This is a genomic window from Halomonas hibernica (assembly GCF_013183775.1).
Taxonomy (GTDB): domain Bacteria; phylum Pseudomonadota; class Gammaproteobacteria; order Pseudomonadales; family Halomonadaceae; genus Vreelandella; species Vreelandella citrativorans.
This window is the reverse complement of record NZ_VIFN01000002.1, coordinates 1-115343: the sequence shown is the minus strand read 5'-3', so window position 1 is coordinate 115343 and position 115343 is coordinate 1. Positions and strand designations below refer to the sequence as shown.

The 115343-nt window shown below is 55.8% G+C and carries 110 protein-coding genes (1 of these 110 running past the window's edge); 56 read left to right on the top strand and 54 right to left on the bottom strand.

Translation table 11 applies throughout. The features are described from left to right. Together FKN99_RS04880 and FKN99_RS04875 are read right to left on the bottom strand one after the other, a co-directional pair. On the bottom strand, positions 1-827 hold the 5' portion of the coding sequence (locus tag FKN99_RS04880; RefSeq protein WP_172116870.1) for an FAD binding domain-containing protein. The gene continues 124 nt to the left of window position 1, outside the view; only the first 827 of its 951 coding nucleotides appear in the window; it begins with the start codon at positions 825-827; its stop codon lies off the left edge, out of view. After that, on the bottom strand, positions 824-1384 hold the full coding sequence (locus FKN99_RS04875) for a 2Fe-2S iron-sulfur cluster-binding protein (RefSeq protein WP_172116869.1): 561 nt from the start codon (positions 1382-1384) through the stop codon (positions 824-826). Before FKN99_RS04875 ends, FKN99_RS04880 begins: the two co-directional genes overlap by 4 nt. Before the next feature lie 190 nt (positions 1385-1574). Here FKN99_RS04875 and FKN99_RS04870 point away from each other — a divergent pair, with 190 nt between their 5' ends. Next, positions 1575-2555, top strand: a complete 981-nt coding sequence (locus tag FKN99_RS04870) for an XdhC family protein (protein ID WP_172116868.1) — start codon at positions 1575-1577, stop codon at positions 2553-2555. After that, the gene (locus FKN99_RS04865) at positions 2545-3141 is read left to right on the top strand and encodes a nucleotidyltransferase family protein (RefSeq protein ID WP_172116867.1); all 597 of its coding nucleotides are present in this window, start codon (positions 2545-2547) and stop codon (positions 3139-3141) included. Before FKN99_RS04870 ends, FKN99_RS04865 begins: the two co-directional genes overlap by 11 nt. 11 nt (positions 3142-3152) lie before the next feature. Here the strand turns inward: FKN99_RS04865 and FKN99_RS04860 are convergent, their stop codons facing one another. Beyond that, positions 3153-3530: a DUF423 domain-containing protein gene (locus tag FKN99_RS04860; RefSeq protein WP_172116866.1), complete on the bottom strand. Its 378-nt coding sequence runs from the start codon at positions 3528-3530 to the stop codon at positions 3153-3155. 161 nt (positions 3531-3691) lie between these two features. On the opposite strand from FKN99_RS04860, the gene thiS reads away from it, so the two are divergent. The 3 genes from thiS to trmB all read left to right on the top strand — a co-directional run bounded on the left by thiS (position 3692) and on the right by trmB (position 5501). Then, entirely contained in the window at positions 3692-3892 is a 201-nt protein-coding gene (gene thiS / locus FKN99_RS04855) for a sulfur carrier protein ThiS (RefSeq protein WP_172116865.1), read from the top strand. Between the two features lie 65 nt (positions 3893-3957). Next, a complete protein-coding gene (locus tag FKN99_RS04850) occupies positions 3958-4749 on the top strand; it encodes a thiazole synthase (protein WP_087110513.1) in 792 nt (263 codons plus the stop codon). Positions 4750-4757: 8 nt separating this feature from the next. Beyond that, the gene (gene trmB / locus FKN99_RS04845; RefSeq protein WP_172116864.1) at positions 4758-5501 is read left to right on the top strand and encodes a tRNA (guanosine(46)-N7)-methyltransferase TrmB; all 744 of its coding nucleotides are present in this window, start codon (positions 4758-4760) and stop codon (positions 5499-5501) included. 121 nt (positions 5502-5622) lie between these two features. Here trmB and FKN99_RS04840 read toward each other — a convergent pair whose 3' ends face one another. Next, on the bottom strand, positions 5623-6555 hold the full coding sequence (locus FKN99_RS04840) for a LysR family transcriptional regulator (RefSeq protein WP_172116863.1): 933 nt from the start codon (positions 6553-6555) through the stop codon (positions 5623-5625). Positions 6556-6779: 224 nt separating this feature from the next. Here FKN99_RS04840 and FKN99_RS04835 point away from each other — a divergent pair, with 224 nt between their 5' ends. Genes FKN99_RS04835 through argE form a run of 4 tightly spaced genes read left to right on the top strand, consistent with a single transcriptional unit; the run spans position 6780 to position 11025 of the window. After that, positions 6780-7745 (top strand): Bug family tripartite tricarboxylate transporter substrate binding protein, encoded by a 966-nt coding sequence (locus tag FKN99_RS04835; RefSeq protein ID WP_172116862.1) that lies wholly within the window; start codon positions 6780-6782, stop codon positions 7743-7745. A 56-nt stretch (positions 7746-7801) separates the two neighbouring features. Next, a complete protein-coding gene (locus FKN99_RS04830) occupies positions 7802-8305 on the top strand; it encodes a tripartite tricarboxylate transporter TctB family protein (RefSeq protein WP_172116861.1) in 504 nt (167 codons plus the stop codon). 24 nt (positions 8306-8329) lie between these two features. After that, positions 8330-9802 carry a tripartite tricarboxylate transporter permease gene (locus FKN99_RS04825; protein WP_172116860.1) on the top strand — a complete coding sequence of 491 codons (1473 nt, stop codon included), beginning with the start codon at positions 8330-8332 and terminating at the stop codon, positions 9800-9802. Positions 9803-9837: 35 nt separating this feature from the next. Next, positions 9838-11025, top strand: a complete 1188-nt coding sequence (gene argE / locus FKN99_RS04820; protein ID WP_172116859.1) for an acetylornithine deacetylase — start codon at positions 9838-9840, stop codon at positions 11023-11025. A 354-nt stretch (positions 11026-11379) separates the two neighbouring features. On the opposite strand, the gene FKN99_RS04815 is transcribed toward argE, so the two are convergent. Beyond that, positions 11380-12294: an AEC family transporter gene (locus FKN99_RS04815; protein ID WP_172116858.1), complete on the bottom strand. Its 915-nt coding sequence runs from the start codon at positions 12292-12294 to the stop codon at positions 11380-11382. A 105-nt stretch (positions 12295-12399) separates the two neighbouring features. Here FKN99_RS04815 and FKN99_RS04810 point away from each other — a divergent pair, with 105 nt between their 5' ends. Then, the gene (locus tag FKN99_RS04810) at positions 12400-12906 is read left to right on the top strand and encodes a hypothetical protein (protein ID WP_172116857.1); all 507 of its coding nucleotides are present in this window, start codon (positions 12400-12402) and stop codon (positions 12904-12906) included. Between the two features lie 10 nt (positions 12907-12916). Here the strand turns inward: FKN99_RS04810 and FKN99_RS04805 are convergent, their stop codons facing one another. The 7 genes from FKN99_RS04805 to FKN99_RS04775 form a co-directional block, all read right to left on the bottom strand. Next, entirely contained in the window at positions 12917-14002 is a 1086-nt protein-coding gene (locus tag FKN99_RS04805) for an alpha/beta hydrolase-fold protein (RefSeq protein ID WP_172116856.1), read from the bottom strand. A 3-nt stretch (positions 14003-14005) separates the two neighbouring features. Beyond that, entirely contained in the window at positions 14006-14686 is a 681-nt protein-coding gene (locus FKN99_RS04800; RefSeq protein WP_172116855.1) for an FKBP-type peptidyl-prolyl cis-trans isomerase, read from the bottom strand. A gap of 218 nt (positions 14687-14904) precedes the next feature. Further along, entirely contained in the window at positions 14905-15348 is a 444-nt protein-coding gene (locus tag FKN99_RS04795; protein ID WP_172116854.1) for a universal stress protein, read from the bottom strand. A 21-nt stretch (positions 15349-15369) separates the two neighbouring features. After that, positions 15370-16653, bottom strand: coding sequence for a TRAP transporter large permease (locus tag FKN99_RS04790; protein WP_172116853.1), 1284 nt, complete (start codon positions 16651-16653; stop codon positions 15370-15372). Between the two features lie 30 nt (positions 16654-16683). Further along, positions 16684-17262, bottom strand: a complete 579-nt coding sequence (locus tag FKN99_RS04785) for a TRAP transporter small permease (RefSeq protein ID WP_172116852.1) — start codon at positions 17260-17262, stop codon at positions 16684-16686. Positions 17263-17544: 282 nt separating this feature from the next. Beyond that, entirely contained in the window at positions 17545-18558 is a 1014-nt protein-coding gene (locus FKN99_RS04780) for a TRAP transporter substrate-binding protein (RefSeq protein WP_172116851.1), read from the bottom strand. Positions 18559-18726: 168 nt separating this feature from the next. Then, a complete protein-coding gene (locus FKN99_RS04775) occupies positions 18727-19299 on the bottom strand; it encodes a TIGR02444 family protein (protein WP_172116850.1) in 573 nt (190 codons plus the stop codon). A gap of 30 nt (positions 19300-19329) precedes the next feature. Between FKN99_RS04775 and FKN99_RS04770 the strand changes: the two genes are divergently transcribed. Continuing rightward, on the top strand, positions 19330-21288 hold the full coding sequence (locus FKN99_RS04770; RefSeq protein ID WP_172116849.1) for an ATP-binding cassette domain-containing protein: 1959 nt from the start codon (positions 19330-19332) through the stop codon (positions 21286-21288). A 34-nt stretch (positions 21289-21322) separates the two neighbouring features. On the opposite strand, the gene dtd is transcribed toward FKN99_RS04770, so the two are convergent. From dtd to FKN99_RS04730, 8 genes are all read right to left on the bottom strand, one after another. Beyond that, positions 21323-21760 carry a D-aminoacyl-tRNA deacylase gene (gene dtd, locus FKN99_RS04765; RefSeq protein WP_172116848.1) on the bottom strand — a complete coding sequence of 146 codons (438 nt, stop codon included), beginning with the start codon at positions 21758-21760 and terminating at the stop codon, positions 21323-21325. A gap of 45 nt (positions 21761-21805) precedes the next feature. After that, entirely contained in the window at positions 21806-22651 is an 846-nt protein-coding gene (locus FKN99_RS04760) for a universal stress protein (RefSeq protein WP_172116847.1), read from the bottom strand. A 111-nt stretch (positions 22652-22762) separates the two neighbouring features. Further along, positions 22763-23584 (bottom strand): bifunctional hydroxymethylpyrimidine kinase/phosphomethylpyrimidine kinase, encoded by an 822-nt coding sequence (gene thiD / locus FKN99_RS04755; protein WP_172116846.1) that lies wholly within the window; start codon positions 23582-23584, stop codon positions 22763-22765. Between the two features lie 8 nt (positions 23585-23592). After that, on the bottom strand, positions 23593-25008 hold the full coding sequence (locus FKN99_RS04750; protein WP_087110474.1) for a TRAP transporter large permease: 1416 nt from the start codon (positions 25006-25008) through the stop codon (positions 23593-23595). After that, positions 25008-25556 carry a TRAP transporter small permease subunit gene (locus FKN99_RS04745; protein ID WP_087110472.1) on the bottom strand — a complete coding sequence of 183 codons (549 nt, stop codon included), beginning with the start codon at positions 25554-25556 and terminating at the stop codon, positions 25008-25010. The genes FKN99_RS04750 and FKN99_RS04745 overlap by 1 nt, the downstream gene beginning before the upstream one ends. Positions 25557-25691: 135 nt before the next feature. Next, complete coding sequence (locus FKN99_RS04740; RefSeq protein WP_087110470.1) at positions 25692-26516, bottom strand: endonuclease/exonuclease/phosphatase family protein; 825 nt, start codon at positions 26514-26516, stop codon at positions 25692-25694. A gap of 27 nt (positions 26517-26543) precedes the next feature. Beyond that, positions 26544-27176 carry a thiol:disulfide interchange protein DsbA/DsbL gene (locus FKN99_RS04735; protein ID WP_172116845.1) on the bottom strand — a complete coding sequence of 211 codons (633 nt, stop codon included), beginning with the start codon at positions 27174-27176 and terminating at the stop codon, positions 26544-26546. Positions 27177-27273: 97 nt separating this feature from the next. Continuing rightward, positions 27274-27903, bottom strand: a complete 630-nt coding sequence (locus tag FKN99_RS04730) for a c-type cytochrome (RefSeq protein ID WP_406565418.1) — start codon at positions 27901-27903, stop codon at positions 27274-27276. Between the two features lie 326 nt (positions 27904-28229). Here FKN99_RS04730 and yihA point away from each other — a divergent pair, with 326 nt between their 5' ends. Continuing rightward, positions 28230-28883, top strand: coding sequence for a ribosome biogenesis GTP-binding protein YihA/YsxC (gene yihA / locus FKN99_RS04725; RefSeq protein ID WP_172116843.1), 654 nt, complete (start codon positions 28230-28232; stop codon positions 28881-28883). Here the strand turns inward: yihA and FKN99_RS04720 are convergent. The 7 genes from FKN99_RS04720 to argH are packed head-to-tail and all read right to left on the bottom strand — an operon-like array spanning position 28872 to position 34908. Then, positions 28872-29612, bottom strand: a complete 741-nt coding sequence (locus FKN99_RS04720) for an HAD family hydrolase (RefSeq protein ID WP_172116842.1) — start codon at positions 29610-29612, stop codon at positions 28872-28874. The genes yihA and FKN99_RS04720 overlap by 12 nt on opposite strands. Beyond that, complete coding sequence (locus FKN99_RS04715) at positions 29609-30520, bottom strand: tyrosine recombinase XerC (protein ID WP_172116841.1); 912 nt, start codon at positions 30518-30520, stop codon at positions 29609-29611. Before FKN99_RS04715 ends, FKN99_RS04720 begins: the two co-directional genes overlap by 4 nt. Further along, positions 30513-31223, bottom strand: a complete 711-nt coding sequence (locus FKN99_RS04710) for a DUF484 family protein (protein ID WP_087110456.1) — start codon at positions 31221-31223, stop codon at positions 30513-30515. Before FKN99_RS04710 ends, FKN99_RS04715 begins: the two co-directional genes overlap by 8 nt. A 34-nt stretch (positions 31224-31257) precedes the next feature. Further along, entirely contained in the window at positions 31258-32091 is an 834-nt protein-coding gene (gene dapF, locus FKN99_RS04705; RefSeq protein WP_172116840.1) for a diaminopimelate epimerase, read from the bottom strand. Further along, entirely contained in the window at positions 32091-33362 is a 1272-nt protein-coding gene (gene lysA, locus FKN99_RS04700) for a diaminopimelate decarboxylase (protein ID WP_172116839.1), read from the bottom strand. The genes dapF and lysA overlap by 1 nt, the downstream gene beginning before the upstream one ends. Before the next feature lie 23 nt (positions 33363-33385). Continuing rightward, positions 33386-33508, bottom strand: coding sequence for an LPS translocon maturation chaperone LptM (gene lptM, locus FKN99_RS04695; RefSeq protein WP_087110450.1), 123 nt, complete (start codon positions 33506-33508; stop codon positions 33386-33388). Further along, positions 33505-34908: an argininosuccinate lyase gene (argH, locus tag FKN99_RS04690; protein ID WP_172116838.1), complete on the bottom strand. Its 1404-nt coding sequence runs from the start codon at positions 34906-34908 to the stop codon at positions 33505-33507. The genes lptM and argH overlap by 4 nt, the downstream gene beginning before the upstream one ends. Before the next feature lie 294 nt (positions 34909-35202). Here argH and hemC point away from each other — a divergent pair, with 294 nt between their 5' ends. Genes hemC through FKN99_RS04670 form a run of 4 tightly spaced genes read left to right on the top strand, consistent with a single transcriptional unit; the run spans position 35203 to position 39696 of the window. Beyond that, positions 35203-36147 (top strand): hydroxymethylbilane synthase, encoded by a 945-nt coding sequence (gene hemC / locus FKN99_RS04685; protein ID WP_172116837.1) that lies wholly within the window; start codon positions 35203-35205, stop codon positions 36145-36147. Beyond that, positions 36144-36965 carry a uroporphyrinogen-III synthase gene (locus FKN99_RS04680; RefSeq protein ID WP_172116836.1) on the top strand — a complete coding sequence of 274 codons (822 nt, stop codon included), beginning with the start codon at positions 36144-36146 and terminating at the stop codon, positions 36963-36965. Before hemC ends, FKN99_RS04680 begins: the two co-directional genes overlap by 4 nt. A 17-nt stretch (positions 36966-36982) precedes the next feature. Next, entirely contained in the window at positions 36983-38437 is a 1455-nt protein-coding gene (locus tag FKN99_RS04675; protein WP_172116835.1) for a uroporphyrinogen-III C-methyltransferase, read from the top strand. Beyond that, on the top strand, positions 38434-39696 hold the full coding sequence (locus tag FKN99_RS04670) for a heme biosynthesis HemY N-terminal domain-containing protein (protein ID WP_172116834.1): 1263 nt from the start codon (positions 38434-38436) through the stop codon (positions 39694-39696). The genes FKN99_RS04675 and FKN99_RS04670 overlap by 4 nt, the downstream gene beginning before the upstream one ends. Positions 39697-39790: 94 nt before the next feature. Here the strand turns inward: FKN99_RS04670 and FKN99_RS04665 are convergent, their stop codons facing one another. The 4 genes from FKN99_RS04665 to mscL all read right to left on the bottom strand — a co-directional run bounded on the left by FKN99_RS04665 (position 39791) and on the right by mscL (position 44338). Continuing rightward, on the bottom strand, positions 39791-41107 hold the full coding sequence (locus FKN99_RS04665) for a c-type cytochrome (RefSeq protein WP_216657974.1): 1317 nt from the start codon (positions 41105-41107) through the stop codon (positions 39791-39793). Positions 41108-41118: 11 nt separating this feature from the next. Continuing rightward, positions 41119-42891 (bottom strand): GMC family oxidoreductase, encoded by a 1773-nt coding sequence (locus tag FKN99_RS04660; protein WP_172116833.1) that lies wholly within the window; start codon positions 42889-42891, stop codon positions 41119-41121. 2 nt (positions 42892-42893) lie between these two features. After that, entirely contained in the window at positions 42894-43598 is a 705-nt protein-coding gene (locus FKN99_RS04655) for a gluconate 2-dehydrogenase subunit 3 family protein (RefSeq protein ID WP_172116832.1), read from the bottom strand. A 236-nt stretch (positions 43599-43834) separates the two neighbouring features. After that, positions 43835-44338 carry a large-conductance mechanosensitive channel protein MscL gene (gene mscL, locus FKN99_RS04650; RefSeq protein ID WP_172116831.1) on the bottom strand — a complete coding sequence of 168 codons (504 nt, stop codon included), beginning with the start codon at positions 44336-44338 and terminating at the stop codon, positions 43835-43837. Between the two features lie 344 nt (positions 44339-44682). On the opposite strand from mscL, the gene gbdR reads away from it, so the two are divergent. The 7 genes from gbdR to etfB all read left to right on the top strand — a co-directional run bounded on the left by gbdR (position 44683) and on the right by etfB (position 53902). After that, positions 44683-45819, top strand: coding sequence for a choline metabolism transcriptional regulator GbdR (gene gbdR / locus FKN99_RS04645; RefSeq protein ID WP_172116830.1), 1137 nt, complete (start codon positions 44683-44685; stop codon positions 45817-45819). 197 nt (positions 45820-46016) lie between these two features. Beyond that, positions 46017-46994, top strand: coding sequence for a dipeptidase (locus FKN99_RS04640; protein WP_172116829.1), 978 nt, complete (start codon positions 46017-46019; stop codon positions 46992-46994). A 96-nt stretch (positions 46995-47090) separates the two neighbouring features. Further along, entirely contained in the window at positions 47091-47624 is a 534-nt protein-coding gene (locus tag FKN99_RS04635) for a DUF5943 domain-containing protein (protein ID WP_172116828.1), read from the top strand. A gap of 11 nt (positions 47625-47635) precedes the next feature. After that, positions 47636-49708 carry a dimethylglycine demethylation protein DgcA gene (gene dgcA / locus FKN99_RS04630; protein ID WP_172116827.1) on the top strand — a complete coding sequence of 691 codons (2073 nt, stop codon included), beginning with the start codon at positions 47636-47638 and terminating at the stop codon, positions 49706-49708. An 84-nt stretch (positions 49709-49792) separates the two neighbouring features. Beyond that, positions 49793-51814: a (Fe-S)-binding protein gene (locus FKN99_RS04625; RefSeq protein WP_172116826.1), complete on the top strand. Its 2022-nt coding sequence runs from the start codon at positions 49793-49795 to the stop codon at positions 51812-51814. Then, positions 51811-53088 (top strand): electron transfer flavoprotein subunit alpha, encoded by a 1278-nt coding sequence (etfA, locus tag FKN99_RS04620; RefSeq protein ID WP_172116825.1) that lies wholly within the window; start codon positions 51811-51813, stop codon positions 53086-53088. Before FKN99_RS04625 ends, etfA begins: the two co-directional genes overlap by 4 nt. Further along, a complete protein-coding gene (gene etfB, locus FKN99_RS04615) occupies positions 53078-53902 on the top strand; it encodes an electron transfer flavoprotein subunit beta (protein WP_172116824.1) in 825 nt (274 codons plus the stop codon). Before etfA ends, etfB begins: the two co-directional genes overlap by 11 nt. Positions 53903-53990: 88 nt before the next feature. Here etfB and FKN99_RS04610 read toward each other — a convergent pair whose 3' ends face one another. The 3 genes from FKN99_RS04610 to FKN99_RS04600 all read right to left on the bottom strand — a co-directional run bounded on the left by FKN99_RS04610 (position 53991) and on the right by FKN99_RS04600 (position 58481). Next, entirely contained in the window at positions 53991-54878 is an 888-nt protein-coding gene (locus FKN99_RS04610; protein WP_172116823.1) for a DMT family transporter, read from the bottom strand. A 96-nt stretch (positions 54879-54974) separates the two neighbouring features. Then, entirely contained in the window at positions 54975-56726 is a 1752-nt protein-coding gene (locus FKN99_RS04605) for a sodium:solute symporter family protein (protein WP_172116822.1), read from the bottom strand. Between the two features lie 177 nt (positions 56727-56903). Beyond that, positions 56904-58481, bottom strand: coding sequence for a BCCT family transporter (locus tag FKN99_RS04600; protein ID WP_172116821.1), 1578 nt, complete (start codon positions 58479-58481; stop codon positions 56904-56906). A gap of 200 nt (positions 58482-58681) precedes the next feature. On the opposite strand from FKN99_RS04600, the gene FKN99_RS04595 reads away from it, so the two are divergent. Then, positions 58682-58915, top strand: a complete 234-nt coding sequence (locus tag FKN99_RS04595) for a hypothetical protein (RefSeq protein ID WP_172116820.1) — start codon at positions 58682-58684, stop codon at positions 58913-58915. A gap of 98 nt (positions 58916-59013) precedes the next feature. Here the strand turns inward: FKN99_RS04595 and FKN99_RS04590 are convergent, their stop codons facing one another. Beyond that, entirely contained in the window at positions 59014-60300 is a 1287-nt protein-coding gene (locus FKN99_RS04590) for an aromatic ring-hydroxylating oxygenase subunit alpha (protein ID WP_172116819.1), read from the bottom strand. Between the two features lie 368 nt (positions 60301-60668). Here FKN99_RS04590 and FKN99_RS04585 point away from each other — a divergent pair, with 368 nt between their 5' ends. Beyond that, a complete protein-coding gene (locus tag FKN99_RS04585) occupies positions 60669-61775 on the top strand; it encodes a hybrid-cluster NAD(P)-dependent oxidoreductase (RefSeq protein ID WP_172116818.1) in 1107 nt (368 codons plus the stop codon). Between the two features lie 177 nt (positions 61776-61952). Here the strand turns inward: FKN99_RS04585 and fdhA are convergent, their stop codons facing one another. Beyond that, positions 61953-63140 (bottom strand): formaldehyde dehydrogenase, glutathione-independent, encoded by a 1188-nt coding sequence (gene fdhA / locus FKN99_RS04580; protein WP_172116817.1) that lies wholly within the window; start codon positions 63138-63140, stop codon positions 61953-61955. A gap of 437 nt (positions 63141-63577) precedes the next feature. Between fdhA and glyA the strand changes: the two genes are divergently transcribed. The 7 genes from glyA to FKN99_RS04545 all read left to right on the top strand — a co-directional run bounded on the left by glyA (position 63578) and on the right by FKN99_RS04545 (position 72765). Beyond that, the gene (gene glyA / locus FKN99_RS04575) at positions 63578-64906 is read left to right on the top strand and encodes a serine hydroxymethyltransferase (protein ID WP_172116816.1); all 1329 of its coding nucleotides are present in this window, start codon (positions 63578-63580) and stop codon (positions 64904-64906) included. 46 nt (positions 64907-64952) lie between these two features. After that, complete coding sequence (locus FKN99_RS04570; RefSeq protein WP_172116815.1) at positions 64953-66203, top strand: sarcosine oxidase subunit beta family protein; 1251 nt, start codon at positions 64953-64955, stop codon at positions 66201-66203. Positions 66204-66215: 12 nt separating this feature from the next. After that, positions 66216-66605 (top strand): sarcosine oxidase subunit delta, encoded by a 390-nt coding sequence (locus FKN99_RS04565; protein ID WP_172116814.1) that lies wholly within the window; start codon positions 66216-66218, stop codon positions 66603-66605. Next, positions 66602-69655, top strand: a complete 3054-nt coding sequence (locus FKN99_RS04560) for a sarcosine oxidase subunit alpha family protein (protein WP_172116813.1) — start codon at positions 66602-66604, stop codon at positions 69653-69655. Before FKN99_RS04565 ends, FKN99_RS04560 begins: the two co-directional genes overlap by 4 nt. Then, positions 69648-70295, top strand: coding sequence for a sarcosine oxidase subunit gamma (locus FKN99_RS04555; protein WP_172116812.1), 648 nt, complete (start codon positions 69648-69650; stop codon positions 70293-70295). The genes FKN99_RS04560 and FKN99_RS04555 overlap by 8 nt, the downstream gene beginning before the upstream one ends. A 66-nt stretch (positions 70296-70361) precedes the next feature. Further along, complete coding sequence (gene purU, locus FKN99_RS04550; protein ID WP_172116811.1) at positions 70362-71228, top strand: formyltetrahydrofolate deformylase; 867 nt, start codon at positions 70362-70364, stop codon at positions 71226-71228. Between the two features lie 154 nt (positions 71229-71382). Then, positions 71383-72765, top strand: coding sequence for an L-serine ammonia-lyase (locus FKN99_RS04545; protein WP_172116810.1), 1383 nt, complete (start codon positions 71383-71385; stop codon positions 72763-72765). A gap of 219 nt (positions 72766-72984) precedes the next feature. On the opposite strand, the gene aroQ is transcribed toward FKN99_RS04545, so the two are convergent. Further along, positions 72985-73431 (bottom strand): type II 3-dehydroquinate dehydratase, encoded by a 447-nt coding sequence (gene aroQ / locus FKN99_RS04540; protein WP_172116809.1) that lies wholly within the window; start codon positions 73429-73431, stop codon positions 72985-72987. A 110-nt stretch (positions 73432-73541) separates the two neighbouring features. On the opposite strand from aroQ, the gene FKN99_RS04535 reads away from it, so the two are divergent. Both FKN99_RS04535 and FKN99_RS04530 read left to right on the top strand, forming a co-directional pair. Beyond that, the gene (locus FKN99_RS04535) at positions 73542-74396 is read left to right on the top strand and encodes a DUF72 domain-containing protein (RefSeq protein WP_172116808.1); all 855 of its coding nucleotides are present in this window, start codon (positions 73542-73544) and stop codon (positions 74394-74396) included. Positions 74397-74548: 152 nt separating this feature from the next. Continuing rightward, positions 74549-75892, top strand: coding sequence for a sodium-dependent transporter (locus FKN99_RS04530; protein WP_172116807.1), 1344 nt, complete (start codon positions 74549-74551; stop codon positions 75890-75892). A gap of 71 nt (positions 75893-75963) precedes the next feature. Here the strand turns inward: FKN99_RS04530 and FKN99_RS04525 are convergent, their stop codons facing one another. Continuing rightward, positions 75964-76182, bottom strand: a complete 219-nt coding sequence (locus FKN99_RS04525) for a PA3496 family putative envelope integrity protein (RefSeq protein ID WP_087110325.1) — start codon at positions 76180-76182, stop codon at positions 75964-75966. 272 nt (positions 76183-76454) lie between these two features. Here FKN99_RS04525 and hexR point away from each other — a divergent pair, with 272 nt between their 5' ends. The 3 genes from hexR to FKN99_RS04510 all read left to right on the top strand — a co-directional run bounded on the left by hexR (position 76455) and on the right by FKN99_RS04510 (position 80811). After that, positions 76455-77309, top strand: coding sequence for a transcriptional regulator HexR (gene hexR / locus FKN99_RS04520; RefSeq protein WP_172116806.1), 855 nt, complete (start codon positions 76455-76457; stop codon positions 77307-77309). 86 nt (positions 77310-77395) lie between these two features. Beyond that, complete coding sequence (gene uvrD, locus FKN99_RS04515) at positions 77396-79594, top strand: DNA helicase II (protein ID WP_172116805.1); 2199 nt, start codon at positions 77396-77398, stop codon at positions 79592-79594. Positions 79595-79722: 128 nt separating this feature from the next. Further along, positions 79723-80811, top strand: a complete 1089-nt coding sequence (locus tag FKN99_RS04510) for a TRAP transporter substrate-binding protein (RefSeq protein ID WP_172116804.1) — start codon at positions 79723-79725, stop codon at positions 80809-80811. Between the two features lie 84 nt (positions 80812-80895). On the opposite strand, the gene FKN99_RS04505 is transcribed toward FKN99_RS04510, so the two are convergent. Beyond that, positions 80896-81309 carry an acyl-CoA thioesterase gene (locus FKN99_RS04505; protein ID WP_087110319.1) on the bottom strand — a complete coding sequence of 138 codons (414 nt, stop codon included), beginning with the start codon at positions 81307-81309 and terminating at the stop codon, positions 80896-80898. Between the two features lie 83 nt (positions 81310-81392). On the opposite strand from FKN99_RS04505, the gene FKN99_RS04500 reads away from it, so the two are divergent. From FKN99_RS04500 to cysZ, 6 genes are all read left to right on the top strand, one after another. Further along, complete coding sequence (locus tag FKN99_RS04500) at positions 81393-82343, top strand: PstS family phosphate ABC transporter substrate-binding protein (RefSeq protein WP_253926967.1); 951 nt, start codon at positions 81393-81395, stop codon at positions 82341-82343. A gap of 98 nt (positions 82344-82441) precedes the next feature. Beyond that, positions 82442-83557, top strand: coding sequence for an ABC transporter permease subunit (locus tag FKN99_RS04495; protein WP_172116803.1), 1116 nt, complete (start codon positions 82442-82444; stop codon positions 83555-83557). Beyond that, complete coding sequence (gene pstA / locus FKN99_RS04490; RefSeq protein WP_172116802.1) at positions 83557-84966, top strand: phosphate ABC transporter permease PstA; 1410 nt, start codon at positions 83557-83559, stop codon at positions 84964-84966. Before FKN99_RS04495 ends, pstA begins: the two co-directional genes overlap by 1 nt. After that, the gene (pstB, locus tag FKN99_RS04485) at positions 84960-85775 is read left to right on the top strand and encodes a phosphate ABC transporter ATP-binding protein PstB (protein ID WP_172116801.1); all 816 of its coding nucleotides are present in this window, start codon (positions 84960-84962) and stop codon (positions 85773-85775) included. The genes pstA and pstB overlap by 7 nt, the downstream gene beginning before the upstream one ends. Before the next feature lie 44 nt (positions 85776-85819). Further along, a complete protein-coding gene (gene phoU / locus FKN99_RS04480) occupies positions 85820-86545 on the top strand; it encodes a phosphate signaling complex protein PhoU (RefSeq protein ID WP_172116800.1) in 726 nt (241 codons plus the stop codon). A 76-nt stretch (positions 86546-86621) separates the two neighbouring features. After that, positions 86622-87362 carry a sulfate transporter CysZ gene (cysZ, locus tag FKN99_RS04475; RefSeq protein ID WP_172116799.1) on the top strand — a complete coding sequence of 247 codons (741 nt, stop codon included), beginning with the start codon at positions 86622-86624 and terminating at the stop codon, positions 87360-87362. Positions 87363-87445: 83 nt separating this feature from the next. On the opposite strand, the gene FKN99_RS04470 is transcribed toward cysZ, so the two are convergent. The 6 genes from FKN99_RS04470 to FKN99_RS04445 form a co-directional block, all read right to left on the bottom strand. Beyond that, positions 87446-87778, bottom strand: a complete 333-nt coding sequence (locus tag FKN99_RS04470) for a hypothetical protein (RefSeq protein WP_172116776.1) — start codon at positions 87776-87778, stop codon at positions 87446-87448. A 677-nt stretch (positions 87779-88455) separates the two neighbouring features. Next, a complete protein-coding gene (locus tag FKN99_RS04465) occupies positions 88456-88842 on the bottom strand; it encodes a hypothetical protein (RefSeq protein ID WP_172116798.1) in 387 nt (128 codons plus the stop codon). Positions 88843-89150: 308 nt separating this feature from the next. After that, positions 89151-90446 carry a phosphate regulon sensor histidine kinase PhoR gene (gene phoR / locus FKN99_RS04460; protein WP_172116797.1) on the bottom strand — a complete coding sequence of 432 codons (1296 nt, stop codon included), beginning with the start codon at positions 90444-90446 and terminating at the stop codon, positions 89151-89153. Between the two features lie 2 nt (positions 90447-90448). After that, on the bottom strand, positions 90449-91138 hold the full coding sequence (phoB, locus tag FKN99_RS04455) for a phosphate regulon transcriptional regulator PhoB (protein ID WP_087110299.1): 690 nt from the start codon (positions 91136-91138) through the stop codon (positions 90449-90451). A gap of 129 nt (positions 91139-91267) precedes the next feature. Further along, complete coding sequence (gene ubiA / locus FKN99_RS04450; protein WP_172116796.1) at positions 91268-92164, bottom strand: 4-hydroxybenzoate octaprenyltransferase; 897 nt, start codon at positions 92162-92164, stop codon at positions 91268-91270. Positions 92165-92199: 35 nt separating this feature from the next. Next, complete coding sequence (locus FKN99_RS04445; RefSeq protein ID WP_172116795.1) at positions 92200-92763, bottom strand: chorismate--pyruvate lyase family protein; 564 nt, start codon at positions 92761-92763, stop codon at positions 92200-92202. 85 nt (positions 92764-92848) lie between these two features. On the opposite strand from FKN99_RS04445, the gene FKN99_RS04440 reads away from it, so the two are divergent. From FKN99_RS04440 to yccS, 5 genes are all read left to right on the top strand, one after another. Further along, entirely contained in the window at positions 92849-94042 is a 1194-nt protein-coding gene (locus FKN99_RS04440; protein WP_172116794.1) for an NAD(P)/FAD-dependent oxidoreductase, read from the top strand. A 105-nt stretch (positions 94043-94147) separates the two neighbouring features. Beyond that, entirely contained in the window at positions 94148-94420 is a 273-nt protein-coding gene (locus FKN99_RS04435; protein ID WP_018918476.1) for an HU family DNA-binding protein, read from the top strand. Next, complete coding sequence (locus FKN99_RS04430) at positions 94420-94776, top strand: hypothetical protein (protein ID WP_172116793.1); 357 nt, start codon at positions 94420-94422, stop codon at positions 94774-94776. The genes FKN99_RS04435 and FKN99_RS04430 overlap by 1 nt, the downstream gene beginning before the upstream one ends. A gap of 170 nt (positions 94777-94946) precedes the next feature. Then, positions 94947-95951, top strand: coding sequence for an MDR family NADP-dependent oxidoreductase (locus tag FKN99_RS04425; protein ID WP_172116792.1), 1005 nt, complete (start codon positions 94947-94949; stop codon positions 95949-95951). A 109-nt stretch (positions 95952-96060) separates the two neighbouring features. After that, the gene (gene yccS / locus FKN99_RS04420) at positions 96061-98277 is read left to right on the top strand and encodes a YccS family putative transporter (RefSeq protein WP_172116791.1); all 2217 of its coding nucleotides are present in this window, start codon (positions 96061-96063) and stop codon (positions 98275-98277) included. Positions 98278-98295: 18 nt separating this feature from the next. Here yccS and recG read toward each other — a convergent pair whose 3' ends face one another. Both recG and FKN99_RS04410 read right to left on the bottom strand, forming a co-directional pair. Continuing rightward, the gene (gene recG, locus FKN99_RS04415) at positions 98296-100374 is read right to left on the bottom strand and encodes an ATP-dependent DNA helicase RecG (RefSeq protein WP_172116790.1); all 2079 of its coding nucleotides are present in this window, start codon (positions 100372-100374) and stop codon (positions 98296-98298) included. Continuing rightward, entirely contained in the window at positions 100371-101300 is a 930-nt protein-coding gene (locus FKN99_RS04410) for a hydrogen peroxide-inducible genes activator (RefSeq protein ID WP_172116789.1), read from the bottom strand. Before FKN99_RS04410 ends, recG begins: the two co-directional genes overlap by 4 nt. Before the next feature lie 152 nt (positions 101301-101452). Here FKN99_RS04410 and FKN99_RS04405 point away from each other — a divergent pair, with 152 nt between their 5' ends. After that, positions 101453-102334: an SDR family oxidoreductase gene (locus tag FKN99_RS04405; protein ID WP_172116788.1), complete on the top strand. Its 882-nt coding sequence runs from the start codon at positions 101453-101455 to the stop codon at positions 102332-102334. A gap of 137 nt (positions 102335-102471) precedes the next feature. Here FKN99_RS04405 and FKN99_RS04400 read toward each other — a convergent pair whose 3' ends face one another. The 4 genes from FKN99_RS04400 to gmk all read right to left on the bottom strand — a co-directional run bounded on the left by FKN99_RS04400 (position 102472) and on the right by gmk (position 106199). Next, on the bottom strand, positions 102472-102861 hold the full coding sequence (locus FKN99_RS04400) for a RidA family protein (protein WP_087110278.1): 390 nt from the start codon (positions 102859-102861) through the stop codon (positions 102472-102474). Between the two features lie 193 nt (positions 102862-103054). Beyond that, entirely contained in the window at positions 103055-105190 is a 2136-nt protein-coding gene (locus FKN99_RS04395; RefSeq protein ID WP_172116787.1) for a RelA/SpoT family protein, read from the bottom strand. Between the two features lie 26 nt (positions 105191-105216). After that, positions 105217-105477 carry a DNA-directed RNA polymerase subunit omega gene (gene rpoZ, locus FKN99_RS04390; RefSeq protein ID WP_087110274.1) on the bottom strand — a complete coding sequence of 87 codons (261 nt, stop codon included), beginning with the start codon at positions 105475-105477 and terminating at the stop codon, positions 105217-105219. An 89-nt stretch (positions 105478-105566) separates the two neighbouring features. After that, positions 105567-106199, bottom strand: coding sequence for a guanylate kinase (gene gmk, locus FKN99_RS04385; RefSeq protein WP_172116786.1), 633 nt, complete (start codon positions 106197-106199; stop codon positions 105567-105569). A gap of 169 nt (positions 106200-106368) precedes the next feature. On the opposite strand from gmk, the gene FKN99_RS04380 reads away from it, so the two are divergent. Further along, positions 106369-107064: an extensin-like domain-containing protein gene (locus tag FKN99_RS04380; RefSeq protein ID WP_172116785.1), complete on the top strand. Its 696-nt coding sequence runs from the start codon at positions 106369-106371 to the stop codon at positions 107062-107064. Between the two features lie 88 nt (positions 107065-107152). Here FKN99_RS04380 and FKN99_RS04375 read toward each other — a convergent pair whose 3' ends face one another. Further along, positions 107153-107410 (bottom strand): hypothetical protein, encoded by a 258-nt coding sequence (locus tag FKN99_RS04375; RefSeq protein WP_172116784.1) that lies wholly within the window; start codon positions 107408-107410, stop codon positions 107153-107155. 61 nt (positions 107411-107471) lie between these two features. Next, on the bottom strand, positions 107472-108668 hold the full coding sequence (locus tag FKN99_RS04370; protein WP_172116783.1) for an MFS transporter: 1197 nt from the start codon (positions 108666-108668) through the stop codon (positions 107472-107474). 208 nt (positions 108669-108876) lie between these two features. On the opposite strand from FKN99_RS04370, the gene FKN99_RS04365 reads away from it, so the two are divergent. After that, positions 108877-109488 (top strand): DNA-3-methyladenine glycosylase family protein, encoded by a 612-nt coding sequence (locus tag FKN99_RS04365; RefSeq protein ID WP_172116782.1) that lies wholly within the window; start codon positions 108877-108879, stop codon positions 109486-109488. A gap of 11 nt (positions 109489-109499) precedes the next feature. Here the strand turns inward: FKN99_RS04365 and FKN99_RS04360 are convergent, their stop codons facing one another. Beyond that, positions 109500-110372, bottom strand: a complete 873-nt coding sequence (locus tag FKN99_RS04360) for a pirin family protein (RefSeq protein ID WP_172116781.1) — start codon at positions 110370-110372, stop codon at positions 109500-109502. A 137-nt stretch (positions 110373-110509) separates the two neighbouring features. On the opposite strand from FKN99_RS04360, the gene FKN99_RS04355 reads away from it, so the two are divergent. The 5 genes from FKN99_RS04355 to FKN99_RS04335 all read left to right on the top strand — a co-directional run bounded on the left by FKN99_RS04355 (position 110510) and on the right by FKN99_RS04335 (position 115303). Next, positions 110510-110776 carry a DUF1016 N-terminal domain-containing protein gene (locus FKN99_RS04355; protein ID WP_253926966.1) on the top strand — a complete coding sequence of 89 codons (267 nt, stop codon included), beginning with the start codon at positions 110510-110512 and terminating at the stop codon, positions 110774-110776. A 160-nt stretch (positions 110777-110936) separates the two neighbouring features. Beyond that, on the top strand, positions 110937-112058 hold the full coding sequence (locus FKN99_RS04350) for a hypothetical protein (RefSeq protein WP_172116780.1): 1122 nt from the start codon (positions 110937-110939) through the stop codon (positions 112056-112058). A 70-nt stretch (positions 112059-112128) separates the two neighbouring features. Further along, complete coding sequence (gene dcm / locus FKN99_RS04345; protein WP_172116779.1) at positions 112129-113589, top strand: DNA (cytosine-5-)-methyltransferase; 1461 nt, start codon at positions 112129-112131, stop codon at positions 113587-113589. Between the two features lie 48 nt (positions 113590-113637). Beyond that, positions 113638-114861, top strand: coding sequence for a type II restriction endonuclease (locus FKN99_RS04340; protein ID WP_172116778.1), 1224 nt, complete (start codon positions 113638-113640; stop codon positions 114859-114861). Further along, on the top strand, positions 114845-115303 hold the full coding sequence (locus FKN99_RS04335) for a very short patch repair endonuclease (protein WP_172116777.1): 459 nt from the start codon (positions 114845-114847) through the stop codon (positions 115301-115303). Before FKN99_RS04340 ends, FKN99_RS04335 begins: the two co-directional genes overlap by 17 nt. The last annotated feature ends 40 nt before the right edge of the window (positions 115304-115343 follow it).

The following is a 115343-nucleotide window of genomic DNA, read 5'->3' as shown; positions in this document are numbered from 1 at the left end:
ACTGCATCGGCCTCATCGCGCTGCCAGGGCCTAGGGGCTACCCCGCCCAGCGTGATACGTCCGGTGCCGTCAGGCTTCTGCATAAGCGCAACGGACACCAGTGCAAACGCATAGGAGGCGCGGTCGCGTACCTTGTAATACGCTTGGCGGCTTTCCACCGGCGGGGGGAGTAGCACGGCGGTAATCATCTCGCCCGGTTCCAGCGCATTTTCCACATGAGGAGTGTCACCGGGCAGGCGATAAAACTCATCCAACGTCAGGCGCCGGGTTTCGCCATTAGGGGTTACCGTTTCGACATCAGCGTCCAGCGCACGCAGCGCAACGGCCATATCGGAAGGGTGCGTGGCAATGCACGCGTCTGAGGTGCCGATGACACCCAGCTGGCGCGTAACGGCGCCATCGCCAAGGGCGGCGCAGCCTGCCCCGGGCTTACGTTTATTGCAGGGCATGCCGGTATCGTAAAAATACGGGCAGCGGGTACGCTGTAGAAGATTGCCGCCGGTCGTCGCTTTGTTGCGCAACTGGCCTGAGGCACCCGAGACCAGCGCCCGGGTTAGCACGCTGTAGTCGCGGCGTATTCTTGCATCAGCCGCCAGCGCGTTATTGCGCACTATCGCCCCGATGCGCAAACCGCCGTCGCGGGTGGGCGTAATGTCGTTTAAGTCGGTGTGGGTGACATCAATCAAATGCGCCGGGGTTTCAATCTCATGCTTCATCAGGTCAAGCAGGTTAGTGCCGCCAGCAATAAACCTGGCGCCCGGCACGTGTGCAGCACGAGCGGCGGCTTGGGCGGGGTCACTTACGCGTTCATAAGAGAAGGATTTCATGCGCCCTCCTCCGCTGCCTGATGAATAGCGTCTAAAATATTGGCGTAAGCACCGCAGCGACAAAGATTGCCCGACATCCGCTCGCGAATTTCGCTATCCGTTATCTCGATGGGAGCGGTGAGGTCTTGCGTCACGTGACTGGGAATGCCTGCACGAATTTCTTCCAGCACGGCGCTTGCCGAACAAATCTGCCCCGGGGTGCAATAGCCGCACTGGAAAGCGTCATGCTCAACAAACGCCTGCTGCATGGGATCAAGCTGTTCGGCGTCGGCTTTTCCTTCAATAGTGACTATCTCATCGCCTTCGTGCATTACCGCAAGCGACAGGCAAGCGTTGATGCGCTCGCCGTTAACGGACACCGTACAGGCACCACACTGCCCCAGATCACAGCCTTTTTTGCTGCCGGTGAGCTTCAAATCCTCACGCAGGGCATCCAGCAGCGTAGTGCGGTTATCCAGCGTCAGCGTATGGTGTTTGCCATTAACGGTAAGGGATACGATGGTGCTATCGGTAGCTACGGCCTTGGATCGTCTTTCGACATTATTAGAAGAGTTCATGAACATGCCCTCCTTGTGCATTGCCATGGCGTATTGAATGCCACAAAGACTTCAGCATAGTCATAATCGTGGTAGGAGGCCCAATCCTCTGCCCTGATTGCGTCGTTGCGCTAGGCTAATATGCACAGTGATTGGATTGCACTCGCACGGCTGGCATGGATGCCGTTTGCCCACTATTGGAAGCGTTTGAATGCAACACTTGGATTTGCAGGTTATTGAGCAAGCACACGCATGGTGCGAGGAAGGCGAAACGGTGTGGCTATGTACCGTGCTGGCCACGTTTGGCTCATCGCCCCGCGCGCCCGGCTCGTGGATGGCGGTCAGGCAAGATGGCCAACATATCGGCTCGCTATCCGGGGGCTGTGTGGAGGAGAACTTTATCCAGCGCCTGAGTGAGCGCGCGTTTGATCGCCCCATTACGCTGGTGCGCTATGGCGACCCCGAAGCGGATCAAGGAACGAACATCTCCCTGCCCTGCGGCGGCATGCTCGAAGTGCTTATTGAGCGCCTGCCCGCCACACCAGACACGTTTGGACACCTGACCACGCTGCTCGCAGCACTTCAGGGCCAAGAACGCGTGCTGCGCAACGTGCATTTATCCAGCGGGGAGCGCTACTTTTCTGCCGAGACGGGATTAGGTCCCCGTGTGGTAAAGGACGTTGAGCAAGACATCGTTCAGATGCGCCTTGCTCCTGCCCGGCGGCTGATCATCGCGGGGATCTCAGCGATTTCAACGCCCTGCGCCAGCTTTGCCGTCACACTGGGGTTTGAAGTGATCGTCTGCGATCCGGACGAGACGGCTTGCCGAAATTTTGGCGTACCCGGCGTGGATGTGAAGGCGCTGCTGCCTTCGCAGTACATTGCCTCTGGCAACTGCCATGGCGCTACGGCCATTGTGGCGCTTACTCACGACCCACGCATTGATGATCTCGCCATGATGGAAGCCGTGCATACGCCCGCCTTCTATATTGGCGTGATGGGCTCACGGCGCTCTTCAGCCGCACGGGCCGAGCGGCTTACTCGCTCCGGCAGGCTGACAGAGGCCCAGGTTGAGCGCATCCACATGCCGATTGGCCTGGCACTGGGCAGCAAGACCCCCGCCGAAATTGCCTTGGCCGTCATGGCGGACATTGTGCGCGTTCAGCATGGAAAACCGCTTGATGAGCTCTAACCACGTTGTGGCCCTGATGATGGCCGCAGGCTACTCGCGCCGCTTTGGGCCTAGCGATAAACGCTGCGCACCTCTGCCAAATGGCCAAACGCTGCTGGCAACCTCGCTTGCCAACGCCCAAAGAGCGTTTACCCACCTGCGTGTGGCCGTGCGTGAAGAGGATGACCCAACGTTATTAGGACTTCCCCAAGACATGCCGCTGGTGCGCGTTCGCCAAGCGCACCTTGGCCTGGGGGCAAGCCTGACTGAAGCGGTGGGCGCCCTGGGTCGTGACCCCGGCCTGGATAACATGGGCGCCGTGGCAATTCTGCTCGGCGATATGCCCTATGTTGATCCAAAAACGCTGCTGACCCTGCAGCGCTTGGCCTGCCGAGACACCATCGTGCGACCCTGCTTTGAAGGCCAGCAGGGGCACCCGGTGATTTTCGGACGGACAATGTGGCCCGCGCTTGAGAGGCTAAGCGGCAGTGACGGTGCCAAGGGTGTGATCCAGCAGCACGCCTCACGCCTGCGGGAATGCCCGGTCGCGGATGCGGGCATCTTGCGTGATATCGATGCGCCAGCGGATCTACCAGGGGCTGTTTAGTTAGAGGCTTGTTAAGGGCTTCTTATCACCGCTACCGCCAGCATCAGCCACCCGGCAATCAGTAAAACGCCACCAATAGGCGTCCCGATGCCTGCATTCAAACCGGCCATCGCCATGGCATAAAGCGAGCCGGAGAAACCCACCATGCCCAAGCCCCACAGCGCAACTGGCCACTGCCAGCCCTTGAAGCCAAACACACGCTGACCGACCAGTACCGCCATTATCGCCAGTGTGTGCCAAGCCTGGTAGCGCACTCCGGTTTCAGCAGCGTGCACCAACTCCGCCGATACTCGCGCGGCCAGGCCATGAGCAGCATACGCGCCCACCATGACCGTGATAGCTCCAGAGAGCGCTACCAGGCACCAAATGATTCGTTCGCTACGTTGCATTACTGCTCCTTTCAAGGTGTTAGCGCGCCTGTATAAGCGCGCGTACGACTCGGCATACCTTGCGCCGCAGGAAACCGCTACAATAGAGGCACTTTTTGGTATTTCGCTAGGGTTAGCCCTAACTCTTATAGACCCTATGCCTCGATAGACGAGACGCCCTTATGCAAATTCAACTCAATGGCGAGCCTTACACGCTGGAAGCGGGCCTGACGGCTGCGGATCTAATCGATCAATTGGCGCTTACGGGTCGGCGGGTCGCGGTAGAGATCAACGAAGAGATTGTGCCACGCAGCCAGCTAGCCATCACTCCCTTGGCCGAGGATGACCAGGTCGAAGTGGTGCACGCCATTGGCGGTGGCTAGCCCGCAGCTCTCATGATCCTTCCACTGGCTACGCCCTATTTCTTGCGCTTTAACCAGGATTCGCTATGACACTTCAAAACGATGCGCCGTTTACTATCGCCGGACGTAATTTTAGTTCTCGCCTGCTGGTCGGCACCGGCAAATATAAAGACTTCGACGAGACCGGTGCGGCGATTGCCGAAAGTGGCGCCGAGATTGTGACCTTTGCCGTACGCCGTACCAACCTGGGCCAGGAAGCCGGACCCAACCTGCTCGACGTGATTTCACCGTCGCGCTATACCCTGCTGCCTAACACGGCAGGCTGCTACACCGCCAAAGACGCCGTACGCACTTGTCGCTTGGCCCGCGAACTGCTGGATGGCCACAAGTTGGTCAAACTGGAAGTACTGGGCGATGAGACCACGCTTTACCCCAATGTGGTCGAAACCCTGAAAGCCGCCGAGACGCTGTTGGCCGATGGCTTTGACGTCATGGTGTACACCAGCGACGACCCCATTGTGGCACGCGAACTTGAAGCCATGGGTTGCTGCGCCATCATGCCGCTGGGCTCGCTGATTGGTTCAGGCCACGGCATTCAGAACCCGCACAACGTACGCCTGATTGTGGAACAAAGCAGCGTACCGGTGCTGGTGGATGCCGGTATCGGTACGGCGTCCGACGCGGCCATGGCCATGGAGCTGGGTTGCGATGGCGTGCTGTTGAATACCGCCATTGCCCACGCTCGTGAACCGCTACGCATGGCGCGCGCCATGAAGAGCGCCGTAGAAGCCGGACGCGATGCTTTCCTGGCCGGGCGCATGCCGCGCCGCCAAACGGCAGACCCTTCATCACCTTTTGCTGGCCGCATTAACGGTTAAGAGATCTTATGACTGATATTAAAAGTACCGACGAGTCCTCAACCGGGCCAGAAAGCGCTGAAGCGCCGCTGCATCGTCGCGGTATTAAAAGCTATGTAATCCGTGCTGGGCGCATGACTCAAGCCCAGAACCGGGGCCTTGAAGACGTATGGCCACGCTTTGGCCTAACGATTGACGACGGCCTGCAGGACCTGACCGCACTATTTGGCCGGGAAGCCCCCCGCGTGGTTGAAATCGGTTTTGGCATGGGTAACTCGCTGATCGAGCAGGCCGAAACCCACCCGGACACCGACTTTATCGGTATCGAAGTACATTCGCCGGGCGTCGGCAAGCTGCTGGATGAAGTGGACAAGCGCGGCCTGACCAACCTGCGCATCTACAAGGAAGACGCGCTGGCCGTACTGGAGAAGTGCCTGCCGGAAGGCTCAATCGACACCGTGCAGCTGTTTTTCCCCGACCCTTGGCCGAAGAAAAAGCACCACAAGCGGCGCATTGTGCAGCCCGCGTTTGTCGAACTGATTCGTACACGCTTAAAACCCGGCGGCACCTTCCACATGGCGACCGACTGGGAAGCGTATGCCGAATGGATGGCCGAGGTAATGGAAGCCGCTCCCGGCTACGCCAACACAGCCGATGCCGACACGGCGCCCTATGTACCCCGCCCCGCCTTCCGCCCACTGACCAAGTTTGAAGCCCGTGGCGAGAAGTTGGGCCACGGCGTGTGGGATCTGATTTATCGGCGCGAGGCGTAAGTTACTGCTTTCGGCCACCTTCGCCTGCCAGGCGTAACATTGGGCAAGTGATGCTTCCCATAAAACGTCGGCAGGTGCCCCGCCAGTGGCTTCTCTTTGCCCTATATTTCCCTTTACTGCTTTATGTTTCCCTTTTTACATTAAGGGACGTTAATATTTCCATTTTATGCAAGCTATCGATTTCGGCGTATATTTCTTCGCAGAAGGATTCGGCTACGTTGCTTAACGGCTTGTGTTTAGATTTAAGCAAGGCAATTTCCCACTCGATGGTCGGGTCCATCGCCTTTGACACGACGGCAGTTCCCGGCAGCAGTAGTTCTGCAACAGGATCAATGACGGCAATGCCAAGCCCTCGGTCAACCAGTGCACAAACCCCTCGCATATGGCGCATTTCAGCCGCCATATGTCTTTTAATATTCACTGTTTGCATCATGTAATCCACACGGGCACGCAGAGGGCTATCCGCCATCAGCTCGACAAATGCCTGATTCTGCAAACTAGACAGCGATATAACGTCCTGCTTCGCGAGTGGATGGGTGCGGTGCATGATGCAGCGCGCAGAACAGCGCGCCAGACTTGTGACCTTTGCGCCGTAGGTATCCGCTTCAAGCGTAATTCCCAATGCTACGTCACAGGTATTGTTGTCGATCATTTTAAGCAACTCTTGTAAACCTGCATCAATCAATCGCACGCCTACATTGGGGTGTTTTTGTTTAAAGCGCTTAATAACGTCGAGTAAAAAGGTATCGCAAAAAATGGGTTGAGCAGCGACGACGATACTGCCCAGCTGATTGTTGGAAATTGCATCCGCATCTTTCTGGGTATCTCGAATACTCGCCATAAGCCTTAAGACAGAGGCGTGGTATAAAAATGCTTCGGATGTGGGTGAAAGCTGATTACGCGTACGTTTGAATAATGCAAAACCCAACGCTTCCTCAAGCCCAGTAAGTAATCGACTCACCATTGACTGGCTAATGCCCAACATCTCTGCAGCCGCCTTGGTGGTGCCGTGCTTCATAAATGCATCAAATGCTTCAATCTCTTTTATTTTCATTATCTTGAACTCACTCTAAAAACCTTCGCTAAATCATTAGCAGATTAAAACGAACTTTATAAACCATAAGCTTGCAATTTTGGCCCACCACTAGAACATTAATGCATACTAAATAGAATCATTGAAACAAATTTCATACTTGTCTATGTTGAATAAGCTGGGTTTAAAACTGCTGCTGGCAACGCCGTTTAATAAAACTTCTAACAACTGCTGCGGAGATAAGTATGAAACTCACCCTAAGCTTAACGGCGGCAACGCTTCTCGCTGCGTCCACCGCCTATGCGCAAAGCTATCCTTCCGAGCCCGTCACGCTCGTCGTTCCTTATGGCCCGGGCGGCGCTTCTGACCTTGCGGGCCGGGCCTTGGCGGAGTCTGCGCGCGAATATCTAGGCCAGCCTGTTACTGTCGTCAACCAGGCCGGCGCCGGTGGAATGACCGGCGCTCGCGATGTGACGCAGGCCGAGGCCGATGGTTACACCCTCTTGCTGGCCCGCGTCGGCATGGCGCTGTCACCGGCAGTCAATGAAAACAGTAGCGTTGACTGGGATGAGTACACGTTTATCAGCCCGCTTGAAGCCACCCCCATGATTCTGGCCGTGGCCGATGACTCCCCCTACGAAAACGTTGAGGATCTGCTGGAAGGCATCGAAAACGACCCTGGAGCAATGAGCTACGCCGCTTCTGGCGCCACCGCCATTGATGGTTTTACGGTGCAATCACTGCTTGCTGATGCGGGAATGGACCCATTGACGGCGGCAACGTTGATCCCTTACCGGGGCGGCGGCGAGCTGGCAACGGCCCTGCTAGGTGGGCACGTTGATTTTCTCGCCATCGCGGCAGCGTCACTGATGCCGCATATCGAGAGTGGCGATATGCGCCCGTTAATGGTGTTCTCACCCGAGCGTATGGAAGCGTTGCCGGAAGTGCCCACCGCTGAAGAGCTGGGCTATGAGCTGGCAGGTCAGGTCATTGGCTGGAGCGCTTTGTACGGCCCGCCTGATCTGCCCGAAGAAGTGATGAATACCTGGAGCCAGGTCATGGAGCAGGTTGCCGAAGATGAAACGTGGCTCAGCCGTGCCGAAGGCCGTGGCTCGATCTCTACCATCGGCAGTGTCGATATGGAGACGTATGCAGAAGAGCAATACGAGCTCTATCGCTCCCTGGCTGAACAGTTTGGCTACCTGGAGTGAGTCCGCGCTAAACACCGCGTAACAACTGCATACATCATTTCATCGCTGGAGGGGTCATGGGTATAACACGCGGCTTGGTTATTACAGCGCTGTTCGGGATCGTGCTTTTTTTACTCATCCCCGCCTATGTCCCCCGCCCACGCTTTATTCCGGGGTTTGCACCACCGCCTGATATGTGGCCACGAACGGTTTCCATGCTGGGCATGGCGCTGGGAATGCTGCTTGTCGGGCTATCGTTTTCCCGTAAAACCGAAGCACTCGCTGCCCCTGAAGATGCCAGCGCCCTTCGCGGCGGTACACCCCTTGCCACGCTACTCACTCGCTTCGGTTGGACAGTACTGGCCTTTGCGCTCTTTATCGGCGCAGTGACGCTATTAGGGTTCTTGTTATCGAGCATCCTGCTGTTAATGGTGATGCTGGTACTGACGGGTTATTGGCGCCACAAAATAATGGCAACCATCGTAGCCATCATACTTCCAATGCTTCTCTACCTGTTTTTCTCCAGCGCTCTCAATACGCGTTTCCCGGTTGGTAGCCTTTTCAGGGTTCTCGGAATTTAACTGTCGCGTACAGGACTGACCACTATGCTCAACGATCTGCTGGTTGCCTTTCAGGCGGTGGCCACCTTTGAGAATTTCCTGATCATGGCCGCCGGTATTTGGGGTGGAGTGATTATTGGCGCGATTCCCGGCATGACCGGCACCATGGCTGTTACGTTGGCGCTGCCCTTCACCTTTTACATGCAGCCTATTCCGAGTATTTTGCTGCTTGTCGCGCTTTATAAAGGCTCGACCTATGGCGGCTCGGTATCGGCGATATTGATCAAAACCCCAGGTACTGCTTCAGCCGCCTGCACCACCCTTGATGGCTACCCTCTGGCCCAACAGGGAAAGGCGGGCAAAGCCCTTAACATGGCGCTCTACTCCTCATGTACCGGGGATTTTATTTCCAATCTCTCACTGATTTTTATCGCCGCGCCACTGGCACTTCTCGCACTGCGTATCGGTCCTCCCGAATATTTCATGCTGATGATTTTTGCGCTCACTACCGTAGCGGGCGTATCCGGGCGCTCGCTACTGCTTGGGCTGGTTTCTGCATGCTTGGGGCTTTTGTTGGCCACCGTGGGTGAAGATATGTACGGCTCGTTCCGCTTTGACCTGACGGTGGATATGCAGAGCGGCCTGGCCGTGGCCCCCGTGCTGATTGGCCTGTTTGCGATTCCTGAGCTTCTTAAGATTATTGTGTTTCGTCACAACCAAAGCCATAAGCCCATGCAGCTGGGCGATAACCGGGTAACACGCGATGAGCTGCGCCGTTCCTTAAAGGCAATGCTCAAAGGCAGCATGATTGGGGTCGTGATGGGGGCGATTCCCGGCATTGGCCCTTCGGCGGCGGCTTTCTCCTCCTACGGCGAAGCACAGCGTAGTTCAAAGAACCGCGAAAACTTTGGTAAAGGCGAGCTGGAAGGCATCGCGGCATCAGAGTCTGCCAATAATGGCTGCTGTGGCTCCACCATGATTCCATTGCTAGCCCTGGGCGTACCAGGCGATGTGATTACGGGCGTGATGCTGGGTGCCTTTATGATTCACGGCATGACCCCAGGCCCCATGCTGTTTGAGAACAACCTTCATGAGGTCTACATGCTGTTTATTGGCATGCTGTTCTCATCCGTTTTGCTGTTTGGGGCAGGCAAGACAACGATGCGCTTTTTCTCACATATCTCACGTATTCCGCCTGGCTTGATGGCGCCGATTGTCCTCTCCCTGTGCGTGTTCGGTATTTTTTCGATCTCCAACAGCATGTATGACGTCATCGTGCTGCTGGCGATGGGCGTATTTGGCTTTTTCATGTTCCTGTTCGCTATTCCTGCCGCACCCTTTTTAATCGCGTTCATTCTTGGCCCAATGCTGGAAGAAAACCTGCGTCGCGCCCTTGCCCTATCTCGTGGTGATCCCAGCATTCTGGTGTCATCGCCGATAACCTGGTTGTTCGCGTCTTTGGCGATATTTGTGGTGGTAGTAACGATTCGTCAGCAACTTAAAAAAGCCCAGGTTTGAGCCAACGACTCCCCTATTGCCGAGGATTTAACACCATGCAAGCTAGTACCACGCCGAACGCTCACCCGCAGTTGGCAGCTTCAATATCACACCTTGCCGACCTGATCGCTTACGACACAACGAGTGCGTACTCCAACCTCAAGCTTATTGACTACATGGAGAAATTCTTCATCAATCTAGGCGCGGATGTGACGGTGTTACCGGATAAGAGCGGTGAGAAAGCCAACCTGGTCGCTCGCTTGGGCCCGGCCGACCTACCTGGCATCGTTCTCTCTGGCCATACGGACGTGGTTCCTGCCAACCCGGCGAGTTGGCAAAGTGATCCTTTCAAAATGGAGCAGCGTGGCAGTCGCCTGTTTGGTCGCGGCACCTGCGACATGAAAGGTTTTGCAGCGTGCGTCATGGCGGCAGCACCGGCGTTTGCCAACGCTGAACTACAGCGCCCCTTCTATTTCTGTTTCTCTCACGATGAAGAAGTGGGCTGCCTGGGGGCGCCCGCCATCGCACGCTATCTATCAGAACTGAAAGTACCACCGGCGCTGGCGATTATTGGCGAGCCCAGCGAAATGAAGCTGATCAACGGCCAGAAAGGCAAGATCGCCATGCGAGTGACGGTGCGCGGAGAAGGCGGTCACTCATCGTTTTCTCCCCAGCACGTCAACGCCGTCGAGTATGCCTCGCGTATCATCACCATGATCGCTGAACGAGCACGACGATATGAGCAAGACGGCCCCTTCGATCACGATTTTACCGTTTCTCATGCCACCACCCTTACCACCATTATTGAAGGCGGTGTAGCAACCAACGTTACCCCTGATACTTGCAGCTTTATCTTTGAGCTGCGTAGCATTGATCAAGATGCGGCCGCCACGGATATTCAAACGCTGATCAACGATATCGAGTCGGCCCTGCTGCCCGAAATGCAGCGCCAATCATCAGATTCCGCCATTGAGTGGCAAGAGTTGTTTGCCTACCCTGCCATGGGCGATGCCACTGACAGCGAGATGTTTAAACAACTTGAGCCCATTCTTCCCGAGCATGGAGGAAAAGTGTCTTATGGCTCTGAAGGTGGCGTTTTCGAAGTTGATGGCGGTATACCTTCCGTAATACTTGGGCCTGGCTCCATCCGGCAAGCCCATAAGCCCGACGAATTTATAGAAATAGAGCAACTCAACCAATGTCTCGCTTTCTTCGATAAATTAAACGCTTGGATGAGATACTGAGGACTGAACAAGCAGTAGTGGTTATACATCCAAAACAGCCCAGAATTCGTTGAATTGATGGGCAAAGACTGCTGTAACAGGATTGATTTGACTTGGCCCCAACTGGCGGCATTACTTTAATTCACCATCCTGCACTTATTACAAAAAATAATTTACGTAATGTGCAAAAAAGAAAGCCACTCCAAAGGAGTGGCAAAAGACCGTGACTAGCAATGAGAGGGAGAAACCATGACAACGAACTGGCGGCTCGCTGCCGTGGTCTGTAGCGACTCATTAAACGCTACAAGCACAATATAATCATTATCATTTATCCCGTCAATACAAATGCGAATACTTTTTATTTATTTTTACATCTTACCCTGCAAGCTGTAACCAGAGCGGAAGCGTGAGCATGGCGAGTAGCGTTTGACCGGTGATAATGGCCGCCATTAGCTCAGCGTCGCCGCCTAACTGGCGGGCCAGAATATAGGCCGAGGTTGCCGTGGGAAGTGCTGCAAACAGCAGCGCCACGTCCCGGCTAATGGTATCCAGGCCTAGCGCCCACGCCAGCACCAATACCAGCGCTGGCATTAGCAACAATTTGACGCTGTTGGTCGCTAGCAGGCCACGGTCAATGCGTAATAGCGCGGCCGGGCGTAGTGCCACTCCAACGGCAACCAGCCCTAGTGGTAGCGCGGCACGCCCTAGCAGGCCGACGGTATCCTGGCTCCACCCTGGCAGGCCAATGCCGCTCAGGTTTAATCCTATGCCTGCCAGGCAGGCGAGGATCAGCGGGTTTTTCACCAGCGCCATGACGCTTTTACCCATGCTCGCACTGCCTAATGTGCCAGCAGCCACAAAACTTGCCACACACATGATGTTCACCACGGGCACCATCAGCGCTACGGCAACCGCTGCCGTGGTTGCACCTAACTCGCCATGCAATGCCGCGGCCCCCGCTACGCCTACATAGGTGTTAAAGCGCACCGCGCCTTGAAACACCGAGGTAAACGCTGCAGGCGTTAGCTGTAGCCAATGGCGAAACCACCAGATCAGCAGCCCAAAAAACGCAATGGCGCCTAATAGCACCAGGGCCAAGCGCCCTACCGGTACCTGGCTGACATCGGCGGTGGCCAGCGTTCCCACCAGCATGGCCGGGAAAAGCACAAAGTAAATTAGCCGCTCCATTTGCGGCCAAAAATCTGCACCGGGCCAGCGCCAGTAGCCCATGCCCGCTCCTAATAGAATGAGTAGGAACAGGGGCCCTAACGCAGTGGTAATACTCTCCATGGGTTTTCCTTAGTGACTGCGACATCACAGCACAACGACATCGACACGTTTACTGTTACCATGAAACGACACCCCGCCTCACGGCCTGCGTAGCGGTATTCTGCCATGAAGATACTACCTAAAACTGCTGGTTTTTCAGGTTTACAGGGACTCAAGGTGCTGATTTTAGTCACCGGTTTAGCACTAGCGATGTCTACATGGTACGTATTTTTTCATCAATATCACGATAACAGCCACGTTACCTGGTTCCCTTCCGCCGCCAGTTGCGATGTCCATGCTCACCCTTGTTCAGTCGCACTGGGCAGTGGGCGCCAGTTGACCTTTCATATTGATGTCAACGGCCCTATAGAAGCGCACGCTGCTTTACCGTTGGAAGTCGATATTCAAGGCATTCCAGCCCATCAGGTCAACGTGGATTTGGTTGACCGCTATCAAGATTCGAGGATTGAGCGCTTTGTGCTGGATGCCATCACGCCAAGCCGTTTTCGTGGTCAAGGCCAAGTGGATAAAGAGGTGCAAACTGCTACGCCTTGGCGGGCACGCGTGATTCTTGAAACACCGGAGGGAGATGTGGGGAGCTGGTTTGACTTTGAAGTGGTAAAGAAGAGCTAGCCAGGCAGAACTAGTCAGACATAACCGGCGCGGCTTCCAAACGGTCAAGCATACGCATGAGCGCGCTCGCCTGGACGCCTTCACGGGTATCGTGCAGCGGATTTTTCTGCCAGAGGCTTTCTGCATACCCCCACCAATCCCAGCACCCTTGCGGGTTCGACAAGCTGCTGTCAGCTTGTGGGTAAAGCACTATCTGCTGGTGGCTGGCGGCCCAATGATTCAAACCGCTATGGCTAACAAAGGTATCACCAATAGCGCTAGCGCTCATTTGGCAGCCGTGCAGCGCAATAGTGACCGGGCATGCTCCCTCTTCACATGCCGCGGGAATAAATACATACCCCGTGTCCGCTAGCCCTTTAACCGCAAACTCCGACTGATCGAAAGCGACCAGCTCTCCCGTTGCGGAAGTAGTTGTGGAAGTAGCTGCGGAAATAGAAGCGTCACGTTCGGGGTATAACCAGGCAAGCATTTCTTGCGCAACATCTTCATCACAGGCCAGCACATGGCTACCACCGCCCTGGCGGCAGTTGCCTAATTCCTGCGGGCCAACGGCTTCCTCTTCGCGTAGCTGGACTGGCCAGCCATGCCCCGCGGCCTGATTACGCACCCGTTGCAGCTGCTCAGGCGATGCCAGCCAGCCCAACCACTGCTTGGCCAATAGCTCAGCCAGCTCGGGCTGTACGACATCATCGGCACCGCCATACCAGATAAAGGCACGGAGCTGAGCCAGGTCTTCACGAGCACCGACCCGGTCATGCCTTTTATAACCCGCCCAACGTGCGTCTAGCCTGTCCAAGGCTGGCTGGCCTGCACGGGTTTGCATGCATTGATTAAGCGCAAGATTTAAGGAGCCCTGCGAACAGCCCCAAGGCCCTGCCGCCAGCACGCCTACACCGCTAAAGCGCTCAGGCCAGGCAACCGCTAGCTGGGTTGCCATATAACCGCCTGATGAAACGCCGACGACGCTTGCCTGCTCTGACATGGCATTCAGCGCGGGCAAACGCTCAGGCGTTTCAGCCATTGCACTGGCTGCCAGCGGGCCGCTTAGCAACAACAACGCACTTAGCGTGTGAGCAACCCGCAGGGCCATAGGCATGGATTATTCAACGCCTAACAGTTCAACCCGGAAAGTGAGCATTTCATTGGGGCCAATCGGGCCTTGGCCGTTTTCGCCGTAGGCCAGGTCAGCAGGGATATACAGCATCCAGCTATCGCCAACGCTCATCATCTGCAGGCCTTCCTGCCAGCCTTCAATAACTTGATTGACCTGGAAGCTAACCGACTCGCCGCGCTCAAACGAGCTGTCGAATATCGTGCCATCTAGCAGCATGCCTTCGTAATTCACCTCAACAGTGTCCTCAGGCCCGGGCGTTGCACCATCGCCCGACTCAAGCACTTCGTACTGCAGGCCAGAATTCGTCACCTCTACGCCCTCACGCTCGGCGTTTTCTGCCAGGAACTCTTCGCCTTCCTCGAGGTTTGCCTGGCCGATCTCAGCGGCTTCCTGTTCACGCGCCTCCAAAGAGCGCTCCTGGAAGGCCATAATGGCCTCAACCATTTGCTCTTCGTCGAGCGCCAACTCATTGTCCTCGAACACATCACGCATGCCGTCGTTAAACGCATCCAGGTCAAGGTCGCCGATATCCGCTTTCATGCTTTCACCCAGCGTAACCCCAAGGCTGTAGGCAAGGCGCTGATCGTCAGTTTCAGGGGCCGCAGCAACAAACGGTGCCACTAAAAGCAGACCTGTCAGAGCCGTTGAGGAGAGCAGTGTTTTCATAAAAAAGTAACCTTATTCGACGGCGCAATACGCCAGATATTAAGTGCTTCAAAGCCTAACACCCGCTTCAGGGTGTATCTACCTGAAACGGGCGCTGTTGTTACGACCGTAGTTAAAACCATAGTTAAGATGTAGCTACGCTTGGTACGACCTCGCTTTTACCAAGAGGTTTAACCTTGTGAAGCACGCTTACGCCAGCCGCAGTGTCTACAACGAAGCTACACCACCAAGGTGGGACAATGCGCCGCACCGGCCACCCGCTGAGATACACTGCCCAGCAGCATGCTCTTTTCGCCGTTAGTGCCTTGAGCACCAATCACGATCAAATCGCACTCTCGCTTCCAGGCGAAGCGTGCAATGGTACGTGAAGGCCGACCTCCTTTAACAAAAGCACGCACGCTCGTGCTGTCCGCGCCTTGCTCAATGGCATGGTTTTTCGCGTGTATAGCGATCTCGGTGGCGTACTCTTTTAACGCATCGTCGGGAATATCCAACTGATTGGGGCGTACCATGGAAAGTGACGCCTCAAGCAGGCTGTGGTGCTTGAATACGCACAAGAAATAGAGCTCAGCGCCCGTTAGCAGATGTAACCCTACTGCTTTATCGAGCGCCTTAATGGCGCCTTTCGAGCCATCCACTGGGACTAAAATGCGGTTAAACATGCAGTTCTCCTTAATGGAAGGCTAGCGGAACGCCAGGTCGCGTAGAAACAGCGCAATCTGCGGGAACACGATGAGAAGCGCGGCCGCCAGAATGAGCATAAAGATAAACGGCGGCGTGCCTTTAATAACTTCCCAGTAAGGCCGCTTAAAGATCGCAATCGCGGTAAAGATGTCGCAGCCAAACGGTGGTGTGGCCGAGCCAATCGCCACCTGCAGGGTAATCAAGATGCCGACCAGTACCGGGTCGAGTCCTGTTGCGGCAATGGCAGGGGCAAAGATAGGCGTAAGCACGAGGATAACCACGATAGGGTCAACGAACATGCAGGCGATAAAGAAGGAGATACAAATCGCGATCAAGACGCCGGTCGGCCCGGCATCATTCACGCCTACGGCTTCCAGGATCGTTTGGGGAATTTGAGCGAAGGAAATAATCCAGGAGAAGCTATTACCGACGGCTACCAGGATAAACACCACAGCGGTAATCAAGCCGGTAGATTTGGCAATCGTGTAGATATCGGCCATCTTGAGGGACCGAAACACCACAAATTCCAGCAGCACCGCATACAGCACACACGCTGCGGCAGCCTCCGTAGGGCTAAAAATACCGCCATAAATACCGCCGACAATAATAACCGGGAAACCCAGCGGCCAGAGCGCTTTTTGAACCGCAACGCCACGCTCTCTCCAGTTGGCTTTCGCCTCGGTCGGTACATCCTTAACGATGGCGTAGGTAATACAGTAGGCTGAAAACATCAACAGAATCAGAAGGCCGGGGCCAATACCGGCGATAAACAGCTCACCAATCGATGTGCCCGACACGACCCCGTAGATGATCATGCCAATACTCGGCGGAATCAAAAAAGCGATATCGCTGGCATTAATAATCAGCGCCAGCGTAAAGGAGTCGGAGTAGCCGGCTTTAAGCATTTTGGGCCGCAACGGCGAACCCACCGCAACCACGGTTGCCTGGGTTGAACCTGAAACAGCGCCAAACAACGTACAAGAGGCCGCCGTACTGACCGCAAGCCCGCCCTTAATATGGCCGATAAACGACATTACCATCGCGATCAAACGGTTAGCCGATTGGCCGCGGGTCATAATATCGGCCGCTAAAATGAACATGGGTACCGCGATCAGCGAGGCTGGTCGTATGCCTGCCATCATTTGCTGAATCAGCGTATCCATCTGGCCGAAGCCGTTAAACATCATGTAAAAACCGATGATCGCCGCTGCAATGAGCGGCACCATCATGGGAAAGCCCAGCAGTAGCAGGGCAATCATGGTGACTATCATTATTGTCGTCATAGCTCTTTCCTCAGGATACGATGCCCTGCATCAAACTTCAGTTTCGGTATCTTTATAACCATCGACCACACCCGTTGAGAGATACACATCCCGACTCGTGAGGTTTTTAATGGCGGTTAGCAGGTACTGAATACCAGTGATGAAAAAGCCCATCGGCACCCATAGGTAAATTATCCAGACCGGCAAACTTAACGAAGGCAGCACGCGTCCTTTGCCATACAAGTCGAGGATATAAACGATCGAGTAGTAAAACAGGAAGAACATAATGAAAGAGGTGACGAGCGAAATGCAGATCATCAACGCTTTACGCCCACCCACCGGTAAAGCGTCGTAAATTGCCGACATGCGTATATGACGCCCATGGCGCGCCGCATAGCCAATACCAGCAAACGTAATCATGATGATCAAAATGCGGTTTAATTCACCGGAGAACATGATGCTATTGCCAAATACAAAGCGGGCAATCACATTGGTGACCGTATTCAGCGCCATTAGCAAAACCCCTAGCGCCAATATCACTGACTCGATTTTGCTAATTGCAGTGTCGATCACTCCCAACACGCCGGGTAAACCAGAATGATAGCTCTTTTCGGATTCTTCATCGGTCATGGCCGGACTCCTTTTTAACGGCATGTTTAGCGGCATGACGATGGCTAGCAACGGCCAATAACATGCTAGTCATCAAGGTTATTCCACGTTCAAAGTTGAAGGGTGAGAGAGCAGTACCGACATACGTTTAGCGTAGGGGGTACTCAAGCTTTTCGCCTTTTGTATGGGGCTACTATCCACCAACGTTGCTCCCCTTAAAGGTATCGATAAACAATAGAAAAGGGGCAGCCGTGGCTGCCCCTGATATGAGTCACCCTTTCTGCCTTAAACGGCAACTCAACATTACGGGTTTGTGGCTTCCAGGTCGGCTTTGAACTGCTCCAGCAGCTCGGCGCCACCCTCACCCGTCATTTCGAGGAAGGTTTCTTCCACTTGTGGCGCCCGTTCACGGAACGCCTGGATCTGCTCTTCGTTCAGACGCGTAACGGTCACATCGCTAGAAGCCGCCTGGATTTTCTCCAGTGCTTCGTCGGCCAGGCCCTGGATGTGCTCCATGGTTTGGTCATAAGCAGCTTCAGAGGCATCTTGAACCAGCTGCTGGTCTTCTTCAGAAAGATCTGAATAGAAGTCCTGGTTCGCCATCATGGCGGTGGTGAACCAGCCATGGCCGGTAAACGTCAGGTGCGGAGAGACTTCATAGAGACCGCCCGACTCGATCCAGAAGATCGGGTTTTCCTGGCCGTCCAAAATCCCGGTTTGCAGACCACCGTACACTTCACCCCACGGCAGTGGCGTGGGTGTTGCACCAAACGCGCTGTAGGTTTCTGACAACAGCGGGTTGGTCATGGTACGGATTTTCTTGTTCTGCAGATCCTCGGGCGAGCTGACCGGCTCATCGGTGGTAATCACCATTTCGCCTTCTGGGTACATCTTAAGAAGTTCAAGACCCTGCTCAGCGTAAAGCTCGGGGAACATCTCGTTAATCGCTTCGCTTTCGTCGAAGAACGTTAGCACCGTATCTTGATCGGTAGGCAGAAGGTAAGGAATAAAGAAAATCTGAGCTTCTGGAATCAGCGCGCCGGTAAAGCCCGGTGACTGGTTAACAAACTGGAGAATGCCGTTTTGAGTCTGCTCCATGATGTCGTCAGACTCGCCCAGTTCGCCAAAGCGATAAACCTGAACGGTGTGGTCGGAATTATCTTCGATATACTCTTTGAATGCGTAGGCGAACACATCCTGTACATCACCTTCGTACTCTTCGTGAGCGTAGCGCCAGTTGTCTGCCTGGGCAGCCGCGGTCATGCCCAGCAACAGTGCGCCAACGCTAGCCGTCGTTACTAACTTGCTTGCCTTCATGCGATGTTCCCCTTGCAGTGGTTAGCGCGCCGTACGAGTGCGCAAAAATTCTGCCTTTGTTTTTTTACATTCGCTTTTTAACATTCGCTGACACGCAAAAACGTTATCCATTGCTGTGGGTCAGCGGACGCATAACGAAAGATTATTCAAAAGCAGCTTATTCTCAGGCTAGCGCGGTGACTCGAAGTGGTCAAGCCGGGCTGCCAGGGTTTGCCAAGCGTTAACTACGCTTTCGCGCGCGCTTGGCTCACCCTGGCAACCCTTGTCAAGTTCGGCAAAAAACAGCTTATCTTGCAGCCATTTTTCGCTATCGTTCGAAAACAACGCGCAGTTTGTTAATCGCTGGTCGCTGCCAGAATTTTCGATCGCCCACCTTTGCCAACGTTGAAGGTTTTCACGTTCGGCCTGCAGCTCAGCCTGCTGAATCGTTTTACGCAGAGCGGAAACAGAGGCGCTGTGTAGTGCCTGGGGCTTTAACGTGCGGCGTAAATGACGCAGCACTTCTGTGGTCTCACGCTGCCATAGCTGACGCTGCTCACGCTGTGACGCCAGCGCTTCTGGGCGTGCTTCAAGCCCATTCACAAACAGCCAGCCGTGAAATAATAGTTCGCACACATCGACGCCTAATGTGTCCTGTAGCGTCAGACAGGCGTCTTCAACGCCGGGGGCTTTATAAAACGAGAGAGCAAAATCCCATAATGGCATCTGCTCCAGGCGGCGCAATCGGTTAGAATCGAGCATTGGTTTACCCACTTTTCATTGGGAGAGAGCATGATCGCACTGCGCCAAGTCGCCCTGCAACGCGGCACGCAAACGCTACTCGAGAACGCCGACTTGACCCTGCACGACGGTATCAAGGCGGGTATTATCGGGGCAAACGGCGCTGGTAAATCGAGCCTTTTCAAGCTCCTGCTGGGTGAATTAGGCCCCGACCAGGGCGATGTTGAAATGAGCGGTGGGCAACGCATCGCTCATATGGCCCAGGAAGTTGAAGCGCTTGATCGGCCAATTATCGAATATGTGCTGGATGGCGATAAGGCCCTGCGCCAAGCTGAAGCCGAACTGCTCGCCGCCCAGGAGGCGGGCGAAGCGCACCGCGAAGCCGAGCTTCACGGGCTAATCGAAACCCTGGATGGCTACCGTGCAGAGTCTCGCGCCGCCCAGTTACTGGTTGGGCTTGGCTTTTTCCAGCCAGATCTTTCCCGTCCGCTTTCCGACTTTTCAGGCGGCTGGCGAATGCGCGTTAACCTGGCGCGTACGCTGTTTATGCCCTCTGACTTATTGCTGCTGGATGAGCCCACCAACCACCTGGACCTTGACGCGCTGCTGTGGCTGGAGCAGTGGCTAAGCCGCTACCCGGGCACCCTGCTGCTGATTTCCCACGACCGCGATTTTCTGGATGCAGTATGTGACCACATAGTGCACATGCATCACCAGACGCTTGAGCTTTATCGGGGCAACTACTCCCTCTTTGAGCGAACGCGAGCCGAGAAGCTAGCCCTGCAACAAGCCGAAGCCGCCAAGCAGCAGGCCCGCCGGGAAGAGATTGAGCGCTTTATTGCCCGCTTCAAAGCTCAGGCAACCAAAGCGAAGCAGGCGCAAAGCCGGGTAAAAATGCTGGAGCGTATGGAAGATATTGCCATCGCCCACGTCGATTCGCCCTTTCACTTCACGCTACCGGCCGCCGATAAAACCTCGCACCCGCTGCTGGTACTTGATCAGGCCCAGCTGGGCTATCGGGGTAAAGAGCGCGACACCGTTCAGCTCGACAAGGTCAATATTACCCTGCTGCCGGGCAGCCGTATTGGCCTGCTGGGGCCTAACGGTGCGGGTAAATCAACGCTGATCAAGTCCTTGACCGGCGAGCTTGAGCTACTAAACGGCAAGCGCGTTCCCGGTGAGCATCTAGCAATTGGCTACTTTGCTCAGCACCAGTTGGAAGGGTTGGATGTTACCTCTACCCCGTTTGTGCATGTCCAGCGCCTTTCACCTAAAGCCAGCGACCAGGAGATTCGCAACTTTCTGGGCGGCTTTGGTTTTAAAGGCGATGACGCCTTTGGCAAAGTGGCTACTTTCTCAGGCGGTGAAAAAGCCCGTTTGGCACTGGCGCTGGTCGCCTGGCAAAAGCCCAACTTGCTGCTGCTGGATGAGCCCACCAACCACCTGGATCTGGAAATGCGCGAAGCGCTTACCGAGGCACTGGCCGGTTTTGAAGGCACGGTAATTCTGGTATCCCACGACCGCCACCTGCTGCGTGCTACGGTCGATGAGTTCTGGTGCGTGGCGGACAATCGGGTTGAGCCGTTTGATGGCGACCTTGAGGATTATCGCTCGTGGTTAAAAGCGCGCCTTGAAGAGAGTCGCCGCGATTCGCGTAGCGAAAAAGCCGAGCGCCAGAACCAGCAGCCCAGTGGCGATAGCCGCGAGGCGCGCAAAGCCTCGCGCAAGGCGGCCGCCGAACTGCGCGAAAAACTGCGCCCGCTGAAAAAGGAGCGCGACCAGGCTGAAAAAGCCATGGAAAAAGCCCAGGCCGAACTGGAAGACGTAGAGTCTGTACTGGCCGACCCCGAGCTTTATACCGACAGCAGCCGCAAGGCCGAGCTTACCGATGCGCTGGCCCAGCAAGCCACCATCAAGGCCCGCCTGGACAGTTCCGAGCAGCAGTGGCTAGCAGCGGAAGAGTCGCTGGAAGCCATGGAAGCCGAACTGTTGGCCAGCGAAAACGCTTAGTACCAGGATGTTTGTACTCTGCGAAACCAAATAGTTAGCTTTCCAGCAGGAACGTCACCGGGCCATCGTTAACCAGCGCCACCTGCATATCGGCACCAAACTGGCCGGTGGCCACCTTCGGCCAGGCCGACTGGGCCTGGCTGACCAACGCATTAAACAGCCGTTCACCTTCGGCCGGGGGCGCGGCGCTGGAAAAGCCCGGGCGCAGGCCCTTATGGGTTTCAGCGGCCAGGGTAAACTGCGATACCAGCAGCAAGCCACCGTCTACCTGCTGGAGATTGAGGTTCATTTTGCCCTCGGCGTCGCTAAAGACACGGTAGTGCAAAAGTCGGTGAAGTATTTTCTCAACGGCGGCGTCAGTGTCGCCCTTCTCAACGCCCACCAGTGCCAATAACCCTTGCTCAATAGCACCCACCGTTTGCCCCTCGACACTGACGCTTGCCTGGCTCACACGCTGTATCAGTACTTTCACTTGCGCTTCTCCTGACGATATCAGCGCCTAGTGTACCTATTCACGTCACCAGGCGCGGCATAACATCAGGTCGCAGTGGGGCTCGCTGAGCAGCGCTTGCGTTAGCTGGCTGGCGTGAAAAGGCTGGCTACGGCTACTCATCACCGCCAGGTCAGGCGAGTGGTACCTGATATAGCCCTGGGTCACCTCGCACGGCGTGCCGGGTTCAAGCACCAGCTCAATATCGGGGGCATCGTCGAGCTCGCGCACCAGCTCATCAATCTGGTGTTTTAATGCCTCCCGCAGGCGCGCCACTTCCTGCTCACGCCACTGAGCGAAAGTGACCTCAGAACCCAGAGCCTCTTCACCGGGCACTGTCCAGGCATGCAGCAGTGTTAGCTTTGCATCGGGAAAGTGGCTTAGCGTCTGTTTTAGCATGTGGCGAGCGCTCAAACAGGCATCAACGGGTATCACAATATGCTGCCAGGGCTGGGTGGGCGTGTACTGGGTAATCACCACAGGACACGGCGCATTGCGTACGACGCGCATTAGCGTGGTGCCCGCCAACAGCGCTTTCTGGCCACGCTTGCGGTGCATCCCCAGTACAATCAGCCTGGCCTGCTCTTCATGGGCCTTGCGTGCAATTTCAACATGGGGTTCGCCGGTAACGGTTTGCACCACGGTCTTGGGGGCTTCCAGCGCGTAGTCTTCACGAATATCGGTCAACGTGGCGCCAATATCTTCATTGATCGCTTGCTCTACTGTTTGCAGTAGCCGATGCGGCAGATGGGGGTCCAGCACATGCAGAACATCCAGATGGGCGTTGTGCGTATAAGCAAGGCGCAAGGCGCGCGCAAAGCCAGCGCGATTTTCAGCAGAGAGGTCAGTGGCAAACACAAACGTGCGGGTCATGGCATAACGCTCCTCAGACAAGCATCCAGGCAGTCGTTTCACAGACACCCTTCAGCATGGTGGGCGAAGCCATATCCCGCAAGCTAACGATTCATTTTAGCGTGTAGCGCATTACCACCAGGCATGAAAATGGTGCACCGGCCCGCGCCCCTTGCCAACGCTTAGTTGAACGCTGGCTTCAAGAGCAGCATGCAACCACCGTTTAGCATCGCTAATAGCCGCAGCGGGGGCATGGGCAGGCGCATTCATGGGCAGCTTTGCCAAGCAGGCCGCAATAGCGGATGACAAGGCGCAGCCAGTGCCGTGTAAATTCTCTGTTTGGATACGTGACGCAGGTAGCCACTCGTGACCATCCGGCGTTGCCAGCAAGTCAGGGCATGTCTCGCCACGCAGGTGCCCCCCCTTTAACACGACATAAGGCGCGCCCAGTTGGGCCAAGCCAGGCAACATGGCTTCCATGGCGTCCAGGCTCGTAGGTGAGGCGGTATCCAGCAGCACAGCGGCTTCCGGCAGGTTAGGTGTGATCACATCGGCCAGCGGTACCAGAATGTCGCGTACCGCCCGAATCCCCACATCGTCTACCAAAATATCGCCACTTTTGGCGACCATCACCGGATCAAGCACTATCCAGCGTGGGCGGCGCTTGCGCAGTACATCAGCAATCACGTCAGCGACATCCTGGCTTGCGACCATGCCAATCTTGACGGCATCCAGCTCCACATCGTCCAACAGGGTTTCCAACTGCTCACGGATCGCCTGGGGGGATATCGGATAGACCGAGGAAACGCCGCAAGTATTTTGCGCAATCACCGCCGTAATCACATTGGTGCCATAGACGCCCAGCGCCGAGAACGTCTTTAAATCACCCTGCAGCCCTGCGCCACCGGAGGGATCAGAGCCTGCAATCGTCAGTACATTTACATTTCGTGTCATGGGGTTTCCTAAATAACCGACGGTAGCCACGTGGCAAGCTCGGGGAACAGCGCCAGCGCCAATAGCATTCCCAGTTGCAGGAGAATAAACGGAATGACGCCTCGGTAGATGGCGGAGGTCGGCACACTTTGTGGCGTTACGCCCCGCAGGTAAAAGAGCGCAAACCCAAACGGCGGCGTTAAAAACGAGGTTTGCAGGTTAACGGCGATCATAATACCTAGCCAAATGGGGTCAACGCCCATGGCCAGCAGAACCGGGCCGACAATCGGCACCACAACAAAGGTAATTTCGATAAAGTCGAGGATAAACCCAAGCAGGAAGATCACCAGCATGACCACGATCGTGGCGCCTACAACGCCCCCCGGCATCGCTTCAAACAGGTGGGTCACCAGCTCTTCACCGCCGAAGGCACGGAAAACCAGCGAAAACAGTGCCGCCCCAATCAGGATTAAAAACACCATGCTGGTGACTTTAGCGGTGGAGTACACCACCTCGCGCAGCATGGGAACACTCAGCTGGCGATTAAAGGCGGCCAGCAGCAAGGCACCAAACGCGCCCACGGCGGATGCCTCGGTGGGCGTCGCAATGCCACCCAAAATAGACCCCAGCACGGCAACGATCAGCAGTACCGGGGGTAAAAGCCCTTTTATGAGTAACGGCCAGATACTGCCGGTATGCCCAAGCTCTTGCATCAACGCCTGACGATCAGCGGCAGGAGCGGCGCCCGGCTTAAGCCACGCCACCATTAGTAAGTAGATGATATATGCAACCACCAGTATCAGTCCGGGCACCAGTGCGCCAACAAACAGATCCCCTACGGAAAGCGTTTTCGGGCTCCAGGCGCCCATGGCAAGCTGGGCCTGTTGGTAGGCGTTGTTGAGCACGTCGCCCAGTAACACCAGCGCAATGGACGGTGGAATAATCTGACCAAGCGTTCCGGTCGCACAAATAGTACCGGTCGCAAGCGCAGGCGAGTAGCCACGCTTTAGCATCGTAGGTAGCGAGAGCAGGCCCATGGTGACCACCGTGGCCCCCACAATACCGGTAGACGCGGCCAGCAACATACCGACCAACACCACGGCAATGCCCAACCCCCCACGTAGAGCGCCAAACGCCATGGTCATCGCGTCTAACAGTGTTTCAGCGACCTTGGACTTCTCAAGCAGAACGCCCATCAGCACAAATAAAGGCACCGCCAGCAGGGTGCTATTGGTCATGATGCCGTAAATTCGGTTGGGCATGGAGTTCATCCAGCGCGCTTCAAACGGCACCGCAACGCCCATCGACTGAAGCAACCACCCCAACCCGGCAAATGCCAGCGCAGTGCCCGCCAGCGACAGCGCCACCGGATACCCCAGCATTAAAACAACGCAAACCGTGGCGAATAGTATCAGCGGCATACCTTCCAATAGAGTCGCCAGCACTAGATGATCTCCTCATGCTCAGAAATAGGCGCAGGCAGTTTGCCGCGAATGATCAATATTTTGCGGATTAACTGGGCTACCGCCTGGAGAAGCATCAGCGCCACCATCGCCAGGATCATTGACTTGAGTAGAAAGACGGCAGGAATACCGCCATTGGCGGAGCGTTCCATGATCGACCAGCTGCTGTAAACGTAGTGAAAGCTCGTGATCGCAATAAATAGCATCACCGGGATCAGTAAAAACAGCGTACCGAGAAGATCGATCCAGGCACGGCCGCGGTCGGACATGCGCCGATAAAAGATATCCACCCGCACATGGCCCTCGTGACGCAGCGTCCAGCCAGCGCACAGCATAAATACGGCGGCATGCATATACATTACCGACTCTTCCATCACAATACTGTTCATACCGAAGGCGTAACGCATGACAACGATGGCGAACTGAACCAGCATCATGATCACAACCAGCCAGGCAATGGCCCGGCCAACTCTCTCCGTCACGCAGTCGAGCCAGCGGAGCAACCGCGGCTCATGAGCATTGGCGTGCATGTTAAATGTCCTACACAAAGAAACGGCCTGGAATCATCGCTGATTCCAGGCCGAACGTCATCCCTAAACAGGCAATTATCTACCGGTTAAAGCGGCTTAAAACGCACATATTCACCCGTTTGGCGGCCTTAAGCGTTAGTTGGCGTTTTCAATCGCCAATAGACAGGCGTTAGGTAACGGTAGATCAACGGCAATAGGCAGGTGATCAGAGAACAGATGATCCATTACCCGCACCTCAGCGGCCTCCAGCGTTTGCGAGAGCAGAATATGGTCCAGCGCACGTCGTGGCTGCCACGAGGGATAGCTCAATAGCGGTTTAACCGGATGAAGCGGCAGCGAGGCGCTAAACCGCTGATGGGCGTGCAACTGATCCGGCGTGCAGTTGAGATCGCCCATCACCACCACGTGATGTAGCGGCTCAATAATTTCACTCAAGTAGTCAAGCTGACGCCCACGCCCACGCTGGCTAAGCGCCAAGTGAGCAATAAAAATATGTAACGCATCCGGTCCGTTGCCAAAACGTACGTGAATGGCCCCGCGACCAGGTAACGTACCGGGCAAACGGTGCTCTTCAATTTTCGTAGGTGTCAGACGCGAAAGCAGGCCGTTACTGTGCTGGGCGATACGCCCCAGATTACGGTTTAACTGTTTAAAGTGATGCGGAAACCCGGCCTGGGCGGCCAGGTACTCCACCTGATTGATACGACTGGAGCGAAAACTGCCGCCATCGGCCTCCTGAAGCCCCACCACATCAAACTGACTCAACACATCGCCCATAATATCCAGACGTTTAACGCGCTGAGGGTTCGGCAAGAAGTGCTGCCAACTGCGGGTAAAGTAGTGATGATAAGCAGACGTTTGGATGCCCACCTGCAAATTAAACGTCAGCAAGCGAAGGTGCCCCGTTTCTAGCAGGGACGATAACTTGCCCGGCTGATTCACTGTTGTCAGATTGACCATCTGCTTATCACCCCATGCCCTTACACCTTACTGCGCGCGCTCAGTACGCACGCGCTCGATGAGTGCTTCTGCCACTTGCGGCATATTCTCAAGGCTGCCTGCGGTGCTGGGGGTAATAACGTAACGGCCATCAACCACCAGCGCGGGCACACCCATCAAGCGCATTTCACGAATACGACCGTGGGCGTTGTTAACTTCGCTGCGTACGCCAAACGAAGTTAAGGATTTTTTGGCATCGTCTTCACTGACACCATAATCGGCAAAAAAGTCGGCAATATCGTCAGCATCCGTTAACGCGCGGTCATCCTGGTGAATCGCCGTAAAGAAATCAGCATGCAAATCGTCTTCAATGCCTAGCGACTCGGCAGCATAAAAAGCCGTCGCGTGAACATTGGAGTTTCCGCCCATGACAGCGGGCATATGCACAATACTTACGTCATCATCCAGTGTTTCGTACCATTCAGTGATGGGTGCTTGAAGGCGGTTGCAGTGAGGGCAGCCGAACCAGAACACTTCGGTCACTTCGATGTGATCCTCATCGACCTGAGTCGCGACCGGTGAATCAAGCAGCGTATAGTCTTTACCTTCTACCAATTCCTGAGCACTGACAGATGCTGAAAGGCCTAAACCGGTCAGGGCAACCAATAACGTTTTGAACATGCGACAATTCTCCAAGGGATAAGCGAAGATAGGACTATCTCTAACGCTATCAGGTTCCCTCACCGATAGGAAAGAGCATTCATTTTCAGGATACAACTTAGTGTAAACCAAAGAGGTAGTTAGCCACGGCCTGCATATCCTCCTCGCTTAGCCGAGTCGCAATATCGTGCATGCTACCGCTTGGGTCGTTCGTTCGTTCACCGCTAGCAAACGCGTGTAACGCTGTCATCGTATAGGCGGGGTACTGACCAGCAATCGCCGGGTAAACGGCGCTGCCAATACCGCCACCCGTGGGCGTATGGCATGCGCTGCAGGCAGGCACACCACGCGAGCGCACCCCTGCGCGATAAATCTCTTCTCCGCGTGCCAATAGCGCCTCGTCTTCCGCATTGGCATGGCCCAGATTAGCCTCCTGGGCGGCATAATAGGCGGCAACGTTCCAGGCATCCTGGTCAGAAAAGTCGTCAACCATGCCTGTCATTTGCACAACCACCCGCTCGCCATCACGAATATCTCTAATCTGTTTGGCCAGGTAAGAGGCTTGCTGCCCCGCTAAATGCGGAAACGCACTGGCCGGACTGATGCCCGTTTGCCCATGACAAGCCGCACACGTTTGCGCGCGCTGTTGACCGGCGGTGATATCCGTTGCTTGCGGGTCAGCAGGCTGCGCAGAAACAATAACGGGGGCACTTAAAGCAGCCGCCAGGCTTGCCAGCGTTGCTTTCACACAGATTTTCGTAAAGACGTTCATAACGACGCTCATGATGACTCTAAGGACGGTTCTAATAACGACTCACTATGCGATTCAAGGGCTACGCTATTCAAAACGGTGGGCGCTATCTGGCATGTCAAATAGGGTGCTCAACCTACCGATTAGTCGCTGTTGGCTTAAGCCCAGTGGTACACTAACGCCCCAGGTCACAGGTATCACCGCTTTTTAGCACAATGCTTGACCTGACTGACGGGGCAATTCGTCGCAGTGCGGCGTGCCATGTCATTATACGCGTGGTTAACGCAGACTGTTTTATAGGTTCGATTTTCAGGATTCATTCCATGTCCACCCCTCAAGATAGCCCCGTCGCTCGGTTGAACTACCCTACCGCCAAATTTGTTATCAGCGCCCCGACACTGGCTACCTGCCCTGACGATACGGGTGCTGAAGTGGCGTTTGCAGGACGCTCTAACGCGGGCAAATCGAGCGCCATCAACGCGCTCACGCAACAGAACGGCCTCGCCCGCACTTCGCGCACGCCAGGGCGTACGCAGTTGATCAACTTTTTCAGCGTCATGAACGACGAGGCGCGGCGTCTGGTCGACCTTCCAGGCTACGGTTATGCGAAAGTGCCAGAAGCCGTCAAAATCGAGTGGCAACAGCATTTGTCTGACTACCTGCGGGGTCGTTTTAGCCTACGCGGGCTGGTGCTGTTGATGGACGTTCGCCATCCGCTGACCGAGTTTGACCAGATGATGCTGAGCTATGCCGACCAGCGCAATATGCCGGTACATATTCTGCTAACCAAGGCCGACAAGCTGAAAAAAGGCCCGGCAAGTGCCTCGCTGCAAAAAGTCCGTTCTCGCTTAAAAGAGTGGGAAGACCTGGTGTCAGTTCAGCTTTTCTCATCACTCAAGCGCCAGGGCGTCGATACACTTTCGCAAAAGCTTGACCAGTGGCTGCATACGCCACCGGAAGACACCTCAGGCCACTGAACCGTCCAGCTTATCCAATATACCCGGCAGCTCTTTAATATGTGCGATGCGGTGTACCCTGGGCGGCAGCGCCTGGCTCTGGTCGCTTGAGACCCACACCGCATACATGCCCAGCTGCTGAGCCGGTAAGATATCCTCTTCCCACGAGTCGCCGACGTGCATCGCGCACTCGGGCGTGACATTAAGCCTTGAAAGCGCCGTTAGAAAGGGCGTGTGTTCCGGCTTGGGCGCCAGAAGCTCGCCTGCAGCAATCGCCACCGGAAAATACGCCGCCAACGGCTGACGCTTTAAATGAATATTGCCGTTGGTAATGGCCGCCAGCTGGTAGCGCTCGCCTAACGCGGAAAGCAGGCCCGCCGCTTCCGGATGCGGAGAAACCTGGATACGCAGGCGATGAAACTCGTTCATGGCCGCTGCCGCCCACAAAATGGCCGCACTCCGGGGCAGGCCCTCGGCTTCCAGCTGCGCCTCCAGAGCGCGCAGACGTAGCCAGGTAAAGTCGCCGCGCCGCTCGGGCACATCTTTAGCGAACTGCTGGCGGCGCTGTAAATAGTCCTCCACGCCCGCCTCATAATCCAGCGACAGCGGCGCCTCTTGACGCGTAGCGCGCCAGATACTCAGCGCCTCAAGTAACCAGCCGTAATGCCCCTCCTCCGTGCGTAGCATCACGCCCTGGTTATCCCAAAGCGTATCGTCTAAATCAAACGTGATAGCTGCTAGTGCGGTCATGGTGTGTTTCCAGAAGGGCGGCGCTTGGCGCGTGGGTGGGCGGCGTCATAGCTGGTCGCCAAATGCTGCCAGTCGAGCCGAGTATATACCTGGGTGGTGGAGAGGTTTGCGTGGCCTAACAGCTCCTGAACCGCACGCAGATCCTGGCTTGATTCAAGCAAATGGCTGGCAAACGAGTGGCGCAACCGGTGAGGATGCAAGTGCTCGGGCAAGCCCCGGCTAACAGAGAGTTGGGCAAGACGTTTTTGAATGGCTCGATGCCCCAGCCGCGCCCCACGCTGACCCACAAAAAGCGCCGTTTCACCCTCTGGTGCCATGGTTGCCCGGCAGGCAATCCACTCCGCCAGGGTGTGCTGGGCGCGCTGCCCGACAGGCACCTGGCGTGGCTTACTGCCTTTGCCTATCACACGTACGCGGCTGGTCTGCAGATCGTGAAGGTCCAGCGCGGCAAGTTCTGCCAGGCGCAAACCACTGGAGTAAAAAAGCTCCAGCATGGCCTGGTCGCGTACGGCCAAGGGTGAGCCATCATGCGGGCTATCCAGAAAATGGGCCAATGCATCCACATCGACCGGGCGCGGCAAGTGGCTGGGTTGTTTAGGCGTGCGCAGTAGCGCGACCGGGTTATCGGCAAGAATTCCCTGCTTGACCAAGTCATCGGCAAAGCGCGAAAGCGCCGCTCGGCGTCGTGCAAGGCTGCGTGCGCCAAGCCCACGGCTGCGCTCTGTGCCTAGAAAAGTGCGCAGCAGCGCCGTATCCAGCAGCGCTGGGTCCTGTATTTCGCGCTGCTCGGCAAACCGGCACAGGGCGTTTAAATCCTGCTGATAGGCGGCGACGGTTGCCGGGCTTGCATGTTGGCCTAGCGCGCCGATATAGCGTGCCACCGCTGCGGCAAGAAGCGACTCAGCCATACGTTTCCAAGCGAATTAAAAGCCGTGCCACGATATCCCCAAGATACTCGGTAAACAGCGTATCCATGCTGGCGCGATAGCAGTCAGGGTTGGGGCTTGCCAGTAGCAGATACCCCAGCGACTCGCCCGCCGAGAGGCGCGAGATAGCGCAGGAGCCCGCTTTACGTGGCGCTTTAGTATGCGGCAATAGGCACTTCCAGTCGCTAACGCTTAACTTGGCACAGCGGCTGGTTTTACCGTCCAGCAATGCGGCCAAACGTGTACTGGCGTGCTGGTCCAGCACATGGCGCGGAGGCTGGGGCATGGTGGGTTCGCTATCGCTTAACGACGCCGGGCACCAAAGCGCCATCGCGGGCGTATCAAAGCGCTCGTTTAGCTGAGTCGCCAGGGCTTGCGCCAAGGCGTCACGGCTATCCGCTTCGACCAGCGCCATCAGGGTTTCCCGTAGGCGCCGATACTGAGCTTCGTTGTGCCGAGCGGTTTCCAGTAAATGCTCCAGGCGATCTTCGGCCTTTTCCGCCCGCTGACGCAAGTCCAGCACCAGCCTCTCAAGAAGCGATACCGCACCATCAATATGCGGGTGCGGTACTTTAAGCTGCTGCAACAACCCTTCACGGCCTACAAAAAAATCGGGATGCCGGGCAAGCCAAAATGCTACCTGGTCTGGATCGAGCGTCTTGCGCGGTTCAGGGGCTTGAGACATCGCCGTTCTCCTTGTAGTCAGTTACGCGTCACTATCAATTAAGTGCTACGCGACCATCAAAAACGCGTGTAGCCGGGCCGACCATAATCAGGGACGCTTCCGGGTCGGGCCACTCTATCGTCAGCTCGCCGCCGGGCAGGTGAACGTTCACCGGGCTTTTCAGGATGCCTTGGCGGATTCCGCTAGCAACGGCGGCGCACGCACCGGTACCACAAGCAAGCGTTTCGCCACTGCCCCGCTCAAATACCCGCAGACGAATCTGGTTAGCCGAAAGAACCTGCATAAAGCCCACGTTAACACGCTTGGGGAAGCGAGGGTGCGCTTCCATCAACGGCCCAAAACGCTCAACCTGGGCGCGCTCAACGCTTTCCACCTGCAATACCGCGTGGGGATTACCCATGGATACCACACCGATGTGAAGCGTTTCACCGTCGACCTCAAGTTCGTGTAATGGTTGGTCGCCTGGGGCTTCAAAGGGCAGTGCTGCCGGGCTAAAGCGCGGCCGCCCCATATCGACACGCACAAGGCCATCGTGCTGTACGTGCAAAACCAGCGGGCCACCGGCTGTTTCTACGTGAATCTCATGCTTGTGGGTCAAGCGCTGGTCGCGCACAAAGCGCGCAAAGCAGCGAGCGCCGTTGCCACAGTTCTCCACTTCACTTCCGTCGGCATTAAAAATACGGTAGCGGAAGTCCATCTCGGGGTTGCGGGGCGGCTCAACCACCAGCAGTTGATCAAAACCAATCCCAAAGCGACGATCGGCCAGCTGCTGGATATGTTCTTCACGCAGCCGGGCACGCTGGGTTACCAGATCAACGACCATAAAGTCGTTGCCCAGGCCGTGCATTTTGGTGAAATGCAGAAGCATTAGCGCGCTCCTTCCGGCAGCAGCGCTTCGCCCGCCCAAAGGCTTTCGACCGTTTCCCGACGCCGCACCACGTGACACGTATCGCCATCGACCATTAGCTCGGCCGGACGCGGGCGGCTGTTGTAGTTGGACGCCATGACAAAGCCGTAAGCACCTGCTGAACGTACCGCCAGAAGATCGCCTTCAGCAATCGCAAGCTCACGCTCTTTACCCAGGAAATCGCCGGTTTCGCACACCGGGCCGACCACGTCATACACCGCACTTGGGCGAATTTCACGGGTGTCCACCGGCACGATAGCCTGCCACGCCTGATACAGCGCCGGGCGAATCAGGTCATTCATGGCCGCATCAACAATGGCGAAGTTCTTGGTTTCGCCGGGCTTCAGGAATTCAACCCGCGTCAACATGACACCTGCATTGGCGGCAATAGAGCGGCCTGGTTCAAACAGCAGCGTCAGATTTTCGCCGCCTTTCCAGCGCGACAGGCGAGCTAACAGCTGGCTTGCGTAATCAAACGGCTGCGGGGGCGTTTCATCCCGGTAAGGCACGCCCAAACCGCCGCCCAGATCCAAATGATCAATCTCGATACCCCGTTCGCGCAGGCGCTCCATCAGCATCAATAGCCGATCCAGTGCGTCCAGGAACGGAGCGGTTTCAGTCAACTGCGAACCAATATGACAATCCAACCCCTTCACCTGAAGATTCGGCAGGCTGGCGGCCAGCTCGTAAACCTCAAGCGCGTCATCGACCGCGATGCCAAATTTGTTGTCTTTAAGCCCAGTGGAGATATACGGATGAGTGCCCGCGTCCACGTCCGGGTTAACGCGCAGCGAAACCGGGGCAACGTTACCCAGTTCCCCCGCTACAGCGTTTAAGCGCTCCAGCTCAGGGCGGGATTCGACGTTAAAGCACTTGATGCCCACCTCAAGCGCGCGGGCCATTTCATGGGGCTGCTTGGCAACGCCGGAGAACACCACTTTTGCGGGGTCGCCACCGGCGGTTAATACACGCTCAAGTTCACCGACCGAGACAATATCAAACCCAGCGCCTAGCCTTGCAAGCAGGCCCAGCACCGCCAGGTTAGAGTTGGCTTTAACGGCGTAGCAGATCAAATGCGGATGGCCGCCAAGCGCTTCGGTGTAAGCGCGAAAGTGGCGCTCAAACGTTGCCTTGGAATAAACGTAACAGGGCGTGCCGTGCTCTGCGGCAATCTGCGAAAGCGGCACATCTTCGGCGTAAAGCACGCCGTCGCGGTAGTTAAAATGATCCATAATGTCGTCTCTCCTGCAGCCGCTTACCCAGCCTGTTCGGCCACACCGTTATCGGGTGAGTTATCGTCGGGCAGGTAAAGCGGTCCCTTCTGACCGCAACCCGCGACGAATAAAGCGATGATCGCGATAAGCGCTAATGTTTTCATGCCTGACCCTGCAGTAACGAGAGCGCCTCGCGGGCACGCTGTGCTGCGGCACGCACCTGATTGGGCGCCGTACCGCCAATGTGATTACGCGCGGCCACCGAGCCTTCCAGCGTCAGTACGTCAAAAACATCCTGCTCGATGATAGAGGAGAACTGTTGAAGCTCTTCCAGACTCATTTCCGAGAGATCTTTTTGGGTTTTCAGGCCGTAAGCAACCGACTGACCGACGATTTCATGGGCATCGCGGAAGGCAACACCTTTACGGACCAGGTAGTCGGCAAGGTCGGTGGCGGTAGAGAACCCACGCCGCGCCGCTTCATACATGCTGTCTTTTTTCGGCTCAATGGCAGGCACCATATCCGCGAACGCTTTCAAGCAGTCGCGCACCGTATCCACCGCGTCAAACAGCGGCTCCTTATCTTCCTGATTATCCTTGTTGTAGGCCAGCGGCTGCGACTTCATCAGCGTCAGCAGGCCCATCAAATGACCATATACGCGGCCTGTTTTACCGCGTACCAGCTCCGGCACGTCAGGGTTTTTCTTCTGCGGCATAATGGAAGAGCCGGTGCAGAAGCGGTCAGGCAGGTCGATAAAGTCAAACTGGGCGCTGGTCCACAGCACCAACTCTTCGCTCATGCGCGACAGGTGCATCATCAAGATGCTGGCAAAGCTGGTGAATTCAATCGCGAAGTCGCGATCCGATACGGCATCCAGCGAGTTTTCCGCCGGGCGATCAAAGCCCAGCAGCTCTGCGGTGACGTGGCGGTCAATCGGGTACGTAGTACCCGCCAGCGCAGCGGCGCCCAGCGGCAGTACGTTAACGCGTTTACGGCAATCCAGCAGGCGCTCATGGTCACGGGCGAGCATTTCCTGCCAAGCCAGCAGATGATGACCAAAGGTGACCGGCTGGGCGGTTTGCAGGTGGGTAAAGCCGGGCATGATGGTATCGGCTTCGCGGTCGGCAAGCTCGATCATACCTTCGCGCAGGCGCTTTAATTCCACCTCAATGACGTCAATCTCGTCGCGCATAAACAGGCGGATGTCGGTCGCTACCTGATCATTACGCGAACGACCGGTGTGAAGCTTCTTGCCAGTGATACCGATCTTGTCGGTCAGGCGTGCTTCGATATTCATGTGGACGTCTTCAAGCGGCACCGACCAGTTAAATTCGCCGCGCTCGATTTCACCTTGAATTTCGGTCAAACCGTTAATAATCGCGTCGCGTTCTTCGCCGGTCAGCACGCCTACGCGGCTAAGCATGGTGGCGTGGGCAATAGAGCCCTGAATATCCTGGCGCGCAAGGCGCTGGTCAAAGGTGACAGACGCGGTAAAACGCGCCACAAAGGCATCGGTAGGCTCGCTGAAGCGACCGCCCCAGGACTGATTCGTAGCTTGGCTCATCGGAGGTATATCCTGCTGACAAAACAAAAGAGTCGATGGCGGAAAGTGTAACAGAGTCATTGCGCTTATGGCTTGAGTTCGGGCCGCCCACATTTGCAGAATAATGGCGTTTGGCCCGCCGAGCACTTATCTTTAAGGCAATTCTTTAAGACAGCTCTTGGAGACAGCTTTTGAAGACAGTGGCTTAAAACAGCTTCTTAAAAACAGCCAGTTATTTTTACTGTGCGCCCGGGTGCTTTATGATGAGACACATCATAGCTTGACGCGCCGCGTCAGCGGCAAAGGGAGAATAACGTGTCATCCATCACCAAACTGCGTATTGCTACGCGGAAAAGTCAGTTGGCCATGTGGCAAGCCGAGCACGTCCGTGACCGCTTGATGGCTGCCCATGAGGGCCTTGAGGTTGAGCTGGTCGCGCTCTCTACTAAAGGCGACAAAATTCTCGACACCCCTCTGTCTAAAATTGGCGGCAAGGGGCTATTTGTTAAAGAGCTGGAAGACGCCATGCTGGATGGCCGCGCGGATATCGCCGTCCACTCGATGAAGGATGTCCCCATGCTTTTCCCCGAAGGCTTAGGGCTTTCGGTTATTTTAGAGGGCTCAGACCCTACCGATGCGTTTGTATCCAACCATTATAAAAGCATCGATGAATTGCCTGAAGGGGCCAAAATAGGCACCGCCAGCCTGCGTCGCGGACTCCAACTTCGTGAAGCTCGCCCTGACCTGCAAATTCTCAGCCTGCGCGGCAACGTGCAAACCCGACTGGCCAAACTGGATGATGGTGAATTCGATGCCATTATCCTGGCGACCTCTGGCTTAAAACGCTTGGGCCTTGAAGAGCGTATTGCCCAGGCACTGCCGCCGGAAGTGTGCCTGCCCGCCTGCGGCCAAGGCGCGCTGGGCATTGAGTGCCGCCTGCATGACCCGGAACTGATCGGCCTGCTGGCCCCGCTGGATGACCCGGACACCGCCACCCGCGTACGTGCAGAACGTGCCATGAACACGCGCTTGGAAGGCGGCTGCCAAGTACCGATTGCCGGTTTCGCGGTGCTCGACAAGGCCAATGAGACGATGTGGCTGCGCGGGCTGGTGGGCAACCCTGAGGGCACCGAAGTATTGCGTGCTGAAGGCCGCGGCTCAATGTACGAGCCTGAAGCACTGGGCATCCGTATTGCCGAAGAGCTGCTTGACCAGGGTGCAGGCGATATTTTGGCCGAGGTCTACGGCAATCACGTATGACACAGCCAGTGCTGATCTGCCGACCAGGCAAGCGCGGTGAAGTGCTTGCCAATACGCTGCGCGCAACGGGCGCTTGGGTAGAGCCAATGGCGGTGATGAGCCTTCAAGCGCTACCAGAAGACCCGCTGATGCGCCGTGTCTGGCTGGATATTGACCAGTACGACAAAATAATAGTGGTTAGCCCCTTCGCAGCCCTGTGTTTAGGTAACGCGTTGGACCGCTACTGGCCACAGCTGCCCACTGGCATTGCTTATTATGGCGTGGGGAGCGCTACGGCAGAGGCACTGTTTGACCAGTTGGGCGTACGGGTACGCATCCCATCAGCAGCGGCTGACAGACCCGGTGCTGACCAACAAAAGGCTGGAAATGAGCGCGGCGATAACACCAGCGAGGCACTTTTAGCGCTCGCCTCACTGAAGAATGTCGCACATCAGCGGATATTACTGGTGGCGGGAGAAGGTGGCCGAACGCTACTGGCCGAGACGCTGACAGAACGCGGTGCTCAGATGACCCGGGTCGCTGTGTATCGGCGCATTTTTCAGCCGCCTTCGGCCTCACTCCAGGCCCGCCTTGCTACGGGAGATTTTCGAGCACTCATCGTCACCAGCAGCGAACTGCTCGAACATCTGGCAAAATGGTGTGATCAAACAGCGTTGAACCAACCGCTAATCGTTTCCAGTCAGCGTTTAGCTACACTGGCCGGTACACTGGGTTTTTGTGACCTCAAGGTGGCGTCGGGAGCAACGCCAGCTGCCCTTGCAGCTGCGTTGGGCAGGTCCTGTAATCCTATGGGTGCCGATGTCGATCAAGGAACTTAATTAAGGGCTAGCGACAGATGAGCAAACAACCAAACGACCAGGAAGACGTACAAAAAGCGTCCGCCGACGCGCCTCAAAAAAGCGCCACGCCGGGCGAAACTGCCGCGTCTACCTCAACTCCCTCGCCATCAAGCGCGGTTGAAAGCAGCCCACCCGCAAGCTCGGCTGCCGAACCATCAAGCAACGCGCCTAAAAATGCTAGCTCTCGTCGGCGTGGCAAAAACAGCGGCAAACCTGACGCGGCCTCTGCCACCGCCCCCCCTCCCAGTACGACGCCTAACAGCGAAAAATCGACAGCCAGCGTTACAGAACCTGCCACGGCTAAGAAAGATCCCGATGGCAATACGGCAACGCCCAATCGCCCCTCCGGTAACGGTGGAAAAGGCACAACGCCGCCTCCCCCAAGTGGAGGTGAGCAGCATAAAGGCCGCAAAGGCGGCCTGTTAGCCTTGGTGTTGGTACTGGTGCTGGGCGTGGCGCTTATTGTAGTGGCCTGGCAGGGCTGGCAACGCCTTGATAGCCAGCAACAGCGCATCAATGCGTTAAGCCAACAGACCGACAGCAGCGCGACGCAGCAATCCGTGAGCGAGCTTGAATCACGCATTGAAAGCAGCGAACGCGAACGTACCCAGGCCCTTGATGGCACGCTGGAAGAGTTACGCAGCGAGCTTGATAGCTACCGCAGCGACGTCAACAGCACGCTGGATAACGTGCTGAACCAGCTTTCCCAGACGCAAGATACCGACGACCGCGACTGGCTACATGCAGAAGCGGCCTACCTGCTGCGCCTGGCAAATCAGCGCCTCCAGCTTGAAGGCGATGTTGACGGTGCTGCTGCGCTGCTGCGTACCGCCGACGCCCGCCTGGCGGATGCTGACAACCCGGCGCTAACCGCCGTGCGTCGTGACATCGCTAACGAGCTTGCCGAACTGGATGGCGTGCCGCGTGTGGATCGTACGGGACTCTATCTAGCGCTTAATGCGCTACAAGAACGCGTTTCCAGCCTGCGTCTTTCGCAGGAAGTGGAAGAGCGCGCCGTCACCTCCGGCATTGAGCAGCCGCCTACCGGCAACTTCCAGCGTCAGCTGGCACGTTTTGGTGAAGAGCTTAAAGACCTGATCGTGATTCGTCATCACGACGAACCGATGGAAATGCTGGTCACTCCCGAGCAAGAGTCGTACCTGCGCCAAAGCCTGCGCTTGATTCTTGAGCAGGCCCAGCTTGCCCTGTTGAAAGAGGAGCAGCCGCTGTATGAAGCCAGCATCGATAAAGCGCTGGAATTACTTAACGGCTACTACGACCTGGACAGCGACGCCACGCAAAGCGTGATCTCGCGCCTTCAGGAGCTTAAACAGGCCGACATTGAGCCGGAACTGCCGGATATCAGTGCCTCCCAGCAGGCCATGACCCAGTTTATTGAAAACCGCTTCCGGTCGCGCCAGCAAAACGGCGAAGAGGGAGGTGACGCATGAGAAAACTTATTTTCCTGCTGGTCGCGGGTTTAGCCGTCGGCGCCCTGTTTGGGCACCTGATGATGTCGGTACCTGGCTACTGGTTAATTCGGGTGGGTGATACGTCCGTCCAGACATCGTTCTGGTTTGGTCTGATTCTGCTGCTGGCCGCCTTTATTGTGGTGCATTTTGCGCTGCGTCTGCTGACCGGCATTATTCGTCCTGTGGGCCGTTTCCGTACCTGGAATAGCCGTGCGCGTAATCGCCGTGCCATGAAGCGTACCGTGCGTGGTCTGGTCGCCTTGACGGAAGGCCGCTGGAAGAAAGCCGAAAAAACCCTGGTCCACGCCGCTAATGACTCCAGCACGCCGCTGGTTAACTATCTGTCGGCCGCCCTTGCAGCGCACTACCAGGGCAATCACACGAAGTCTCAAGAGCACTTGAACCAGGCACAACTCACCACCGAAGGCGCCGACACGGCCATTGGTTTGATGCAGGCGCAGCTGATGATTGATCGACAGCAGCCTGAAGAGGCGCTAGCCATTTTGAATCGCCTGGACAGAAAGCTAAGCGACCACCCGCAGGTGCTAAAACTGCTCAAGCAGGTGCACCTAAGCGTCAACGATTGGGAAGGCCTACGCTGGCTGCTGCCACGCCTGGCTGCCCAAAAGCTGATTGCCCAGCAGGAGCGCGAACAGCTTGAGTTCAAGGCGTACCGTGAGCTGATTGTTTTTGAAGCTAAAAACCCCGGCAATATTGAGCGTGTTCGCGGCCTCTGGGCAGACATGCCCGAGTACCTGCGTAGCAATACCGAACTGGTCGTGCTGTATACCGATGCGCTGGTTCAGTCGAACGAAGAGAGCATCGCCGAGCGCCTGCTGAACCACTCGCTGGATCATCACTGGGATGCCCGGCTGGTGAAGCGCTACGGCCTGCTTAACGTACACGCAGCACGTCAGTTGGCAAAAGCTGAAAAGTGGCTGCAAGAGCGCCCCAACGATCCCGAGCTACTGCTGACCTGCGGCCGCCTCTCGCTGCGTACCGGCAAGTGGGAAAAAGCCCTGGAGTACTTTGAAGCCAGCCAGCGCCAACGCCCCAACGGCGAAGTGTGCGCCGAACTTGCGCGTCTTTACGCAAGCCTTGGTGAACACAATAAAAGCCAGCTTTACTACCGTCACAGCGTAGAAATGCTGGCCCAGTCACTGCCTTCGCTTCCTCAACCCAGCGATGCCAGCGACAGCCAAAAACCGGATACAAAAGCGGCTAAAAAACGCGCTTAACGTGACTCACGTAAAACGGGAGCCCTTTTGGGCACCCGTTTTTGTTTCTACCTACCGTATAGCTCTAGCTGGTCTAACTAACCCATCAATGTCGCTAGTCGATATAGTCAGGCGCGCTGGTAGGACGATCTTCCGGCAGCGTATCTCGCACATCGGCCACCTTGTCAGCATTTAACTCACCGCCTTCATTACCCCAGGCCGAGCGCACGAAGTTAGCGACTTCAGCCACTTCATCATCAGAAAGCCGCCAGGCAAAATCGGGCATGGCCAACGCTTCCGGCCGCTTCTCGGTCGAAGGCATACGGGCACCGGACAGAATCACGCGAATGATCCCGGTGGGATCCTCGGCATTGACCAGCGAACTGCCCACCAAGGACGGAAAGACCTGCGAGGCGCCTTTACCATTGGCAAAGTGGCAGGCATTGCAGTTATCCAGATAGAGCCGGGCGCCGGTATTACCGTCTACATCGGCGTGGGTCAGCATCGCCTGGGTCTGCTCGGCGGCCTGTTCATCGCGCGGCGCCTCGTCACCTTCCCCTGCGGGCAGCGATTTGAGATAGCCTGCGATGGCATACAGGTCGGCCTCTTCCAGATGCGATGTACTGTGCGCAACTACCGAAGTCATCTCCCCGACTACAGCGCTATGATCATTGCGTCCGGTTTCCAGATAGACAACGATATCCTCTTCGTTCCAGCGCTGAAGCGGATGGCGCTGATTGCCGCTACCCCGTAAATTCGGCGCGTACCAGCCTTCCAGCGTTTCTCCACTCAGGAAGTCACTGCCCTCATCGTTCATGGCCTTTTCCTGGAAAAACAGCCCGCGCGGCGTATGGCAACTGCCGCAGTGGCCTAACCCCTGTACCAGATAAGCCCCCCGATTCAGCTCATCACTTCGATCACTAGAGGGCGTGAAAGGTTCAGAGGACACGAAAAGCCAGTTCCAAAGCCCGATACCCCAGCGCTGATTAAACGGAAAGCTCAGATCTGTGCGCTCCGGCTGATTCGATACCGGCGCCACGCCTTCCATAAAGTAGGCATAGAGGGCGTCAATATCGTCATCGGTAATTAACGAGTAGGACGGATACGGCATGGCTGGATACAGCTTTTTGCCATCATTACGTACACCATCGCGCAGCGCCGCGGCAAACTCATCGCGCGTATAGTTGCCGATCCCGGTCTCCGGGTCGGAGGTAATATTGGTCGAGAAAATCTCCCCAAAGGGGCTTTCAACCGCCAGGCCGCCTGCAAAAGGTTCGCCACCCGGCGCGGTATGGCAGGCAACGCAATCGCCCGCTCGGGAAAGGTACTCCCCGCGCTCTATTTCGGTCTGGTCAAACGCCACGCCTTGTGCCGCCACGCTTAACAGACCCACGCCCGCCAGCCCTTGGCGCCATTGTCGATGAATCATCATGATCGCTCTCCTTAGGCTTGGACCAGAGGTCCGGGGTTGAGTAGATACTGCTCGCGAATTGCTGTGGCCGACCAATAAGCCAAAGCGCCGACCAGCCCCGTGGGGTTATACTGAATATTCTGCGGAAAGGCACTGGCACCCATCACAAATACGTTGTGGACATCCCAACTCTGCAAATAGCGATTCAGTGCGCTGCTGGAAGGGTCGGTGCCCATGATCGCGCCACCGACGTTATGAGTTGTCTGGTAAGGGCGGACGTCATAGCGTGAATCGAAATCCTTGAACGAGAGCTTGTAGTCATCCGGGCCCAGCGCCTTGGAGAGCGTGTCGATTTTCTGCTTCATGAACTGGGTCATGCGCACATCGTTTGCTTTCCAATCAAACGTCATACGCATAAGCGGGCGCCCATGGTCGTCGGTATAGTTGGGGTCAAGGTCCAGATAGCAGTCGCGGTAGGCCATGTTGCTGCCATGGGAACCAATCGTCATGGTGTGACCATAGGTTTCCTGCACGGCCTGCTTCCAGCCAGCGCCCCAGCTCGGCGCATCTGAGCGCAGCGGCATGTTGCGAATCGGCTGCCCATTGGTCATCGCGGCATTGATATACGAGCCGCCAATGAAGCCCTCCTGGGCAAAATCGATCTGTTCAACGCCGTAGTCGTTAACGATCTCACCATTGCCGCCTGCGCCAATAAAAGGGTTGAACTCTTGATCCTTGAAGTAGAGCGTTGAGCCACCGTTCATCTGATAGGCGTAGTTCTTGCCGACCACGCCCTCACCGCTTACCGGGTCATAAGGGGTACCGATACCCGATACCAGCATCAAATGTACGTTGTGGAGCGAGTAAGCGCCCAACACCACCAAGTCAGCCGGTTGGAAGACTTCAGAGCCCTCGCCATCGATGTAGGTCACACCGGTGGCTTTCTTGCCATCGCTATCAAGCTCCACTCGGAGCACTTCACTATTGGTCTGGTAAGCGAAATTTTCACGCCGCTTGAGTACGCCCAGAATACAGGTCTGGGGCGAGGACTTGGAGTAGTTCAGACAGCCATAGCGTTCGCAAAAACCGCAGAAGTTACACGGCCCAAGCTGCATGCCGTAAGGGTTGATATACGCTTCTGAAGCGTTAGCAGCGGGCAAGGGAAAAGGGTGTAGCCCCTGATCACGCGCCATATCAGCAAACAGCGTGTCGTTAAAGGTACGCGCGAGCGGCGGCATGGGGTACTCGTTTGAGCGCCATCCCTCAAACGGGTTGCCGCCTTCCTGAATATCACCATTCAGATTACCCGCTTTACCGGAAATACCCGCCACTTTCTCAAAATAGTCGAAAAAGGGCTCCAGCTCGTCGTAGCTAACGCCAAAATCCTGAATGGTCATTTCGTCAGGAATGATATCGGCGCCGAAATTCTCCTCGACATAGCTTTTAAGACGCAGTTCCTGAGGCTGTGGCCGCCAGGTATGTCCGTTCCAGTGCACGCCGGCCCCACCCACCCCATCACCGGGTAGAAATGAACCCAGGCTGCGATAAGGCACCGCCATATCACCCAGGCCATGACGAACCGTCAGCGTGCTTTTAGCCGGACGCTGCATCAATTTATAGCGTACGCCATAAGTCAGCTCATCGGCGATTTTCGGGTAGGCAAAGTCCGGCACGGTATCGCGGTCTTCACCGCGCTCAAGCGCCAGCACGTTCAGCCCTTCGTCTGTCAGCTCCATGCCCATGATCGAACTGGTCCAACCCAGACCAACCAGTACAACATCAACCGGTGGATTTGTTTTCGCCATGCTTATCCCCTTTCGCCGGTAAGGCTGACCGGCCCTAATGGATATTTGACATTGTGTTGGTCGACCCACTCCAGGTACGCCCCCCGGGCACCAGGGAAGCCGATGAACTTCCAAGCGGCCATGTGCTTGTTGCCGCCATGGATGGGGTCGGCAAAATAGCCTTCCTTGGTGTTTTGCAGCAAAAAGGCAAAAAACTGGCGGGCACTGACATGCTCAAAAGTAATGTTTTCCCGCTCAAGCTGCTGCAACACCTCTTCCTGCGTGGCGTTATCCAACGCGGCGAACGCCTGCCCGTATTGGCGTACACAGTAGTCATGCGTGGCGGCAATCCCCGCCCGGTAAACCTCCCGAGGGAGCAGTGGCGACTGATAGCCCATCAATGGTGATACATTGTCAGGAAAAGGGCCTTTCATATACCAGTCAGTGGCATACCCAAAGCTGCCTTCCATCTGCCTGTCGATAAAGATGGGCACATTGGTTTCCAGGGCACCGGGGCCAGGCCCATCGCTGGGAATCAACCGGTCGCAGGCCGCGAGCATAAAAACCCATTCGTCTGCATCAAAAAAGACCGGCTGATAGTCACTTAACTGTTCTGGCGGTTCGCTGGCGGAAGCGGTGAGTGAAACGCCGCTCCCCAAGGTGATGGCAGGAATGCTGGTTAACGCTCCCTGCATAAATCGTCGGCGCGATTCATTTTTAAGACTCACGGACCTGCTCCTCTTTGCTTTGTTAAATCACGGTATTTTTATTGTTAGATATCGGGCTAATTCAGTCAGTCTAGTACATGACATCTTGTTTAGCAGGTTAACGATAAGCTCGCCCTTTGCTCTACAAATCCAGAGGGTATAAAGAGTTAAGTAGTGATTTTGAAATAGCTGCAAATAAAAACGCCCGGTGCTTAAACCACACGCCGGGCGCAAAAAAAGCAATGAATTAAAAAAATTTAAGGCGATGCGTCCTTGAGAGATTGCTGTTCAGCCTCCGTAGGCACCGGCAGCTCTGACGTACAGTGTCCGCAGCGGGTCGCTTTGATAGGCACCGTCATAAAGCAGTAGGGGCAGGGTTTTTCGACCGGACTTTTGGGCGCCTCTACCTCTTCACGCTTTAAGCGGTTGATGGTTCTCACCAGCATGAAGACCACAAAGGCAACAATCGTAAAACTGACGACCGCATTGATAAACAGGCCAAGGTTGAGGGTCACCGCACCATCTGCCTGAGCCGCCGCAAGTGTGGGGTACGATGCTGACGTTGCTCCCTCTCGGAGCACGACAAACAGGTTAGAGAAATCGATACCGCCGACCAACAGACCGATCACCGGATTCATGACATCTTTTACCAGGCTTTGCACAATCAGTGTAAACGCGCCGCCGATAATGATGCCCACCGCCATGTCTACCACATTGCCTTTAACGGCAAACTCGCGGAACTCCTTGAAAAACCTGGCCATTGATGCCTCCTTACGCATTCAGATTATGAGCTTATAGCGTTTTTGTGTGCAAAGCCTTTGGGTTCAATGACTTATTAAAACGACGCTGAATGTTGAAAAAACGTTTCGCTAATCACTGACACCCGCTTAGTATCGGTATTTACCGCCTTTAAAACGACCTCAAGCATTCTATTTGCGACACCCGTTGAGTTGCCTTTCAGATTGCTTTGTCAGTATAAGCGTCATTCGTGCCAATATGCAGGCAAGCAGCACGTATCTAGCGCAGGGGCTCACAACAAGACACCAGCGACATAGAACGATAATAAAAAGAACATCAATGATGTTAGGTGATAGAGGTAAAGACCATGACCACCGATCAATCCCAAAAAACCATGCCAGTAGGTCACTCGCACATACCGCAAACGCTCGGTTTTCTGCTGCTGGACAACTTCACCCTCATTTCGCTGGCGTCAGCGATTGAACCACTGCGTATGGCAAACCAGTTGGCGGGGCGAGAGCTTTACCGCTGGTATACCTTGACTCAGGACGGTGCACCGGTGCGCGCCAGCGACGGCCTTAATGTGACGCCGGACGCCTCTATCCATGCGCCGCTCTCACTTGATTGGGTAGTTGTGTGTGGCGGGGTCGCTCCTCAGCACAGCGTTAGCCGCGAGCATATTCAATGGCTACAGGCTCAGTCGCGCCAGCTGCGACGCTTGGGTGCTATCTGTACCGGTAGCTGGGCGTTGGGTCAGGCGGGTTTACTGGATCATTATGAAATCAGCATTCATTGGGAGTGCCTGGCCTCTCTTCAGGAAGCATTTCCGAAAATCGTCCTGACGACGCGGCTGTTTTCCATTGACCGTGACCGTTTCACTGCCTCGGGCGGCACGGCGCCGCTGGATATGATGCTCAACCTGATCGCTCACGATCACGGCAAGGAGCTTCCCGCCGGTATTTCCGAAATGTTCGTCTATGAGCGTATGCGCAACGAGCAGGATCAGCAGCGCGTGCCGTTAAAACACGTGCTGGGTACGACGCAGCCCAAGTTGCTGGAAATCGTCGCGTTGATGGAATCCAACCTTGAAGAGCCACTTGAGCTTGATGAGCTGGCAAGCTATGTCGATGTTTCCCGCCGCCAGCTGGAGCGACTGTTCCAGCGTTACTTACACTGTTCGCCTTCCAGGTATTACCTAAAGCTGCGCCTGGTCAGGGCGCGCCAACTGCTCAAACAAACGCCTCTCTCGATCATTGAGATTGCCTCGGTATGCGGCTTTGTTTCTACCCCGCATTTTTCCAAGTGCTATCGGGAATGTTTTGGTATTCCGCCACGCGATGAGCGCCTGGGCATCCATACACGCCAAAAAGCGCCGGAAAAAATTCCTCCTCTGCTGAAGCGCTGGGGAGCAGAACCTGTCAGCAACGAGCCGGCATCAAGCGCGCTGCTGGCTCTGGCCTATGCCCAGGGCGAACCCACCTTTGCCAGCGTTCCGCTTGGCTAAACGGGTGTACCACCGCTGAACTAGAGCTGCCGCAAGGCGGCTCTTTTTTTTGTACCGTGTTTTCTGCTTATTCACCAGGCTTCCTGTGCCTGCATTTCTCATGATGACGCTTTTGGAATTTCCATCGTCGTTTCCAAGAGCAGATAGGCACCACCTCAGCGCTATGCTCCCTACATAAACAATTCAGGAGCCACGTTATGAACCCTGCCGAATTACACCAGGACGCCATCGTCATTGACGGCCTAATCATTGCCAAATGGAATCGCGAACTGCTGGAAGACATGCGCCGTGGCGGCCTGACGGCAGCCAACTGCACTGTCTCGGTTTGGGAGGGGTTCAAGGCAACGGTGGACAATATTGTCGCCTCCAACAAACTGATGGAAGAGTGCAGCGACCTGGTTCGCCCGGTGCGTACCACCGCCGACATCATGCGCGCCAAGGAAGAGGGCAAGACCGGAATCATCTTTGGTTTCCAGAATGCGCACGCCTTTGAAGATCAGATCGGCTATGTCGAGATCTTCAAACAGCTCGGCGTAGGCATTGTGCAGATGTGCTACAACACCCAAAACCTGGTCGGTACTGGCTGCTACGAGCGTGACGGCGGGCTGTCCGGCTTTGGCCGCGAGATCGTTGCCGAAATGAACCGTGTGGGTATGCTGTGCGATCTTTCCCACGTAGGCGCCAAGACCTCTGAAGAAGTCATTCTTGAGTCCAAAAAGCCGGTGTGCTACTCCCACTGTCTGCCCTCCGGACTCAAGGAACACCCGCGCAACAAGTCGGATGCAGAGCTCAAGTTCATCGCCGACCACGGCGGCTTTGTCGGCGTCACCATGTTCACCCCGTTCCTCAAGAAGGGCGTTGATTCGACCATCGACGACTACTGCGAAGCGATTGAGTACATCATGAACATCGTGGGTGAAGACGCCATCGGTATCGGCACCGATTTCACCCAAGGCCATGACCAGAACTTCTTTGAGTGGCTGACCCACGACAAGGGCTATGCCCGCCGCCTGACCAGCTTCGGCAAGATCATTAATCCCGAAGGTATCCGTACTATCGGCGAATTCCCCAACTTGACAGAGGCGCTTCTCAAGCGCGGCCTGAGCGAATCTCAGGTCAGAAAAATCATGGGCGAGAACTGGGTTAGAACCTTGAAGGATGTGTGGGGCGAATAAGTACATGCACAGCCTGTACTGCCGTTCGACGAGACCCTGGAAGCCACTGAATAACTCAATGTCTTTTGAATAAATATAAGTGTAAGGAATACAACCGTGACCAAAACCGCCCCCGAACTCCCGATTGACGTCGACAGCGAAACCGGTATCTGGACAACCGACGCGCTGCCGATGCTGTATGTCCCGCGCCACTTCTTCGTCAACAACCACGTCGCCATTGAAGAGGCCCTGGGTGCTGAAAAATACGCCGACATCCTCTACCAAGCGGGCTATAAAAGCGCTTGGCACTGGTGTGAAAAAGAGGCCGAACTCCACGGTATGGAAGGCGTGGACGTGTTCGAACACTACATGAAGCGTCTTTCGCAGCGCGGTTGGGGCATCTTCGTGACCGAAGAGATTGACCTGAATGCAGGCACGGCCCGCGTACGCCTTGAACACAGCGCCTTCGTGTATCAGATGGGCAAAGTGGACCGCAAAATCGAGTACATGTTCACTGGCTGGTTTGCCGGTGCCATGGACCAGATTCTGAGTGCGCGTGGAAGCTCGCTGCGCACGATTGCCGAACAGACCCAAAGCGGCGCCGAAAAGGGCTGTGAGTACGGCCTGTTTGTTGTCACGCCCAAGAACTGAGGATCGCTGCCATGGCATTTGAGGCACTGTTCAAGCCGATCCAGATCGGCAACCAAACCATTCGTAACCGTGTGGTCAGTACGGCCCACGCCGAGGTGCACGCCACCGACGGCGGCATGACCACGGACCGCTACGTCAAATACTACGAAGAGAAGGCCAAGGGCGGCTGCGGCCTGTGCATCTGCGGCGGCTCGTCGATTGTTTCCATCGACAGCCCCCAGGGCTGGTGGAGTTCGGTCAATCTCTCGACCGACCGCATCATCCCGTACTTTCAGAACCTGGCCGATGCCGTGCACAAGCATGGCGGCAAGATCATGATCCAGATCACCCACATGGGCCGTCGCTCACGCTGGGATGGCTTCGACTGGTCGACGCTGGTATCGCCGTCGGGCATTCGCGAGCCAGTGCATCGCTCGACCTGCAAGACGATCGAAGTAGAAGAGATCTGGCGCATTATCGGTGACTTCGCCCAGGCCGCGCGCCGGGCGAAGGAAGGCGGTCTCGACGGCGTTGAGCTCTCTGCCGTACACCAGCACCTGATTGATCAGTTCTGGAGCCCGCGCGTCAACAAGCGCACCGATGAGTGGGGCGGCAGCTTCGAAAATCGCATGCGTTTTGGCATGGAAGTGATCAAGGCGGTGCGCGCCGAGGTGGGCAATGACTTCGTGGTGGGCCTGCGCATTACCGGGGACGAGTTCCATCCCGATGGCCTCGACCACGAGGAAATGAAGCGCATCGCGGCCTATCATGACGCCACCGGCATGATCGACTACTTCGGCGTGATAGGCTCTGGCTGTGATACCCACAACACCCTGGCCAACGTCATTCCGAACATGTCGTTTCCGCCGGAGCCCTTCCTGCACCTGGCCTCGGGCATCAAGGAAGTGGTCAATGTGCCGGTCATCCATGCCCAGAACATCAAGGACCCCAATCAGGCCCAGCGTATTCTTGAAGGTGGCTACGTGGACCTGGTGGGCATGACCCGTGCTCATATTGCCGACCCGCACATCATCGCCAAAATCAAGATGGGCCAGATCGACCAGATTAAACAGTGCGTAGGTGCCAACTACTGCATCGACCGGCAGTACCAAGGACTCGACGTGCTGTGTATTCAGAACGCCGCGACCGCACGTGAATACATGGGGCTGCCGCATATTGTCGAGAAAAGCGAAGGCCCCAAACGCAAGATAGTCATCGTGGGCGGTGGCCCGGGGGGCATGGAAGCGGCACACGTATGCGCCAAGCGCGGTCATGATGTCACCCTGCTTGAAGCCCAGGATCAGCTCGGTGGTCAGATCACTCTGGCCTCGAAAGCCCCCCAGCGCGATCAGATTGCTGGCATCACTCGCTGGTACCAGCTGGAGCTGGCACGCCTTGAGATCGACCTGCGCCTGAATACCCGTGCCGACGAAGCGACCATTGCTGATCTGCGCCCGGACATAGTAATTCTGGCCACCGGCGGGCAGCCGTTCCTCTCCCAGGTACCGGAGTGGGGTTACGACAGCGACCTGGGCAAGAGCCTGGTGGTCAGCACCTGGGACATTCTTAGCGGCAGCGTAGCGCCGGGCAAGAATGTACTGGTCTACGACACTATCTGCGAGTTCTCCGGCGTTTCAGCGGCCGACTACCTGGCAGACAAGGGATCAAAGGTCGAGATCGTTACCGACGATATCAAGCCGGGTGCCGCGGTGGGGGGCACCACCTTCCCGACCTACTACCGCAGCCTGTACGAGAAAGAGGTGATCATGACCTCGGATCTCGCCCTGCATAAGGTGTATCGCGAAGGCGACTCACTGGTGGCGGTGCTTGAAAACGAGTACTCCGGCGCGTTAGAAGAGCGGGTGGTGGATCAGGTGGTGGTGGAAAACGGCGTGCGCCCGGATGAAGCCCTCTACTACAGCCTCAAGGAGCAGTCGCGTAACAAGGGCCAGACCGATATCGAAGCGCTCTACGCGATCAAGCCTCAGCCCTGCCTGTCTGAAAGCGGCGATGGCTTCGTGCTGTTCCGTCTGGGTGACTGCACCGCGCCACGCAACACGCATGCCGCCATTTATGACGCGCTGCGGTTATGCAAGGACTTCTGACCCACTAACGCTGTAAGCTGAATGTCATGGGCCATCAGGCTCATGACATTTCGTACTTACGGTGTCTCTGAGAGGAGAGACGCCATGCTTGATACCCTCCTACCGATACTGCTGTTTTCTGCGCTGTTACTGGCCGCCATTGGTGCTGTGCGCCGTGTGCGTCTGTGGCGCCAGGGGCGGCCCTCTCCTGCACCGATTATTCGCGGCCTGATGCAGGTGCCCAGGCGCTACCTGGTGGACCTACACCACGTTGTCGAGCGGGATAAACTCATCTCCCATACCCACGTGGCCACCGCGGGCGGCTTTGTGCTGGCCGCATTACTGGCGATTGTGGTACATGGCTTTGGGCTTGATAGCACTATCTTGGCCTGGGTATTGCTGGCCGCCACGGTGAGCATGTTTCTGGGTAGTTTAGTGGTTGCCAAGCGGCGCAGCCCGCCCCCCTCACGGCTTTCCAAAGGCCCTTGGATGCGCCTGCCCAAGAGCCTAATGGCGTTCTCCATCGGCATGTTCGTGGTGACGCTGCCCACTGCCGGTATTCTGCCAGAAGGCTTTTTCCAAAGCGGAGCAGGCTGGCTGGCTGCACTGGTGCTGGCCGGTGTCATCACTTGGGGCCTTGGCGAGATGTTCTTCGGCATGACCTGGGGCGGGCCGATGAAACACGCTTTTGCCGGCGCCCTGCACCTGGCCTTTCATCGCCGCCCCGAGCGTTTTTCCAAGCGCGCTGGCGGAGAGCACCGCTCAACCGGGCTCAAACCGTTGGCGCTGGATGACGAAAGTGCCAAGCTCGGCGTTGAGGTACCGGCTGACTTCACCTGGAACCAGCTGTTAGGCTTTGATGCCTGCGTTCAGTGTGGGCGCTGTGAAGCCGTCTGCCCGGCCTTTGCCGCCGGCCAGCCGCTCAACCCCAAGAAGCTGATTCAGGACATGGTAGTCGGCATGGCAGGCGGCACCGACGCCCACTATGCAGGCTCGCCCTACCCCGGCAAGCCGGTCGGCGAGCATGGCGGCAGCCCCCACGACCCGATTGTTGCCCGCACGGGTAGCGCATTGGTGGATGCCGAAACGTTGTGGTCCTGCACGACCTGCCGCGCCTGCGTTGAAGAGTGCCCCATGATGATTGAGCACGTTGATGCCATCGTCGATATGCGCCGCTTTCTGACCCTGGAGCACGGTAATACGCCCAATAAGGGCGCCGAAGTGCTAGACAACCTGATTGCGACCGACAACCCCGGCGGCTTCGAGCCTGACTCACGCCTGCACTGGGCGGCAGACCTCAATCTGCCGCTGATGGCCGACAAGCGCGAAGCCGAGGTGCTGCTGTGGCTGGGCGACGGCGTGTTTGACATGCGCAACCAGCGCACGCTGCGCGCGTTTATCAGTGTGCTGCGTGCTGCCGAGATCGATTTCGCCGTACTGGGTAATGAAGAGCGTGATAGCGGCGATGTCGCCCGCCGTCTGGGCGATGAGGCTACTTTCCAGAGTTTGGCGCGGCGCAACATTAAGATGTTGAGCCAGTACCGCTTCGCACGCATCGTTACCTGTGACCCGCACAGTTTCCACGTGCTGAAAAACGAGTACGCCGATCTAAGCACCGCCGACATGCCTTCCCGGTATGAGGTTTTCCATCACAGCACCTATATCAACCAGCTCGTCACCGATGGCAAGCTCACGTTCAAAGCCTGGAAAGGCGGCAACGTGACTTATCACGACCCCTGCTACCTGGGCCGTTATAACGGTGAATACGAAGCCCCACGCGCGGTGCTCAAGGCGCTAGGGATTGAGGTTAAGGAGATGGCTCGCTCTGGCTATCGCTCGCGCTGCTGCGGTGGCGGTGGCGGCGCACCGATCACCGATATTCCTGGCAAGCAGCGGATTCCCGATATGCGTATGGAAGATGTTCGCGAAACCGGTGCTGACCTGGTCGCGGTAGGCTGCCCACAGTGCACTGCGATGCTTGAAGGCGTGGTAGAACCCCGCGCTGACATCAAGGATATCGCCGAACTGGTCGCCGACGCGTTGATCATCACAACGCCTGACGAAAAGGCGACCCAAAGTAAGCCCGCGCCAGCATCACCGCGCGCCACCCTGGAGGTAATGCCATGAGCGAGCTTGTTCGTCGTGACCCTCGTAAAGAGTGGGTCGCCCGCAACCGCCTGCACCCGCAACATCTGGAGATGCTTGCCGAACTGGGTGGCGGCGCAGTAGCCAGCGAATGGATGGGGCCTAACGGCGTGATGCGCCGCAACCCCCATGCGGTCGGCTTCATCGGTCCCAACGGCATTCGGCGCATTGATCGTAGCGGCGTCCAGCAGGCGGCACAGGCGCCAGGGCGCAGCGTTGAGGCCAAGGATACGAGGACACCGGTCACTATCGATACTCCCGCCTTTATGGTGGCGGTCGTACCGGATATGGCTGGTGGGCGCCTTTCCTCCCACGACCGTGATCTGTTAGGGCTTGCCCGCCAGCTAGCCGATGCCGACCCGACCCAGCCTGGTGCCGTACTGGCCGTGGTGTTTGGCGAGCATAAAGAAACCACCTTTGACGAGGCGGGTATTGACCGGCTACTGCACTTGGAAGGCGAGCGTTTCTCGGGCTACCTGCCGGAGCTTAGCGTCGCCACCCTACAGAGCGTAGATCGTGAAATGACGCCCCGCTACTGGCTGCTACCCGACTCAAGCGTTGGCGGTGAGCTCGGCAGGCGCCTCGCCACAAGGCTTGGCGAGCGCCCGGCCGCTCAGTTATGGCAGGTCGAGGCAGACACTGAAAGCTCAACCGGCTGGCGCTGTACCGCACGTGGTGCGGCAGGTAGAAACGACATTACCCGCGCCCTGCCCCGTATCGTACTGGCCTTGGCCGAGTGCGCCGACCCGGTCAGCGAAACCCGCCACGCGGCTGAGCCGATCACACTTTCTAACGGGCTTCCCGAAATACTCGGCCGCATTGAGGACATGGGCGAAGTCGCGGTGGACCCGGCCAGCGTATCGCTCGCGGAAGCAGAATTTATCCTTTCCGCTGGCAATGGCGTGAAAAGCTGGGATAGCTATCATCACGCTGCCGAGGTGCTCGGCGCCACTAAAGGCGCCTCACGGGTGGTGGTGGATGACGGCTTTATGCCGCGCGACCGCCAAGTGGGCGCCACCGGCACCTGGGTCTCTGCCCGCGTTTATGTAGCGGTAGGAATTTCCGGCGCTATCCAGCATCTTCAGGGCATTCAGAGCTGCGAGAAGGTGGTGGCGATCAACCTCGATGAAGGCTGCGATATGGTCAAACGTGCCGACCTGGCAGTGATCGGCGATGCCAGCCAGATACTCGCTGCCCTTGTTACACGGGTTGAGCAGTACCGCGCTGAACAGCAGGAGAATCGCGATGCCGCATGATGTCAGTAACAAAAGTGCCAAGCAATCAACCGCCAACGCGCTGAACGTCGCTGTACTGGTTTCGGTAGGCCAACACCCACTGACCGCGCGCGCACGCCGCGCCGACCAGGATGCCCGAGCGGTAGAAATGGCCCTGACGCTGGAAAACGCCTCGGTCAGCCTGCTACATGCCGGCCAGCAAAATAGCGATCATGAAGAGGCCATCCGCGGCTATCTCGGCATGGGTATCAACTCTGTCAGCTTGATCGAGCAGCAACCCCACGCCGATGTAATCCCCGCGCTGGCCAACGCGTTACGCGCCAGCGCCCCGCAGTTGGTGCTGACCGGTACTCGCGCCGAAACCGGCGAGGCCTCGGGTGTAACGCCCTACCTACTGGCCGAGGCGCTTGGCTGGCCGATCATTACCGGTCTAGCGGCGGTAGAAAAGGTCGAGCAGGGAGTGATCACGGTGCTGCAAGCATTGCCGCGCGGCAAGCGGCGGCGCCTGCGCATTCGTCTACCGGCGCTTGCCACGGTGGATAGCAGCGCGCCCGCCGCCCGCCAAAGTGCCTTTGGCCCCGCCAGGCGCGGCGAGTTAGCCCATCAAAAAGCGGCCAGCGAGCTTGATGAAGCACTAAGCACTTGGCAGTTCCAGCCAGCGCGCAAGCGTCCCAAGCGGCTTAAGATCGTTAAGTCATCATCGGCGCGTGACCGTTTCAAAGCCGCCGCTGCCAAGTCCGGCGGTGGTGGTGGGCAGACGCTTAACGACGTCACCCCAGAACAGGGTGCCGAAGCGATCTTCAAACTGCTCAAGGAGGAAGGAGTACTGCGTTAGACGCACTGCTTCATGATAACGATACTGTCAGCCCGCCTTCTCGGCGGGCTTTTTAGTCCAGGTTCACAAGCGGCAAACGTCAAACGTACTACTTCCCCATAAAGCCCGGGTATAGCCGCAGGCGCTGCCTTTCCAAATGCAGGCCAATCCCCGCATGTACCATCAGCACGCTGATCACCACTGCCCCGCCCGCAAGCGTTGAGGCCGTGGGCTGCTCGCCCAACAACCACCATACCCAAAGCGTACCCAGCGCGGTTTCAACCAGATAGAACAACGCCACTTCCGTCGACGGCAGATAGCGGGTAGCGCTGTTGATCAGCACGGTGGCCAGCGGCATCTGAATAAGCCCCATCACCGCGAGGACGCCATAGCGTGGGGCATCCAGCGCAAACGGCGAAGCCAAAGGCAGCGCGATTGCCGCAGAAAGCAAGCCCCCGCCAGCAATCACCACGATGCGATCAATGCTCGGAAAGCGGCGCAGCACCGTCAAATTACCGCCAATCGCCGCTGCCGCCGCCAGCGCATAAAGATTGCCTACCAGCATGCCGTGAGCGCCCTCGCCCATAAAGACCAAACTCATGCCCAGCATGCAGACGGCGATCGCAACCAGCGTGCGCAAAGCAACACGCTCTTTGAGAAACACCCGTGAAAACAGGGCAGCGAACAACGGCGCAGTGCTAAGGATCACCACCACGTTGGCTACGTTGGCGTTCATCACCGCGAGTACGAAAAGCGCCGAAATCAGCCCCAACAGTATTGCCGAAACCAGCGATGAAAAAGGGTTCACGCGTAGCGTGGCCAGCCGGTTGCCTCGACAACACGCAAGCCCCAGCACACAGAACATCAAAAAGCCGCGCCAGAAGACGATGGTCCAACCCTCGGTATCGGCAAGGCGGATCAGCAGGCCGTCGAAACTGAGAAACACCACCCCCAGTACCACCATCAACAGACCGCGCTGATAACCACTTAACTGCATGATATTGACTCCCGGTTGGCAGAAAAAGATAACCGCTCACCCATGGGTGAGCGGTTAAGCGTAACAGTTGAGCGCAGGCTCACGGCCCAGGCCGTGTTAACGGCCAGGTGACACGGCCACCGGCGCAGTTGAAGCCCTCTGCTGGCGAGGGCGAACTACCCAGAACCCTACGGCTCCCGCCATCAGCAACATGCTCCCGCAGCCGACCGCCAGCATATAGCCGCCCTGCACGGCACTGCCAGGCACACTAAACTGCTCGGCGAACCCGGCCAGCGTGACCGCGTACTGTTGCCAGAGAAATACCCCGATGGCACCACCAGAAAGCATGGTGCACAGCGCAATCACACGGGTGCCTGTCACCCAGCCACTGACGGCCTGAGCATCAAATGTATGCAGAAACGTCTGGTACTCTTTCTCGGCCTGGCTGACATGGGTAAACCTGGAAGCCAGCGTAATCACCACCAGCGCCATCAAGGTGCTTAGCAGTACCGGGTGCAAATATACCGGCAGGCTAAGCCACTCGGCCTGAATCATCATCGACAGCGCGACGTTGCCCACAAAGCCCACCGCTAAGCCCCAGCCCGCGCCTGCGGCGGTAATCCGCTTGCTCCAGATGCTCATCAAGGCAACCGGCCCCCAGGAAGAGGCAAATAGCGTGGCGGCAAACCACACCACTGACATAACCGCAGGCGGTTGAAACAGCGCCAGCAGCAGTGCTATCAAGCCCGCAGCGAGCACCGCAATACGGCTTTTTCGCATGGCCGACGTCTCATCTTGCGAGGCTGAGAGGATATCGTTGGAGAGGCTAAAGCCGATGATCGACAGAAACGTCGAGCAAGACGATAGCCCCGCCGCAAAGACGCCCGTTAGAATGACCACGCCAAGCCAGGTTGGCAGCACGTTGAGCGCCACCCAAATCATGGAGCGCTCCGGGTCCAGCCCAGCATCGTAAAGATTGATGGCCGCCCCGGTCATCATCATCAATGCGTAGAAGATGGCCAGTGCCACTGCCGTCAACATGGCCGAACGCATCACCACGTGCTCATTGCGTGCCATCAAGTAACGGCTGGATTGCCAAGGGCTCGCCGCCAGCACCGCCGCCCACACAAGGCCGAGTGTTAGCCCCCAGGTAAGCGCCTCGCCAGGCGAGGAGAAGTTGGCCTCAGGCCCTTCCAGCACGCCGTGCCATAGCGCAATGCCGGGCTTGTCGGTTTGGGTAAGCAGGCCTTCCACCACACCGTTCCACCCGCCCAAATCTTGAATCACATAGATCGAACCGCCCAAGGCTGCCAGCGAGAAGATCACAAACATGATGGTGTCGGTGAGCATGACGCCGGGCGATCCCGAATAGAGAATAAAACCCGTATACGTTGCCCACACCAATACCAACCCGACCCAGTACGGCATGCCGGTCAGCTCAGAGAACATGATGCCCGCGCCCTGCATAACGCCTAACAGATACGCGCCCAGGCCGATAATTGTGGTCAGCCCGGCAATCACCTTAACACGGCGTGAGGCAAAGCGCTTGCCAAAAAATTCCGGCACGGTACGTGCCCCGCTGCGCCGAAGGTAACGCCCAAACACCAGCGCACCCAGCAGGCATCCCGAGGTGCTGACGGCCGCGAAGATCAGCATCACAAACGGATAGCCCTGATAGGCAAAACCCGTTTCACCGAGAAACGCGCTGGTGCTGAGATAGCTTGCTACCAGCGTACCCAGGATAAAAAACGTGGGAGCATTGCGGCCAGCAACCAGATAATCATCCAGACCTTTGACGCGCCGTCCGGCGAGATGCCCGATAACAAAGTAGCCCACCAGACTGAGCAGTATTGCGATGGTGTAAATCATGAGAATAGCCGTCAGGTTATTAATATTGTTTAGCCATGGTGCAATGCTTTGGCTGTCTACTCTTTGCTATTAGCGGCAACGCATGCAGGAATCACGACACGATATCCGCTAACCAAAAGGGGCGCCATTGAAATGGCGCCCCTTTTGGCAACAACAAAGTACAGCAAAAAAATCTGACTATCGCGCTATTTTGGGCACCGCATTGAGCTCGCGCCACTCCTTGTGAAGCCCTTTATAAAGGCTGAAACACATCAGCAGAAGCACCAGCGTAAAGGGTAACCCTGTCGCCACCGCGCCTGCTTGCAGCGCGCTAAGCGCCGCGCTACCGCCACCGTAAAGCAGCACACCAGCGATGACGCCTTCAAGCGCGGCCCAGAACACCCGCTGCCCCTTGGGCGCATCGGTTTTCCCGCCCGCGGTGATATTGTCGATGACGAGGGAGCCAGAATCCGCCGAGGTAATGAAAAAGACCAGCACCAGCACAATCGCCAGCGTCGAGGTGATGCCAGTGAACGGCAGTAGCTCCAGCATGTGGAACATGGCAAGCGAAACGTCGCTGATGCCGTTGGCTAATTCGCCCATGCTATTTTCGGCCTGAAACAGTGCCGCGCCGCCAAAGGTGCTCATCCATACCAGCGTGACCAGCGTCGGCACCAACAGCACCGCAATCAGGAACTCGCGTACCGTCCGCCCCCGGGATACGCGGGCAATAAACATCCCCACAAACGGCGACCAGGAGATCCACCACGCCCAGTAGAAGATGGTCCAGCCGTGATACCAGACGTCATCATCGCGGCCAATCCAGTTCGAAAGCGGCAGGATGTGGCTGACATAGTCCACTGCCGTGGTGCCAATTCCCGTTATAATCATCAGCGTCGGTCCGGCGATTACCACAAACAGCAGCAGCACTGCCGCGACCACCATATTGATGTTCGAGAACAGCTTGACGCCGCCGTCGATTCCCCTCCATACCGAAAACAGTGCAATCACCGTAACCACCAGGATGATTGCCATCTGCGTTCCAAGGGTATTGGGTATATCGAAAAGATAGGCAAGCCCGCCAGCCGCTTGGGTAGCGCCAAAGCCAAGCGACGTTGCCAAGCCAAAGATGGTTGCTAATACGGCAAGAATATCAATGGCATGGCCTGCCCAGCCGCGCGTTCGCTCACCCAAAATCGGGTAAAAAGCAGAGCGCAGGGTTAGCGGCAAGCCTTTATTGTAGGTAAAAAAAGCCAAGGATAGCGCGACAACGCCATAGATCGCCCATGGATGAAGCCCCCAATGAAACATGGTGGCGCCCATGGCGGCGCTAGCGCCCTCCGGTGTACCTGGGGGAATATTCAAGGGTGTACCGTACCAATCGGTGTAGTAGGCCACTGGTTCAGCAACACTCCAGAACATCAGCCCGATACCCATACCCGCCGCAAACAGCATGGCGAACCAGGAGGTGCGCGAGTATTCCGGCTTGGCATCACTTCCGCCCAAGCGTATCCGCCCAACCGGAAGACAGATAAGCGCCAGACAGAACACTACAAAAATATTACCCGCAATCATGAACAGCCAGTCGAAATGCTCAATCGACCAGTTCTTGGCAAGGCCAAGCTGGGTATTCGCAGCATCGGGATAGATCAGCGCATAAAGAATAAACAGCAGAATGGCGAGTGCGGAGAGCGGAAAGACGGGGTTATGGAAATCCAGCCCCATCACCTGCTTGTTATCCTGACCGGGGGTCAAAACAGGATCATCATGGTCCATAGGTTATCCTCATTGTTATTTTTTTCTGTACGCTAACCGCCGAGGTGGCGGATAGGGCGTTTAAATTTTTAGGCGATACTCACTTGCCCAGTTATTCAAAACCGACCCCGGCATAGCTATTGCCGCGTTGCCAGCGCTATTGCCAGCCGATTTATAGGTACACTGACAGACCAACAACCAACACAAGAGAGGATGCCGTCATGATGATTGTCGAACTGATTGATGGTGATGATTTTCGGGCACAGCTGACCGCGCTGGGTATCGATATTCCAGAGAACGCCGACCCCGATACATGTGCTCAAATCGCCGCTGAGGCCCATCGCAAGCAGGAGGTTACCGAGCTGCCAACGTTGGTGCACAAGCTTATGGATCAACAGGACATTCTGCTGCCCTCGGTGCGCCACGCTATTGAGCGTTTTCTGCCCTTTGAGTAAGGGCATGAGCTGATTGATTAATGCGTTGATGAACGGATTGGCAATTGCTAAACGCAGGCTGGCCCGCCAAAGCGGGCCAGCCCATCATCAGCGTGCTGTTAGCCCTGCGCCAACTGCAGCGATACGCTATCGCTTCCCAGATTGCTGAGCATGCGCTCGGAGTACCAATCAATAAAGTCGATGACGCCAAACTCGTAGGTTGGTGAATAGGGGCCGGGCTGGTAGGCCTTGGAGTTGATACCGCGCTGATTCTCTTCCGCCAGCTGGCGATCCTGATCGTTGGTGGCATCCCACACGCGACGCATGTTTTCCGGGTCGTAATCCACGCCCTCTACCGCGTCCTTGTGCACCAGCCACTTGGTCGTGACCATGGTTTTCTGCGGGCCAAGCGGCAATACACGGAACACGACGGCATGGTCGCCCATGAAGTGGTTCCAGGAGTTGGGCAGGTGCAGAATGCGTAGCGAACCCATGTCCGGGCTGGTCAACCGGCCCATCAACTTGTTGCAGGCCGGCTTGCCATCCATGGTCATGGACACCACGCCATCAAGTAGCGGTGTGCGAGTCACGCGGTTGCGCTTGCCAAAGCGTTTGAGCTGCCAGGGTACCTGCTCGCCGTTCCAATCGGCCTGCTTGCGGGTCACCAGGTCTTTATATTTGTCCGTCGCGCGCGGGTCTTCGGTATCGTCAAACTCGATTAGCGAGTTCAAAAGCTCTGGGTGCGCACCATTACAGTGATAACACTCACGGTTATTCTCGATGACCAGCTTCCAGTTGGCCTGCTCAATAATACTCGACTCTACAGCGACCTTGACGTTATCCATCTGGTACGGCTCAAGGTAGTGCTCAAGCGTCACCAGGAAATCGTCGATGGCGGGCGGGTTATCGCTCAAATTAATAAATACAAAGCCCCCCGCCGTGCGCACACTAACCGGCTTCAGCCCGAACTGGTTAAGGTCGAAGTCCGTACCCATGTCGCTTCCGGCAAACAGCAAGCGGCCGTCAAGCTCGTAAGTCCACTGATGGTAGGGGCATACCAGTTTAGCGACTTTTCCTTTGTCCTTGGTGCACAGCCGTGAGCCACGATGGCGACATACGTTATGAAAAGCATGAATCTGGCCTTCACCGCCACGCACAATCACAACGGGATTATTACCGATTTCCAAGGTCATAAAGTTGCCCTTGGCTGGGATCTCGCAGGTCATCCCTGCGAATAACCACTCTTTTTCAAAGACTTCCTGCATGTCGAGCGCAAACAAGCGGGCGTCGTTATAGAACGGCTGGGGTAGCGAAAACGCGTGCGCGCGGGACTGCAGCATATCAACCGTCGCTTCACGCATGGCAGCCAGAGGGCCGTTGAGTGTGTCATCCATTGTCTTGTTCATACCAGATATCCTTTTAAATACCGCCTCCCTTACCCAGGGTGGCGACAGAGTCATTAACCAAACGTAATTGTGTTGTTGTTAAGTTGCTGAACCTGGCGATTGTGTGAAGCGCGCAGCGCTTGCTACTTGTTGATGGATTGTGGTCCACGCCATTTGCTTTCAATTGTCTGCCCACGACACTATGTGGCGTGGCGACGACGTGGGCGGAGATTTTTGATAGGCAGAAGGTGCCGCAAGGTAAGTGCGTGTCGCTAACAGGCAAGCTGGTCATAAAGCGCGTACCCAGAATGCAGGTTAATGGTGCTGGACCGTGCAGACAGGACGGGCCGGTGAAGGCAACGCGATAGCACGGCCATATTGAGACGACGATGACAACGAACTTCTTTAATCCCGTCACGACCCAAACCTGGACCAACGGCCGCCACCATGTGCGGTGCGTCAAGATCATTCAGGAAACCTGGGACGTTCGCACGTTCTGCTTTATGGCTGAACAGCCGGTAATGTTCTTCTTCAAGCCGGGCCAATTTGTGACACTAGAGCTCGAAATCGATAATCAGCCCGTTATGCGCTCCTATACGATTTCAAGCTCTCCCTCCGTGCCTTACAGCTTTTCAATCACGGTCAAACAGGTGCCGGGAGGCCAGGTCTCCAACTGGCTGCATGCCAATTTAAAGGTCGGCGACGAGCTGGTGGTCCATGGCCCGGTGGGCAACTTCAACTCCATCGACTTTCCTGCCGAAAAGGTGCTGTTTCTCTCAGGTGGTGTAGGCATCACACCGCTAATGTCGATGACGCGCTGGTTCTTCGATACCAACGCCAACGTCGATGTGGAGTTCATCCACAGCGCTCGCGCCCCGCGCGATGTCATTTTCCATCGCGAGCTGGTGCACATGTTCTCGCGTATACCCGAATTCAAGCTCCATATCGTGTGTGAGAAGAAAGACGATATCGGCGAGGCGTGGGCTGGCTACCGCGGCTTTCTAACCCAGCCCATGCTTGAGCTGATGGCACCGGATTTCCTTGAGCGGGAGATCTTCTGTTGCGGCCCCGTACCGTATATGAATGCCATCAAAGCGATTTTGCGCGCCAACAACTACAACATGGACCACTACCATGAAGAGCTGTTTGGCGCGACGCCGGTTGACGTTCAGGAAGACGTCCTGGAGCTTGCCGAGCAGGCCGAAGTGGAAGCCGAGTTAGCAGAGCCTGAAGAACTGATCAACATCGAATTTGCCCAGTCGAACAAAAGTGTACGTATACAAGCAGGCGAAACGGTTCACGCCGCAGCCGCCAAGCTGGGGCTGCATATTCCCAAGGCTTGCGGTATGGGCATCTGCGGCACCTGCCGAGTGGAGCTGAAATCTGGCGAGGTGGAAATGGAGCATAACGGCGGTATCACCGACGAAGATATTGAAGAGGGTTACATCCTGTCCTGCTGCAGCAAACCGAAAGGTGACCTGGTGGTCGATTTCTAATGCGGTAGCCCCTCATTCACCACTAGCCCAACCCCAAAACGGATACTGAGCCCCTCGGTATCCGTTTTTTGTGCCATACACTCGCCCTAACTCGCCCTAAGCGGACACAAAAAAACGCCCATGGCACGTAGCCATGAGCGTTATTAGCGTTGGTTACCCGCTTCTTTTAGCGCTTAATCAGGCAGCGCCAAGCAATCCATGCGGATCAAGCACGAACTTGCTGGCCACGCCTGCATCGAACTGCTCGTAACCTGTTGGCGCATCTTCCAACGAGATAACCTGAGCGTTGACGATCTCGGCAATGTTCAAACGCCCGTGCAGAATGGCCTGCATCAGCTGGCGGTTGTACTGCACTACCGGCGTCTGGCCGGTATGGAACGAGAGCCCCTTGGCCCAGCCCTGGCCAAAGCGCAGGCTCAGGCTACCAGTTTGTGCAGCTTTCTCGGTCGCACCCGGATCTTCCGTTACGTATAGACCAGGAATGCCGATAGAACCGCCTTCGCGAGTGACTTCCATCATCTGGTTAAGCACCACTGCCGGCTGTTCTTTACCGCCATGCCCGATCGCTTCAAAGCCCACCGCATCAATGGCGCTGTCCACACTAGGCTCGCCGACCACTGCGGCAATCATCTCGCCCAAACGGTCATGCTTGCTTAGATCAATCGGTACAAAGCCCATCTTGCGGGCGTGCTCCAGGCGATCCTTGTTGAAATCGCCAATCATCACTACCGCTGCGCCTAACAGGCGTGCCGAGGCGGCAGCGGCCAGCCCTACAGGGCCTGCGCCCGCTACGTACACGGTGGAACCCGCACCAACGCCCGCTTTCAAGGCACCGTGGAAACCGGTCGGAAGAATATCGCTCAACATGGTTAGATCGCGAATCTGGCTCATGGCCTGATCACGGTCCGGGAACTTGAGCAGGTTGAAGTCAGCGTAGGGCACCATTACGTAGTGCGCCTGACCGCCCACCCAGCCACCCATATCAACATAGCCGTAGGCACCGCCCGCTCGGTCATCGTTAACATGCAGGCAAAGACCGGTGTGGCCCTCTTTACAGGTGCGGCAGCGGCCGCAAGCGACGTTGAAGGGAACGGATACGATATCGCCAATGTTTAGAAACTCGACGCCCTTGCCTTTTTCGATCACCTCACCGGTGATCTCGTGCCCCAGCACCATACCGGTAGGCGCCGTGGTGCGTCCGCGCACCATGTGCTGGTCGGAGCCGCAAATATTCGTGGACACTACTTTCAGAATGACACCGTGATCAATGGGCTTGCCATGGGGCGTTTCCATTTTCGGGTAGGCGATATCCTGAACTTCGACTTTACCGTCACCGATATAAACAACACCACGATTGTTGGACATGCGAAATCCTCTCTTCCGGGTGCTGGCGCAGTCTCAAGAGGTTTTCTCAGAGAGCGGTCTCAAGGACGCTATCAAGGGCCACTCCAACAACTGCGCTGGCATCATTATTTTAAATCGAGCTGGCGTATGTGAAGCGCTTTCGAGAAACGCTTCCTGATCAGCAGGCCAATTAAAGATTAGCCTGTTGCCGCAGCATGACGCACCCGGCCTACCCGCAATTACTTATAAACGACGTCGAGCAATAAATGAGCGACGCCTTATAAAGGCCCATAAAAAATTCACGTCGATGTCGCAAATACGCCGAGCGGTGACGTCGGTAAGCATCTTGGGGGGCAAGCCCAGCGATACTATCGCGGCACGATAGCGTTAATGGTGATGCCATTCCTGACGCTAACAAACTCCCAGACCGAATATAAGCGACTAGCCTGGAGACCCAGATGACTCACAATAACTTTTCTCCCGAAGCCCGCTTGGCCAACTACGACACGGCCCTTGCCTCGGCAATCGCTGAAGAGACAGCGCGTCAAGAAGCCCACATCGAACTGATCGCCTCTGAGAACTACACCAGCAAGCTGGTGATGGAAGCGCAAGGCACCCAGTTGACTAACAAGTACGCCGAAGGCTATCCCGGTAAGCGCTATTACGGCGGCTGTGAATTCGTCGACAAGGTGGAAGCACTAGCTATCGAGCGGGCTTGCAGCCTGTTTGGTGCCAACTATGCCAACGTGCAGCCCCATTCCGGCGCTCAGGCCAATGCGGCGGTATTCATGGCGCTGGTAAGTCCTGGCGACACTATTCTGGGTATGAGCCTGGCCCACGGCGGCCACCTGACCCACGGTGCAGCCCCCAACTTCTCGGGCAAGCACTACAACGCTATCCAGTACGGCCTGGTCGAAGGCACCGGCGAAATCGACTACGACGAAGTAGAGCGGCTGGCGCGAGAGCATAAGCCGAAAATGATCATTGCGGGTTTCTCGGCCTATTCACGCGTGGTCGACTGGCGCCGTTTCCGTAACATCGCCGATGAAGTCGGCGCCTATCTGATGGTCGATATGGCCCACGTAGCGGGTCTGGTAGCTGCTGGTCTCTACCCGAGTCCGCTGCCCTATGCCCATGTCGTGACGACCACGACCCACAAGACACTGCGCGGCCCGCGCGGCGGCCTGATTCTCTCTGCCGATGGCGACGAGACGCTTTACAAGAAGCTCAATGGCGCGGTATTCCCCGGCCAGCAGGGCGGCCCGCTGATGCATGTGATCGCGGCCAAAGCGGTGGCGTTCAAAGAGGCCATGAACCAGGACTTCGTTAACTACCAGCGTCAGGTTATCGCCAACGCCCGTGCAATGGCGCGCGTCTTCGTTGAGCGTGGTTTTGATGTGGTTTCCGGTGGTACCGACGATCACCTGTTCCTGGTCTCGCTGATCAAACAGGGCATTACCGGTAAAGATGCCGACGCAGCTCTTGGGCGCGCGCATATCACGGTCAACAAGAACACCGTGCCCAACGACCCGCAAAGCCCCTTCGTTACCTCGGGCCTGCGCATTGGCACTCCGGCGGTAACCACCCGCGGAATGGTTGAGGCAGACTGTGAGCACCTGGCAGGCTGGATTTGCGACATTCTTGACGTACTGGCCGACCAGCAGGACACCACTGACGTAGAAAACCAGGTACGCGAAAACGTCGCCGACCTGTGTGCCCACTACCCGGTATATGGCCAAGCCCGAACCACCAGTGAGCACGTAGCCGATAGCGCCTCAATCGCCTGACGATAGCCGCCAGCCGGCTCCGCGGAGCCGATCAAGGAGAAACTTTATGCAACGTTATTCCGGCTTCGGACTGGTCAAACATGCGCTTGGACATCACGAGAACTGGGAGCGCCAGTGGCGCAACCCTGAGCCCAAGAAACGCTACGACGTCATCATTGTCGGTGGTGGCGGTCACGGGCTAGCCACTGCTTACTACCTGGCGAAAGAGTTCGGCATCAAGAATGTCGCCGTGGTTGAAAAGGGCTGGCTGGGCGGCGGCAACACCGCACGTAATACCACCATCGTACGCTCTAACTATCTATGGGATGAATCAGGGCGGCTTTACAACCACTCACTGGATCTGTGGAAGGGCCTCTCCCAGGATTTAAACTACAACGTGATGTTTTCCCAGCGCGGTGTGCTCAATCTGGGCCACACCCTGCAGGACATGCGTGATATTCAGCGCCGCGTTCACGCTAACCGTTTGAACGGTATCGACAGCGAGGTAGTCACTCCGCAACAGATCAAGGAGATCGAGCCTCAACTGGATATTTCCAGCCGCGCCCGCTACCCGATCATGGGCGCTTCCTGGCAGAAGAGTGCCGGCGTGGCGCGCCACGATGCGGTGGCCTGGGGCTATGCGCGTGGTGCCGATGCTCTCGGCGTGGATCTTCTACAAAATACCGAAGTCACCGGCTTCAAGATTCGCGATGGCAAGGTGCTGGGCGTCCACACCAACCGCGGTGATATCGAAGCCAACACCGTGGGCTGCGTGGCGGCGGGCAACTCCGGCATATTGGCTAACATGGCGGGCATCAAGCTGCCGTTGGAATCCCATCCGCTGCAAGCATTAGTGTCCGAGCCGCTCAAGCCGGTCCTCAATACCGTCACCATGTCCAACCATGTTCACGGCTACATCAGCCAGTCCGACAAGGGCGACCTGGTCATCGGGGCGGGCATCAACGGCTACGTCGGTTACGGCCAGCGCGGCAGCTACTCGACCATCGAGCACACCCTTCAGGCCATCGTCGAGATGTTCCCGATGTTCTCTCGGGTGCGTATGAACCGCCAGTGGGGCGGCATCGTCGATACCTGCCCGGATGCTTGCCCGATCCTGTCCAAAACGAAGGTTAAAGGTCTGTATTTTAACTGTGGCTGGGGCACTGGTGGCTTCAAGGCAACCCCCGGCTCCGGGCATGTTTTCGCCGCAAGCCTGGCCAAGGGTGAAATGCACCCCATCGCTGCGCCTTTTTCCATCGACCGTTTCAATACCGGTGCGCTGATTGATGAACACGGCGCCGCTGGCGTGGCGCACTGAGGAGAGCCCATCATGTTTTATATCTTCTGCCCCTACTGCAAGGAGCACCGCGAGGAAGAGGAGTTCCACCCTCGCGGCCAGGCCCACTTGATGCGCCCTTCCGACCCGGACAACACCAGCGACGAGGAGTGGGGTGACTACCTGTTCTTCCGCAACAACCCGCGCGGCATTCACCACGAAATGTGGGTGCACTCGGTGGGCTGTCGCAAGTTCTTCAATATCACCCGCAATACGGTGACCTACGAAATTCTCGAAACCTACCCCATGGGTGAGCAGCCAAGCATTACGGCGGCAACGCCCGATGCTCGTCACGAACAAGGTGGTCAGGTGGCCGATGGCGGCTGGCAGACCGTGGGCGCACGGCCTGAAAACAAAGCACTGAATGAGGAGGCCTCGTCATGACCCAGAAAAATCGTATTGATGCCGGTGGGCGTGTCGATCGTTCCCAAGTGCTTGAATTCACCTTTAACGGTCAGCGTTACCAGGGTCTGAAAGGCGACACGCTCGCTTCGGCACTGCTCGCCAACGGCGTGAATATCGTCAACCGTAGCTTCAAGTATTCACGCGCTCGCGGCATTGTCGCCGCCGGTGCCGAAGAGCCCAATGCCGTCGTTCAGTTGGGCGCCAAGGATGACACCCAAGTGCCCAACGTCCGCGCTACCCAGCAGGGCCTGTACAACGGCCTGGTGGCGCGCAGTACCAATGGTTGGCCCAACGTTCAGCGTGACGTAATGAGCTGGGTAGGCAAGCTGGGCGGTGGTTTTATGCCGCCAGGGTTCTACTACAAGACCTTTATGGCCCCTGCCTCAATGTGGATGACCTATGAGAAGTATATCCGCATGGGCGCGGGGCTAGGTCGTGCACCGACCGAGTCCGATCCGGACATTTATGATCACATGCATCACCACTGCGATGTGATGGTGATCGGCGCGGGCCCAGCGGGGCTTGCCGCGGCGCTTTCTGCCGCGCGTTCCGGTGCGCGTTCCGGTGCGCGTGTGATCCTGTGTGATGAACAGGAAGAGATGGGCGGCTCGCTACTGGATAGCCGCGAAACCCTGGATGGCGTTTCAGCGACGCGCTGGGTTGAGCAAACAGTAAAAGAGCTTGGCGCGATGGATAACGTGACGCTGCTGCCACGCACCACCGCCAACGGCTATCACGACCACAACTTTGTCACGCTGCACGAGCGGCGTACCGAGCATATGGCCGATACCGCCCGTGAAGCGGGCTTCCCCGGTGAATCACGTGCGCGTCTTCACCGCGTGCGCGCCCGCCAAGTGGTGCTGGCCAGCGGCGCCCACGAACGCCCCTTGGTGTACGCCAACAACGACTTGCCGGGCACCATGCTCGCAGGCGCCGTTTCCAACTATATTCGCCGCTACGCGGTGGTGCCCGGCAACAGCCTGGTGCTTTCCACCAGCAACGACCACGCTTACCGCGCAGCTCTCGACTGGAAAGAAGCCGGACGTAAGGTCGTCGCCATTGTCGATGCCCGCGCCAACCCTGATGGCGACCTGGTTCGCCAGGCACGCGACAGCGGTATTCGCGTGATCACTGGCAGTGCCGTCATCGAAGCACGCGGTAATCAGCGTGTTACCGGCGCACGCGTCTCGGCCGTTGATCTTGAGCGTTTCGTGGTGACCGGCAAAGCCGAAGAGCTTGAGTGCGATACCATCGCCACCTCCGGCGGCTATAGCCCGGTGATCCACCTCTCCTCACACACCGGCACACGCCCGGCATGGGACGAAGAGCTATTAGGTTTTGTGCCCGGCACGGTCAAGGGCATGCAGTCGGCTGGCGGCGTGGCGGGCTATTATGCCCTCGGCGAAACGCTTGCCGATGGCGCTCGCATTGGGTGTCAGGCAGCGCTGGAGTGCGGCTTTAACAGCGCCGAGGAAGCTGCCCTGCCCGCCACGCGAGCGCGGCGTGATGCGCCTTCCTGCGCGCTTTATCAAGTGCCGCATGAAAAGAGCGCCCTACGCGCGCCCAAGCAGTTTGTTGACCTGCAAAACGATGTCACCGCGGCGGGTATTGAGCTTGCCACCCGCGAAGGCTTTGAATCCATTGAGCACGTCAAGCGCTACACCGCGCTGGGCTTTGGTACCGACCAAGGGAAGCTTGGCAACATCAACGGCATGGCGATTGCTGCACGCTGCCTGAAACGCTCGATTCCCGAAGTAGGCACCACCGTGTTCCGGCCCAACTATACGCCGGTGACCTTTGGCGCCATCGTTGGCCGTCACTGCGGCGAGCTGTTTGACCCTGAGCGCTACACCGCGCTGCACCAGTGGCACGTGGAAAACGGCGCCGAGTTCGAGGATGTCGGCCAGTGGAAACGCCCGTGGTACTTCCCCCGCACCGTGAATGGCAAGAAAGAAACCATGCACGATGCAGTCAACCGCGAGTGCCTGGCGGTGCGCGAAGGCGTGGGCATTCTGGATGCCTCGACGCTTGGCAAGATCGATATTCAAGGCCCGGATGCCCGCGAGTTCCTGGGTCGCGTCTATACCAACAAGTGGGCCCAGCTCGCCCCTGGCCGCGTGCGTTACGGCCTGATGTGTAAAGACGACGGCATGCTGATGGATGATGGTACCACCAGTTGCCTGGGTGATAACCACTTCCTGATGACCACCACCACCGGCGGCGCGGCAGGCGTGCTCGAGTGGCTAGAATTGTGGCACCAGACCGAGTGGCCGGAGCTTCAGGTCTACTTCAACTCGGTGACCGACCACTGGGCAACCATGACCGTGACCGGCCCGGACGCCCGCAAGCTTTTGTCCGAGCTGACCGACATGAATCTTGATAAAGAGAACTTCAAGTTCATGGATTGGCGCGATGCCACGGTCGCCGAGGTGCCCGCGCGCATCTTCCGCATTTCGTTCACCGGCGAGCTGGCGTTCGAGATCAACGTGCAAGCCAACTACGCCATGCACGTCTGGAAGAAGCTTTTCGAGCACGGTAAAAAGTACAACCTGACGCCTTACGGCACCGAAACCATGCACGTCCTACGTGCGGAAAAAGGCCTGATTATTGTCGGCCAGGACACCGACGGCTCGGTGACGCCGGAAGATCTTGGGATGCAGTGGGCTATCGGCTACGACAAGCCCTTCCCGTGGATCGGCAAGCGCGCCCTGTCACGCCCCGATACCCGCCGTACGGACCGCAAGCAGTTTGTCGGCCTGAAACCCAAAGACCCAAGCGTGGTATTGGAGGAAGGCGCCCAGGTCGTCTTTGACGGCAAGCAGTCGATCCCTATGGACATGAAGGGGCACGTAACGTCGAGTTACTACAGCGCCTCGCTCAAACACGGCTTTGCCCTTGCCGTGGTAATGGGTGGTCACGAGCGGATGGGGCAGACCGTCTATATTCCCATGACCGATGGCACAGTGCATGAAGCTGAAATCGTAAGCCCTGTCTTCATCGACCCGAAAGGAGAGCGCCAGCATGTCTAACGCGAGTGTACCTAACGTTTGCGAGTTCAACACCGTGCCCGACGGCAATCCGCAGGTCGAATCTCCTCTGGCGTGGAGCTACCAGCAGCACCCGGTGCCCCGCACTAACGGTCAGGCAGGCGTTGTCCTGCGTGAAAAAGCACTGCTGGGCCACCTAGTGCTGCGCGGCGGGGCCATCGTGCTCGATGAAGCGGTTCGCGCCACGCTGGGCATGAGCCTACCGGCCAAGCCCAATGCTCTGGAACACGACGATAGCGGCGAGCGTACTATCCAGTGGCTCTCGCCCGACGAATGGCTAGTGATTGTGCCGGGTGGCGAAGAGGGCGCGCTAGAAAGTGCGCTGCGCCAGGTCTTGGGCGATGCCCACGTGAGCATCGTCAATGCAAGCGGCGGCCAGACAGTGCTAACGCTAAGCGGCGACAACGCCCGCGAGGTGCTGATGAAGTCGATCTCCTATGACGTACATCCCAGCACATTTACCGTGGGCAAGGGGGTAACCACCATGTTTGCCAAGGCCACCGTGGTTTTGCGCCGCCCTTCCGAGACACACTGGGAATTGGTGGTGCGCCGCAGCTTTGCCGACTACTGCTACCGCTGGTTGCTCGACGCCTCGGCGGAATATGGTATCGATACACAATAATAAGCCGGCAGGCCGGCACCACCGGCCTGCCCTGACTGCTGATCAAGCTGATGAAAGAGAAGCGCCATGAGCCGAATGACGGATACCTGGATACTTGCCGCCCAATGCCCCAGCATTCTGGGCACGGTCGATGTGGTGACCCGCTTTTTAAAAGAGCAGCACTGCTATATCACCGAACTGAGCTCATTTGATGATCGGTTGGGTGAACGCTTTTTTATTCGAGCGGAGTTTCGTCCCGAGCGAGAAGCGTTTGATGAGCAGGCGTTTCAGGAGAATTTTCTGCCGCGCGCCACCGATTTCGGTATGACGTTTGAGCTGACCCCTCCCGCCAAGCGCACGGGTGCGGTCATTCTGGTATCCAAGGCCGATCACTGCTTAAACGACCTACTCTATCGCTACCGTACCGGGCAGTTGCCACTGGATATCAAGGCGATTATCTCCAATCACCCGGATCTTGAGCCCTTAGCAAGCTGGCATGATCTGCCTTACTATCATCTGCCTATCACGCCCGAGACCAAGACCGAGCAGGAGTCCCAGGTACTCGAGATTATTGAGAATACCGGGGCGGAGCTAGTAATTCTGGCGCGCTACATGCAGGTATTGTCACCGAGCATGTGCGAGCTTTTGAGCGGGCGAGCCATCAACATTCACCACTCACTACTACCGGGCTTCAAAGGTGCCAAGCCCTACCACCAGGCCTACGAAAAAGGCGTTAAGCTGGTAGGCGCTACGGCGCACTACATCAATAACGACTTGGACGAGGGGCCGATTATTGCTCAAGGGGTGGAGCCAGTTGATCATGCACACTACCCTGAGGACCTGGTCGCCAAAGGGCGCGATATAGAGTGTCTGACGCTCGCCCGCGCTATTGGCTACCATCTTGAGCGGCGAGTCTTTCTGCACAATGGGCGCACGGTGGTATTTGGCAACTAGCCGCGCTTGCTTGACGCTACTCCTTTCATCCACAGAACAATCATCAAGTCTGCTCATTAATCGACGCCAGGACCAGGTTACGCGGCATTAATTCGCGATTCCCCTGTCCAACGTTGGGTGAGTCGACTTTTTATTTCCCATTCAGAGGTCTTCCATGCCTATTAGTGTCTTCGACCTTTTCAAAATTGGCGTCGGCCCCTCCAGCTCACACACGGTCGGCCCCATGATGGCGGCCTTCAAGTTTTCGACCGTTCTGCGCGATAGCCAGTTGCTCGACCAGGTGAGCCGCCTGGAAGTGCATCTGTATGGCTCGCTTTCCGCCACGGGTATCGGCCATGGAACCGACCATGCCATTATCATGGGCTTGTTGGGCGAACGCCCGGACACCATCGATCCTTCGATTATCAATACCACGATTGCGGCGTTGAAAGAGACGCGCTGCCTATCGCTGGGGCGCCAGAAAGATGTCACGTTTGAATGGGACCAGGACATTATCTTTCATGAAGAGAGCCTGCCCCATCACCCGAACGCCATGAAACTTTGCGCCTTTGCCGAAGATGGCAGCCTGCTGACCGCCAACACGTACTACTCGGTAGGCGGCGGTTTTGTGGTTGACCAAAACCAGGTAGATGCCAAGCTTGAAGACATGGACACCGCCGAGATCCCCTTCGACTTCAACTCCGCCGAAGAACTACTCGCCATCTGTAAGCGCGAAGGCATGAGCATCAGCCGCCTGATGATGGAGAACGAGAAAACCTGGCGCGGCGAGCAGGAAGTGAGAGACGAGCTGTGGCGCATCTGGCAGGCCATGTGCGAGTGCATCGATAACGGCCTGACCCACGAAGGCGTGCTGCCCGGCGGGCTTAACGTCAAACGCCGGGCAAGGCAGCTGCATCAGCGCTTGCAGGCGGCCGAGCAGAACGACTGCCTGATCGCCACAACCTTTTCCGCCATGGAGTGGGTCAACATCTTTGCCCTGGCGGTGAACGAAGAGAACGCTGCTGGCGGGCGCATGGTCACCGCCCCAACCAACGGGGCGGCGGGTATTATTCCCGCCGTGCTGCACTACTACATGAAGTTCCAGGCGGGTGCCAATGACCGCAATGTGGTGGACTTCCTGCTTGCCGCCGGTGCCATCGGTATTCTGTGCAAGAAAAATGCGTCCATATCCGGCGCCGAAGTGGGCTGCCAGGGCGAGGTGGGCTCAGCGTGCGCTATGGCCGCCGCAGGCTTGGCGGAAGTGATGGGCGCCACGCCCGAGCAGGTCGAAAACGCCGCTGAAATCGGCCTGGAACACAACCTCGGTTTGACCTGCGACCCAGTAGGCGGGCTGGTTCAGGTACCCTGCATCGAGCGCAACGCGATTGCCACCGTCAAGGCGATCAACGCCGCCCAAATGGCCTTGCGCGGCGACGGCACTCACTTTATCTCTTTAGATAAAGTTATCCGCACCATGCGTGATACCGGCAAAGACATGCTGGACAAATATAAGGAAACGTCCAAGGGTGGTTTGGCGGTTAATGCGATTGAGTGTTAGGTAAAAGCTGGCCAACAAGAGAAGACGTGTGTCTGCAGATCATTTTGGTAGGATCAATAACGTTCCCTGTCATACCTAGCGGTATGACAGGGAACGTTATCTGTTTTTACACTGACCACGACCCTCCAAAGCATGCACACATTCCCAGTTAAAACGCCTACCTTTTTATAATCTTGCCCACCCAAGACTGGCTGCGATAGCACCAGCCAACAAGCTCGCTTAACAAACGCCATTCACGACAGCATCCATTGCCGCCAAGTATCCCTGTATGCCTAGCCCCGCAATCACACCGTCCGCGCGCAGCGAAATATAGGAGTGATGCCGGAAACTCTCGCGCTTATGCACATTGGAAATATGCACTTCAATGACCCGCCCATCGAAAGCGTTGAGCGCATCCAGAATGGCTACTGAGGTATGCGTATAGGCGGCTGGATTGATAATGATCGCTAGGGTTCCATCCAGCCTTGCCGCATGAATGGCATCAATCAGCACGCCTTCATGATTGCTCTGCAGGCAGTCAATTTTCCACCCCGCAGTCGTCGCCTTTTCAAGTAACAGACTGTTGACGTCATCAAGCGTTGCAGCACCGTAGATTTCCGGTTGCCGAGCACCCAGCAAATTAAGATTAGGGCCATGGAGCACCAGGACACGTGGCGTAGTCGGCATTGGATTTCCTTGTCTGTTATTGAGGGCTATCGACCCGTTATACGGCGGCGTTAAAACATCTATTCATGCTACATTAGTACGCTTTATAAATGCAGCAGGCTCGTTGGCGTATGACCCTCCCCCTCTACCTAGGCCTCCCCATGTGGGCCAACCAGGATTGGCAAGGCAGCCTGTATGCCCGCCACGCCAAGACAGATCTGCTCAGCGACTATGCCAGCGTATTTTCAAGCGTGGAAGGCAATACGACCTTTTATAGCGGTGCGCCAAAGGCCGAGACCGTTGCCGCTTGGGCTCGCCAAGCACCTGCTCATTTTCGCTTCTGTTTTAAATTACCTGCCAGTATCACCCATGACCAGCGGCTTACCCATTTGGATGATGTCTGGTCCTTTTTAGCCGTACTTGAACCATTGCATGATCGTCTCGGCCCTACCATGGTCCAACTACCGCGCGACTTTGGTCCCGATGAGCTACCAAAGCTAGAGGCCTTACTGGCTGCCTGGCCCGCTCACTTACCATGCGCGGTTGAAGTTCGTCATCCTGTTTTTTTCCACAAAGGCGCAGCTGAAAAAGCCCTTAACCAATTGTTGATAACTTATTGTGCCAACCGTGTAATGCTGGATGTACGCCCTGTCTTTTCAACCCCTGCCGAGGGCCACGCGGGACTTGCGCACGCTCAGCAGGAAAAGCCGAAACTCCCGTTACACGTGCTTTCCACAGGTAATTTTCCGGTCGTTCGCTTTATTGGCCATATTGACAAAACGATTAATACGCACTACTTCGCCCCTTGGAAAGCCCGCCTCCACCTGTGGATAAGTCAGGGGAAAACCCCTTTCTTATTTGTGCATACTGCTGATAATCGCGAGTCTCCCGAGATGGCACGTCAGCTATACAATGCGCTTGGCGAACTTGCCGACCTACCCCCGCTTAGCGACTTTCCAGGTGAGGCACAAAACCTGTTGTTTTAAGCTAATATTAATTTAACCTAACTGGCACGGGGCCTCTTGATCGGATAAATTGCGCATACTCTTTGAAAAGCGCAGAGCCATCTGTGCTTTTCGAACATGCGTAAATGGGGCGCATAGCGGCTTATTACAATTCAACTAACAGTAGGTGATGTATGGCAAAACTTGCACATGCACAATGGTCATCGCGTATGGGCTTTGTGCTTGCCGCTGCCGGTTCAGCGGTAGGCTTAGGGAATATCTGGCGCTTCTCATATATGACCGGTGAAAGCGGCGGCGCTGCTTTTGTTCTGGTCTATCTTGCATGCGTAACGCTGGTTGGCCTGCCCATTCTGGTAGCGGAATGGATGATTGGTCGCCGGGGCCAGAAAAACCCGATTAACACCATGTCCGACCTTGCCACGCGTCACGGACGCTCCAGGGCTTGGGCAACTATCGGTATTAGTGGCGTTCTGGCGGCCTTTTTAATTCTATCTTTTTATAGTGTTATCGGCGGCTGGTCACTCAATTACACGCTGGGGTCGGTGATCGGGTCGTTTAACGGCCAGGATGCTGATGCCGTCGGGGCTATTTTTGGCGACCTGCTGGGCAGCCCTACAACGCTTCTACTTTGGCACACCGCGTTCATGGTGCTGGTCATTGGTATCGTGGCGCGTGGTGTGACCAAGGGGCTTGAAGCCGCTTCACGACTTCTGATGCCTGCGCTGGTCGTGCTTCTTTTGATTCTGGTCGGCTATGGCGTAACAAGCGGCTCCTTCGGTGAAGCACTTGCGTTCATGTTCAGCCCTGACTGGGGTGCGCTCGACGGTGGTGTCGTACTAGCGGCGATGGGCCAAGCCTTCTTCACCCTATCATTGGGTATGGGCATCATGATGGCGTATGGCTCTTATCTGGGCGAAGACGTCAACCTGATTAGCACAGCGCGTACCGTTATCATCCTGGATACGGTCATTGCCCTGCTTGCAGGTCTTGCGATCTTCCCCATTGTGTTCGCCAACGGGCTAAGCGCAGGCGAAGGCCCGGGACTCATCTTCGTAACGCTACCTCTGGCCTTTGGCAACATGGCGGGCGGCACTATTCTCGGTTTGATGTTCTTCCTGCTGCTGACGTTTGCCGCCATTACGTCGGCTATCTCGCTGCTGGAACCGGTCGTTGAGACAATCGAAGAGCGCACGCCCTTGAGCCGGGTAGGATCGACACTGGCGAGCGGTATTGCGGTGTGGGTACTCGGTGTGGCGGCGCTGCTGTCATTTAATGTGTGGTCCGAGGTACTGTTATTCGGCCTCAACATTTTTGACTTCCTCGACACCTTCACCAGCAAGATTTTGCTGCCGCTGACGGGTCTGGGCGCGATTATCTTCTTCTCGCTCTGTTTGGACAAAGAAGAAGCGCGCAAGGAGCTGCGGTTAGATATCTACGATTTCACCTTGTGGAATCTACTCGCCAAGTACGTGGCACCACTCGGTGTGATTATCGTATTCCTGACCGGCTTGATCTAGCGATACCTACGCCCTGCCGCTTGGCAGGGCAGCACTATATGGGTACTGCTTAAACACCGAGCTACATGCCGTTAGTGCAACTCGCTCTCTTGCCGTTCGTCATCGTCTGGCAGGGGGGCGATATCCCGGTATAACTTCTGAAACTCCCGATGCAGTTCAATTCCTCGGCGAGCCCGTAAATTGCGTTGTGCGGCGCTACGCTGGCGCTGAGCATGCTCATCCACTTCCATGCCCATAAAAATATCCAGCAACTCGCTTTTGACCGAGGTAATTCGTTCGACGTTTTTCATGATCGACGTGCCTCCAGGTGAATATGTCTTCGTCCACCTGCATCTGTGGCGACTGTTGAATGATGCAGTGCGACACTTCACTTCTTACTATACCTTACTTGACAGTATGATGACGAAACTTGGCGAAATGCGTTAACGCCTTTTAAACGCACGCCTAAACATCGTTTCACTGCCCTTTTATGCCATCACTCAGGCATACTGTGGCAAATGCTGACAAATACAGCAAAGCGCGCAGTACAAAACGCGCGCACTGGATAATCGAGGAGCTGAACGTGAGTCGCGCCCTGTTCGATGAGATGAGACGCCGCATGGAGCACTTTCGCCGCTCCGAACAAAAAGTGGCACGCTTTGTACTGCGTAATCCTGACGAGGTTATCCACATGCGGATCGTTGACCTCGCCACCGAAGCCAACGTTAGCGAGCCTACCGTGGTGCGCTTCTGTCGCGCCCTGGGCTGCAATGGCTTTCAGGATTTTAAACTGCAGTTAGCGCAAATGCTGGCGTCTGGCAGCCAATTCGCGCAGTTCTCAATGAACGACAGTGACTCCGTTGCTGAGTTCTCACACAGTATTTTTGACTCCACGGTCGGCACCCTGCTTTCGGTACGTGACCGGCTCGATAACGACGCGCTGGGCCAAGCGGTTAATGCGCTGACGATGGCCAATCGGGTTGAGTTTTACGGCTTTGGCGCCTCAGGCGCTGTCGCGTTTGATGCGCAGCACAAATTTTTCCGTTTACAGATATCTACATCGGCCTATGCGGACCCGCACATGCAGAACATGTCAGCGGTGACCCTTAAAGAGGGCGATGTGGTGGTGGCTATTTCTCAAACGGGCCGGACCAAAGCACTGGTCGCCAGCGTACGCCTGGCCCGTGAAGCGGGCGCTACAGTGATTGGCCTGTGCCCCAGCGGTTCCCCCTTGGCAGAAGAGGTCAGCCTGCCGCTGTATATTGATGTTCACGAAGATACCGAGATCTACACGCCACTCAGCTCTCGCATCGCCCACCTGGTGTTGATTGATGTGCTCGCCGTGGGCGTTGCCAAAACCCGCGGCCCCAAACTGGCTGAGCAGCTTAAATCGGTGAAGAAAAGCCTGAATACCCTGCGCTACCCTGAAGACAACTAAATCGTCGTACGCTAACGCCTGTATGCACAGCCAGTTCGCCTGCTGTGCTAAACTAGCCGCCCCTTTTCGATCCGGCAGCGGCTTTTATGGACGACGTCACGGCGATACTCGATCAGCTCAACACAGCCCAGCGTGAGGCAGTCAGCGCTCCTCAGGGCAATCTTCTCGTGCTGGCCGGTGCAGGCTCCGGTAAAACCCGGGTACTGGTTCACCGAATTGCCTGGCTGATGCAGGCAGAGGGCCTGTCGCCCTATGCGCTACTGGCAGTTACCTTTACCAACAAGGCTGCCCGCGAGATGCGCACGCGTCTTGAAGCCCTGCAGGGAATCTCCTTGCGCCATGTTTGGGTAGGCACGTTCCACTCTATTGCTCACCGCCTGCTTCGAACCCACTGGCAGGACGCCCGGCTACCGCAAAACTTCCAGATCATTGACTCCGATGATCAGCTCCGGCTGGTGAAGCGGCTGCTCAAGGATTACGCCATTGACGATGAGCGCTTTCCGCCGCGTCAGGTCCAGGGGTTCATCTCAAGCTGCAAGGAAGAGGGCTTACGCCCGTATCAGGTGAACGTTGACGGCGATGCCTACATGGCGCAAATGGTAGAGCTTTACGAGCGCTATCAATTAACCTGTGAACGCGGCGGGCTGGTGGATTTCGGTGAACTACTGCTTAGAAGTCTTGAGCTTCTGCGGGATAACCCGGCGCTTTTAAATCATTATCGTGAGCGCTTTGGGCACATATTGGTGGATGAGTTTCAGGACACCAACACCTTGCAGTATGCCTGGCTAAAGCTGCTGAGCGGCATGCAAACCCCCATGACCGCAGTGGGCGATGACGACCAATCCATTTATGGCTGGCGCGGCGCCAAGGTCGAGAATATTCGCCGGTTTGAGGAGGAGTTCCCACAAACGCAGACGGTGCGTCTTGAGCAGAACTACCGTTCAACCAGTGCCATTCTGGATGCTGCCAATGCGCTGATCAGTCATAACAGTGACCGGCTGGGCAAGAACCTGTGGACCGATGGTATCGAGGGCGAGCCTATTTCTGTCTACGCCGGGTTTAACGACCTGGAGGAGGCACGTTATATCGTCGACACTATCAAAGAGAAGGTCGATGAAGGCGTTAACCGCCGTGATATTGCGATTCTCTACCGTTCCAATGCTCAGTCCCGACTGCTGGAAGAGACGCTGATTCGTCAAGGCATGCCTTATCGCATTTACGGCGGCCACCGCTTCTACGAGCGCCTGGAAATCAAGAACGCCCTCGCCTATTTACGTTTACTGCTTAACCGCGATGACGACGCCTCGCTTGAACGCGTGATCAACGTGCCGACCCGCGGCATTGGCACGCGTACCGTGGAAATTCTGCGCCTGCGCGCGCGCGAACAGAGTATTTCACTTTGGCAGGCGCTGCATGATGCCCTTCAGGATGGTACGTTAAAGGGCCGTGCGGCCAATGCGGTACAAACGTTTGCCAACCTGATAGAGCAGTTGGATAACGACGCAGCAGGCTTAACCCTTTACGAAATTATCGATCACGTCACCGAGCACACGGGACTGATTGAGCACCATAAAAGTGAGCGCGGAGAGAAAGGCCAGGCGCGGGTCGAAAACCTCGAAGAACTGGTCACCGCTGCCCGAGCCTTTACCCAGGGTGATGCGTTTGAAACGCCCGAGGCGGGCGAAGGCATGGCCGCTCTGGAAGCATTTCTTTCCGAGGCGGCGCTTAACGCGGGCGACCATGAAGCTGAAGAGTTTGAAGATAGCGTACAGTTAATGACGCTTCACTCTGCCAAAGGCCTCGAGTTTCCGGTGGTATTTATTGCCGGTGTGGAAGAGGGCCTGTTCCCGCATAAAATGTCGCTCGAAGAGCCGGGGCGTTTGGAAGAGGAGCGCAGGCTCTGCTACGTGGGCGTTACCCGTGCTATGCAGAAACTCTACCTGACCCACGCAGAAACTCGCCGCTTACACGGCAAAGAGGTGTTTCCGCGTCCCTCGCGCTTCTTGCGTGAATTACCGCCGCACCTGCTTGAAGAAGTTCGCCTGCGCGGCCATATCTCACGCCCGGTGACCGCCGCCCGCACCAGTTTTGCGCAGCAGCGTGTTGAAAGCGATGGCGATTTACCTGCCCTGCATGTGGGCCAACGTGTTGGCCACGCCGTCTTCGGTGAAGGCATTATTCTTAATGCCGAAGGCGAAGGCGCACGCGCCAGAGTACAAGTGAGCTTTGAAGGCGAGGGCGTTAAGTGGCTAGTGCTGGGGTTTGCCAAGCTAATCCCGCTGTAACGCCTATGTTAAGGGGAAGTGTCTTAACAGGTTGCCCAATAAAACCGGGTTAGCGCATACTGGCGAGCGGACACGTACGCTCACGCGTAACGCAATAATAATCGTATTTATTCGGAGTTATAGCCGCCATGCAACGCCGCCAATTCTTAAAAACCGCTGGCTTAGGTGCTGCCGGTGTCGCTGCCGCCCCCTTTGTAGCGACCGCGCACGCAGATGAAACGTATACCTGGGACATGGTGACCTCTTGGCCGAAGAACTTCCCGGCGCTAGGCACGGGCGCCAACGACTTCGCTCGCCGCGTTGAGCAGCTTTCCAACGGCCGTATGAAAATCCGCGTACACGGCGCAGGCGAGCTGGTACCTGCATTGGAAGTGTTTGATGCGGTATCGGCTGGAACGGCAGAGATGGGCCACTCCACGCCTTATTACTGGCGTGGCAAGCTTCCAGCTGCCCAGTTCTTTACCGCCGTGCCCTTTGGTATGTCAACGACAGAGATGAATGCGTGGCTGTATCACGGCGGTGGTCAGGAGCTGTGGGACGAGGTTTACGCCAAGCATAATCTTAAGCCGTTCGCAGTGGGCAACACTGGCCCTCAAATGGCAGGCTGGTTCAAGAAAGAGATCAACTCGCTGGACGACATGCAGGGCCTTAAACTACGTTTGCCAGGACTTGCCGGTGAAGCCATGAACGGCATCGGTGTCAGCACCGTGAATATGCCAGGCTCTGAGATTTTTACCTCGATGCAAACGGGTGTTCTGGATGCCGCCGACTGGGTAGGCCCTTACAACGATATGGCGTTTGGTCTGCATCAAGTGGCCGACTACTACTACACCACGGTGTGGAACGAGCCGACCGCAACCGTCGAGACGATGATCAATCTGGATGCCTGGAACGCCTTGCCAGAAGATCTGCAGGACGTTATTCGCGAAGCAGCACGCGCGTCCAACCTGGCCATGTACACGGAGTTCGCTTACCGCAACGCGCAGGCGCTAGAGACACTGGTTGATGAGCATAACGTTCAGCTACGCGAATTCCCCGACGATGTTGTTCAGGCACTCTACGAATCCTCGCAAACCGTGATCCAAAACCAGGTTGAGGGCGATGAAGACTCACGGCGCATTTATGAGTCGTACGCTAACTTCCAGAACCTTATCCGCCCGTTTAGTGATATCGGCGAGTATGCCTACCTGAAAGGTCGTGATGCCGTTGGCGGTTAATCGCTACCCACGGTTGATAAAAAGGGCGCCCAGGCGCCCTTTTTTTGCAAGCCATTGTGCAACCTGATGAAGGGTCAGCAGGCCTTAACCATGCACGGCACGGATACGACCATTATCGTCCAGAGCGACCATGACGAAACGCGCCTCAGTGACTTTTTGGCGCTCTTCAAGGCGCCGCCCATGAGGAATACGCACCCATACTTCGACATCGATCTTAAGAGAGCTGCGGCCAATTTCCTGTACATGAGTGTAAACACTCACCATGGAACCCACGCGCACAGGGCTTAAGAAATCCATCGATTCGATGGCCACTGTCGCAGTACGCCCGCCGGCCTCACGACCGGCTGCCAGTTCTGCCGCCTGATCCATGTGATTAACCAGCCACCCGCCCGAAATATCGCCGTAAAGGTTGGTATCCTGTCGAGAAGCCAGTAATTTGAGTGTGAGCAGACCTTGGGGGGCCGGAGCATCATCCAGGTCGGTTTCTAAAAGTGTCATAAGTCGGTCGCTTAATAGGGTTATTGTTGTGTGGTTGCTGCATAGCAATATAAGGCATTAGTTAATCATACGAGGGCATACGTTTGAAGCGCATTGGTTGGTCGTCAGGGAAGAAAAATCGCCTGTGTTTTACGCTTACCACGGTACTAATGCTATTCGCATCAGCTGCCTGGGGGCAACCACAACCGATTAGCGGCACTCTGAGTGCGATTGGCTCCGACACCATGGCCGGACTCATATTGCGCTGGGGCGAGGCGCTAGCCGTGCGCTATCCAGAGATTAACGTGCAGTTTCAGGCTACTGGCTCGGCCAGCGTACCGCCAGCGCTTACGGCGGGCACTGCACGGCTTGGCCCCATGTCACGCCCCATGAATGACCAAGAGCGACAAGCGTTTATCGATCGCTACGGTTACCCACCGCTAGAACTTAAGGTGGCCAGAGATGCGCTTATTCTGGTCGTTCATCGTCATAACCCCTTGCGGGCCATTACGCGCCAACAGGCCGATGCCATTTTCTCCACCGGCCAAGCGTGCGGCGCCGATAAGCCGATAAGACGCTGGAGCGAATTGGCCGCCACACGCGAGTGGCCCTATGGAAATATCGCCCTACATGGGCGCAACCTGGCATCGGGCACCTATGGGTTGTTTCAGGACGAGGTGCTGTGTGATGGCCAATTCCGCCGCGACATCAGCGAGCACCCGGGCTCTTCTGCTGTTGTCGCGGCCGTGGGTGAGTCGCCCAACGCCATGGGATATGCCGGATATAATCACCTGACACCGATGGTACATGCGCTGCGCTTTGTTACCGAGGAGGGGGAAGAAATCGCGCCCAGCGAGCAGGCTGTTCAGCGTAACGAGTACCCGCTATCACGCGATCTTTACCTCTACGTTAATTTGCCGCCAGATGAGTCACTACCCGCCGCCGAGCAGGCATTTTTAGCGTTTATTTTATCGGAAGAAGGCCAGCAAATTGCCCGTGCGGCGGGTTTTGTACCGCTGCCCGATGATGAACTCGCAAATCAGCAACACTGGTAGCTCACTATCATCCAATTGTCATAAAAGTGTCTTAGAGTAAGGAGAACTCACCATGCAACCCATCTTCGCGACGGCCATGCCTTCCCTATGATGTTGATATGATCCCACCTCGCGTTCCTGCTTCTTATCAGCCGCTACGCCAGTTTAAAAATCGTGTCGCCACCGGCCTTATTACGGCGGGGGGCATCGCGGTGCTGCTCGCGATTCTGGCGATTGGCGTGTTTTTATTTTGGGAAACGCTGCCGCTGTTGGCATTGGATAAGACCTTTTCCTTCGATAAGCTCTCGCCACTGGTATGGGGAACGCTTAAAGCGGCCTTGGCGGCGATGCTCTTCGCGCTACCTCTCGCCTTGGGCGCCGCCATGTACTCGGCGCTGTTCATGTCAGCACGCTTGCGCAGCCGGATTAAGCCGACTCTTGAGATGATGGAGGCAATGCCCGGCGTGGTAGTGGGATTTATTGCCGGTTTAGTACTTGCTCCATGGGTGGAGCGAAACCTGGCCAGTACGCTGGTGCTGCTGGTATGGCTACCAATCAGCGCGGGGCTTGCGGGCGTACTCTGGTACATGGCCTCGTCTCGCTGGCATCGGCGACTGCCATTTTCCTGGGCCGGGCTATGGCTTGTACCCTGGCTTATCGGCATGGTGGCACTGGCGGTGTGGTTGACGCCCTTGCTGGAGCAACTCTTTCTGGGCGGCGATCTGCGCCGCTGGTTAGAACAGCGCTGGGGCATGGACTACGTCACTCGCAATGCGCTGATTGTAGGTATCGCCATGGGGTTTGCGGTAATACCCAGCATTTACTCTCTTGCCGAAGATGCCCTTGCCGACGTCCCGCCCTCCCTGATGGAAGGCGCCCAAGCGCTCGGGGCCAGCCGCTGGCAGGCGCTATGGAAAGTCGCGCTACCAGCGGCGGGGCCGGGTATCTTTTCTGCGGTGATGATTGGCATGGGTCGTGCGGTAGGTGAAACCATGATTGTGTTAATGGCCAGTGGCAACACCGCTCTGCTGAGCGCCAGCCCCTTTGAAGGCATGCGCTCAATGGCCGCCGCCATCGCGATTGAGCTCCCAGAAGCCTCCCCCGGCGGGTTTACCTATCATCACCTGATTCTAGCGGCGCTGGTACTGTTTCTATTTACGTTTTTAGTAAACACCCTGGCCGAAGCGGTGCGCTTACGTATGCGCCGCCGCTACCATAAAGTGGGGCATTACTAATGAGCCGCCTATTCGCCTCCGCTTCCAAGCATCGGCTCGATAAATTATGGCCGTGGCTATGCGCCGCTAGCGTTGCCTTGTCACTTTTAATGTTAAGCGCGTTACTTACACTCTTGCTTGTTCGTGGGTTAGGCCATTTTTGGCCCGCCACGCTTGAAGAAATAACACTACGCTCGGGTAGCGTTGTTGCAGGGCAAGCTATTCGCGAAACGCCACTGCCTCAGGAAGCAGGGGTTGAGCGCCTCTATTTTAAAGGTAACCGTGATGTAGACGGCGTCAGCTGGCACTGGGTAGATATCGACGATATTACCTCACGTACAACACCGCACGACCTGATCCGCCTCGAACGTGCTCCGTGGGGCAGTTTTATTGGTCGTCTGGCCGCAGTAGAAACCGCTCAACAATCGTTGCATGGCCGCGAAGCGTGGGACTATTTAAACAACGCGCTTACCCTACCGGCTAATCAGCGCCCGCCGGGGCAACTGCTGCTGGTCACGGCACAGGGCGAGACGTTACACCAATCTTTGGACAGCGTTAGCCAGGCACTGGCACCTAACGCCATGTCCTGGTGGCAAAAAACGCACACCTGGGGCACTAACGTTTGGCAGTTTTTAAGCGAGGGACCACGCGCGGCCAATACCAGCGGTGGCGTATGGCCGGCTATTTTCGGTACTGTGCTGATGGTCATCTTAATGTCCGTAATCGTCACCCCCTTTGGCGTACTGGCCGCTATTTATCTTAATGAAATTGCCCATCAAAACCGACTTACCCGGTTAGTACGCATTGGCGTACGCAACTTGGCGGGCGTGCCTTCTATTGTGTACGGCGTGTTCGGCCTTGGCGTATTCGTTTACGGCATTGGCGGCACGCTGGATAGCTGGTTCTTTAGCGATACACTGCCTTCGCCAACGTTTGGCACCGGCGGTCTTTTATGGGCCTCTTTAACGCTCGCGCTATTGACGCTTCCTGTCGTGATTGTGGCCACCGAGGAAGGGCTTGCTCGCATCCCCGATGCCCAGCGTGAGGGGGCAGTAGCGCTGGGGGCCACCCGTCTGGAAATGCTAACGCGTATTGTCCTGCCCATGGCTACTCCTGCCATGCTAACCGGCGTTATTCTCGCTATCGCCCGCGCCGCAGGCGAAGTCGCGCCGCTTATGCTGGTGGGGGTTGCCAAGTTAGCTCCGCAAATGCCGGTCGACGGTGAGTTTCCTTATGTGCATCTGGAGCGCAAATTCATGCATCTTGGCTATCATCTATTTGATACTGCTTTTCATGGCGAGGATGTACAGGCCGCTATGCCTCTGGTTTACGCCACGGCGCTTCTTTTAGTGGTTATTATTTTGGTGCTTAACCTAACTGCCATATTTCTGCGTCATTATTTTAGGCGCCAACGAGGAAGCGAATGCTAGCGTCATTAGATATAGCCAATGCCCCACAGGCGCCGGTGACGCACTTTTCATCCGAGCACTGCGCCTTGAGTATCAACCAATTTAACCTCGCCTATGCGGGGAAATCGGCGTTGCGTAATTTAACGTTGAGTGTGCCACGCCACCGGGTAACGGCCTTTATTGGGCCTTCAGGCTGTGGCAAGTCAACACTGCTACGTGCCATTAACCGGTTGCATGACCTTAACGAGAGCGTGGAACACAGTGGGCATATTCAGCTTGAAGGGCAGGATATTTACGCTGCGCAGATGAACGTGACCGAGCTACGCCGCCGGGTAGGCATGGTGTTTCAAACGCCCAATCCGTTTCCCATGTCGATCTATGAAAATGTCGCTTTTGGCTTGCGTTTACAGCATCGCCTACCCAAGCGGCAACGCGATGACATTATCGAGTGGGCGCTGACCTCAGCAGCCCTATGGGATGAGGTAAAAGACCGCCTGCATCGTTCAGCGTGGCAGCTATCAGGTGGTCAGCAGCAGCGCTTGGTCATCGCTCGAACGCTAGCCGTTCAACCGGATGTGCTACTACTGGATGAGCCGGCATCAGCGCTTGATCCAATTTCAACGCTGAAGATTGAGGAGCTGATTCGTAACCTTAAATCACAGCTAACCCTTATCCTTGTCACCCACAATATGCAGCAAGCCGCACGGGTCTCCGATTATACGGCCTTTCTACACAACGGAGAGCTGGTTGAGTACGGCCCTACCGACCAGGTCTTCACTAATCCGCGTTTACAGCGCACCGAGAACTACATCACCGGCCGCATGACGTAGTCGTCAATCATCAGGCCTAACTAACCCAACATCAGGAGTGCTCAATGGATATTACGAGCGATACCCACAGCCAGCATATCTCGCGCCAGTTCAACCAGGAGCTGGAAGAGCTAAAAACCCACCTGATGGCCATGGGCGGCCTGGTGGAAAAACAGGTTCAGGATGCCGTATTCGCCCTGCTGGAAAACGATACCCGCTTGGCTGAAAAAGTGCGCGATAACGACCGGCAAGTGAACGATCTTCAGCTGCAAATTGATGAAGAGTGCACCCGTGTATTGGCACGCCGCCAGCCTGCAGCATCAGACTTACGCCTGGTGCTTGCCGTTATTCGTGCCACTTCAGATCTTGAGCGTATCGGCGATGAAGCCAGCAAGATTGCGCGTAATGCAATCCTGCTCAGCGAAAACACCAGCACGGTTCGTGGCTTAATTGAAGTTCGTCATATCAGTGAGCATGTACGTAAAATGCTGCGCGATGCGCTGACAGCCTTTGCCCGTTTCGATACCGACTTGGCGATGAAGGTAGTGCGTGAAGATGAGTCGGTCGATGATGAGTACGGCAGTGCCATGCGCTCATTGATGACCTTCATGATGGAGGATTCGCGCTCAATTAGTTCAATACTCAGCATTATGTGGGTGCTGCGCGCGCTGGAACGCGTCGGCGACCATGCCGACAACCTGGCAGAGTACGTTGTGTATCTCGTGAAGGGGCTCGATATTCGACATAGCGACCTGGACACCGTCGACCAGAAGGTAACGAAAAAGCCTTGACCCATGAGGCATTTCCTCTTGCAATACGTCTGGGCGGACACCCGCCTGGACGTTTGTATTGATGAGGACTGCTTGAATGTTGGATGCAATAACAGCGCTTAGCCGAGGTACGCGGCTGGTCTATCAAAAAGGCCTGCGGCGTTATATTTTTCTTCCTATCCTCGTCAATATTATTGTTTATGCCGCCATGTTCAGCTTTGTGATTACGCGCTTTTCAGGCTGGATTGACCACTGGATGACATTAGTACCTGCTTGGCTGGATTGGCTTTCCTGGCTGATCTGGCCGCTGTTTGTGGTTAGCCTTATTGTCATTGTATTCTTCACCTTTACCCTGATCACAAGCTTTATTGCGGCGCCTTTTTACGGCTTTTTAGCGGCTAAAGTGGAAATTCAAGAAACAGGCCGTATACCGCTGGATGATCGCGGGCTGACCAAAACGGCGCTTGATGCGCTAGGCCGAGAGCTGGTCAAACTCGCGTATATCGCCCCACGCGCCATTGCCCTCTTTATCATCAGCTGGATTCCAGGGCTCAACCTCTTTGCGCCGATTCTATGGGGGCTGTTCTCCGCATGGGTAATGGCCATTACCTATCTGGACTATCCTATGGATAATAATAAGGTCTCGTTCAAGGATATGCGTCAACGGCTTTCCAGGCGCTGGTGGCAAAGCCTCAGCTACGGCGGGCTCGTTACTCTGGTTACCTGGATACCGCTTGCCAATCTTTTTCTGATTCCGGGGGCCGTAGCAGGAGCCGTACTCATGTGGGACCAATATTATCGTACGGCGAATGAGCTTACGATCCAGCGGCCCTCGTAACACCTGAAAAGTCATGCTTTTTTTCTACGCTTTTAAACGCGAAACCCCGCTTTAACGGGGTTTTTAATGCTTTCAGTAGTGGTTTACCAGTCCAGGCTATCGCCTTCTTTGTGATTTAACTCGGTCGATTCGAACGAATGGGTGTTACGACGCTGGGTGCCATCCTGATCCCGCTGCAGCTGGCTTGACGGTGCATAGTTGCCGTTCATATGATCACGCTGACTATGGTTAAGCTCACTGGGTGAGTAGTGAGGACTAGACGTGCTAGTGGATTGCGGCATGTCGATGACATCGCTGCCGACTGCACGATCTTTAGTACGCTCAATAGAGCTTTGGGCAAAAGCTAGCGGGCTTGCAATCAAACCGATAGAAATACCTAAAATACCTACCGTTTTTAAAACTGCTTTAAATGACATAACGCTCTCCTGATGTGGGGTGCCGCTCACCTGTCTTGGCTATTATCACACTAACGTAAATACCATTGCACTGAAGGGTGAGAAGCGATCAGTGCCTTTGACTGCAAGATTATGGTCCAAGTGCCCAAACATCCCAAATTCGTGAAATGCTGAAGGATTAAAAATATTTTTAAACACGACCACACAAATAAAGCTATCCAAGTAAATAACAAGCTAACATTTTTTTAGTGTTGGCACAGCACCATGGTGAACAAGCTAAAAAGCTCGTTATCAACCTTTGCGTTTAAAAAGCATGAAAGGGGTCATCACGCCGTGGGACAAGAGAATCGTGAAAAAACTATTTGAGCGAGGGTAATGTTAAAAAAACGTAGATAGGAAAGGTTCAGTTTTAAAACCAGCCAAACACGACTGCTCATCAAGGGCTACATAACAAGATTAGGCCCTGCCATGGCAGGGCCCTAACCTCGCATCTATGGACAATATCTAGCGCTAGCTTCCACTCCTTTTGCGGGACTCCAACCTTGGAATTTACCCTGACTAACGCTCTGATTAACGCTCTGATTGTCGCTTGATTCAATCCATGAATCGGTGAGCATCCATGCGATGGGACATCCTTATCCCGTGCTCGTTCCTAAACTGTAGTACAAATTTTTAGCACTGAGTGTTTAAACCGCTGGTCACTGGTCTTGACCAGTGGTCACAGAGCTATTTTGCTCAGGCAGGTCGCTCGGCTCAAATGACGTATCGCCGCCACCTGTTACACCCGTTGGACCACCATCCATCGACTCATTATGAGTTTCATGTTGAGAAGAACCTGCACCGGGACGAGTAGTATCGCCTGCACTTTCACCGTTCATATCTGAAAGGTCGTCTGCATCATAGGTAGATGCATCACCACCTGCACCTGTACCTGTACCAGATGATTGCGGCTGCATGGGTTCTTCATCAGCTGTAATATCGTGGCTCGGATCTACTGGCTCTTGGGCAAAAGCGAAGGGGCTTGCCAGTAAACCGAATGTTACACCTAAAATCCCAGCTTTCTTGAGTAGTTCCTTGGACATCATGTTCCTTCTCCTCGATCGCTGTTGATACCGCTAATCTTAAGGAAGTGCCTTCCTGGCGTACCATTTCCTGCGGTAATCTTCCTTGCCCAACTTAATGCAGATGTAATGCCAAAAAACAAAAATAAAAAAATATTTCTTATTAATAAACAACTTAAAATAAATCCCGCGTGCCAATCATGCTCGCTGATCGAGTATAAGGGACCACCATAACTGACTAAAAATGACACATGAGCAGACTTGAACCATAGATGGCTGTCCATATGGCACGCTTGGATAAAGGTTATACAGAAGACCAGGGAAAAAGGCGGCTAGGAGGTAGCAGCCAGCCGAGTGGCGGGGAAAGTACAGCGAAATAGCGAACCTTCGCCAGGATGCGATTCAACCTGAAGCAGGGCATCATGGCGCAGCAGGATATGCTTAACGATGGCAAGACCAAGCCCAGTACCGCCTGTCGCGGTACTCCGGCCTTTATCAACCCGATAAAAGCGCTCCGTTAGCCTGGGGAGGTGGACAGGATCGATGCCCTCTCCATCATCTTCTACTTCTATGCATGCGCTTCCATCTTCCATGGGCGCCCAGCGCAGTATAATTTGGCTACCCTCTGGGGTATATCGCACCGCATTGAAAGCCAGGTTAGAAATGGCGCTACGTATTTCCTGCTCGCTCCCTATGAGCTGGGCGTCACTTTCAATAGCAACACGGACAACATGCTTACGGTGCGATAGCGCCAATGCATCCTGGCAGACGCTATTAAGCAATTGCTCAACCGACAGCGCCTGATGGTCCTGCCCGCCTTGATCTATTTCCAAGCGTGACAAAAGCAGCAGGTCGTTAACCAGATTTTGCATGCGCTGCGTCTGGTCCTGCATTTGCTCGATCCCTCGGCCCAAGCGAGGCGGAAGCTGCTCAGCCAAGTCACCATAGGTTTCGAGGTAGCCAGAAAGAACAGTAAGCGGCGTACGCAGCTCATGGGAGACGTTGGCCACAAAGTCTCTGCGCATCTCCTCAAGACGGTGCAAACGAGTGATATCCCGCGCCATCACCAGGCGCTCATCGTCGCCATACAAGGTAATTTGGTATTGCAGAATGCTGCGCTCATCAATGGGTGAGGTCAGCGTAAGCGGTTCGCTGTAATCGCGGGCATTGAAGTAGCTGATAAAGCGTGGGTCACGCAACAAATTGGTAATGTGCTGGCCACGATCGTGCGCGGTTTGTAGGCCCAGCATATCCGTCGCTGCACTGTTCCACCACTCCAAATCACCGTGGCGGTCGAGCATTACCACGCTGTCGCGCATGGCCTCTGAGGATTCCTGGATACGCGCAAGCGTAGACCGCAATCGACCTTGTGTAATGCGCTGGCTTTTTTGGTAGCGGTAAAGACGATCAAGCAAATCCCCCCACATACCACCCGCAGCCGGGGGCTCGTTATGAGGATTAAGGGTTAACCATTGAAAGAGTACGCGCAACTGGCGTAAATGGTAAAAAAGACAAACGGCCAACCCGGCTGCCAAACCAAGGCCCGCTGAACCTAACAGCCACCCTAGGCAAACACCTATGGTCGCTAACCAGGCAATACGCCAAAGCTCACGGCTCCATAGGCGCACTGTTACACCCGGGCTGAGAAACGATAACCGGTACCCCGTACCGTCTGAATCAGGTTTTGGTGCACATCGCCTAACGCCTTACGCAAGCGCCGAATATGTACATCCACTGTGCGTTCTTCAACATACACATTGCCGCCCCATACCTGGTCCAGCAGTTGGCTGCGTGTATAGGCTCGCTCCTGGTGGGTCATAAAGAACTGCAGCAGGCGATATTCAGTGGGCCCCATTTCCAGCGCCTTGCCATGCGCACTAACACGGTGGCTGACGGGGTCAAGTAGAAGGCCGTTAATTTCGATGGGGTCTTCTACGCCACGCGGGGTGGTGCGTCGCAATACGGCTTTCAAGCGCGCGACCAACTCACGGGGCGAGAAGGGTTTGGTGATATAGTCGTCCGCGCCCGCCTCAAGGCCTTGAATCTTATTGTCTTCCTCACCCTTGGCGGTGAGCATAATAATCGGCATTTCGGCGGTGGCTTCTTCACGCTTAAGGCGTCGCGCCAACTCAATACCACTGGTACCTGGCATCATCCAATCCAGAAGCAGTAAGTCAGGCTGATGGTCAACGACTAACGCGTGGGCATCCTGGGCGTTATCCGCTTCAAGCACGCGATAGTCAGCCATTTCCAGCGCCACTGCGATCATTTCGCGAATAGGTGCTTCATCATCGACAATCAAAACGGTCTTGGCGGTCATTCCAGGGCCTCACGGTGCTCAATGAAAGGTAATTCAATGACATCTCAGTGACAATAACACCATGACTTGATGACACTTATATGACAATAGCCAATAACAAGAACGAATGACAGGCCTAATCACGCTTTGCTAGAGCGGCCCGGCCACTGGCCACCAACTTAGCGCAATGCCGGCAAAAACCAGCAGCCCTGACCAGTAGTTATTCAAAAAAGCCTGAAAACACGGGTCGCGTTCACGATGCCGAATCAGGCGCTGTTGATGAATAAAGGTGGTCGCCATACCGGCAAGGCCCAGCCAGAAAAAACCACCCAGCCCCACACGAACACCCACAAAGGCTAACAGCACCAATGTCGCCAGTTGCAGTAATCCAATCATCAAGCGGTCTGCACTGCCAAACAGCACCGCCGTTGATTTAATACCAATTTTCAGGTCATCGTCGCGGTCGACCATGGCGTATTGGGTATCGTAAGCAACCGTCCACAGTACGTTCGCAAAAAACAGCAACCAGGCTTCCACAGGTACATATCCCAGCACCGCCCCAAACGCCATGGGGATTGCCCACGAAAAAGCCGCCCCCAGCACCACCTGAGGAAGATGGGTGTAACGCTTCATAAAGGGGTAGATAAACGCCAGGACCACGCCACCAATCGACAGCAGCACCGTAAACCAGTTGGTCAGCAGCACTAACACAAACGCAACAGTGACCAGCCCAATAAACAGCAGTTTGGCTTCGGTTTCACTGATTCGCCCCGTCGCCAGTGGACGATGTTTCGTGCGCTTAACGTGGCCATCAACATGGCGGTCAGCGTAATCATTCACAACGCAGCCAGCAGCGCGCATAACATAAACACCTGCCACAAAAATAAGCAGCACGTTGCGACCAGGCACCCCGTTTGTAGCCACCCAAAGCGCCCATAAGGTAGGCCACATCAATAGCCAGGTACCAATGGGGCGGTCCAGGCGCATTAAGTGTAAAAAATCAGCGACTCGCGCCCATCCGACTGGCCGCAACAAAGAACGATCCATGCCTACCTCACGTAAAGAAGAGATGCCGAGCAAGCCTACCGCGAAGACAAACGAAGGTCATCTGCCATGGTGGATAAAAAGTACTCTTGTACAAGTAGCGATAACCCACCATGTTGAAACACTGAGCGCCGCCCCCAACGACTTTTCACGCCAGCAACCTGAGGGAAGGCAAAGCGTGGCGCACCGCTCGTAGCTTCAAGAGGGCCGCGTACTAAATCTGGCTGGCGAAACAGCCAACTGCCCAGCGAGCGCTCACCAAGTTGCTCCAATCGCTGGCCTTTTAGCTGTGTTAAGGGGGCAACCGAACGTGCGACCACCCAAGGGTTATCACCCACGCACAGGGCGACCTCCCTTAACCAGGCATAGCGACGAAGCTCAATCCCCAACGCCTGCGCTTCATCATGCAGAGGCACGCCGACGCCCTGGCGCAGCAGGCGAACACGGAATGGTTGCCCTGCGCCTGCCGCTTGCAAGCGAGCCGTTAGCGAATCCGTAGACGCAACCCACTCCCACCAGGCAGCGCTCATGGCGGGGCGTAACGCAGCCACGGGCTGCCAAACAGGAAAGGCATGCGTTTGCCGAAAAGAGGACGTCACCACCAGATACTCCTGGGCAAAAAACAGAGAAGCTAGTGTAACATGGTGGTCTTAAAAGCTTTTACGACACCGATTATTTGGGGATGGCATGCCTGCATCACATCCGGTTAGCAACCCGACTGGCCACGCTGAGTTGATCATCATTGGCACCGGCATGGCAGGCATTGGGCTTGCCCGTGCGCTACGTCGCCAAGGCGATAAGCGCTCGATTATTTTGGTGAGCGCAGACAGCGGCGAGGACTACAGCAAGCCGCTGTTATCTACCGGCTTTGCAAAACGCCTCTCGCCCAACCAACTGGCCAGGCATTCAGCCGCGGTACTGGCCGATGAGCTGGATGCCCATGTGCTTACCCATACGTCAGTAGAGCACATGACACCAGACACGCACACTATACAGCTTAGTGACGGGCAAACACTTGCCTACGATACGCTGGTGCTGGCGACCGGCGCTGAACCCCGGGTGCCTTTTGCCATTCCAGAAAACGTTGCTCGCTACTGCTTTACCATTAACGATCTCGACGACTATCGCCTGTTCCATCACGCGCTGAACGATCGCCCCGCGCGCATTGCCGTTATCGGCGCAGGATTAGTCGGCTGTGAATTTGCCAACGACCTGCAGGCAGGTGGCCATCAAGTCACTCTGATTGCTCCAGAGGCCACGCCGTTACCCAAGCTATTACCAGAACCGCTGGGGTTTGCGCTGAGTGATGCCTTTCAGGAAGCCGGTATAAAGCTTGCGCTTCACCGCACGATTAAAGAGTTAGCCCCAAATAATGACAGCACGGTTCGGCTAACGCTTAGTAACGATGACACCGTCAACGCCGATATTGTTTTACTGGCAACCGGCCTTACGCCAAGAACCGCGCTGGCAAAGGCCGCCGGGCTTGCCGTTTCACCACAAGGTATTCAGGTAGACCGGTATCTGCGCACTTCGCACCCGCATATTTATGCCTTGGGCGATGTTGCTTGCATAGAAGGCCTCAATGCCATGTACGTCCAGCCATTACAAGCCAGTGCCAAAGCACTCTCGGCAACGCTTGCCGGCTCACCAACGCAGGTCAGCTTCGGCGCCTGGCCCATCATTGTGAAAACGCCGCTATTGCCCGTAGTGGCCTATCCGCCTTCGGCGATACCCGAACACTGGCGAATTGAGGGCGAAGGGGGTGATATGACGGCGCTTGCCGAAGATAAAGACGGGAATTTAGTCGGTTTTGCGTTGACAGGCGGCTGCGTGAGACGGAAAGTGGAGCTTTCCCGGGCAGCTCCCACACTGCTGGGCTGATTTTTATCGCGCTCACGTCTAGGCTGGATAAGCTAGCCCAGTCTAGTGAGTACTTTTAACAACACCGCTATGCTTTACGCTTAACGTTAATGAGGGGAACTTCCTATGCGCAAACCTGAACTCGCCGCTGCCATCGCTGAGAGTGCCGACCTATCCAAAGACAAAGCAGGCCAAGTCCTGAATGTTATTCTGGATGAAATCACCAACAGCGTTGCAAAAGGCGAAGATGTGGCATTGATTGGTTTTGGTACCTTTACCGTGCGTGAGCGTGCAGCACGTACCGGCAAAAACCCGCAAACGGGCGCACCCTTACAAATTCCGGCCAGCAAAAATGTTGCCTTTAAGCCGGGTAAAGCGCTTAAGGACGCCGTTTCCTAATGAAACTCAAGCTGACGCTGTGGCTATTGAGCCTAATGCTCAAATGTGCCCTGCGCCGCAAGCCACGCTTTCGTGAACAGCTTGAAAGGATGCGTCACTTGGACTGGGGCATTGCGACGGAAGACTTGAGCATTGCTCGCTACTACCGGATGACCCCCAAAGGGGTCTCTTCAGGTAAAGGCCTGCCAGTCGATTTGGATCTTGAATTGCGCTTTCGCGATCAGGAAGCCGCATTACGTATCCTTAGAAAGCCAACGCAGCAAGCTTTCCTCGATGGAATGCTCAACGGCGAGGTACGCCTTGTCGGTGACTCCACCGATATGAACAAGCTGCAAAAACTGCTGAAGTATTTATAACGCTTCTTCCAGCGGTTCTACCCGCCACCCGTAGGTGGCGGGTTCCTACTCGTTTCACCTGCCTTTCTCCCGCCATAATGTTTGCACAGTGCTTTTAAACACATTTTAAACAGGCCTTTTGCGTTTATTCCCGGTAACGTTAGCGTTATTAATGTAATGAACGGACCGCTATGACCGTATCCAGGAAAAAAACGATAGGCTTAACGATTGCTCACTTGCCTGAGGGGGAGTTGCGTTGCGAGCACATCGAAAAGATAGAAATTAGCCTGCCAGACATAACACGATTACTGCTAAAGCCTCTCGCGATCAGTGTTGACCCCTACATGCGCACGCGGATGCAGCCCAGCGGGTATGACTATATTGAGCGCTGGAAGGCTGGCAGCACCCTATCAGGCTGGACCATGGCCGAGGTAGTTACCAGCAGTGAGCCGGGGTTTAAGCGGGGCGATCTCGTCGTGGGCCACCTCCCCATGCAGGAGCTCATTGCCACTGACGGACAGCACCTGATGCGCGTACCGGCGGGCAGTGACCCCGACGCCTACTTGCATCCATTAGGAATGACGGGGTTTACTGCCTGGGTAGGCATGCAGTTACTGGGGCAGCCCACTGCTGAAGATACCGTACTGGTAAGTGCCGCTGCCGGTGCGGTTGGCTCTATTGCCGCACAGCTTGCACAACGCCAAGGGGCAAACGTGATCGTAACGGCCGGACGTACCGACAAGCGTGACTGGCTGCACCGTTTGGGGTTCAAGACCGTACTTAATCACCGCCATCCTGATTACGCCAGGCAACTTAATAACGCGGCGCCTTCCGGTATTACGCTTAATTTTGAAAATATCGGGGGCAGCGCTTTTACTGCTGCGATTGACGCAATGAGATCGAATGGACGCCTCGTGCTTTGTGGATTAGTAAGCCAATACCAAACCCGCAGCCCGCGTAAAAGTCCGGATAATTTTGCCCAGCTGAGGAAAAAAAGGGTCGCAATCCATCACTTTGTCGTGCCCGATTATCTAACGCATTGGAACGACTTTCAGCGCTTTATGGCGCCTTTGGTTGATCAAAAAAGTATCGCATGGCGGCTCGATAAAGTAAGCGGTGGACTCGACAGCGTGGCTCCAGCGCTCATTGGGTTGCTCAATGGCGATAATATAGGCAAGCGTGTGGTCGAATGGTAGGGGCTTATCTGCTCCAAAAACGCATAACGTGATAACCCCAAAACCATAGCAACGAACCAGCCCTAGGGCTTATACTAAAGTCTAACAACGACTGACAATAAGAGCGTCTATGCCTATTTCACTGCCGCTTCGGCGTCTTTGGACACTTGATAAGTTTGCCTATAGCCTGCGCGTTTTTATCGCATTCAGCGCAGCCCTGCTATTTAGCCTTTTTCTTGGCGACATCGCCCTGGTAATACCGCTGTTTCTGGGCATTATCGCCTGCGCGCTCTCCGAAACCGATGACAGCTGGCAAGGCCGCTTACAGGCTCTGCTGGTAACCCTAGTATGTTTTACCTCAGCCTCATTTATCGTGCAGTGGCTGTTTCCTTGGCCATGGCTGTTTGCGCTGGGGCTGGGAATATCCACGTTCACCCTCATCATGTTGGGCGCTATCGGCCAGCGATACGCCACGATTGCCTCAGGCACGCTGATTTTATCGATCTACTCAATGATCAATATTGAGCAGCACGGCGGTGTGGATGCCGATGTGGCCTCACGCCAGTTGCTGCTGTTGGCGGGTGCGGCTTGGTACGGGGTTATTTCCGTTGTCTGGTGTGTTCTTTTTTCTCGTCAACCCGTCAAGCAGAGCATGGCGCGCGTGTACAAGACGCTGGGCGAGTTTCTGATTCTTAAATCAGCGCTGTTTGAACCCGTACGCGGGGTCGATGTAGAAGCCCGTCGCGTGGCGCTGGCACGCCAGAACGGCAAAGTGGTGGATGCCCTCAACCAGGCAAAAGAGATGATTTTTCGTCGTCTGGAAGGCCAGCGTGGAAGTCAAAAGCTTAACCGTTACCTACAGATATACTTTATTGCTCAGGATATTCATGAACGGGCAAGCTCGACCCATTACCCTTACAGCGCCCTCACCGAAGCGTTTTTTCACCATGACGTACTGTTTCGCTGCCAGCGACTTTTGGATCAGCAGGGCCGCGCCTGCCGTCAGCTAGCCAAATCGTTACTGCTGAAGCGCGCTTTTGACCATAAGCAGAGTGAACAAGCCTTGGCCGACCTTAGGGCCTCTATCGATAATTTGAGCGAACGCGGCAAACCCGAATGGCGCAAACTGATGCACCCGCTTAATGCGCTGGCGGACAACCTCGCAACGCTCGAAGCACAGATCGCCAGTGCTCATAACCCGGATACCACCAACGACCGCGAAGATAGCGCGCTCTATGATCGCTCGCCCTCCAGCCTGCTGGAAGCGTGGAAGCGAGTACAGCTCAACTTTACCCTTGGCTCGCCCACCTTTCGCCACGCGGTACGCCTGACAACCGCGCTCATGGCGGGCTACGGCCTGCTTCAGTGGCTGGACCCCGAACAAGGCTTCTGGATTTTACTGACGACCCTGTTTGTATGTCGGCCTAACTTCGCCACGACGCGACGCTTTCTTTCCCAACGCATTTTGGGCACGGTACTTGGCCTTACGGCAGGCTGGGTGTCGATCAGCCTGTTTCCACAGCCAAGCGTGCAGAGCGTGATTGCGGTGGCCGCTGGCGTCACCTTTTTTGCCAACCGGGAAAAACGCTATGTCGTGGCGACAGCAGCCATCACGTTGCTGGTGCTGTGCAGCTTTAACCAGGTAGGCGACGGCTTCGACCTTATCTGGCCGCGCCTGTTTGACACCTTAATTGGCTCGCTGATTGCAGGACTCGCGGTGTTTTTCATTCTGCCCGATTGGCAGGGCCGCCGGCTGTATCGGGAAGCAGCGAAGACGCTTACCAACCACCGCCGCTATCTGGATGAAATTATTCATCAATACGAAGAGGGCAAGCAGGACGACCTTGCGTACCGCTTGGCACGGCGCAATGCCCACAATGCCGATGCCGCGCTTTCTACCCTGCTCACCAATATGCTTCACGAGCCAGGCCACTACCGCAAACAGGATGCCGATAATGGCCTACGCTTTTTGGTGCTCTCCAACACCCTGCTTAGCCATCTTTCGGCTCTTGGCGCCCACCGGCACCGCTTGCTGGAAGGCGAGGATGACGCCGCCTTGATGCCATCCGCTAAACGGATCAGCGAACTTCTGGACCAGCTTGCCGAGCAGTTGGACAAGCGTCAGCTGGTTGCACCGCTCAATGAGCCCGTCAGCGAGCTACTCACACAGCTGGATGAGTCCGGCAGGGCAAGCTCTGACGAACAGGCTGTGGTGATGTATCGCCCTATTCAAAGCCAGCTACGCCTCATCACCGAACAGCTAGCGCCTTTGGGTGAGGCGGCGAATCGCTTGACCCGCACATCAGCCTCCATCGAGGAAGCTACCCGCCCTAACGCTAGCGTTTAAACGCACCGTTACTGACCGCTACACCTGTCCGTAGCGGCCTGCGGCTTCGCCCAACCACCGCCGTACCAGCACGGCGGTTATTTGCGGTTCGTTTTGCAGCTCGCACGCTAACGCGGTGACGCGCTCTAACAGGTCAGCATCGCGTTCCAGGTCGGCAATTTTCATCTGTGCCAGTCCCGTTTGTCGGGTGCCTAACACCTCGCCCGGGCCGCGAATTTCCAGATCTTTTTCAGCGATACGGAAACCATCGGTGGTCTCACGCATCACGCTTAGGCGCTGGCGGGAGCTTTTGGAGAGCGGCGGGTGATAAAGCAGTACACAGAAGCTTTCCGTGCTCCCTCGGCCCACGCGACCACGCAGTTGGTGAAGCTGGGAAAGCCCCAGGCGTTCCGGATTTTCAATAATCATCAAGCTGGCGTTCGGTACATCTACCCCCACTTCAATCACCGTGGTGGCGACCAACAGATCCAGTTCACCCTCTTTAAAAGCAGCCATCACGTCGGCCTTCTCGCTGGCCTTCATTCGCCCGTGGATCAAGCCAATGGCAAGCTCCGGTAACGCGTCGGTGAGTTCCTGACAGGTGACCTCCGCCGCCTGGCACTGCAGCACTTCGGACTCATCAATCAGCGTGCACACCCAATAGGCCTGGCGACCATCGCTGCAGGCACGGCGAATCCGCTCAACAACCTCCGGGCGGCGCTCATCAGACACCACCACCGTTTTAACCGGCGTACGCCCCGGCGGTAGCTCATCAATCACCGAGACATCCAGGTCCGCATAGGCGCTCATGGCCAGCGTGCGGGGAATAGGTGTCGCGGTCATGATCAACTGATGTGGCGTTAACCCACCCGCTTCGCCTTTTTCACGCAGGGCCAAGCGTTGGTGAACCCCAAAACGGTGCTGTTCGTCGATAATGGCTAGTCCCAGACACTGAAAATGAACGTCGTCTTGGAACAGCGCGTGGGTGCCAACTACCATACGTGCGCGGCCATCGGCGATGGCTGCCTTGGCATCCAGGCGGGTTTTGCCCTTTAATTTGCCCGCAAGCCAGGCAACTTCAATACCCAGTGGCTCAAACCACGCCTTAAACGCCCGGTAGTGCTGCTCAGCAAGGATTTCCGTAGGTGCCATTATCGCCGCTTGGCAATTGCCTGCCAGGGCCGCTAGCGCTGCCATGGCGGCCACCACGGTTTTCCCCGACCCTACATCGCCTTGCACCAGGCGCAGCATGGGGGCGGGGCGGCTTAAATCCAGCGCAATTTCCTCAAGCACTCGCCTTTGGGCCCCCGTTAAGGCAAACGGCAGCTGGGCTAAAAAGCGTGCCTGAAGGCTGCGCCCGGAAGGCAGCTGAGGGGCGCCGTCGGCCTGAATACGCAGGCGCACTTCACGCAGGCTCAGTTGATGCGCTAAAAGCTCTTCCAACGCCAAGCGGCGCGTGGCGGCATGCTGGCCGCTGGAAAGCTTATCAATATCAACATCAGGCGGGGGTTGATGCAGCAAATGTAGGCAGGCGTGCAGCCCCGGCAGGTGAAAACGCTGACGCAGCACGTCAGGAATGACATCCGGCAGCGCTTCGGGCGCGCTATCCAGTACGCCAAGCGCCTGCTGCGTCAATGCGCGCAAGCGGGCTTGATTCAAGCCTTCAGTGGTGGGGTAGATGGGGGTGAAATACTCATCGACCGACGTTTCACCCGCTGTATTCAAGCGATATTCGGGATGATAAATTTCAAGCCCGGTGGCCCCAGCCCGCGCTTCACCAAACGCACGTACCGAAACGCCCGGGTGCAACTGCTGCTGTTGAGCAGGCGAAAAGTGAAAAAAACGCAGGCTTAGAATACCGCTGCCATCGCGCAGACGTACCAATAGGCTTCTCCGCCGCCCTTTTACGACATCAGAGGCAGTCACTTCCCCCTCTATCACCGCTTCCTGCCCGGCGCGTAGCAGACCGATTGGCGTTAATCGGGTGCGATCCTGATAGCGTAGCGGCAGGTGAAAAAGTAGGTCGCTCACGTGTTCAATGCCCAACCGCGAAAGCTTGAGCGCCAACGCTTCACCGACGCCTTTAAGCGCAGTGACGGGGCCATTAAGATCGCTCATGAGCGCGCTTTACCCTTTTGGGCAGGCTGTTGGCACTGGCTGATGGCATCCACCAGGGCGTCGATCGCTTTAGGGCGCGGAAAGCTGGCTCGCCAGGCGATCGCTACCGTTCGTGAAGGGGCGGGGTCGACAAAGGGCCGACTCTCAAGCATGGCATTTTCATACTGATCGGTGCCCAACGCTGACTGCGGCAATACGGTAATGCCTAGCCGTGACGCCACCATATGCCGAATGGTTTCCAGCGAGCCTCCCTCGGCAATCAAGGTGTTATTCGGGTTGTTAAGCTTCTGGCTAATCGCCGGGCACGCCTCAAGAATCTGGTCTCTAAAGCAGTGGCCTTCACCCAACAGCAGCAAGCGCTCTTCCAGCAGCTCCTCTTTACGAATAGCCTCGCGCTCTACCCAGCGGTGATTTGCCGGTATCAAGACTTCAAACTGCTCTTCGTAAATAGGCTTGGTCACAATATCGGTGTCCGTGAACGGTAGTGCCACAATAATGACATCCAGCTCACCATTTTTTAACTTGGCACGTAACGTTCCGGTCATACCTTCTTCAATATACAGCGGCATTTGCGGCGCAATATCGGCAAGCGCAGGAATCAGGTGCGGAAACAAGTAGGGACCAATCGTGTAAATAGCCCCAATGCGTAGTGGATTGGATAGCTGATCCTTACCCGCGCTGGCCATTTCATAAATCAGCCGGCTTTGCTCCAGCACGCGCTGGGCCTGAGCAATGATCTTCTCGCCAAGGGGGGTTACTTGAATCGTGGATTTGGAGCGCTCAAACAGCGGTATATCAAGCTCCTCCTCCAGTTTTTTCACCGCCACAGAAAGCGTGGGCTGCGACACATGACAGCGTTCAGCCGCGCGACCAAAGTGGCGCTCTTGGGCAAGGGTTACGATGTAGCGAAGTTCTGTTAAAGTCATAACGGCGCCAGTGGGCATCCTCTCGTAGCAGCTCATGACGAATATCATGGCAGTCAGCGGGACGAAAAGGGACAGGAAATCCTGATGACGATGTCACATCTCGCAGCGAGTTTGTATCCAATAGGGAATATTTATCAAAAGGAGTGGACAAGGTGAAGCTAACGATACTGATTATCGGTTGTGGTGATCTCGGCATTACCTTAGGACGCCAGTTGATTGATGAGGGGCACCACGTCATTGGCGCACGTCGTAAAACAGCGGCTTTAGAAGACACCGGCATTGAACCCCTGGCGCTTGACCTTGATGATCTTGATGAGGCCAATGCATCTGCACTCCCCCAAGCGGACTACGTCATTTATAGCGTAAGCGCTGACCGCTTTGAAGAGAGCGCTTACCAAAGCGCCTATCCGGACGGTCTAAAGCGCGTACTGAGCGTGATGGAACAGCACAAAAAATCGCCACGTCGGGTCTTTTTTGTCTCCTCTACCAGCGTATATGGTCAGCAGGAAGGCGAGGAGGTGACCGAAGATAGCCCAACCGGCCCTACCAGCTTCTCTGGCATGCTGATGTATGAAGCGGAGCAACTACTGCTTAACCATTCGCTACCCGGCACTGTGGTACGTTTTTCAGGCATTTATGGGCCTGGCCGTGACCGCTTGATTCACCAGGTAGCAGAAGGCCGCATCGCTGCGGTTACGCCGGTTATCTACTCCAACCGCATTCACCGGGATGATTGCACCGGTATTCTGGCGCATTTAATTCGCAGCCAGGAAAGCGGTCAACCGCTGGCGGAACTTTACCTGGGTAGCGACTGCGAGCCGGTCACCATGCATAACGTGATGGCCTGGATAGGCAAGCAACTGAAGGTGGAATCAACCGATACCATGCAATCACCGCTTCGCCGTCGGGCCAGTAAGCGCTGTAATAACCAACGTATCCTTGGAACCGGCTATCAGTTTCGCTACCCAAGCTACCGTGAAGGCTACGCTCAGATACTCAAAGAGGGCGGTTTTTTAGAGACTCAGAAAGCCTGATTGAAAACTTCCGGGTAAAAAAGCGTTACTTCAGATAGCGAAGCAGTCGATAGCAGACGAGATAATCAATACGCAAACACCGACTGGGCGCTAAACGCTCAGCCGGTGTTTTTTATAGCGAAAACGTCATTAACGGTTTAGTCGCCGATGACCATTACGGCTTCGGCTTCTACCTGGCTGCCTTTAGGCAGCGCTTTAACACCCACCGCGGCACGGGCAGGAAACGGTGTAGAGAAAAACTCTTCCATTACTTTGTTAACGATGGCGAAGTTATCCAGGTCGACCAGGTACAAATTCAGTTTCACCACATCGCCAAGCGAGCCTGCGGCTTCTTCGCAAACGGCTTTCAGGTTGGTAAATACTTGGCGCGCCTGTGCTTCGAAGTCCTCGGACACCAGCTCCATGGTCGCTGGGTCTAGCGGAATCTGACCAGAGAGATAGACCGTATTACCCGCTTTGATCGCCTGCGAGTAAGGGCCAATCGCGGCGGGGGCTTTGTCAGTATTAATAACGGCTTTATTGCTCATGCGGTGTTTCGCTCCTCAGTTATTCAGTACTCGTCGTTCTTCAGTACCAGTCATTATTAAGCGTTAATTATCCAACCAGCGTGTTTGTATAAAGTTTAAAAGGGGGTCTGTTTTTTTCAAAAATAGGTAATGACTGCAATAGCGGTACGTGGCCGGTGCCGGATGGCAATTCGGCCAGGCCGCTTTAATAGGTTTAGTTGGTCATACGGGTAATTTTTCCGACGTTCGGCAAATTACGAATGCGTTTGATAATACGTGCAAGGTGAACGCGGCCTTTGACCGACAGCGTGAGATTCACCGTAGAGAGGCGCGCATCACGCTCTTCAATGCCAATTCGCTCGATATTGGCATCAGCATCGGTCACCAGCCCTGCAAGCTCCGCGACGAGGCCTCGACGGCTTTCAATTTCAATCCGCAATGCTACCGGGAAGTCTTCATCAATCGCGTCAGACCACTCAAGCGTAAACAGCTTATCAGGATCGTTTTTATGCTCTATCAGGTTTCTGCACTCGGCGCGATGCACCACCAGTCCTTTACCCATAGAAAGATGGCCCAGCACCGGGTCGCCAGGAAGCGGATGGCAACAGCGAGCAAAGTTAATCACCATGCCCTCGCTACCGCTTATCAGCACGGCTTTGCCACCATCAAAGGTACCTGAACGGGAATCGGGATGATCACCATGAGCGACGTCCATCAAGCGCCTGGCGACCACATGCGCCATACGGTTGCCCAGACCCAGCGACTCCAGAAGGCTATCCTGTGAGGCTATTTCCAGCTCTTTTAACGCTTGCTGAAGCACGCTGTCGTCAAGCTCTTCCAGGCTGGTTTCAAACGGCGCCAGCGCCTTGTTAAGGAGCCGCCGACCAAGCGTAATCGCTTCGGTTTGCTGCTGATGCTTCAGCGCGTGGCGAATAGCCGAGCGCGCCTTGGCCGTCGAGACAAAGCTAAGCCAGGCAAGGTTGGGGCGTGCGCCGGGCGCGGTGATAATTTCCAGCGTCTGGCCACTTTCCAGGCGTGTTGAAAGCGGCGCCAAATGGCGATCAATTCGGCAAGCAATACAGTTATTGCCGATATCGGTATGCACGCTATACGCAAAGTCGATCACCGTGGCGCCTTGGGGCAGCTCCATGATGTCGCCTTTTGGGGTAAACACGTAAATATCGTCGGGGAACAGATCATTTTTGACGTGTTCGATAAACTCCAATGAGTTCCCGGCGTGGCGCTGCATCTCCAATAGGCCTTTCACCCATGCCCGGGCGCGCGCATGGCTGCCTTCAGCAATCGGATGCGTGGTCTGCCCCGCTTTATAGAGCCAGTGAGCCGCAATACCGTTATTGGCCATGGCCTCCATTTCGCGGGTGCGGATCTGCACTTCAATCGGCATGCCGCGCGGCCCAAACAGCGTAGTGTGGAGACTTTGATAGCCGTTGGCCTTGGGGATGGCGATATAGTCTTTAAAGCGCCCAGGCACCGGCTTATACAGATTATGCACCACGCCCAGAATACGATAGCAGTTGGCGACATCCTCGGTAATGATCCGAAACCCGAATACGTCCATGATTTCAGCAAACGGTTTACGCTGGTCGCGCATCTTTTTATAGATCGAGAGCAGGTGCTTTTGCCGCCCCATGACCGTGCCCTGCAACACCTCTTCATCCAGGCTTTGCTGCAGTGACGACTGGATTTCACGCATGGCGCTACGCCGATTCCCCCGGGCGCTGGCGACCGCTCGCTTGATACGCTCTGAACGCATGGGGTGAATGGCTTGAAACGAAAGATCTTCAAGCTCAATACGGATCGTATTGATGCCTAGCCGCCCGGCAATACGGGCATAAATTTCCAGCGTTTCTCGGGCAATACGGCGTTTTTTATCCGGCCTGAGCGCACCAAGCGTACGCATGTTATGCAGGCGGTCAGCTAGCTTGACGATAATGACGCGAATATCCCGCGACATCGCCAATACCATCTTCTGGAAGTTTTCCGCCTGAGCAACGGCTTTATCTTCAAAGGTGATCTGGGTCAGCTTGGAAACGCCATCGACAAGCTCCGCCACCGGATCGCCGAACTGGGCAGCCAACGCCTTTTTGGAAACACCGGTATCTTCAATGACATCATGCAGCATGGCGGCCATCAGGCTTTGATGGTCCATGTGCATATTGGCCAGAATATTGGCCACAGCAAGCGGATGGGTAACGTAGGGCTCACCCGAGCGCCGACGCTGGCCATCATGGGCCTGCTCGGCGTAATAAAAGGCGCGCTTGACCTGCTGGATCTCATCTGAGGGTAAATAGCCGCCGAGTCGATCGGCCAGGTCATCAATGGTGAACATTTACCGCGCCCCTGCTCGTCTCAGCCTTAGTCGTCGATTTGGGCGCTGGGCGCCATGGCCGGACGCACGCGAACAGGCGCTTCAACAGGTTCATCGAGTACGGTGTGGTCCACGAGGCCTGCCGCAATTTCACGCAATGCCATCACGGTAGGCTTATCGTTTTCCCAAGCCAGCTGGGCATCACGCGAGCCACGTGCCAATTGGCGGGCGCGCTGGGTGGAAATCATCACCAGCTTGAAGCGGTTTTCGACATTTTCCAGACAATCTTCAACGGTTACGCGAGCCATGGGGCCTTCCTGTAATGACGACGCTGGGCCGATGTTGTTGGATAACGCCACCGGCCCAGCGAAAAAGAATAGTGATAGAACCTGATAGATTACTCGACGCTGGGCGCCTGTGACAAGAGCGCATCCAGTAGTGGCGCATGGCGCTCGCTAACCTTGGTAAGCGTTAAGCGGCGACTGATCACCAGCGACTGCAGTTCCCGAAACGCCGTGGTGAAGTCATCGTTAATGACCAGGTAGTCGTACTCATTAAAGTGTGACATCTCGCTAACCGCATCACGCATGCGCCGTGCAATCACTGCATGTTCATCCGTACCGCGATTCGCCAAGCGATGTTCCAGTTCGCCAAGCGATGGCGGCAGAATAAAGATGGATACCGCCTCAGGCATTTGTTTGCGTACCTGCTGCGCGCCCTGCCAGTCAATTTCCAGAATAACATCCTGGCCCGCTTTCAACAGCGTTTGGACCGCCTCGCGCGACGTACCATAGTAATTATCGAAGACTTTGGCATACTCAAAAAAGTCGCCACGCTTAATCATCGCTTCAAAGTCAGCCACCGTGGTGAAATGGTAATTAACGCTATCCACCTCACCGTCACGCTTAACGCGGGTAGTATGCGATACCGAGACCTGAATGCCATCAAGGCTTTCAATCAACTCGCGAACCAGACTGGTTTTGCCTGCACCCGACGGGGCGGAAACAATAAAAAGCGTACCTTGGGACATACAGCGCTTCCCTTGTTAGCGAAAAACGGTTAGTAAAAATAGTTAGTGGAAACAGCTAGCAAAAAGATCGTTAGCGGAGCAAGCAAAGCAACACGCTTATTTAAGGTGCGCAGTATCGCACACCCTCTGCGCGGACTGTAGAGTTTGCGTAAGTACCCAAGGAGGTTGGATGCGCAGCACGCTGGTTATATTGGTTCTTATTGCACTTGGCGTGGCCGTGCAAAAAGGCATTATTGACGTTCCTCGCCACTGGGCACCGTGGGCTCCTCTTCATATCGATGATCCGATAACGCCCGTTACTCAGCTAAAAATCAAACGCTTAAGCAACAATAGAGACGCCTGTTTAGCCGCGCTGAATACCGTGCCAGACAGCGAGCTGAGCTATACCCCCCTTGCCGATTACTCCCCCACCGCAAACTGTCCACTGACCAATATTGTACGTATGCAGGCCAGCAGCGTGCGCTTTAACCAAAGCTTTGTGGCTTCCTGCCCGCTAGCGCTTGCCTGGGTGATGTACGAGCGTCACGAACTGCAGCCTGCGGCGCAAGCAATCATGGGAAGCCGCGTGGCTCAGGTAAACCACGTGGGCAGCTTTGCCTGCCGCAATATTTACCATCGTGAGAGCGACCGGCGCAGTGAGCATGCCACGGCGGAAGCACTGGATGTTATCGGGTTTCAGTTTGAGAACGGCCAACGTATAACGCTGATCAACCACTGGGATGATGAAGGGGAAACAGGAGAGTTCTTGCGAGCAGCGCAGGATGGCGCTTGCCGTACATTTGGCAACGTATTGGGGCCTGATTACAATGCCGCGCATGCCGATCACTTTCACATGGGCATGCGCGGTTTCCGATTATGCCGTTAACCCCCCGTGCTTTAAGAACATCATCCTTTAAGAGAAACAGGCCCTTAAGAAAAACAGGCAATGACGAACGAGCAGTGGGCTTTCACGCTTAATCGCGGTCTAGATTGATATCGTCTTCATCGGTCAGGGCGCCCGTTGCGGCACCAACGCCTGCGCCTAGCGCGGCACCGCCCATGACACTGCCACCCGTGGCAGCGGCAGCGCCCGCACCCGCAGCGGCACCTAACCCAGCGCCACTCGCAGAGCGTTCACCCGTTGTCGTACCGCAGCCAGCTAAACCAATTGTTAGTGCGGCAATAGCGCTCAACGTTAAAACACGCGATGTCTTGATCAATTGAGTATGCATAGTCATCTCCTTATGGGTTGCACCCTTATACCCTAGGAATGAATGGCTATTTATGCCACTTTTATAATCCCACAGCCACGCTGTCGGTGCGTTTCTCAAGCCAGCGCCCCCACGCAAAAATCGCTAGCCCGCATAGCGCCAGGCCCGTGCCCACCAGCCCCGTACTCGACCAGTTCAAACCCGCACTAATTGCCAACCCGGCAAGCCAAGCACCTAATGCATTAGCGCCATTAAATGCAGCATGATTAAGCGAGGCCGCCATGGTTTGAGCATCCCCGGCCACATCCATTAAGCGAGTTTGTAACGAAGGGGCAAGGGCCATACAGGTACCCACAAGCCCAACGCACAGAAGTCCTGTCCATACGTTATTGGCAGCAAAGTAATAAAGCCCTTGAATCAAGGCACACCAAACCAGAATTTTTGGAATGGCCCTCATCAGGTTCTTATCCGCCATGCGACCGCCGACCAGATTGCCAATAATCGACCCCACACCGAAAATCACTAGTACCAGCGGCCCCAAGGCCTCGCTCATACCCGCCTGTTGCGTCAGGGTGGGCATCACATAACTAAAAATCGAGAACATACCGCCACAGCCGATACAGGCAATGGCAATGGTCACCAGAACGCGAGACTTGGCCAGTGCCGACAGCTCACGCAGCGGGCTTGCGAGTGCATCAAACGGCTGCACCGGCACCCACCCGCGAATTAATAGCGCGGTCAGTAACGCTATAACGCCTACCCCGGAAAACGCGATTTGCCAGCCAAACTGGTTACCCGCCCAGGTACCCAGCGGCGCGCCGATTAAAATGGCCGTGGTTAAGCCCAGCATGACACGGGAAATGGCCCGGGCACGTTGATCAACCGGCACCGCCCCCGCGGCGACTAATGCCGCAACGCCGAAGTAGGCGCCATGCGGCAAACCTGCCACAAAGCGCAGCCCCACGAACGACCAGAACCCAGGCGCCATGGCACTGGCAATATTGCCGATGGCAAACACCAGCATCAACGCAATTAATAACCCCCGCTTGGGCACGCGCGCGGCCAATGCGGAAATCAACGGAGCCCCGACCACAACGCCTAACGCGTAGCTGCTGATCGCGTAACCAACTTGCGGCACGCTAACCGCCAGGTCGCTCGCGACACGGTTCATCAGGCCCATTATGACGAATTCACTGGTGCCAATACCAAACCCACCTAGCGCCAAGGCGAATTCGGCCAAACGCGGGTTACGCGCCAGCCCTTGGGGCGACTCTTGCATTTTTTCTCCTCAGGCGCGCCAAACGCCTGCTTAACAAACGGCCGTTATAGTGGGGCGATGATCGCAGGATTAGACGAAAGTATAAATATGTTCAATGAAATATTAGCAGGCGAGTGTTTCACTTTAACAGACTACGCTTTGAAGCAGGCCTGCGGTTAAAGGCTTAATCCACAAAGCATCTTTAACACTCTGCATCCGTAAGGCGTATATGACCCCTGACACCATTGAACAGGCCCTAAAAACGCTCGCCAGGGCCGACACAGATATCGCCCGTGCCCTTCCATTGGTAGGTGCGCCTTCGCCACGTGTGCGTGATAAAGGCTTTGCGACGTTCTTCTCCACCATTGTCAGCCAGCAGCTTTCCACGGAAGCGGCCCGTGCGATTATGAGCCGCGTGAATACCCTGCTGCCCGAGCTGCACGCCAAGGCGGTGATCGACACCGAAGGCCAGGCACTACGCGATGCGGGGCTCTCGTGGCGCAAAATCGAGTATGCCAAGGGGCTCGCGGAAGCGGAGCTTGCCGGCACCTTCAGTGCCGACGGGCTTGAACATCTAAGCGATGAAGACGTCATTGCCACGATTACTCAACTGCGAGGCTTTGGCCGCTGGAGTGCGGAAATCTACCTGATGTTTTCGCTTAAACGCCCCGACATCTTCCCCGCCGACGACCTCGCCCTGCGCGTGGCGTTAGGCCGCTTAAAAGGTTTAGACGACAAACCCACGCCCAAGCAGGCGCGAATGCTTACGCAGCACTGGGCGCCCTGGCGCAGCGTGGGGTCGCTGTTCTTATGGCACTACTATCGCGGCGAGCCGGTTTAAAAATCAAGCCTTTAGGCGTTCAGTCCGCCAAACTTACCGGCCTGATAATCCTCGACCGCCTGCACAATCTCTTCCCGAGTATTCATCACAAACGGCCCGTGCGAGTAAACCGGCTCATCAATGACATCGCCATGACCAAACAGCAGCTGAGCGTCGCTTGCGGCTTCAATCACAATGCTATCGCCCTCCCGGTCCAGTTCAACCAGTTGGTGGGGTTTGGTGGATTCACCACTCACCGTCACGTCGCCACTCACCACATACAGAAACACCTGCCGCCCAGCGGCAGCGGGCAACTGCTCGCGCGAACCGGCAGACAGCTTAAGCGTCGACATAAACACATTGGTTAACGTCTCGATAGGGCCGCTCGTATCGCCCCACTCCCCGGCGATCAAGTTCATTTCGCCGCCACCTGGTAGCGCAATTGCCGGGATTGAATCCTGTTGAAGGCCCACATAGCGCGGTTCGCTCATTTTCAGGCGCGCAGGCAAGTTGATCCACAGCTGCAAAATTTCCAGCGGACCACCCTCACGCAAAAACTCAGCGGGCGAGATTTCCGCATGCACAATACCGCTGCCCGCCGTCATCCACTGCACGCCACCTGCGTGAATCACGCTCTGGTGCTTGGCGCTATCGGCATGAGCAAGCGAGCCTTCCAGAATAAACGTCACCGTTTCAAAGCCACGATGCGGGTGCGGGCCAAACGGCAAGCCTTGATTATTGGCCGGATAAACCTGCGGGCCGTGATGATTCAAAAACAGAAAAGGATCCAACTGATCAAGACCCGGCCCAGGCAGCGGCCGCCGAGTGACCAGATCACCAATATCATCGCGGTGGGCTGAGTGTTGGGCGATAACACGGCGAACGGAAAGGGTAGCTAATGACATAACGAGCTCCTTTAAAAGTTATCTCAAGTTTAAAATTCAAAGTAAGCAATGTTGAGCGAATAATTTGCCCTGCTTTGTTGAAGTAAATTGGTAGAAGCTCACGAAACAGCGGATTGAACAGCGGGGCAAGGGCTTTGATGCACAACCTACGCAATATGCGCCAGTTTTATCAAAACTATCTAATACGGAACGCAGTGCGTACCGTATTGAGCTGGACCCACTACAGCACGCTGCTACGAGTAGAAAATGCTCAAGCTCGCGACTGGTATTTACAAGAAGCGATCAATCAAAGCTGGAGCGCGAGAGTTTTAGAGCGCCAGATTAGCCCCCTTTACTACGAGCGCCTGCTGGCCAGCCAGAATAAGGCACTGGTTGAGCAGTTAGAAGAGCAAGCAGGGGTGTAATGGTTAGCTATGAAAAGATAAGCGCTGCAACTTTCGAGTATATCTTTAGCCATACGTCGAGAAAGGCGAGGCGACTTAATCAGGTAACTTCTCAACACTTGCTAATTATCCCTTGCCCAGCCAGTATCAAACCTCCACGCGTAGTGCAGGATGATAGGTAATGAGCTTGCTGACCCCGTTTGGGCCCCTTCAGGATATTCCGCTTGATAACATCGAGCAGCTAAAGGAAATTCTCGTTCGTTCCGACAAGAGCCGGATGCTGGAAGGCCTGGTCATTGAGTCAGTGTTTAACGAGTATCTCAGCAAGCTTACCGGGCAAGGGATCGACGTATTGCCGATCTCGCTGGTTCGCACACTGACGGTGAAAGCCCAGCGCCATTCGACGCGGAACACGTTTGTGAATGCCTGGTGGGTGTGGGACCACTCAGAAGCGTGTACGTCAGCGGCGACGCTGCGCAGGCTTCTTGCGCCCAAAGGAAGTCATGACGGTTTTCTGTTTGACTGCTATTACAACGAGTCGGCCAGAGACTTCTTTATCAAGGAGTGGAACGGCAAAACACATATTCCCATTCAGTCCTTTATGCTGAAGAGTCGCCGACAAGCAGTGCCTCAATTCAGGATTCCTGCGGCGTCGGTCATTGATGAACATCGCTCCCAACAAGCGTTTTGGGCGGGCATTTCCAGCCAATATAGCGATGATCTTTTCAAGCGAGTCGTGCTCCATCGCTTGTTCAAAAACTGTGCAATACAGCCTTTTTTCGATGGCGTATGGGATATAGACAGCCTTGCACGGCTGCCGGATAACACCTTCATGCAGCTGGAAGTTAAGCACAAGTTCCCACGCGTTGATGGCCCTGACGAGAAGCTCTCTTTTGGGATTAATAACGGCCAGCTAAGGGTTATGCTGGCGTTGGCCCAGAGAGGCATCAAGACGCTGCACATGATTATGGTGAAGCCGATCTGGAACAAAAACCTGGGCACGGGCTACCTGCTCAACCGAATCGGGGATCGCAAGAACGTCGTACTATTGGCAAAGTTATTGGATGAAACGACCTTGCGCGAAATAATGAAAAGACGCTCGTCGGCAACGGGGGCGGAACAATCCTTCACCGGAAAAGATGAGCAAAAAGCGCGCTACGTTACCCCTTCCGAGTTCCAGTTTCTGGGAACGCTTGACGATCCTGTCGAAGAAATTGCCAAAAACATCCATCTTGCTACCACTGGCCATTTGGATCGCCCGGCCAGTGATCAGATGTTAAAGAACAGCCGTATTCAGCAGTAAGATCTCGCCAATACCGAACGATGGGTCTACAATCGTGGCAGATCGTCACACATTTGACCCAGAGAACTTCATGACTCTCCTTTTCGATATTGATAACGGTGCTGATTCAGATACGGCTCCTCAACCAGCAGGTACTTCTCTATCGCCCTATGAGAGGCTTGATGACAGAGCTCTGTTGAACAAGCTGCTGGAAATTTACGATCAAAAAGCAATAGCAGAAGCACTTGCCGAGGTTGATAAGGGGAGCTGGTGCCGAGAAACCATCAATCGCTGGGCCAAAGGAAAGGCTGAACCCAAGGTTACCCGTGCTGCCTACCAGTGCATGGTGTCCATGCTGCCAACGCCTAAACCCAATGATATCAAGCCGTCTTTTCGGTTCATTGACCTGTTCGCCGGTATTGGGGGAATAAGAAAGGGATTTGAAACCATTGGCGGTGAATGTGTGTTTACGTCTGAGTGGAACAAGTACGCCGTACGCACTTATAAAGCGAATCATTTCTGCGATCCGCTGACGCATCGCTTCAACGAAGATATCCGCGAAGTGACGCTGAGCTCGAACCTCGAGATTAACGAAGATACCGCCTATAAACACATTGATCAGCAGATTCCTGATCATGACGTATTACTGGCAGGCTTTCCATGCCAGCCGTTTTCTCTGGCAGGCGTTTCAAAGAAGAACTCTCTTGGCCTCAAACACGGGTTTGAGTGCGATGCCCAGGGAACTCTGTTTTTTGACGTTGCGCGGATTCTGGCCGCCAAGCGGCCGGCGGCTTTCCTGCTTGAAAACGTCAAAAACCTCAAAAGCCACGACAAGGGTAAAACCTTCCGAGTGATCTGTGAGACGCTGGATGAGCTGGGTTATGAAGTGGCGGATGTTAACGCTCCCAAAGGCCAGGACCCCAAGGTTATCGATGCCAAACACTTCCTTCCTCAGCATCGCGAACGGATTGTACTTGTGGGCTTTCGTCGTGACCTTGATGTGCATGACGGCTTTACCCTGAAAGACATCGTCAACATGTATCCGAAGCAGCGCCCCTCTTTTGGCGAACTCTTGGATAAGGACGTCGATGACAAGTACATCCTGACGCCTAAACTGTGGGAGTACCTTTACAAGTACGCGCAGAAGCACCGCGAAAAGGGTAACGGATTCGGCTTTGGCTTGACCCGCTCCCACGACGTGGCCCGCACCTTGTCAGCCCGTTATCACAAGGATGGCTCGGAGATTTTGGTAGACCGTGGATTCGATGACGCCCTGGATTTCTACAGTGAACACAACCTCACGCACCGGCCAAGAAGGCTGACGCCCCAAGAGTGCGCCCGATTAATGGGCTTTGATAAGCTGGGTGAGAGCAACTTCGTCATCCCGGTATCCGACACCCAAGCCTACCGGCAGTTTGGTAACTCGGTGGTTGTTCCAGTGTTTGAATCAGTGGCAAAGCTAATGAAATCGCGCATTCTTGCTGCCCGAAAAATTGAGTCTATCAAGGCGAAAGAAGATCAAAAACAGCTTGAGATTCCACTCGCGCTGTAAAGGGTTTGCCAACGGTTTGAACGCCAGGATATCAGGGACCATAAACGTATGGAAAAGCTGTCCACTCACTTTACAGGCGTTGGCGTAAAGCTGCTGAGTGAGGTTGAGGTTAACCCCAAAAAGTCCAACCAGCATGAACTTCAAGGGGTTCAGAAGCTCCGGCAAATTCTCGGAAGTGAGCGGCGCTGTATTGAGAGCACATGTCTCTATATGGGTGATGATGACGCCGACAGGCTTTCTCAGAATGGAACGTTAACTTGGTACGATGCACGCGAGAATGACCCGGCGCGTAGTGCAGAGTTTCGTTTGTACTATAAAAGTAGCAATGAGCCCCTGAAGTCCGCGGCGGCGGGCGACACCCTGATTTATGCTCACCGGCCTGATAGTTCTCTGCTGCTGGTTATCATTCCCCAGGAAAGTGAGCTTCGAACAGCGCTTCTGTGGCTGTTCGGTGTGCATGAGGAGCCTGGTGCGACGCTTGAAATCGTCGATCCAACCCGCATCGAGGTTCCGATTTCGCTGTTCAACTATATTGCTGATGAAGTTGGGATAGCCGTTCCAAGAGAAGGTACTGATGAGGATAGTTGGCTAGATCTACTGCTTGAAAGATTCGGCCTAAAATTTCCCACCACCCGGAAACTGTCAGCTCTGGCGCTTGAAACGCTGCTACATGATATTGATCCTGTCTCCGCGCCTGACGATACGTTGATGGCATTGATCGAGCGCGAAGAAATACTCTTTAAGCAGTTGGAGCGTCACATTGTCAGTAAACATCTGGTAGAGCATGCCAACGGCTGGTCTAACGATGTAGATGCTTTTATCAGCTTCTCTCTCAGTGTTCAGAACCGAAGAAAATCCAGAGCCGGGCACGCCCTGGAAAACCATCTGGAGTGGATATTTGGCAAGCACGGGTTACCATTTGAGCGCGGCGCCAGAACCGAGAAACGCTCAAAGCCGGACTTCCTGTTTCCCGGTAGTGAAGCGTATCAACACGATAACTTTCCTTCTTCAAAACTTCATATGCTGGGCGTCAAAACCACCTGTAAGGACCGCTGGCGGCAGGTTCTGAATGAAGCGCAGCGTATTCCTTTAAAGCACTTGCTGACCCTTCAACCCGGCATATCAGAACATCAGCTTACGGAAATGCGGGATGCTGGCGTTCAGCTGGTAATTCCATCGCCGCTGCTGCCGTTTTACGCTCGAGGCAGCGTCGAGACGCTATCCAGCTTCATCGAATTTATTCGCGGGCACCACCATGGCGGACATTGTTGATCGTTCCACCCGTTCAAAAATGATGGCTTCAATCAAGGGCAAGAATACTGTCCCGGAGCGGTTCGCTCAGGCGGAGCTAGAGAAACGACATATTTCTTTTGACGCCCATGCGAAACACCTGCCAGGCAAGCCAGATCTTGTGATTCCTGTTTATCAGGTCGCTCTTTTTGTAAATGGCTGTTTCTGGCACCGTCATGAAGGCTGCTTCTATGCGACAACGCCCGCCAGCCAAAAGGAGTTCTGGCAGAACAAGCTCGCCGAGACCGTACGTAGAGACGCACGCAAACAGGCCGAACTAGAGGCTCAAGGATGGCGCGTCATCGTTGTCTGGGAGTGTGGCGTGAAACACTGCCCGCAGGAGTTCGAGGTGGTGGTAGATGCTATCGAGGGTGAAATTACCCTTTCAGAGTGGCCCGAAAAACCGCCACGTGTCAGGGGCTGAAAATGACTTTTCTCGACACATGAGGGTTACGTCTACTTTT

Coding starts and splice junctions, on each gene's coding strand:
- FKN99_RS04875 (WP_172116869.1), bottom strand. CDS start 1,384: ATGAACTCTTCTAATAATGTCGAAAGACGATCCAAGGCCGTAGCTACC.
- FKN99_RS04870 (WP_172116868.1), top strand. CDS start 1,575: ATGCAACACTTGGATTTGCAGGTTATTGAGCAAGCACACGCATGGTGC.
- FKN99_RS04865 (WP_172116867.1), top strand. CDS start 2,545: ATGAGCTCTAACCACGTTGTGGCCCTGATGATGGCCGCAGGCTACTCG.
- FKN99_RS04860 (WP_172116866.1), bottom strand. CDS start 3,530: ATGCAACGTAGCGAACGAATCATTTGGTGCCTGGTAGCGCTCTCTGGA.
- thiS (WP_172116865.1), top strand. CDS start 3,692: ATGCAAATTCAACTCAATGGCGAGCCTTACACGCTGGAAGCGGGCCTG.
- FKN99_RS04850 (WP_087110513.1), top strand. CDS start 3,958: ATGACACTTCAAAACGATGCGCCGTTTACTATCGCCGGACGTAATTTT.
- trmB (WP_172116864.1), top strand. CDS start 4,758: ATGACTGATATTAAAAGTACCGACGAGTCCTCAACCGGGCCAGAAAGC.
- FKN99_RS04840 (WP_172116863.1), bottom strand. CDS start 6,555: ATGAAAATAAAAGAGATTGAAGCATTTGATGCATTTATGAAGCACGGC.
- FKN99_RS04835 (WP_172116862.1), top strand. CDS start 6,780: ATGAAACTCACCCTAAGCTTAACGGCGGCAACGCTTCTCGCTGCGTCC.
- FKN99_RS04830 (WP_172116861.1), top strand. CDS start 7,802: ATGGGTATAACACGCGGCTTGGTTATTACAGCGCTGTTCGGGATCGTG.
- FKN99_RS04825 (WP_172116860.1), top strand. CDS start 8,330: ATGCTCAACGATCTGCTGGTTGCCTTTCAGGCGGTGGCCACCTTTGAG.
- argE (WP_172116859.1), top strand. CDS start 9,838: ATGCAAGCTAGTACCACGCCGAACGCTCACCCGCAGTTGGCAGCTTCA.
- FKN99_RS04815 (WP_172116858.1), bottom strand. CDS start 12,294: ATGGAGAGTATTACCACTGCGTTAGGGCCCCTGTTCCTACTCATTCTA.
- FKN99_RS04810 (WP_172116857.1), top strand. CDS start 12,400: ATGAAGATACTACCTAAAACTGCTGGTTTTTCAGGTTTACAGGGACTC.
- FKN99_RS04805 (WP_172116856.1), bottom strand. CDS start 14,002: ATGCCTATGGCCCTGCGGGTTGCTCACACGCTAAGTGCGTTGTTGTTG.
- FKN99_RS04800 (WP_172116855.1), bottom strand. CDS start 14,686: ATGAAAACACTGCTCTCCTCAACGGCTCTGACAGGTCTGCTTTTAGTG.
- FKN99_RS04795 (WP_172116854.1), bottom strand. CDS start 15,348: ATGTTTAACCGCATTTTAGTCCCAGTGGATGGCTCGAAAGGCGCCATT.
- FKN99_RS04790 (WP_172116853.1), bottom strand. CDS start 16,653: ATGACGACAATAATGATAGTCACCATGATTGCCCTGCTACTGCTGGGC.
- FKN99_RS04785 (WP_172116852.1), bottom strand. CDS start 17,262: ATGACCGATGAAGAATCCGAAAAGAGCTATCATTCTGGTTTACCCGGC.
- FKN99_RS04780 (WP_172116851.1), bottom strand. CDS start 18,558: ATGAAGGCAAGCAAGTTAGTAACGACGGCTAGCGTTGGCGCACTGTTG.
- FKN99_RS04775 (WP_172116850.1), bottom strand. CDS start 19,299: ATGCTCGATTCTAACCGATTGCGCCGCCTGGAGCAGATGCCATTATGG.
- FKN99_RS04770 (WP_172116849.1), top strand. CDS start 19,330: ATGATCGCACTGCGCCAAGTCGCCCTGCAACGCGGCACGCAAACGCTA.
- FKN99_RS04760 (WP_172116847.1), bottom strand. CDS start 22,651: ATGACCCGCACGTTTGTGTTTGCCACTGACCTCTCTGCTGAAAATCGC.
- thiD (WP_172116846.1), bottom strand. CDS start 23,584: ATGACACGAAATGTAAATGTACTGACGATTGCAGGCTCTGATCCCTCC.
- FKN99_RS04745 (WP_087110472.1), bottom strand. CDS start 25,556: ATGCACGCCAATGCTCATGAGCCGCGGTTGCTCCGCTGGCTCGACTGC.
- FKN99_RS04740 (WP_087110470.1), bottom strand. CDS start 26,516: ATGGTCAATCTGACAACAGTGAATCAGCCGGGCAAGTTATCGTCCCTG.
- FKN99_RS04735 (WP_172116845.1), bottom strand. CDS start 27,176: ATGTTCAAAACGTTATTGGTTGCCCTGACCGGTTTAGGCCTTTCAGCA.
- yihA (WP_172116843.1), top strand. CDS start 28,230: ATGTCCACCCCTCAAGATAGCCCCGTCGCTCGGTTGAACTACCCTACC.
- FKN99_RS04720 (WP_172116842.1), bottom strand. CDS start 29,612: ATGACCGCACTAGCAGCTATCACGTTTGATTTAGACGATACGCTTTGG.
- FKN99_RS04715 (WP_172116841.1), bottom strand. CDS start 30,520: ATGGCTGAGTCGCTTCTTGCCGCAGCGGTGGCACGCTATATCGGCGCG.
- FKN99_RS04710 (WP_087110456.1), bottom strand. CDS start 31,223: ATGTCTCAAGCCCCTGAACCGCGCAAGACGCTCGATCCAGACCAGGTA.
- dapF (WP_172116840.1), bottom strand. CDS start 32,091: ATGCTTCTGCATTTCACCAAAATGCACGGCCTGGGCAACGACTTTATG.
- lysA (WP_172116839.1), bottom strand. CDS start 33,362: ATGGATCATTTTAACTACCGCGACGGCGTGCTTTACGCCGAAGATGTG.
- lptM (WP_087110450.1), bottom strand. CDS start 33,508: ATGAAAACATTAGCGCTTATCGCGATCATCGCTTTATTCGTCGCGGGT.
- argH (WP_172116838.1), bottom strand. CDS start 34,908: ATGAGCCAAGCTACGAATCAGTCCTGGGGCGGTCGCTTCAGCGAGCCT.
- FKN99_RS04680 (WP_172116836.1), top strand. CDS start 36,144: ATGACACAGCCAGTGCTGATCTGCCGACCAGGCAAGCGCGGTGAAGTG.
- FKN99_RS04675 (WP_172116835.1), top strand. CDS start 36,983: ATGAGCAAACAACCAAACGACCAGGAAGACGTACAAAAAGCGTCCGCC.
- FKN99_RS04670 (WP_172116834.1), top strand. CDS start 38,434: ATGAGAAAACTTATTTTCCTGCTGGTCGCGGGTTTAGCCGTCGGCGCC.
- FKN99_RS04665 (WP_216657974.1), bottom strand. CDS start 41,107: ATGATGATTCATCGACAATGGCGCCAAGGGCTGGCGGGCGTGGGTCTG.
- FKN99_RS04660 (WP_172116833.1), bottom strand. CDS start 42,891: ATGGCGAAAACAAATCCACCGGTTGATGTTGTACTGGTTGGTCTGGGT.
- mscL (WP_172116831.1), bottom strand. CDS start 44,338: ATGGCCAGGTTTTTCAAGGAGTTCCGCGAGTTTGCCGTTAAAGGCAAT.
- gbdR (WP_172116830.1), top strand. CDS start 44,683: ATGACCACCGATCAATCCCAAAAAACCATGCCAGTAGGTCACTCGCAC.
- FKN99_RS04640 (WP_172116829.1), top strand. CDS start 46,017: ATGAACCCTGCCGAATTACACCAGGACGCCATCGTCATTGACGGCCTA.
- dgcA (WP_172116827.1), top strand. CDS start 47,636: ATGGCATTTGAGGCACTGTTCAAGCCGATCCAGATCGGCAACCAAACC.
- FKN99_RS04625 (WP_172116826.1), top strand. CDS start 49,793: ATGCTTGATACCCTCCTACCGATACTGCTGTTTTCTGCGCTGTTACTG.
- etfA (WP_172116825.1), top strand. CDS start 51,811: ATGAGCGAGCTTGTTCGTCGTGACCCTCGTAAAGAGTGGGTCGCCCGC.
- etfB (WP_172116824.1), top strand. CDS start 53,078: ATGCCGCATGATGTCAGTAACAAAAGTGCCAAGCAATCAACCGCCAAC.
- FKN99_RS04610 (WP_172116823.1), bottom strand. CDS start 54,878: ATGCAGTTAAGTGGTTATCAGCGCGGTCTGTTGATGGTGGTACTGGGG.
- FKN99_RS04605 (WP_172116822.1), bottom strand. CDS start 56,726: ATGATTTACACCATCGCAATACTGCTCAGTCTGGTGGGCTACTTTGTT.
- FKN99_RS04600 (WP_172116821.1), bottom strand. CDS start 58,481: ATGGACCATGATGATCCTGTTTTGACCCCCGGTCAGGATAACAAGCAG.
- FKN99_RS04595 (WP_172116820.1), top strand. CDS start 58,682: ATGATGATTGTCGAACTGATTGATGGTGATGATTTTCGGGCACAGCTG.
- FKN99_RS04590 (WP_172116819.1), bottom strand. CDS start 60,300: ATGAACAAGACAATGGATGACACACTCAACGGCCCTCTGGCTGCCATG.
- FKN99_RS04585 (WP_172116818.1), top strand. CDS start 60,669: ATGACAACGAACTTCTTTAATCCCGTCACGACCCAAACCTGGACCAAC.
- fdhA (WP_172116817.1), bottom strand. CDS start 63,140: ATGTCCAACAATCGTGGTGTTGTTTATATCGGTGACGGTAAAGTCGAA.
- glyA (WP_172116816.1), top strand. CDS start 63,578: ATGACTCACAATAACTTTTCTCCCGAAGCCCGCTTGGCCAACTACGAC.
- FKN99_RS04570 (WP_172116815.1), top strand. CDS start 64,953: ATGCAACGTTATTCCGGCTTCGGACTGGTCAAACATGCGCTTGGACAT.
- FKN99_RS04565 (WP_172116814.1), top strand. CDS start 66,216: ATGTTTTATATCTTCTGCCCCTACTGCAAGGAGCACCGCGAGGAAGAG.
- FKN99_RS04560 (WP_172116813.1), top strand. CDS start 66,602: ATGACCCAGAAAAATCGTATTGATGCCGGTGGGCGTGTCGATCGTTCC.
- FKN99_RS04555 (WP_172116812.1), top strand. CDS start 69,648: ATGTCTAACGCGAGTGTACCTAACGTTTGCGAGTTCAACACCGTGCCC.
- purU (WP_172116811.1), top strand. CDS start 70,362: ATGAGCCGAATGACGGATACCTGGATACTTGCCGCCCAATGCCCCAGC.
- FKN99_RS04545 (WP_172116810.1), top strand. CDS start 71,383: ATGCCTATTAGTGTCTTCGACCTTTTCAAAATTGGCGTCGGCCCCTCC.
- aroQ (WP_172116809.1), bottom strand. CDS start 73,431: ATGCCGACTACGCCACGTGTCCTGGTGCTCCATGGCCCTAATCTTAAT.
- FKN99_RS04535 (WP_172116808.1), top strand. CDS start 73,542: ATGACCCTCCCCCTCTACCTAGGCCTCCCCATGTGGGCCAACCAGGAT.
- FKN99_RS04530 (WP_172116807.1), top strand. CDS start 74,549: ATGGCAAAACTTGCACATGCACAATGGTCATCGCGTATGGGCTTTGTG.
- FKN99_RS04525 (WP_087110325.1), bottom strand. CDS start 76,182: ATGAAAAACGTCGAACGAATTACCTCGGTCAAAAGCGAGTTGCTGGAT.
- uvrD (WP_172116805.1), top strand. CDS start 77,396: ATGGACGACGTCACGGCGATACTCGATCAGCTCAACACAGCCCAGCGT.
- FKN99_RS04510 (WP_172116804.1), top strand. CDS start 79,723: ATGCAACGCCGCCAATTCTTAAAAACCGCTGGCTTAGGTGCTGCCGGT.
- FKN99_RS04505 (WP_087110319.1), bottom strand. CDS start 81,309: ATGACACTTTTAGAAACCGACCTGGATGATGCTCCGGCCCCCCAAGGT.
- FKN99_RS04495 (WP_172116803.1), top strand. CDS start 82,442: ATGATCCCACCTCGCGTTCCTGCTTCTTATCAGCCGCTACGCCAGTTT.
- pstA (WP_172116802.1), top strand. CDS start 83,557: ATGAGCCGCCTATTCGCCTCCGCTTCCAAGCATCGGCTCGATAAATTA.
- pstB (WP_172116801.1), top strand. CDS start 84,960: ATGCTAGCGTCATTAGATATAGCCAATGCCCCACAGGCGCCGGTGACG.
- phoU (WP_172116800.1), top strand. CDS start 85,820: ATGGATATTACGAGCGATACCCACAGCCAGCATATCTCGCGCCAGTTC.
- cysZ (WP_172116799.1), top strand. CDS start 86,622: ATGTTGGATGCAATAACAGCGCTTAGCCGAGGTACGCGGCTGGTCTAT.
- FKN99_RS04470 (WP_172116776.1), bottom strand. CDS start 87,778: ATGTCATTTAAAGCAGTTTTAAAAACGGTAGGTATTTTAGGTATTTCT.
- FKN99_RS04465 (WP_172116798.1), bottom strand. CDS start 88,842: ATGATGTCCAAGGAACTACTCAAGAAAGCTGGGATTTTAGGTGTAACA.
- phoB (WP_087110299.1), bottom strand. CDS start 91,138: ATGACCGCCAAGACCGTTTTGATTGTCGATGATGAAGCACCTATTCGC.
- ubiA (WP_172116796.1), bottom strand. CDS start 92,164: ATGGATCGTTCTTTGTTGCGGCCAGTCGGATGGGCGCGAGTCGCTGAT.
- FKN99_RS04440 (WP_172116794.1), top strand. CDS start 92,849: ATGCCTGCATCACATCCGGTTAGCAACCCGACTGGCCACGCTGAGTTG.
- FKN99_RS04435 (WP_018918476.1), top strand. CDS start 94,148: ATGCGCAAACCTGAACTCGCCGCTGCCATCGCTGAGAGTGCCGACCTA.
- FKN99_RS04430 (WP_172116793.1), top strand. CDS start 94,420: ATGAAACTCAAGCTGACGCTGTGGCTATTGAGCCTAATGCTCAAATGT.
- FKN99_RS04425 (WP_172116792.1), top strand. CDS start 94,947: ATGACCGTATCCAGGAAAAAAACGATAGGCTTAACGATTGCTCACTTG.
- yccS (WP_172116791.1), top strand. CDS start 96,061: ATGCCTATTTCACTGCCGCTTCGGCGTCTTTGGACACTTGATAAGTTT.
- recG (WP_172116790.1), bottom strand. CDS start 100,374: ATGAGCGATCTTAATGGCCCCGTCACTGCGCTTAAAGGCGTCGGTGAA.
- FKN99_RS04410 (WP_172116789.1), bottom strand. CDS start 101,300: ATGACTTTAACAGAACTTCGCTACATCGTAACCCTTGCCCAAGAGCGC.
- FKN99_RS04400 (WP_087110278.1), bottom strand. CDS start 102,861: ATGAGCAATAAAGCCGTTATTAATACTGACAAAGCCCCCGCCGCGATT.
- FKN99_RS04395 (WP_172116787.1), bottom strand. CDS start 105,190: ATGTTCACCATTGATGACCTGGCCGATCGACTCGGCGGCTATTTACCC.
- rpoZ (WP_087110274.1), bottom strand. CDS start 105,477: ATGGCTCGCGTAACCGTTGAAGATTGTCTGGAAAATGTCGAAAACCGC.
- gmk (WP_172116786.1), bottom strand. CDS start 106,199: ATGTCCCAAGGTACGCTTTTTATTGTTTCCGCCCCGTCGGGTGCAGGC.
- FKN99_RS04380 (WP_172116785.1), top strand. CDS start 106,369: ATGCGCAGCACGCTGGTTATATTGGTTCTTATTGCACTTGGCGTGGCC.
- FKN99_RS04375 (WP_172116784.1), bottom strand. CDS start 107,410: ATGCATACTCAATTGATCAAGACATCGCGTGTTTTAACGTTGAGCGCT.
- FKN99_RS04370 (WP_172116783.1), bottom strand. CDS start 108,668: ATGCAAGAGTCGCCCCAAGGGCTGGCGCGTAACCCGCGTTTGGCCGAA.
- FKN99_RS04365 (WP_172116782.1), top strand. CDS start 108,877: ATGACCCCTGACACCATTGAACAGGCCCTAAAAACGCTCGCCAGGGCC.
- FKN99_RS04360 (WP_172116781.1), bottom strand. CDS start 110,372: ATGTCATTAGCTACCCTTTCCGTTCGCCGTGTTATCGCCCAACACTCA.
- FKN99_RS04355 (WP_253926966.1), top strand. CDS start 110,510: ATGCACAACCTACGCAATATGCGCCAGTTTTATCAAAACTATCTAATA.
- FKN99_RS04350 (WP_172116780.1), top strand. CDS start 110,937: ATGAGCTTGCTGACCCCGTTTGGGCCCCTTCAGGATATTCCGCTTGAT.
- dcm (WP_172116779.1), top strand. CDS start 112,129: ATGACTCTCCTTTTCGATATTGATAACGGTGCTGATTCAGATACGGCT.
- FKN99_RS04340 (WP_172116778.1), top strand. CDS start 113,638: ATGGAAAAGCTGTCCACTCACTTTACAGGCGTTGGCGTAAAGCTGCTG.
- FKN99_RS04335 (WP_172116777.1), top strand. CDS start 114,845: ATGGCGGACATTGTTGATCGTTCCACCCGTTCAAAAATGATGGCTTCA.